This is a genomic window from Streptomyces atratus, from assembly GCF_014648655.1.
GTDB classification, from domain to species: Bacteria; Actinomycetota; Actinomycetes; order Streptomycetales; family Streptomycetaceae; genus Streptomyces; species Streptomyces atratus.
The window spans coordinates 59,388-174,730 of the sequence record NZ_BMRN01000006.1 but is presented as its reverse complement, the minus strand read 5'-3'; the positions used below and the strand labels follow the sequence as shown (position 1 = coordinate 174,730).

At 67.5% G+C, this 115,343-nt stretch carries 99 protein-coding genes, 2 tRNA genes and 3 pseudogenes (2 of these 104 cut by a window edge); 44 read left to right on the top strand and 60 right to left on the bottom strand.

Annotation, left to right across the window (positions count from 1 at the left end; all coding sequences use genetic code 11):
- Positions 1-1,119: pseudogene (locus IEZ15_RS12885) on the bottom strand (vWA domain-containing protein); it reaches 727 nt to the left of the window's first position.
- A 235-nt stretch (positions 1,120-1,354) separates the two neighbouring features.
- The gene (locus IEZ15_RS44615; protein ID WP_003958712.1) at positions 1,355-1,489 is read right to left on the bottom strand and encodes a DLW-39 family protein; all 135 of its coding nucleotides are present in this window, start codon (positions 1,487-1,489) and stop codon (positions 1,355-1,357) included.
- 319 nt (positions 1,490-1,808) lie between these two features.
- Here IEZ15_RS44615 and IEZ15_RS12875 point away from each other — a divergent pair, with 319 nt between their 5' ends.
- Positions 1,809-2,180 (top strand): DUF6344 domain-containing protein, encoded by a 372-nt coding sequence (locus IEZ15_RS12875; RefSeq protein ID WP_189276637.1) that lies wholly within the window; start codon positions 1,809-1,811, stop codon positions 2,178-2,180.
- 222 nt (positions 2,181-2,402) lie between these two features.
- The gene (locus tag IEZ15_RS12870) at positions 2,403-2,792 is read left to right on the top strand and encodes a site-specific integrase (protein ID WP_229845862.1); all 390 of its coding nucleotides are present in this window, start codon (positions 2,403-2,405) and stop codon (positions 2,790-2,792) included.
- Between the two features lie 278 nt (positions 2,793-3,070).
- On the opposite strand, the gene IEZ15_RS12865 is transcribed toward IEZ15_RS12870, so the two are convergent.
- The 9 genes from IEZ15_RS12865 to dnaA form a co-directional block, all read right to left on the bottom strand.
- Positions 3,071-3,147, bottom strand: a tRNA-Ile gene (locus IEZ15_RS12865).
- A gap of 71 nt (positions 3,148-3,218) precedes the next feature.
- Positions 3,219-3,803, bottom strand: coding sequence for a DUF3566 domain-containing protein (locus IEZ15_RS12860; protein ID WP_189276635.1), 585 nt, complete (start codon positions 3,801-3,803; stop codon positions 3,219-3,221).
- A 93-nt stretch (positions 3,804-3,896) separates the two neighbouring features.
- Positions 3,897-6,530 (bottom strand): DNA gyrase subunit A, encoded by a 2,634-nt coding sequence (gene gyrA, locus IEZ15_RS12855; RefSeq protein ID WP_114245509.1) that lies wholly within the window; start codon positions 6,528-6,530, stop codon positions 3,897-3,899.
- Positions 6,531-6,576: 46 nt separating this feature from the next.
- The gene (gene gyrB, locus IEZ15_RS12850; protein ID WP_189276633.1) at positions 6,577-8,664 is read right to left on the bottom strand and encodes a DNA topoisomerase (ATP-hydrolyzing) subunit B; all 2,088 of its coding nucleotides are present in this window, start codon (positions 8,662-8,664) and stop codon (positions 6,577-6,579) included.
- A 402-nt stretch (positions 8,665-9,066) separates the two neighbouring features.
- Positions 9,067-9,630, bottom strand: coding sequence for a DciA family protein (locus IEZ15_RS12845; protein WP_189276906.1), 564 nt, complete (start codon positions 9,628-9,630; stop codon positions 9,067-9,069).
- Between the two features lie 14 nt (positions 9,631-9,644).
- Complete coding sequence (gene recF / locus IEZ15_RS12840) at positions 9,645-10,775, bottom strand: DNA replication/repair protein RecF (protein ID WP_114245511.1); 1,131 nt, start codon at positions 10,773-10,775, stop codon at positions 9,645-9,647.
- A gap of 86 nt (positions 10,776-10,861) precedes the next feature.
- Complete coding sequence (gene gnd / locus IEZ15_RS12835; protein WP_093895043.1) at positions 10,862-11,740, bottom strand: phosphogluconate dehydrogenase (NAD(+)-dependent, decarboxylating); 879 nt, start codon at positions 11,738-11,740, stop codon at positions 10,862-10,864.
- Between the two features lie 131 nt (positions 11,741-11,871).
- Positions 11,872-13,002 carry a DNA polymerase III subunit beta gene (dnaN, locus tag IEZ15_RS12830; protein ID WP_093895044.1) on the bottom strand — a complete coding sequence of 377 codons (1,131 nt, stop codon included), beginning with the start codon at positions 13,000-13,002 and terminating at the stop codon, positions 11,872-11,874.
- A gap of 1,040 nt (positions 13,003-14,042) precedes the next feature.
- The gene (gene dnaA / locus IEZ15_RS12825; protein ID WP_189276631.1) at positions 14,043-15,836 is read right to left on the bottom strand and encodes a chromosomal replication initiator protein DnaA; all 1,794 of its coding nucleotides are present in this window, start codon (positions 15,834-15,836) and stop codon (positions 14,043-14,045) included.
- 381 nt (positions 15,837-16,217) lie between these two features.
- On the opposite strand from dnaA, the gene rpmH reads away from it, so the two are divergent.
- The 9 genes from rpmH to IEZ15_RS12780 all read left to right on the top strand — a co-directional run bounded on the left by rpmH (position 16,218) and on the right by IEZ15_RS12780 (position 23,103).
- Positions 16,218-16,355, top strand: a complete 138-nt coding sequence (rpmH, locus tag IEZ15_RS12820) for a 50S ribosomal protein L34 (protein WP_030930485.1) — start codon at positions 16,218-16,220, stop codon at positions 16,353-16,355.
- Between the two features lie 18 nt (positions 16,356-16,373).
- Positions 16,374-16,745, top strand: a complete 372-nt coding sequence (gene rnpA, locus IEZ15_RS12815; protein ID WP_114245514.1) for a ribonuclease P protein component — start codon at positions 16,374-16,376, stop codon at positions 16,743-16,745.
- A complete protein-coding gene (yidD, locus tag IEZ15_RS12810) occupies positions 16,742-17,101 on the top strand; it encodes a membrane protein insertion efficiency factor YidD (protein ID WP_078852785.1) in 360 nt (119 codons plus the stop codon). Before rnpA ends, yidD begins: the two co-directional genes overlap by 4 nt.
- Positions 17,102-17,104: 3 nt before the next feature.
- Positions 17,105-18,370 carry a membrane protein insertase YidC gene (gene yidC, locus IEZ15_RS12805; RefSeq protein ID WP_114245515.1) on the top strand — a complete coding sequence of 422 codons (1,266 nt, stop codon included), beginning with the start codon at positions 17,105-17,107 and terminating at the stop codon, positions 18,368-18,370.
- A gap of 14 nt (positions 18,371-18,384) precedes the next feature.
- Positions 18,385-18,894, top strand: coding sequence for a Jag family protein (locus tag IEZ15_RS12800; RefSeq protein ID WP_114245516.1), 510 nt, complete (start codon positions 18,385-18,387; stop codon positions 18,892-18,894).
- A gap of 109 nt (positions 18,895-19,003) precedes the next feature.
- Positions 19,004-19,720, top strand: coding sequence for a 16S rRNA (guanine(527)-N(7))-methyltransferase RsmG (gene rsmG / locus IEZ15_RS12795; RefSeq protein WP_114245517.1), 717 nt, complete (start codon positions 19,004-19,006; stop codon positions 19,718-19,720).
- Positions 19,721-20,011: 291 nt separating this feature from the next.
- Positions 20,012-21,088: a ParA family protein gene (locus IEZ15_RS12790; protein ID WP_093895164.1), complete on the top strand. Its 1,077-nt coding sequence runs from the start codon at positions 20,012-20,014 to the stop codon at positions 21,086-21,088.
- Positions 21,085-22,185 carry a ParB/RepB/Spo0J family partition protein gene (locus tag IEZ15_RS12785; protein WP_189276630.1) on the top strand — a complete coding sequence of 367 codons (1,101 nt, stop codon included), beginning with the start codon at positions 21,085-21,087 and terminating at the stop codon, positions 22,183-22,185. Before IEZ15_RS12790 ends, IEZ15_RS12785 begins: the two co-directional genes overlap by 4 nt.
- Positions 22,186-22,485: 300 nt before the next feature.
- Positions 22,486-23,103 carry a GNAT family N-acetyltransferase gene (locus tag IEZ15_RS12780; protein ID WP_114245519.1) on the top strand — a complete coding sequence of 206 codons (618 nt, stop codon included), beginning with the start codon at positions 22,486-22,488 and terminating at the stop codon, positions 23,101-23,103.
- An 84-nt stretch (positions 23,104-23,187) separates the two neighbouring features.
- Here IEZ15_RS12780 and trxA read toward each other — a convergent pair whose 3' ends face one another.
- From trxA to IEZ15_RS46745, 3 genes are all read right to left on the bottom strand, one after another.
- Positions 23,188-23,520 (bottom strand): thioredoxin, encoded by a 333-nt coding sequence (trxA, locus tag IEZ15_RS12775; RefSeq protein WP_093895053.1) that lies wholly within the window; start codon positions 23,518-23,520, stop codon positions 23,188-23,190.
- A 42-nt stretch (positions 23,521-23,562) separates the two neighbouring features.
- Positions 23,563-24,525 carry a thioredoxin-disulfide reductase gene (gene trxB / locus IEZ15_RS12770; RefSeq protein WP_189276629.1) on the bottom strand — a complete coding sequence of 321 codons (963 nt, stop codon included), beginning with the start codon at positions 24,523-24,525 and terminating at the stop codon, positions 23,563-23,565.
- Positions 24,526-24,658: 133 nt separating this feature from the next.
- Positions 24,659-25,150, bottom strand: a complete 492-nt coding sequence (locus IEZ15_RS46745; RefSeq protein ID WP_308427399.1) for an RsmA family anti-sigma factor — start codon at positions 25,148-25,150, stop codon at positions 24,659-24,661.
- A 186-nt stretch (positions 25,151-25,336) separates the two neighbouring features.
- On the opposite strand from IEZ15_RS46745, the gene IEZ15_RS46740 reads away from it, so the two are divergent.
- Positions 25,337-25,534, top strand: a complete 198-nt coding sequence (locus IEZ15_RS46740) for a hypothetical protein (RefSeq protein ID WP_308427398.1) — start codon at positions 25,337-25,339, stop codon at positions 25,532-25,534.
- A gap of 74 nt (positions 25,535-25,608) precedes the next feature.
- On the opposite strand, the gene sigM is transcribed toward IEZ15_RS46740, so the two are convergent.
- From sigM to IEZ15_RS12745, 4 genes are all read right to left on the bottom strand, one after another.
- Entirely contained in the window at positions 25,609-26,313 is a 705-nt protein-coding gene (gene sigM, locus IEZ15_RS12760) for an RNA polymerase sigma factor SigM (protein ID WP_189276627.1), read from the bottom strand.
- 170 nt (positions 26,314-26,483) lie between these two features.
- Positions 26,484-28,199 carry a protein kinase family protein gene (locus tag IEZ15_RS12755; RefSeq protein ID WP_189276626.1) on the bottom strand — a complete coding sequence of 572 codons (1,716 nt, stop codon included), beginning with the start codon at positions 28,197-28,199 and terminating at the stop codon, positions 26,484-26,486.
- A 127-nt stretch (positions 28,200-28,326) separates the two neighbouring features.
- Positions 28,327-30,486 (bottom strand): murein biosynthesis integral membrane protein MurJ, encoded by a 2,160-nt coding sequence (gene murJ / locus IEZ15_RS12750; protein WP_189276625.1) that lies wholly within the window; start codon positions 30,484-30,486, stop codon positions 28,327-28,329.
- Positions 30,487-30,535: 49 nt separating this feature from the next.
- A complete protein-coding gene (locus IEZ15_RS12745) occupies positions 30,536-32,830 on the bottom strand; it encodes a DUF6049 family protein (protein ID WP_189276624.1) in 2,295 nt (764 codons plus the stop codon).
- A 183-nt stretch (positions 32,831-33,013) separates the two neighbouring features.
- On the opposite strand from IEZ15_RS12745, the gene IEZ15_RS12740 reads away from it, so the two are divergent.
- Positions 33,014-34,456 (top strand): CCA tRNA nucleotidyltransferase, encoded by a 1,443-nt coding sequence (locus IEZ15_RS12740; protein ID WP_189276623.1) that lies wholly within the window; start codon positions 33,014-33,016, stop codon positions 34,454-34,456.
- Positions 34,457-34,588: 132 nt separating this feature from the next.
- Here the strand turns inward: IEZ15_RS12740 and IEZ15_RS12735 are convergent, their stop codons facing one another.
- The 3 genes from IEZ15_RS12735 to IEZ15_RS12725 form a co-directional block, all read right to left on the bottom strand.
- Entirely contained in the window at positions 34,589-35,857 is a 1,269-nt protein-coding gene (locus IEZ15_RS12735) for an MFS transporter (RefSeq protein ID WP_189276621.1), read from the bottom strand.
- A 123-nt stretch (positions 35,858-35,980) separates the two neighbouring features.
- Positions 35,981-37,063 carry an inositol-3-phosphate synthase gene (locus IEZ15_RS12730; RefSeq protein WP_114245528.1) on the bottom strand — a complete coding sequence of 361 codons (1,083 nt, stop codon included), beginning with the start codon at positions 37,061-37,063 and terminating at the stop codon, positions 35,981-35,983.
- A 61-nt stretch (positions 37,064-37,124) separates the two neighbouring features.
- On the bottom strand, positions 37,125-37,832 hold the full coding sequence (locus IEZ15_RS12725) for a PadR family transcriptional regulator (protein WP_189276619.1): 708 nt from the start codon (positions 37,830-37,832) through the stop codon (positions 37,125-37,127).
- Positions 37,833-38,234: 402 nt separating this feature from the next.
- Between IEZ15_RS12725 and IEZ15_RS12720 the strand changes: the two genes are divergently transcribed.
- Entirely contained in the window at positions 38,235-40,922 is a 2,688-nt protein-coding gene (locus IEZ15_RS12720; protein WP_189276618.1) for a transglycosylase domain-containing protein, read from the top strand.
- A gap of 120 nt (positions 40,923-41,042) precedes the next feature.
- The gene (locus IEZ15_RS12715) at positions 41,043-42,536 is read left to right on the top strand and encodes a glycosyltransferase family 87 protein (protein WP_189276617.1); all 1,494 of its coding nucleotides are present in this window, start codon (positions 41,043-41,045) and stop codon (positions 42,534-42,536) included.
- Positions 42,537-42,587: 51 nt separating this feature from the next.
- Here the strand turns inward: IEZ15_RS12715 and IEZ15_RS12710 are convergent, their stop codons facing one another.
- The 3 genes from IEZ15_RS12710 to IEZ15_RS12700 form a co-directional block, all read right to left on the bottom strand.
- The gene (locus IEZ15_RS12710) at positions 42,588-43,619 is read right to left on the bottom strand and encodes an alanine racemase (protein ID WP_114245532.1); all 1,032 of its coding nucleotides are present in this window, start codon (positions 43,617-43,619) and stop codon (positions 42,588-42,590) included.
- 105 nt (positions 43,620-43,724) lie between these two features.
- Positions 43,725-44,843, bottom strand: a complete 1,119-nt coding sequence (locus IEZ15_RS12705) for a lipid II:glycine glycyltransferase FemX (protein WP_189276616.1) — start codon at positions 44,841-44,843, stop codon at positions 43,725-43,727.
- Between the two features lie 240 nt (positions 44,844-45,083).
- Positions 45,084-45,398 (bottom strand): hypothetical protein, encoded by a 315-nt coding sequence (locus IEZ15_RS12700; RefSeq protein ID WP_189276615.1) that lies wholly within the window; start codon positions 45,396-45,398, stop codon positions 45,084-45,086.
- Positions 45,399-45,675: 277 nt separating this feature from the next.
- Between IEZ15_RS12700 and rpsF the strand changes: the two genes are divergently transcribed.
- The 4 genes from rpsF to rplI all read left to right on the top strand — a co-directional run bounded on the left by rpsF (position 45,676) and on the right by rplI (position 47,400).
- On the top strand, positions 45,676-45,966 hold the full coding sequence (rpsF, locus tag IEZ15_RS12695) for a 30S ribosomal protein S6 (protein ID WP_015609864.1): 291 nt from the start codon (positions 45,676-45,678) through the stop codon (positions 45,964-45,966).
- Between the two features lie 74 nt (positions 45,967-46,040).
- Positions 46,041-46,655 (top strand): single-stranded DNA-binding protein, encoded by a 615-nt coding sequence (locus IEZ15_RS12690; RefSeq protein ID WP_189276614.1) that lies wholly within the window; start codon positions 46,041-46,043, stop codon positions 46,653-46,655.
- A 43-nt stretch (positions 46,656-46,698) separates the two neighbouring features.
- Entirely contained in the window at positions 46,699-46,935 is a 237-nt protein-coding gene (rpsR, locus tag IEZ15_RS12685) for a 30S ribosomal protein S18 (protein WP_003967857.1), read from the top strand.
- Positions 46,936-46,953: 18 nt separating this feature from the next.
- The gene (gene rplI, locus IEZ15_RS12680; protein ID WP_093895069.1) at positions 46,954-47,400 is read left to right on the top strand and encodes a 50S ribosomal protein L9; all 447 of its coding nucleotides are present in this window, start codon (positions 46,954-46,956) and stop codon (positions 47,398-47,400) included.
- A 90-nt stretch (positions 47,401-47,490) separates the two neighbouring features.
- Here the strand turns inward: rplI and IEZ15_RS12675 are convergent, their stop codons facing one another.
- Positions 47,491-48,828, bottom strand: a complete 1,338-nt coding sequence (locus IEZ15_RS12675; protein ID WP_189276612.1) for an MATE family efflux transporter — start codon at positions 48,826-48,828, stop codon at positions 47,491-47,493.
- A gap of 459 nt (positions 48,829-49,287) precedes the next feature.
- Here IEZ15_RS12675 and dnaB point away from each other — a divergent pair, with 459 nt between their 5' ends.
- The 3 genes and pseudogenes from dnaB to IEZ15_RS12655 all read left to right on the top strand — a co-directional run bounded on the left by dnaB (position 49,288) and on the right by IEZ15_RS12655 (position 53,268).
- Positions 49,288-50,766 (top strand): replicative DNA helicase, encoded by a 1,479-nt coding sequence (gene dnaB / locus IEZ15_RS12670; RefSeq protein ID WP_189276610.1) that lies wholly within the window; start codon positions 49,288-49,290, stop codon positions 50,764-50,766.
- A gap of 201 nt (positions 50,767-50,967) precedes the next feature.
- Positions 50,968-52,136, top strand: a pseudogene (locus IEZ15_RS47780) (TnsA-like heteromeric transposase endonuclease subunit); the annotation flags it as partial.
- Positions 52,137-52,383: 247 nt separating this feature from the next.
- On the top strand, positions 52,384-53,268 hold the full coding sequence (locus tag IEZ15_RS12655; protein WP_229845859.1) for a LysR family transcriptional regulator: 885 nt from the start codon (positions 52,384-52,386) through the stop codon (positions 53,266-53,268).
- Between the two features lie 41 nt (positions 53,269-53,309).
- Here the strand turns inward: IEZ15_RS12655 and IEZ15_RS12650 are convergent, their stop codons facing one another.
- The 3 genes from IEZ15_RS12650 to IEZ15_RS12640 form a co-directional block, all read right to left on the bottom strand.
- A complete protein-coding gene (locus IEZ15_RS12650; RefSeq protein ID WP_189276608.1) occupies positions 53,310-53,876 on the bottom strand; it encodes a dihydrofolate reductase family protein in 567 nt (188 codons plus the stop codon).
- Positions 53,877-54,745: 869 nt separating this feature from the next.
- Positions 54,746-55,120, bottom strand: coding sequence for a hypothetical protein (locus IEZ15_RS12645; RefSeq protein WP_189276606.1), 375 nt, complete (start codon positions 55,118-55,120; stop codon positions 54,746-54,748).
- 453 nt (positions 55,121-55,573) lie between these two features.
- The gene (locus IEZ15_RS12640; protein ID WP_189276604.1) at positions 55,574-56,173 is read right to left on the bottom strand and encodes a TetR/AcrR family transcriptional regulator; all 600 of its coding nucleotides are present in this window, start codon (positions 56,171-56,173) and stop codon (positions 55,574-55,576) included.
- 125 nt (positions 56,174-56,298) lie between these two features.
- Between IEZ15_RS12640 and IEZ15_RS12635 the strand changes: the two genes are divergently transcribed.
- Entirely contained in the window at positions 56,299-56,883 is a 585-nt protein-coding gene (locus IEZ15_RS12635) for a dihydrofolate reductase family protein (RefSeq protein ID WP_189276602.1), read from the top strand.
- Positions 56,884-56,954: 71 nt separating this feature from the next.
- The gene (locus tag IEZ15_RS12630) at positions 56,955-58,337 is read left to right on the top strand and encodes a serine hydrolase domain-containing protein (protein WP_189276600.1); all 1,383 of its coding nucleotides are present in this window, start codon (positions 56,955-56,957) and stop codon (positions 58,335-58,337) included.
- A gap of 38 nt (positions 58,338-58,375) precedes the next feature.
- On the opposite strand, the gene IEZ15_RS12625 is transcribed toward IEZ15_RS12630, so the two are convergent.
- The 3 genes from IEZ15_RS12625 to IEZ15_RS12615 all read right to left on the bottom strand — a co-directional run bounded on the left by IEZ15_RS12625 (position 58,376) and on the right by IEZ15_RS12615 (position 60,571).
- Complete coding sequence (locus IEZ15_RS12625) at positions 58,376-59,539, bottom strand: winged helix DNA-binding domain-containing protein (RefSeq protein ID WP_189276598.1); 1,164 nt, start codon at positions 59,537-59,539, stop codon at positions 58,376-58,378.
- A 28-nt stretch (positions 59,540-59,567) separates the two neighbouring features.
- A complete protein-coding gene (locus IEZ15_RS12620; RefSeq protein ID WP_189276596.1) occupies positions 59,568-60,020 on the bottom strand; it encodes a GNAT family N-acetyltransferase in 453 nt (150 codons plus the stop codon).
- An 83-nt stretch (positions 60,021-60,103) separates the two neighbouring features.
- Positions 60,104-60,571: a MarR family winged helix-turn-helix transcriptional regulator gene (locus tag IEZ15_RS12615; protein WP_114245552.1), complete on the bottom strand. Its 468-nt coding sequence runs from the start codon at positions 60,569-60,571 to the stop codon at positions 60,104-60,106.
- A 108-nt stretch (positions 60,572-60,679) separates the two neighbouring features.
- On the opposite strand from IEZ15_RS12615, the pseudogene IEZ15_RS12610 reads away from it, so the two are divergent.
- Positions 60,680-61,066, top strand: a pseudogene (locus tag IEZ15_RS12610) (GlcG/HbpS family heme-binding protein); the annotation flags it as partial.
- A gap of 48 nt (positions 61,067-61,114) precedes the next feature.
- Here IEZ15_RS12610 and IEZ15_RS12605 read toward each other — a convergent pair.
- Positions 61,115-61,984, bottom strand: a complete 870-nt coding sequence (locus tag IEZ15_RS12605) for a GNAT family N-acetyltransferase (protein WP_189276594.1) — start codon at positions 61,982-61,984, stop codon at positions 61,115-61,117.
- 5 nt (positions 61,985-61,989) lie between these two features.
- Positions 61,990-62,517: a DUF2269 domain-containing protein gene (locus IEZ15_RS12600; protein WP_114245554.1), complete on the bottom strand. Its 528-nt coding sequence runs from the start codon at positions 62,515-62,517 to the stop codon at positions 61,990-61,992.
- A gap of 430 nt (positions 62,518-62,947) precedes the next feature.
- On the opposite strand from IEZ15_RS12600, the gene IEZ15_RS12595 reads away from it, so the two are divergent.
- Complete coding sequence (locus IEZ15_RS12595; RefSeq protein ID WP_189276592.1) at positions 62,948-64,126, top strand: globin domain-containing protein; 1,179 nt, start codon at positions 62,948-62,950, stop codon at positions 64,124-64,126.
- A gap of 104 nt (positions 64,127-64,230) precedes the next feature.
- On the opposite strand, the gene IEZ15_RS12590 is transcribed toward IEZ15_RS12595, so the two are convergent.
- The 4 genes from IEZ15_RS12590 to IEZ15_RS12575 form a co-directional block, all read right to left on the bottom strand.
- The gene (locus tag IEZ15_RS12590) at positions 64,231-64,710 is read right to left on the bottom strand and encodes an NUDIX domain-containing protein (protein WP_114245556.1); all 480 of its coding nucleotides are present in this window, start codon (positions 64,708-64,710) and stop codon (positions 64,231-64,233) included.
- Positions 64,711-64,773: 63 nt separating this feature from the next.
- Positions 64,774-65,670, bottom strand: a complete 897-nt coding sequence (locus tag IEZ15_RS12585) for a LysR family transcriptional regulator (RefSeq protein ID WP_189276590.1) — start codon at positions 65,668-65,670, stop codon at positions 64,774-64,776.
- Positions 65,671-65,862: 192 nt separating this feature from the next.
- Positions 65,863-66,993 (bottom strand): cystathionine gamma-lyase, encoded by a 1,131-nt coding sequence (locus IEZ15_RS12580; RefSeq protein WP_189276588.1) that lies wholly within the window; start codon positions 66,991-66,993, stop codon positions 65,863-65,865.
- A gap of 67 nt (positions 66,994-67,060) precedes the next feature.
- The gene (locus tag IEZ15_RS12575) at positions 67,061-67,438 is read right to left on the bottom strand and encodes a phage holin family protein (RefSeq protein ID WP_114245559.1); all 378 of its coding nucleotides are present in this window, start codon (positions 67,436-67,438) and stop codon (positions 67,061-67,063) included.
- A gap of 68 nt (positions 67,439-67,506) precedes the next feature.
- Between IEZ15_RS12575 and IEZ15_RS12570 the strand changes: the two genes are divergently transcribed.
- The 4 genes from IEZ15_RS12570 (at position 67,507) to IEZ15_RS12555 (ending at position 69,746) form a co-directional block, all read left to right on the top strand.
- Positions 67,507-67,824 (top strand): cupin domain-containing protein, encoded by a 318-nt coding sequence (locus tag IEZ15_RS12570; protein ID WP_114245560.1) that lies wholly within the window; start codon positions 67,507-67,509, stop codon positions 67,822-67,824.
- A gap of 156 nt (positions 67,825-67,980) precedes the next feature.
- Positions 67,981-68,193 carry a DUF5326 family protein gene (locus IEZ15_RS12565; protein WP_114249160.1) on the top strand — a complete coding sequence of 71 codons (213 nt, stop codon included), beginning with the start codon at positions 67,981-67,983 and terminating at the stop codon, positions 68,191-68,193.
- 243 nt (positions 68,194-68,436) lie between these two features.
- Entirely contained in the window at positions 68,437-69,207 is a 771-nt protein-coding gene (locus IEZ15_RS12560) for an IclR family transcriptional regulator (RefSeq protein WP_189276586.1), read from the top strand.
- A 101-nt stretch (positions 69,208-69,308) separates the two neighbouring features.
- Positions 69,309-69,746 (top strand): SsgA family sporulation/cell division regulator, encoded by a 438-nt coding sequence (locus IEZ15_RS12555; protein WP_114245561.1) that lies wholly within the window; start codon positions 69,309-69,311, stop codon positions 69,744-69,746.
- 80 nt (positions 69,747-69,826) lie between these two features.
- Here the strand turns inward: IEZ15_RS12555 and IEZ15_RS12550 are convergent, their stop codons facing one another.
- Complete coding sequence (locus IEZ15_RS12550; protein ID WP_114245562.1) at positions 69,827-71,137, bottom strand: YibE/F family protein; 1,311 nt, start codon at positions 71,135-71,137, stop codon at positions 69,827-69,829.
- Between the two features lie 196 nt (positions 71,138-71,333).
- Here IEZ15_RS12550 and thiC point away from each other — a divergent pair, with 196 nt between their 5' ends.
- On the top strand, positions 71,334-73,148 hold the full coding sequence (gene thiC / locus IEZ15_RS12545; RefSeq protein ID WP_189276584.1) for a phosphomethylpyrimidine synthase ThiC: 1,815 nt from the start codon (positions 71,334-71,336) through the stop codon (positions 73,146-73,148).
- A gap of 84 nt (positions 73,149-73,232) precedes the next feature.
- On the opposite strand, the gene IEZ15_RS12540 is transcribed toward thiC, so the two are convergent.
- The 3 genes from IEZ15_RS12540 to IEZ15_RS12530 form a co-directional block, all read right to left on the bottom strand.
- Positions 73,233-74,057, bottom strand: coding sequence for a hypothetical protein (locus IEZ15_RS12540; protein ID WP_189276582.1), 825 nt, complete (start codon positions 74,055-74,057; stop codon positions 73,233-73,235).
- Positions 74,058-74,239: 182 nt separating this feature from the next.
- Positions 74,240-75,298 (bottom strand): metallophosphoesterase, encoded by a 1,059-nt coding sequence (locus tag IEZ15_RS12535; protein ID WP_189276580.1) that lies wholly within the window; start codon positions 75,296-75,298, stop codon positions 74,240-74,242.
- A gap of 173 nt (positions 75,299-75,471) precedes the next feature.
- Positions 75,472-76,584, bottom strand: coding sequence for a LacI family DNA-binding transcriptional regulator (locus IEZ15_RS12530; RefSeq protein WP_189276578.1), 1,113 nt, complete (start codon positions 76,582-76,584; stop codon positions 75,472-75,474).
- A 370-nt stretch (positions 76,585-76,954) separates the two neighbouring features.
- Here IEZ15_RS12530 and hisC point away from each other — a divergent pair, with 370 nt between their 5' ends.
- The 5 genes from hisC (at position 76,955) to IEZ15_RS12505 (ending at position 86,233) form a co-directional block, all read left to right on the top strand.
- Complete coding sequence (hisC, locus tag IEZ15_RS12525; protein ID WP_189276576.1) at positions 76,955-78,034, top strand: histidinol-phosphate transaminase; 1,080 nt, start codon at positions 76,955-76,957, stop codon at positions 78,032-78,034.
- 305 nt (positions 78,035-78,339) lie between these two features.
- Positions 78,340-79,851: a cytochrome ubiquinol oxidase subunit I gene (locus IEZ15_RS12520; RefSeq protein ID WP_114245567.1), complete on the top strand. Its 1,512-nt coding sequence runs from the start codon at positions 78,340-78,342 to the stop codon at positions 79,849-79,851.
- 18 nt (positions 79,852-79,869) lie between these two features.
- Positions 79,870-80,871, top strand: coding sequence for a cytochrome d ubiquinol oxidase subunit II (gene cydB / locus IEZ15_RS12515; protein ID WP_114245568.1), 1,002 nt, complete (start codon positions 79,870-79,872; stop codon positions 80,869-80,871).
- Positions 80,872-80,950: 79 nt separating this feature from the next.
- Complete coding sequence (gene cydD / locus IEZ15_RS12510) at positions 80,951-84,469, top strand: thiol reductant ABC exporter subunit CydD (RefSeq protein WP_189276574.1); 3,519 nt, start codon at positions 80,951-80,953, stop codon at positions 84,467-84,469.
- 57 nt (positions 84,470-84,526) lie between these two features.
- The gene (locus IEZ15_RS12505) at positions 84,527-86,233 is read left to right on the top strand and encodes a sensor histidine kinase (protein WP_189276572.1); all 1,707 of its coding nucleotides are present in this window, start codon (positions 84,527-84,529) and stop codon (positions 86,231-86,233) included.
- A 54-nt stretch (positions 86,234-86,287) separates the two neighbouring features.
- Here the strand turns inward: IEZ15_RS12505 and IEZ15_RS12500 are convergent, their stop codons facing one another.
- From IEZ15_RS12500 to IEZ15_RS12475, 6 genes are all read right to left on the bottom strand, one after another.
- Positions 86,288-87,154: a Cof-type HAD-IIB family hydrolase gene (locus tag IEZ15_RS12500; RefSeq protein WP_189276570.1), complete on the bottom strand. Its 867-nt coding sequence runs from the start codon at positions 87,152-87,154 to the stop codon at positions 86,288-86,290.
- A 191-nt stretch (positions 87,155-87,345) separates the two neighbouring features.
- Positions 87,346-88,245, bottom strand: a complete 900-nt coding sequence (locus tag IEZ15_RS12495; protein WP_189276568.1) for an LLM class flavin-dependent oxidoreductase — start codon at positions 88,243-88,245, stop codon at positions 87,346-87,348.
- Positions 88,246-88,337: 92 nt separating this feature from the next.
- Positions 88,338-88,880, bottom strand: a complete 543-nt coding sequence (locus tag IEZ15_RS12490) for an RNA 2'-phosphotransferase (RefSeq protein WP_189276566.1) — start codon at positions 88,878-88,880, stop codon at positions 88,338-88,340.
- 165 nt (positions 88,881-89,045) lie between these two features.
- Complete coding sequence (locus IEZ15_RS12485; RefSeq protein ID WP_373302555.1) at positions 89,046-90,023, bottom strand: MerR family transcriptional regulator; 978 nt, start codon at positions 90,021-90,023, stop codon at positions 89,046-89,048.
- On the bottom strand, positions 90,020-91,792 hold the full coding sequence (locus tag IEZ15_RS12480; RefSeq protein ID WP_189276565.1) for an SDR family oxidoreductase: 1,773 nt from the start codon (positions 91,790-91,792) through the stop codon (positions 90,020-90,022). Before IEZ15_RS12480 ends, IEZ15_RS12485 begins: the two co-directional genes overlap by 4 nt.
- The gene (locus tag IEZ15_RS12475; protein ID WP_189276563.1) at positions 91,789-92,640 is read right to left on the bottom strand and encodes a M24 family metallopeptidase; all 852 of its coding nucleotides are present in this window, start codon (positions 92,638-92,640) and stop codon (positions 91,789-91,791) included. Before IEZ15_RS12475 ends, IEZ15_RS12480 begins: the two co-directional genes overlap by 4 nt.
- Positions 92,641-92,930: 290 nt before the next feature.
- On the opposite strand from IEZ15_RS12475, the gene IEZ15_RS12470 reads away from it, so the two are divergent.
- From IEZ15_RS12470 to IEZ15_RS12445, 6 genes are all read left to right on the top strand, one after another.
- Complete coding sequence (locus IEZ15_RS12470) at positions 92,931-93,920, top strand: ABC transporter ATP-binding protein (protein WP_189276896.1); 990 nt, start codon at positions 92,931-92,933, stop codon at positions 93,918-93,920.
- Positions 93,910-94,818, top strand: a complete 909-nt coding sequence (locus IEZ15_RS12465; RefSeq protein WP_114245576.1) for an ABC transporter permease — start codon at positions 93,910-93,912, stop codon at positions 94,816-94,818. Before IEZ15_RS12470 ends, IEZ15_RS12465 begins: the two co-directional genes overlap by 11 nt.
- A complete protein-coding gene (locus IEZ15_RS12460; RefSeq protein ID WP_189276561.1) occupies positions 94,815-95,726 on the top strand; it encodes an ABC transporter ATP-binding protein in 912 nt (303 codons plus the stop codon). Before IEZ15_RS12465 ends, IEZ15_RS12460 begins: the two co-directional genes overlap by 4 nt.
- Positions 95,727-95,756: 30 nt before the next feature.
- Positions 95,757-96,476 (top strand): ABC transporter permease, encoded by a 720-nt coding sequence (locus IEZ15_RS12455; RefSeq protein ID WP_189276559.1) that lies wholly within the window; start codon positions 95,757-95,759, stop codon positions 96,474-96,476.
- Positions 96,477-96,798: 322 nt separating this feature from the next.
- Positions 96,799-97,494 carry a hypothetical protein gene (locus IEZ15_RS12450; protein WP_189276557.1) on the top strand — a complete coding sequence of 232 codons (696 nt, stop codon included), beginning with the start codon at positions 96,799-96,801 and terminating at the stop codon, positions 97,492-97,494.
- A gap of 307 nt (positions 97,495-97,801) precedes the next feature.
- Positions 97,802-97,889 (top strand) — tRNA-Ser (locus IEZ15_RS12445).
- 67 nt (positions 97,890-97,956) lie between these two features.
- On the opposite strand, the gene IEZ15_RS12440 is transcribed toward IEZ15_RS12445, so the two are convergent.
- The 9 genes from IEZ15_RS12440 to IEZ15_RS12400 all read right to left on the bottom strand — a co-directional run bounded on the left by IEZ15_RS12440 (position 97,957) and on the right by IEZ15_RS12400 (position 107,761).
- Entirely contained in the window at positions 97,957-98,766 is an 810-nt protein-coding gene (locus tag IEZ15_RS12440) for an HAD family hydrolase (protein ID WP_189276555.1), read from the bottom strand.
- Positions 98,763-100,040 carry a serine--tRNA ligase gene (gene serS, locus IEZ15_RS12435; RefSeq protein WP_189276553.1) on the bottom strand — a complete coding sequence of 426 codons (1,278 nt, stop codon included), beginning with the start codon at positions 100,038-100,040 and terminating at the stop codon, positions 98,763-98,765. The genes IEZ15_RS12440 and serS overlap by 4 nt, the downstream gene beginning before the upstream one ends.
- 618 nt (positions 100,041-100,658) lie before the next feature.
- On the bottom strand, positions 100,659-101,594 hold the full coding sequence (gene pheA / locus IEZ15_RS12430) for a prephenate dehydratase (RefSeq protein WP_114245581.1): 936 nt from the start codon (positions 101,592-101,594) through the stop codon (positions 100,659-100,661).
- Positions 101,595-101,621: 27 nt separating this feature from the next.
- Positions 101,622-102,935 (bottom strand): iron uptake transporter deferrochelatase/peroxidase subunit, encoded by a 1,314-nt coding sequence (efeB, locus tag IEZ15_RS12425; protein ID WP_189276551.1) that lies wholly within the window; start codon positions 102,933-102,935, stop codon positions 101,622-101,624.
- A gap of 8 nt (positions 102,936-102,943) precedes the next feature.
- Positions 102,944-104,902, bottom strand: coding sequence for a copper resistance CopC/CopD family protein (locus tag IEZ15_RS12420; protein WP_189276550.1), 1,959 nt, complete (start codon positions 104,900-104,902; stop codon positions 102,944-102,946).
- A gap of 14 nt (positions 104,903-104,916) precedes the next feature.
- On the bottom strand, positions 104,917-105,366 hold the full coding sequence (locus IEZ15_RS12415) for a copper chaperone PCu(A)C (RefSeq protein ID WP_189276548.1): 450 nt from the start codon (positions 105,364-105,366) through the stop codon (positions 104,917-104,919).
- Complete coding sequence (locus tag IEZ15_RS12410; RefSeq protein ID WP_189276546.1) at positions 105,363-106,016, bottom strand: SCO family protein; 654 nt, start codon at positions 106,014-106,016, stop codon at positions 105,363-105,365. Before IEZ15_RS12410 ends, IEZ15_RS12415 begins: the two co-directional genes overlap by 4 nt.
- A gap of 46 nt (positions 106,017-106,062) precedes the next feature.
- Positions 106,063-106,791, bottom strand: coding sequence for a YcnI family copper-binding membrane protein (locus IEZ15_RS12405; RefSeq protein WP_114245586.1), 729 nt, complete (start codon positions 106,789-106,791; stop codon positions 106,063-106,065).
- Between the two features lie 166 nt (positions 106,792-106,957).
- Positions 106,958-107,761: a hypothetical protein gene (locus tag IEZ15_RS12400; RefSeq protein ID WP_189276544.1), complete on the bottom strand. Its 804-nt coding sequence runs from the start codon at positions 107,759-107,761 to the stop codon at positions 106,958-106,960.
- 257 nt (positions 107,762-108,018) lie between these two features.
- On the opposite strand from IEZ15_RS12400, the gene IEZ15_RS12395 reads away from it, so the two are divergent.
- Complete coding sequence (locus IEZ15_RS12395; RefSeq protein WP_114245587.1) at positions 108,019-108,546, top strand: ATP-binding protein; 528 nt, start codon at positions 108,019-108,021, stop codon at positions 108,544-108,546.
- Positions 108,547-108,593: 47 nt separating this feature from the next.
- On the opposite strand, the gene IEZ15_RS12390 is transcribed toward IEZ15_RS12395, so the two are convergent.
- Entirely contained in the window at positions 108,594-110,057 is a 1,464-nt protein-coding gene (locus IEZ15_RS12390; RefSeq protein WP_114245588.1) for an aminopeptidase P family protein, read from the bottom strand.
- Positions 110,058-110,192: 135 nt separating this feature from the next.
- On the bottom strand, positions 110,193-111,617 hold the full coding sequence (locus IEZ15_RS12385; protein WP_189276894.1) for a PP2C family protein-serine/threonine phosphatase: 1,425 nt from the start codon (positions 111,615-111,617) through the stop codon (positions 110,193-110,195).
- Between the two features lie 568 nt (positions 111,618-112,185).
- On the opposite strand from IEZ15_RS12385, the gene IEZ15_RS12380 reads away from it, so the two are divergent.
- Positions 112,186-112,908 (top strand): bifunctional DNA primase/polymerase, encoded by a 723-nt coding sequence (locus tag IEZ15_RS12380; RefSeq protein ID WP_114245590.1) that lies wholly within the window; start codon positions 112,186-112,188, stop codon positions 112,906-112,908.
- An 842-nt stretch (positions 112,909-113,750) separates the two neighbouring features.
- Here the strand turns inward: IEZ15_RS12380 and IEZ15_RS12375 are convergent.
- Positions 113,751-114,716: a DUF5926 family protein gene (locus IEZ15_RS12375; RefSeq protein ID WP_114245591.1), complete on the bottom strand. Its 966-nt coding sequence runs from the start codon at positions 114,714-114,716 to the stop codon at positions 113,751-113,753.
- A 202-nt stretch (positions 114,717-114,918) separates the two neighbouring features.
- Positions 114,919-115,343: the 3' portion of an ATP-binding protein gene (locus tag IEZ15_RS12370; protein ID WP_189276542.1), read on the bottom strand. It continues 181 nt past the right edge of the window; the window shows 425 of its 606 coding nt (coding positions 182-606); its start codon lies beyond the right edge, outside the window — the gene reads right to left on this strand; the stop codon is at positions 114,919-114,921.

Genomic DNA, 115,343 nt, shown 5'->3' with positions numbered 1-115,343 from the left:
GGCTGCGACTGGGCGGGCGTGATGCCCTTCCCCAGCACCGCCTCCACCCCGTAAAGGAGCTCGAGCGGCCAACGTGCGGCGTCGGAGCCCTTCTTGCTCTCCCGCTCCACCACCAGCCAGTACCGGCCCGCCCGGTCGCAGGCGTGGTTGCCCTCCTCTGCTGGGATACGGGCGACCGCCGAGGTCAGCGGGGTCGCGCCCTCCTTCTGGTAGAAGTGCGCGGTGTCCGTCACGCAGGAACTTCCGGTGCCGTACACGATGCCGGTGCGCAGTGCGTCGAAGGTGTCGACGGCCGCCCCGGGCTGCGGCACCGCCGTCGCCGAGAAGTCCACCGTCGAAACGGCATCCAGGCCGACGGCGTAGTACCGCTTCTCACCGGGTCCGATGGTGTCCAGATACTGCCCTGGTACGAGCACGGGTGCCGCCGCACCCGTCGCCGTACCCTCGACCCGCTCGCCCCGGAACCGGTAGCCGTCCGCGGAGAGTTGCGACGCCCGTTGCAGTTGCCGGGCCAGCGCCTCGGCATCCGGTGCGTCGTAGTAGCGGCCGTTGCCGGCCGCCGCGATGCATTCGAGCTGTTCGCGGGCCGCGCCCTTCACCTGGAAGCCGACCGTGTCGATCCGCAGCCCGACCCCCTCCTTGCCGAGCTGCTCGGCGACCTCGCAGGGCTGCGGCGTACCTGCAGTTGTCCTCGCCGTCGGAGATCAGCAGGATCGTGCGCGTACCGATGGCACCGCCCGCGGGCTGCGGAAGGTCCTCGGCGGCCTTCTGCAACGACAGCCCGATGGGAGTGTCACCCTTGGGCTGTACGGCCGCCACAGCCCGCTTCACGGCTTCCCGGTCGAGCCTCTGCACCGGCTGTAAGAGCCTGGTGTCCGTGCAGCCTCGGGGACGGTCCGCGCCGTACACCCGCAGTCCGGTCGGATATCCGTCGGGAAGGCCGCCGACGACGGTGCCGACGGCCGTACGGGCGCTCTCCATCCGGGTACGCCCCGTGCCGTCGTCGTCCCCCATGGATCCGGACGAGTCGAGCACCATGACCAGGCTGCCGCCCGAGCCGGGCAGGGGTGTCTCGGGACCGGCGGGTGCACCGCCCGGTGCCGCCGCAACGGCCGGCATCGCGCCCGCCACCAGGGCGAGCAGCGCCCCGCCGATCCGTGCCCCCGCAGCTGCAGTACGGCGGTGGTCGTACCGTGCCTTCACCTGTGCCCCCTCGACCGAAAAACCCAGCCGTTTTGCTACCGCAACCTATTGATTTGCTTAAGTGAATTCAAGGGCACAGGCGTCACGGTCCCGCAACAGCACGAAGCCCCGGCCGCTCAGCGACCGGGGCCCGCAATCAGGCTGTTCTGTCTCACACACCCGAACCTGCGGGCACGGAGTCAGTCGCCTCCGTCCACAGATCCTGCTCGGCGCGATCCGCCTGGATCTGGCGGTACACGAGGAGCCCGCCGATGGCGGCCAGTGCGACCAGGAGAAGCTTCTTCACCGCGCGACCTCGTCTTTCCTTGACGTAGGGGACTTCTGCCGCCCGACTATACACACCGGCCGATATCGATCGGTGACCTACCTGCGGCCCAACTGGCGTCCAGGGAAAAGCGATCATCCAAGGATCGCTCCGCGGATCGTCCCGGCAGGATGACCCGGCCACGCCGATCGCCCCGCACAAGCCCGTCAAGGCCAGTTGAACCATACGAGTGGTGTTCATCTGAAGATCTGCGGATCGGTGGCGTCGGTCCACGAAATCGCGGGCCACATACACATCATCAGGAAGGTAAGCAAACCGGACCACCCGAAAGCGAGGGGCCATGAGCACCGTCAAGGCCAAGAACATCTGGACCGCCTTCGTCACCGCCTTCTTCGCACTCCTCGCCGCACTGGGGCTCATGAGCACCCCGGCGGCGGCCACGGAGTCGAGCACCCTGGAGCCGATCAGCACGAACCAGGAGCACGCGGGTGCGACCGCGGCAACCGCGACCACACCGTCGGTGCGATGGACCCTTCCGCGTGACAGGGCGCTGCCACCCACGATGAAGCAGCGCATCCGCGCCGAGGCACACGGCTCCTCACCCGCCACCCGGCATCTGTCCGCAGACACGACGGACGCCATGGAGACCAGGAACACCGCCCGCGCCGCCCACGGAGCCCCCGCGGGGGACGCATCCCTCCTCCCACCGTGAGAGCCGCGCAACCGACACACAGAGCCCCTGGTCCGGTTCACGCCGGACGGGGGCTTCTTCATGTGCTCAGTTCCTGCGCTGCCCCTGTCAGCGCAGGAACACGGCACACCTCCGTGCCGCACCGGGCCCCGGAAAGATCTCCCTGTGCGCGCCCAGGCCCGGGGCCCGGGGCCCGGGAGGGAACGCCGGACGCCGCAAGACCTGGAGCGAAGGATCACGGGAGTGGGCCGGAGCCAGGAACCGGGCAAGGATCTGGCCTTCTCCCCCGAGAGAGGCTGCCCGATCGATCCTGTCGGCTTCTCCCGCAGTTTCAACGCCCTGGTGAAGCGGTACGGAGTGCGCCGGATCACGGTACGGCTCGCTCGGCACACCTGCGGCACCCTGCCGGCCTTCCTGAAGGTGCACCCCAAGCTCGCCCAGGCGATCCTGCGGCAGAGCCGGATCAGCATGACCATGCACGTCTACCCCCATGTGGTGGGCGACGAAGAGCGGGAGGCCGTGACGATGCTCGCCGAACTCCTGGAAGATCCGCTGATATCAGCCGCCGATCACAAGCGCCCACCCGTGATCGGCGAGAGGGTTAGGGGTTCCGATGAGCGAAGGCCCAAGTGAACCACGCCACGCCGATCACGCAGATCACGAACCCCGCGAGAAGGATCCAACCCACAAAGGCCCGGTCCGGCTTCCCGCGTTCGAAGGGATCTTCGTCATCGCTGCTGTCGGACCACCCGTGATCAGTCATGGCACCCCCGCTGTGACCCTGAAGACGTGCGCCTCGGCACAACGGCCGGAGCCAGTGCACTCGAGGTTGCTGAAAGATCTACTCATCGGCTGATGTCGGCCGGAGATGTCAAAGACCCCCAACCATGATCGGTTGGGGGTCTTTGAGCTGGTGGGGCTAACAGGATTTGAACCTGTGGCCTCATCCTTATCAGGGATGCGCTCTAACCAACTGAGCTATAGCCCCGCCGCGCTGTGCGCTGACTTCTGAAGATTAGCGCACGTCGGGGCCAGTCCCAAAATCGATAACGCGGCGCCCTACTCGTCCTCGGCCAGCGTGAGCTCGATACCGCCCACGAAGCCCGCCGACAAGTTGTAGATGAAGGAGCCCAGCGTCGCCAGGGCGGTCGCCAGAACCACATCGATCACAGCGATGACCGAGGTGAAGATGAGGACCCGCGGCAGCGACAGGAACGACTGAAGATCGAAGCCGTTGTTCTCGTTCGAGCCGGTGGCCTCGCTGATCGTGCCGCCCACGGTGGAGAAGACGCCCATCGCGTCCATGACCATCCACAGCACCGCGGCCGCCACCACCGTGCAGATACCGAGCGCGATGGAGAGCAGGAAGCTGACCTTCATCACCGACCACGGGTCGGCCTTGGCCACCCGCAGGCGCGCCTTGCGGGTACGCGGAGTGGTCCGCGCCCCTGTCCGCGGCCGCCGGGCCGCCTGCGCGGCAGCCACACCCTGCGCACCGCCCTGTGTCCCGCCCGCGGGCGAAGGGTACGCCTGCGGCGGGTGATACGGCCCGCTCGCCTGCCCCGGTGCGGGCTCGCGCTCACCGGGCAACGGCCCGGTCGCGTAGCCCTCGTACTGGGGCTTAGGCCCCCGAGTGTCCGTCACAGTGCCCCCTTGGGAGTCCGTGGCAGGGCCACGGGCACCGTTCGCTCCAGCTCCGGAAGCGGCCGAACCGGCGCCCGTGGCTCCACTCACGCTTTACTCCTCGTGCTCCCCGGCCGAAGGCGACGTGCCTTCGACATTGCCCTCGACTGTGCTCTCGGCAGCCTCTGCCGTCGCGGCCTCGGCGTCCTCGGACCCCTCGACCTCTTCGGCCTCGCGGCCGGCTTCGGCGTTACGAGCGATGCCGACGACGGCATCGCGCTTGCCCAGATTGATCAGTTGGACGCCCATGGTGTCACGGCCCGTCTCCCTGACTTCATTGACTCGCGTACGAATCACACCACCGCCGAGCGTGATGGCGAGGATCTCATCCGTCTCCTCGACCACCAGCGCACCGACCAGCGAGCCCCTGTCCTCCACGATCTTGGCAGCCTTGATGCCCAGGCCACCACGACCCTGAACGCGGTACTCGTCGACGGGAGTCCGCTTCGCGTACCCACCATCGGTGGCAGTGAACACGAACGTACCCGGCCGGACAACATTCATCGAGAGCAGTTCGTCGCCTTCGCGGAAACTCATGCCCTTGACGCCCGAAGTGGCACGGCCCATCGGGCGCAGCGCATCGTCCGTCGCGGTGAACCTGATCGACTGGGCCTTCTTGCTGATGAGCAGCAGATCGTCCTCGGCCGACACCAGCTCCGCACCGATCAGCTCGTCGGCAGTGCCTTCGGCGCCATCCGCCGTCTCCCGGAGGTTGATGGCGATGACACCGCCGGAACGCGGCGAGTCATAGTCCTTCAGCGCGGTCTTCTTCACGAGACCGCCCTTCGTGGCCAGGATCAGATAGGGCGCGGCCTCGTAGTCACGGATCGCCAGGATCTGGGCGATCTGCTCGTCCGGCTGGAAAGCCAGCAGGTTGGCGACATGCTGACCACGGGCATCACGGCCGGCGTCGGGAAGCTCGTACGCCTTCGCCCGGTACACCCGGCCCTTGTTCGTGAAGAACAGCAGCCAGTGGTGCGTCGTCGACACGAAGAAGTGGTCGACGATGTCGTCTTCCTTCAGCTTCGTACCACGCACGCCCTTGCCGCCGCGCTTCTGCGAGCGGTAGTCGTCCGTCTTCGTACGCTTCACATAGCCGCCGCGCGAGATCGTGACGACGATGTCCTCCTCGGCGATCAGGTCCTCGATGGACATGTCGCCGTCGAAGGGCACCAGCTTGGAACGCCGGTCGTCGCCGAACTTCTCGACGATCGCCGCCAGCTCCTCACTGACGATCTGACGCTGCCGCTCCGTCGACACCAGGATCGCGTTGTACTCGTTGATCTTCGCCTGGAGCTCGTCGTGCTCGGCCGTGATCTTCTGGTGCTCCAGCGCGGCCAGCCGGCGCAGCTGCATCTCCAGGATCGCGTTCGCCTGGATCTCGTCGATCTCCAGCAGGCCCATCAGGCCCTCGCGGGCCACCTCGACCGTCTGGCTGCGCCGGATGAGGGCGATGACCTCGTCGATCGCGTCCAGCGCCTTGAGCAGACCACGCAGAATGTGCGCCCGCTCCTCCGCCTTGCGCAGACGGAACTTCGTACGCCGGACAATGACCTCGATCTGGTGCGTCACCCAGTGGCGGATGAACGCGTCGATCGACAGGGTGCGCGGCACACCGTCGACCAGCGCCAGCATGTTGGCGCCGAAGTTGGTCTGCAGATCGGTGTGCTTGTACAGGTTGTTCAGAACGACCTTGGCGACCGCGTCCCGCTTCAGCACGACGACCAGACGCTGCCCCGTACGCGACGAGGTCTCGTCACGGACGTCCGCGATCCCACCGACCTTGCCGTCCTTCACCAGGTCGGCGATCTTCTGCGCCAGGTTGTCGGGGTTGGTCTGGTACGGAAGCTCCGTGACGACCAGGCACTGCCGGTTCTGGATCTCCTCGACCGCGACGACCGCACGCATCGTGATCGAACCACGGCCGGTGCGGTACGCCTCCTCGATGCCCTTGCGGCCCACGACGAGCGCACCCGTCGGGAAGTCCGGGCCCTTGATCCGTTCGATCAGCGCCTCCAGGAGCTCCTCCTGCGAGGCCTCCGGGTGCTCCAGGTACCACTGCGCACCCTCCGCGACCTCACGCAGGTTGTGCGGCGGGATGTTGGTCGCCATACCGACCGCGATGCCCGCGGAGCCGTTGACCAGCAGATTCGGGAAGCGCGCCGGCAGAACCGTCGGCTCCTGGTTGCGGCCGTCGTAGTTGTCCTGGAAGTCGACGGTCTCCTCGTCGATGTCCCGGACCATCTCCATGGACAGCGGCATCATCTTGCACTCGGTGTACCGCATCGCGGCGGCCGGGTCGTTGCCCGGAGAACCGAAGTTGCCGTTGGAGTCCACCAGCGGCATGCGCATCGACCACGGCTGTGCCAGTCGCACCAGTGCGTCGTAGATCGACGAGTCACCGTGCGGGTGGTACGTACCCATGACGTCACCGACGACACGGGCACACTTGTAGAAGCCCTTCTCGGGCCGGTAACCGCCGTCGTACATCGCGTAGAGCACCCGGCGGTGGACGGGCTTGAGACCGTCCCGTACGTCAGGCAGCGCACGCGAGACGATCACGGACATCGCGTAGTCGAGGTAGGAGCGCTGCATCTCCGTCTCGAGCCCCACGGGCTCGACACGCATGCCCACGCCGGCGGCGGCGGGCTCCTCTTCAGGTGTCACAGGGGTGTTCTCGTCGGCCATTGCTGGTCAAAGTCCTTTCGAGCGGCGGCTTGCTGGTACGGCCGACTCAGATGTCGAGGAAGCGGACGTCCTTGGCGTTGCGCTGGATGAACGAGCGCCGCGCCTCGACGTCCTCGCCCATCAGTACCGAGAAGAGGTCGTCGGCCTGCGCCGCGTCGTCCAGCGTGACCTGGCCGAGGACCCGGTGGTCGACGTCCATCGTGGTGACGCGCAGCTCCTCGGCGTTCATCTCGCCGAGACCCTTGAAGCGCTGGATCGAGTCTTCCTTGATCCGCTTGCCGTTCTGCTTGCCCAGCTCGACCAGGGCGTCGCGCTCCCGGTCCGAGTACGCGTACTCGAAGTCGTCCCGGCCCCACTTGATCTTGTAGAGCGGCGGGCGGGAGAGGTACACGTGCCCGGCCTCGACCAGCGGACGCATGAAGCGGAAGAGGAACGTCAGCAGCAGGGTATTGATGTGCTGACCGTCGACATCTGCGTCCGCCATCAAGATGATCTTGTGATAGCGGAGCTTCTCGATGTCGAAGTCCTCGTGGACCCCGGTACCGAAGGCCGAAATCAGCGCCTGGACCTCGGTGTTCTGCAGGATCTTGTCGACCCGGGCCTTCTCGACGTTCAGGATCTTGCCGCGGATCGGCAGGATCGCCTGGTACATCGGGTTACGGCCGGACTTCGCCGAACCACCGGCGGAGTCACCCTCGACGATGAAGATCTCGCACTTCGTCGGGTCGTTGGACTGGCAGTCGCTCAGCTTGCCCGGCAGCGAGGCGCTCTCCAGAAGCCCCTTACGACGGGTCAGATCACGCGCCTTGCGGGCCGCGACACGGGCCGTGGCCGCCGCGATGCCCTTGCGGATGATGTCGGCCGCCTCGTTCGGATTGCGGTCGAACCAGTCCGTGAGGTGCTCGTGGACCACCTTCTGGACGAAGGTCTTCGCCTCCGTGTTGCCCAGCTTGGTCTTCGTCTGACCCTCGAACTGCGGCTCACCCAGCTTCACCGAGATGATCGCCGTCAGGCCCTCACGGATGTCGTCACCGGTGAGGTTGTCGTCCTTCTCGCGCAGCAGCTTCTTGTCCCGCGCGTACTTGTTGACCAACGTCGTCAGAGCCGCACGGAAACCCTCCTCGTGCGTACCGCCCTCGTGTGTGTGGATCGTATTGGCGAAGGAGTACACACCCTCGCTGTACTGCGTGTTCCACTGCATCGCGATCTCGGCCGAGAGGAGACGCTCCTTGTCCTCGGCCTCGATGTCGATCACCGACTGGTGGATGACATCGCCCTTGCGGGAGTTGAGGTACTTCACGAAGTCGACGATGCCGCCCTCGTAGTGGTACGTGACCGTACGGGCCTGCTCCTCCTCGGCGACCTCGGCCACCTCGGCGACATCCGCACCCGCCGTCGCCTTCGCCGACTCACGCTCGTCGGTGAGGTTGATCGTCAGACCCTTGTTGAGGAACGCCATCTCCTGGAAGCGGCGTGCCAGGGTCTCGAAGGAGTACTCGGTGGTCTCGAAGATGTCCCCGTCGGCCCAGAAGGTGACCGACGTCCCCGACTCCTCGGTGGCCTCGTTACGGGCCAGCGGAGCGGTGGGCACACCGAGCTTGTAGTCCTGGGTCCAGCGGAAACCGTCCCGCTTGACCTCGACGGAGACGCGCGACGACAGCGCGTTCACCACGGAGACACCGACACCGTGCAGACCGCCGGAGACGGCATAACCGCCACCTCCGAACTTACCGCCGGCGTGCAGCACGGTCAGCACGACCTCGACCGCCGGCTTCTTCTCCGACGGCACGATGTCGACCGGGATGCCACGGCCGTTGTCGATCACACGGACCCCGCCGTCGGCGAGGATCGTGACGTCGATCGTGTCCGCGTGCCCGGCCAGAGCTTCGTCGACCGAGTTGTCGACCACTTCCTGCACCAGGTGATGCAGGCCACGCTCACCGGTCGAGCCGATGTACATGCCAGGTCGCTTGCGGACCGCGTCCAGGCCCTCGAGGACGGTGATCGCACTCGCGTCGTACAAGGATGCGACATCGCCCGGGGCAGTTGCCCCGCCGCTCTCACCGGGTGTGGACGGAATGTTCTCGTTGGGGTTGCCGGAATCGGCCACGAAGCGCCCTTTCTGGCACAGCACAGGCCGTTCTCCGGACAGTCGGGAGCGGCTGCGTCGTTCGGCTTGTAATCGACGACTCCCGCGAAGATGCGGGATTCTCCACCAGTCTACCGGTAGCACCGACATGAATGGGGGTTTGCCGGTACCTGAGTACGCATGTGCCGCCCTGAATGAGCGCCTGACGACTCCCCATATTCAGGACGGCCCCCCAAGAGGCTCACGCGGGCCTTGAGCGCTTCGGCCTGTCAACCTCTCACTACCGTGAGGGACGCCCCACTCCCACCGCATGGTTTAAACCACCGCACACCGGAACCACACGGACGCGACGGACAGCACCGCCGAGAAGACAGCACAAGGCCATGACTCGAATCGGAACAGCGCCCCAAAGGGCTCAGAAACAAAGAAAAGCGCAGCTCAGAGGCCTCATCCGTACGTATCGCCAGGACCGGTGCTCCCCGGCGCCCGCAGTGGACCGAACCTGCGCTGCGGACCCCCCGGCCCCAACACCTTGATCAGCCTCACCGTGCCATGCCCCAGATCCGCATTCAGCCGGGCCACCAGCTGAGGCGCCAGCAACCGCAGCTGCGTCGCCCACGCCGTCGAATCGCACTGCACCGTCAGCACCCGCTCGTCCGGATCCTCGTCGTACCGCAGCGGCGCGCAGTGATTGGCCAGATCCTCACCGACGATCTGCGGCCAGCGCCCCATCACCCCACCCACCGCCGCAGGCGTCTCCCAGCCACGCTCGGTGATCAGACGATTGATCGCAGCACCCAACGGCAACGGGTCACGCCCATCCGCGCGCGCCCCCGAACGCAGCCCACCACCCCGCCTGGCCTGCTTCTTCTGCTGCGCCGCAGCACCACGCGCCCGCGCCTGCTCCTTCGCCGCACGCAACGCCACCCGCGCCAGATCGACACCCGACGGCTCCGGCTGCTTCCCTTCCACCGGCCGCTCCTGCGACTGCTCCCCAGAAGCCCCGGACACCTCGCCACGGACGCTCACAGCCGCTCCACCTCACCCGCGGACACCGCATACCGCGTCCCCGCCAGCACACCCGGAACGTCATCGTCCACCGCAGCCGTCACCAGCACCTGCTCGCCCGGAGCCACCAGCTCCGCCAACCGCTCACGACGACGCGCATCCAGCTCGGCAAAGACATCGTCCAGCACCAGCACCGGCTCATTGCCCTCGCCGCGCAGCAGATCGTACGAAGCCAGCCGCAGCGCCAACGCATACGACCAGGACTCACCGTGGCTCGCGTACCCCTTGGCCGGCATCCCCCGCAACCCCAGCAACAGATCATCACGGTGCGGACCGACCAACGTCACACCCCGCTCGATCTCCTGTTTGCGCACATCCACCAGGCCCGCGATCAGCAGCTCGTACAGCTCCTCACGCGTACGCACCGAATCCACACCCGCACCGACCGAACTGCGGTACTCCAACACCACAGGACCACCACCCGGCGCCACATCCCCATACGCCTTGTCGGCCAGTGGCTGCAACGCAGCGATCAGATCCAGCCGCTGCGCCAGCAGCTCCGCACCCACCCGGCCCAGATGCTGGTCCCACACATCGAGCGTGGACAGATCCATCGACCGGCCACCGTGCCTGCGCGCCATCGCCGCCGACTTCAGCAAGGTGTTGCGCTGCTTCAGCACCCGCTCGTAGTCCGAACGCACCCCCGCCATCCGCGGCGAACGCGCCGTGATCAGCTCGTCGAGAAAGCGCCGACGTTCCCCGGGGTCCCCCTTGACCAGTGCCAGATCCTCCGGTGCGAACAGCACCGTACGTACGATCCCCAGCACGTCACGCGGCCTGACCTGCGACGATCTATTGATCCGGGCCCGATTGGCCTTGCCCGGATTGAGCTCCAGCTCGACCAGCTGCGAGCGCTCGCCCTGCGTCACGGCAGCCCGGATGACAGCCCGGTCCGCGCCCATCCGCACCAGCGGTGCATCGGAGGAGACCCGATGGCTGCCGAGCGTCGCAAGGTAGCCGACGGCCTCCACCAGATTGGTCTTGCCCTGGCCGTTGGCCCCCACGAAAGCGGTGACGCCCGGATCGAGAGGTACCTCGACCCGGGCGTACGAGCGGAAGTCGGCCAGCGAGAGATGCGTGACATGCATGGGTGTACGCCGACCTTCCCGGCTTCCTGCTCCGTGCTCCGTAGTTACGGGTCGGACACCTCGGCCCGGCCCGCTCCTCGTTGCGGTTACTTCTTGTTCTCGACCGCGTGGCCACCGAACTGGTTGCGCAGCGCGGCGATCATCTTCATCTGCGGGGAGTCGTCCTGACGCGAGGCGAAACGCGCGAAGAGTGACGCCGTGATCGCGGGCAGCGGCACCGCGTTGTCGATCGCCGCCTCCACCGTCCAGCGGCCCTCACCGGAGTCGGCGGCGAAACCACGGAGCTTGTCGAGGTGCTCGTCGTCGTCCAGCGCGTTGACCGCCAGGTCGAGCAGCCAGGAACGGATGACCGTGCCCTCCTGCCAGGAGCGGAAGACCTCGCGCACATCGGTGACGGAGTCGACCTTCTCCAGCAGCTCCCAGCCCTCGGCGTAGGCCTGCATCATGGCGTACTCGATGCCGTTGTGGACCATCTTCGCGAAGTGGCCGGCGCCGACCTTGCCCGCGTGGACGGAACCGAAGTCGCCCTCGGGCTTCAGCGCGTCGAAGACCGGCTGGACCTTCGCCACGTTCTCGGCGTCGCCGCCGTACATCAGCGCGTAGCCGTTCTCCAGGCCCCAGACGCCGCCGGAGACGCCGCAGTCCACGAAGCCGATGCCCTTGATGCCCAGCTCGACCGCGTGCTTCTCGTCGTCCGTCCAGCGGGAGTTTCCGCCGTCCACGACGATGTCACCGGGCGAGAGGAGCCCGGCCAGCTCGTCGATGGTGGCCTGGGTCGGCGCACCGGCCGGCACCATCACCCAGACGACTCGGGGACCCTTCAGCTTGCCCACAAGCTCTTCGAGGCTGTGGACATCGGAGACGTCCGGGTTGCGGTCGTAACCGATGACGGTGTGGCCTGCGCGGCGGATGCGCTCGCGCATGTTGCCGCCCATCTTGCCGAGGCCGACGAGACCGAGCTCCATCAGAGATTCCTTAAGCGTTGTGCCGATTCGTACCCAAGGCCGAGCCTACGCCCGGCAGGGGACAGGCCGACGGGCATGCTCGGCACTGAGCGTGCCCGCCGGGAGCTGCTGTTGCAGGACCGATGGCCGGATCAGCCGGAAAGGCGGACCGGCATGATCAGGTACTTGTATGCGTCATCCGCCTCGGCATCCACGGCCGGACGGCCGCTGAGCAGCGCAGGCTTGGTGGACGTCGTGAACGAGAGCTGGGCCACCGGCGAGTCGATCGCGCTCAGACCGTCCAGCAGGAAGGTCGGGTTGAAGGCGATCGAGATGTCGTCACCCTCCAGCACCGCGTCGACCCGCTCCACAGCCTGTGCATCGTCACTGGAACCCGCTTCCAGGATCAGCACACCCTGCTCGAAACTGAGCCGCACCGGAGTGTTCCGTTCGGCGACGAGAGCCACACGCTTGACGGCCTCGACGAACGGAGCCGTCTCGATGACCGCGACCGAGTTGAACTCGGTGGGGAACAGCGTCCGGTACTTCGGCAGATCGCCTTCGAGCAGTCGCGTGGTCGTACGCCGGCCCGCGCCCTCGAAACCGATCAGGCCCTCACCTGCACCCGAGCCGGACAGCGCCAGAGTCACCGTGTCACCGCTGGTCAGCGCCTTGGCTGTGTCCAGCAGCGTCTTGGCGGGCACCAGGGCGACAGCCGAGGCATCCGGGTTCTCCGGCTTCCAGAGGAACTCGCGGACCGCGAAGCGGTAACGGTCGGTGGAGGCCAGGGTGACGGTCTCGCCCTCGATCTCGATCCGCACACCGGTCAGGACCGGCAGCGTGTCGTCACGGCCCGCGGCGATGGCGACCTGGGCGGCGGCCGAGGCGAAGACCTCACCCGGGACCGTGCCGGTCGCGGTCGGCATCTCCGGCAGCGCCGGGTATTCCTCCACAGGAAGGGTGTGGAGTGTGAATCGCGAGGAGCCGCAGACCACGGTGGCCCGTACACCGTCTGTGGAAATCTCCACCGGGCGGTTGGGAAGGGCGCGGCAGATGTCGGCGAGCAGCCGGCCGGAGACCAGCACCGTGCCGTCCTCCTCGACCTCGGCATCCACCGAGACCCGGGCCGAGACCTCGTAGTCGAAGCTGGAGAAGCTGAGGACGCCGTCCTCAGCCTTCAGCAGAAGGCCCGCAAGAACGGGCGCCGGCGGACGGGCCGGGAGGCTACGGGCCACCCAGGCCACAGCCTCCGCGAGTACATCGCGCTCCACCCGGATCTTCACCGGAACCGCCTCCTGCTGTTGCTCGCTCGCCCTGCTGGCCTTCGTCGTCTGATCGGGTCTCCCGCCGATGACAGCGGGAGGACGCCGGGGACCAGTCTGACGTACGGCACCGACACTCGGTGCTGCTCGGGGTCAAGTCGCGACAAGAGGTTCGGAGAGCTCCGGCGCCGAGTTGTGCACAGGCCCCACTTCGAAGCGGATTCCGGGCTAACTCTAGGTGGCAGTAGTAGTAGGGCCTGTGGAAACCGTGGATAACGTCGTTTCCGCAGGTCAGGCCCAGTTTTTTGTCCACCGCCCCTGTGGGTGGCACCGGTGGACAACCCGGTGATTCTGTGGACACACGAAAGTTCTGCACACCCGATGCACAGGACAGGGGGGGTTCTCCCCAGGGCTGTCCCCAGCTTTACCCATGTTCCCCACAGCCCAACCCGCCCTCTTGATGTGACGCCTTTCACTCGGCGCAGTGAAAGGCGGTGTTGCGTTGCCGAACAGTGGACAGGGGTGTGGAGAAGCTCAAGAAAGCTGGGGACAACGTGGCCCGGGCTGTGGGCCGCCGGTGGACAACATCATCGGCTCTCTGTGGACGAATACTTTGTCCACAGGCTGTGGATCACTGTTGACCACAAATCCCCAGGCCCTTGACCTGGCCTGATGGAGTATCGGCAGTCGCCCCTGTGGAAGCAATATGGACAACTTCCGGATCCCCAGGCTGTGGAGGGGAAAATCTCTCCAGATCTGTGGAGAACGGACGGCCGGCGCCAGGTATTCGAACACCGCGACTGCAGAGGAGCCTCAGAGGCCGGGGGCGGAAGGGCCCGCCAGGGCTCCGGAAGGGCTCGGTGAGGGGCTCAGGGAAGGCTTCAGGAGGGGGCGGGACAGCTTCAAGAGGACTTCGAACGACACCTGGAAGCCCTCCGGGACGCCCCCTCTGGAAGGGCTTCGGGCAAGCCTTGGGCAACGGAGAAGGGCGCCTGGGGAACCCTGTGAGGGTTCCCCAGGCGCCCTTTCAGCGCGTACGGAGAGCGCGTGCCGGTGGTCCGTCAGCCGTTCTTGATGCGGTTGGTGAGCTCGGTGACCTGGTTGTAGATGGAGCGTCGCTCCGCCATCAGCGCACGGATCTTCCGGTCCGCGTGCATCACCGTCGTATGGTCGCGGCCGCCGAACTGCGCCCCGATCTTGGGCAGCGAGAGATCGGTCAGCTCCCGGCAGAGATACATGGCGATCTGGCGGGCCGTCACCAGCACGCGACTGCGCGAGGTTCCACAGAGATCGTCGACCGTCAGACCGAAGTAGTCCGCGGTCGCCGCCATGATGGCCGTCGCCGTGATCTCCGGAGCCGAGTCCTCGCCACCCGGGATCAGATCCTTCAGCACATGCTCGGTCAGCCCGAGGTCCACCGGCTGGCGGTTGAGACTGGCGAAGGCCGTGACCCGGATCAGCGCCCCCTCCAGCTCCCTGATGTTCCGGGAGATGCGGGAGGCGATGAACTCCAGTACCTCCGGCGGGGCGTTGAGCTGCTCCTGCACCGCCTTCTTGCGGAGGATCGCGATCCGCGTCTCCAGCTCCGGCGGCTGCACATCGGTGGTCAGACCCCACTCGAAACGGTTCCGCAACCGGTCTTCCAGGGTCACCAGCTGCTTGGGCGGCCGGTCCGAGGAAAGCACGATCTGCTTGTTGGCGTTGTGGAGCGTATTGAAGGTGTGGAAGAACTCCTCCTGCGTCGACTCCTTGCTCGCCAGGAACTGGATGTCGTCGACCAGCAGGATGTCCACATCGCGGTAGCGCTTGCGGAAGGTGTCGCCCTTGCCGTCGCGGATCGAGTTGATGAACTCGTTGGTGAACTCCTCGGAGCTCACGTACCGCACCCTGGTGCCCGGGTAGAGACTGCGGGCGTAGTGCCCGATGGCGTGCAGCAGGTGGGTCTTGCCGAGTCCGGACTCCCCATAGATGAAGAGCGGGTTGTACGCCTTGGCGGGTGCTTCGGCGACGGCGACCGCTGCGGCGTGCGCGAATCGGTTGGACGCACCGATGACGAAGGTGTCGAAGAGGTACTTCGGATTCAGCCGGGCCGCCGGCTCGCCGGGGCCGGGCGTGGGAGCGGGCTGTGCGCCCATCGGCCCGGTGGCGCCGCCGGGCCGTCCGGTGCCGGCGCCGCCCTGGCGGTGCTGGGGGTCCTGCATGTCGTGGCGCTCGGAGCGCTGTTGCTCGTAACTCTGACGCTCGGGCGGCTGCGACCGGTAGTCGTGCTGCGGCTGCTGGGGGCGGCCGCCGGCGTACGGCTCGCGCCACTGTTCCGCCGAGGTGTCGCGGTCCTGGAATCCGCCGAGCCGGGGCTGCTGCCAGGAGAGGTCCTCCTGGGTGCGCGGCCACGCGCCGGGGTCGGGCCGCTGCTGCTGGTAGTCGGGGTAGGCGGGCCGGGCCGTCGGCATGCCGTCGTCGGAGGGCCGGTGTCCGTATCCGTCGTATGCGTCGTTGTGCTGGCGCTCATCGTGCTGCGGTCCCTGGTAGCGGTGCTGCTGGGACTGATGCATCGGGGGCGCGGGCGGGCTCGGAGGTTCGCCCGCGGAGTCGTCGACAGTGATCGCGATGCGGATCGGGCGGCCGCACTCGCGGCTCAGCGTCTCGCTGATGAGCGGCGCGAGCCGGCCTTCCAGGACTCGCTTGCCCCATTCATTGGGGACGGCGAGCAGCGCCGTGTCGGCGACCAGTGCGAGGGGCTGGCAGCGCTCGATCCACTGCTTGTCCTTCGGCTCGATGCCCTGCTGGCCCTCCCCGAGGAGTTGCTCCAGCACTCGTGGCCACACTGCGGCAAGATCGGCAGGTACATCAGCCACAAGGCACGCTCTCTCGCTGGTCCCACGAATGTGTGGTTCTCGGGACGGGATGGGTCGGGATGGGTGAGGACCGGCACGCAGGAAGAAAAAGAACCGGAGTTCAGCCACGGTAGTCAGGCCGACCCGCGTGGTTCAAGTTGTTGTCCACAGGCTGTGCACAGTGGGGGGTGCTGGGGAGCCGGTTTGACCGGATGGCGTAGCCGCGCGTACCGTGACCAGGTCGAGTTGTCGATGGCTGCTGCCGCCTGCCTCCGATGGGCAAAGATCACGATCTGTGATTGTGAAGCGGTGCACTATGGCGTTTACGCGAGTCTCTCGTGGGCGCACGGTGACAGCCAGGCGATGTCCCGCCAACACACGAGTCATTTCTGGAGCCCCCGAGTGAGCAAGCGCACCTTCCAGCCGAACAACCGTCGTCGCGCGAAGACCCACGGCTTCCGGCTGCGTATGCGCACCCGTGCCGGCCGCGCGATCCTCGCGTCCCGCCGTGGCAAGGGTCGCGCCAACCTGTCCGCCTGATCGCTTACAGGTCATGACGTGCTGCCTACCGAGAATCGGCTGAGGCGGCGCGAGGACTTCGCGACCGCAGTACGTCGAGGACGCCGGGCCGGCCGCCCGCTTCTCGTCGTGCATCTACGCAGCGGTGCAACGGACCCGCACGTGACTGGGGAGAACGCTCCCCCGCCGCGTGCGGGTTTCGTTGTCAGCAAAGCTGTGGGTGGAGCGGTTGTGCGCACAGCGGTGAAGCGCAGGCTTCGCCATCTGGTCCGCGAGCGACTGGCCCTGCTGCCCCCCGGTAGCCTGGTTGTCGTACGAGCGTTGCCCGGAGCGGGCAACGCCGACCATGAACAGCTGGCCCGAGACCTGGACGCCGCTCTGCAGCGGCTGCTGGGAGGGGGCGCGCGATGAAGTACCCGCTGCTGGCTCTTATCAAGCTGTATCAGTGGACGATCAGCCCGCTTCTCGGGCCTGTCTGCCGTTACTACCCGTCGTGTTCCCACTATGGATATACGGCGATCGACCGGCACGGAGCGATCAAGGGAACTGCGCTGACGGCCTGGCGCATCCTGCGGTGCAATCCGTGGTCACCCGGCGGCGTGGATCACGTCCCGCCACGCAAACGCCCGCGTTGGCACGAACTGCTGCGTAATGCAATACGTGGCAGCAAGGGCGGGGACTCCGCCGCTGATGTGCCTCCTGGGGGGACGGTCTCCGAACCCCCTAGCCCGGCCTCAGAGACCTCGCCCAAAGCTCAAGGAGCCTGATTAGTGGACACGATTGCCAGTCTGTTCAGCTTTATCACCTGGCCTGTTTCATGGGTCATCGTCCAGTTCCACACGTTGTACGGAGCGATCTTCGGCGATGACACGGGCTGGGCCTGGGGCCTGTCCATCGTGTCCCTGGTGGTGTTGATCCGGATCTGCCTGATCCCGCTTTTCGTCAAGCAGATCAAGTCGACCCGGAACATGCAGGTGCTCCAGCCGAAGATGAAGGCGATCCAGGAGCGCTACAAGAGCGACAAGCAGCGTCAGTCCGAAGAGATGATGAAGCTGTACAAGGAGACGGGCACCAACCCGCTCTCCTCGTGCCTTCCCATCCTGGCGCAGTCGCCGTTCTTCTTCGCCCTGTATCACGTGCTCTCGGCCATCGCCTCGGGCAAGACGATCGGTGTCATCGACCAGCCCCTGCTCGACAGCGCCCGTCAGGCACACATCTTCGGTGCTCCGCTCGCTGCCAAGTTCATGGACAGCGAAGCGAAGGTCCAGGCGCTCGGTGCCTCTCTGCTGGACGTCCGGGTCGTCACCGCGATCATGATCGTGATGATGTCGGCGTCGCAGTTCTTCACCCAGCGCCAGCTGATGACGAAGAACGTCGACCTGACGGTCAAGACGCCGTACATGCAGCAGCAGAAGATGCTGATGTACATCTTCCCGGTGATCTTCGCCGTCATGGGCATCAACTTCCCCGTCGGTGTCCTCGTCTACTGGCTGACCACCAACGTCTGGACCATGGGTCAGCAGATGTACGTGATCAACCAGAACCCGACCCCGGGCAGCAAGGCGCAGGACCAGTACCTGGGACGTCTGCTGAAGAGCGTCACTGCTCACGGTGAGGTTCGTGGCAGGACCAAGCGCAATACGGTCAAGCGGATCGTGTCCAAGGGTTCGGATCGCAATGACATCGAGCGGAAGTTCATCACTGGGCTGGCGAAGCTGGGCTTCGCCGCCCAGGAGGACGGCACGCTGATCAAGAGCGATACGGCTCTTGCCGAGTCCGAGAGCGGAGCCGCGCAGCGGCGCCAGCAGCCCAAGCGCCAGACCAAGGCCCAGCGTCAGACAGGTGCTGCCCAGCAGGCGGGGGCCAAGGACACCGACTCGACCGAGTCGGGATCCAAGACCTCTCTGCAGAAGCCGGACGCATCGCAGGACGACAAGCCCAAGCCGGCGGGCAAGCCCGCGTCCGGCTCCTCACGCCAAGCCAAGTCCGGACAGCGCAAGGGCCCGCAGCGGCCCAAGCACCCGTCCAAGAAGTAAGAAGGAGTCCATCCGTGACGGAAGGCACCACCTCCACGGCCGCTGAGGGCAGCGACACCTTGACCCGCCTTGAGCAGGAGGGTGAGATCGCAGCGGACTACCTCGAGGGCCTGCTCGACATCGCTGATCTCGACGGCGACATCGACATGGACGTCGAGGCGGACCGGGCCGCGGTCTCGATCATCAGCGACTCGGCACGTGATCTGCAGAAGCTCGTGGGCCGCGACGGTGAGGTGCTGGAGGCGCTCCAGGAGCTGACGCGGCTTGCTGTGCACCGGGAGACCGGTGACCGGAGTCGGCTGATGCTGGATATCGCAGGCTTCCGGGCCAAGAAGCGGGCTGAGCTCGCCGAGCTGGGTGCCAAGGCCGCGGACGAGGTCAAGAGCACTGGTGAGCCGGTGAAGCTGGACCCGATGACGCCGTTCGAGCGCAAGGTTGTGCACGATGCGGTCGCGGCCGCTGGTCTGCGTAGCGAGTCCGAGGGCGAGGAGCCGCAGCGCTTCGTCGTCGTTCTCCCGGCCTGACCGGACCCTTGTTCTGTCGGCCCCGTCTGTTCGCAGGCGGGGCCGATCTTTGTCAGCCTGATAGTCAGCCACCCACAGTGCGGTAGTGCGGTATGGAAGGACGGTTCCCGTGACGGCGGAAGTAGAGCTTCCCCAGGCGCCCGAAGGGGCGCGGGCGGTTTTCGGTGAGTTCTTTCCGGAGGCTGTCCGGTACGCGGAACTGCTGGCGGATGCCGGGGTGAAGCGGGGACTGATCGGTCCGCGTGAAGTGCCGCGGCTGTGGGAGCGGCATTTGCTGAACTGTGCGGTGCTCTCCGAGGTCGTGCCTGAGGGCGTCACGGTCTGCGATGTGGGCTCCGGTGCCGGGCTTCCGGGTATCCCGCTGGCGCTGGTGCGTCCGGATCTCAAGATCACCTTGCTGGAGCCCTTGCTTCGGCGGACGAATTTCCTCCAGGAAGTCGTCGAGTTGCTGGGCCTGGACCATGTGACGGTTGTGCGTGGTCGGGCCGAGGAGGTTCTTGGGACGCTTCAGCCGGTTCACGTTGTGACGGCTCGGGCTGTGGCTCCGCTCGATCGGCTGGCCGGCTGGGGAGTTCCGCTGCTGCGTCCGTACGGAGAGATGCTGGCGCTCAAGGGGGATGCGGCCGAGGAGGAGATCGTCGGCGCCCGTGCGGCCTTGAGCAAGCTCGGTGTGGTGGAGACCGAGGTGTTGCACGTCGGGGAGGGCGTTGTCGATCCGATGACCACGGTGGTGCGTGTGGTGGTCGGGGAGAGTCCGGGCGGTGTGAGGTTCGCCGCAAAGAGGGCCAAGGCCGCGAGGACGAGCCGTACGAGACGTCGTCGCTGAACGCCTGGTCACGGTGCGAATTCATCCGTTACATACAGTTTGTGTTGTCTGTCGGTGACGCTCCCGGCAAGCGGTCATACATACCCCACGCGGAGTGTCGTGCCCCTGTAGCTAGGCTGCAGGGGCATCGTGTTTCACGTGAAACGTCGCTCTCTGCTGCATGGGATCATCAGTCGCGGCCGTGCGGCTGCCGCGCCGCGGCACCGCAGGCCCGTTAGGGCTACGGAGTTGTCCACAGAAGTGGATTCATCCACAGAAGAGCGGGCCTCGCTGGTTCACGACCCCGAAAGCATGGCAGGCTCTGTTCATTGCGAGCCTGAAGTCGAGGAGAGTGAATCCTTGCGGTCCGACGCCAACATCGCGGGACCGATGACCGATCCGGTCCCCGGTCCCCGAACCGAATCGGCGGGGGAGGGTGTTTCACGTGAAACACCGCCGCCGATGGATGACACACCCATCGGTCGCGCGGCCCAGCTGGCGGTCGAGGCCCTTGGCCGCGCCGGTGAGGGCCTGCCCCGTCCTGACCGGACGCGCGTCATGGTGGTGGCCAACCAGAAGGGTGGTGTGGGCAAGACGACCACGACGGTCAATCTTGCCGCCTCGCTCGCGCTTCACGGCGCACGTGTTCTGGTAGTCGACCTTGACCCGCAGGGGAACGCCTCTACGGCTCTGGGTATCGATCACCATGCCGAAGTCCCCTCCATCTATGACGTCCTGGTGGAGAGCAGGCCGCTCTCCGAGGTGGTTCAGCCTGTTCCGGACGTCGAAGGCCTCTTCTGCGCCCCCGCCACTATCGATCTCGCCGGTGCGGAGATCGAGTTGGTGTCGCTGGTGGCGCGGGAGAGTCGACTGCAGCGGGCGATCCAGGCATATGAGCAGCCGTTGGACTACATCCTCATCGACTGCCCGCCTTCGCTCGGTCTGCTGACGGTCAATGCTCTGGTCGCCGGTGCCGAGGTGCTGATTCCTATCCAGTGCGAGTACTACGCACTGGAAGGGCTGGGGCAGCTGTTGCGCAATGTGGATCTGGTGCGGGGGCATCTCAACCCCGATCTTCATGTGTCGACGATTCTGCTCACCATGTATGACGGCAGGACCAGGCTCGCTTCGCAGGTCGCGGAGGAGGTACGCAGCCACTTCGGCAAGGAGGTGCTGCGGACGAGCATTCCGCGGTCGGTGCGGATTTCAGAGGCACCGAGTTATGGGCAGACCGTACTGACCTACGACCCGGGTTCGAGTGGATCGCTGTCGTACCTCGAAGCGGCGCGTGAGATCGCCCTGCGGGGCGTCGGGGTGCAGTACGAGGCCCAGCATGCCCACACGGGCAGTGGGAACAGTCAGCAGAGCATTTCGGAGGGGATCCAGTGAGTGAGCGTCGAAGAGGGTTGGGGCGTGGGCTAGGTGCCTTGATCCCCGCCGCTCCGCAGGAGAAGCAGGTGCCGTCCACGGGGGTGGGCTCGACCTCTCCTGGGGCGGGTCCTGTCATGACGGCAGAGCGGGGAGTGGCCGCTGCGAAAGTGGCCACGCTTGCGCCCGTTCCGGTTGTGCCGGAGCCGAGTGCGCCGGTTTCGGAGCCCGAGGCAGGCGCGGAATCTGTGGGAGCCGCGGGAGCGTACTTTGCCGAGGTTCTTCTCGGCTCCATCACCCCGAATCCTCGTCAGCCCCGTGAGGTATTCGACGAGGACGCGCTTGCCGAGTTGGTGACCTCCATCAAGGAGGTGGGCCTTCTCCAGCCCGTCGTGGTGCGGAAGATGGGGCCGGAGCGCTACGAGCTCATCATGGGCGAGCGGCGCTGGAGGGCCTGCCGTGAGGCCGGTCTGGAGCGGATCCCCGCCATTGTCCGGGCCACGGACGACGAAAAGCTTCTCCTGGACGCGCTCTTGGAGAACCTGCACCGGGCTCAGTTGAACCCGTTGGAGGAGGCAGCCGCGTACGACCAGCTGCTCAAGGACTTCAAGTGCACGCATGACCAGCTGGCCGACCGGATCGGGCGTTCCCGCCCGCAGGTGTCCAACACGCTGCGACTGCTGAGGCTGTCGCCTCCGGTCCAACGGAGGGTCGCGGCCGGGGTGCTGTCGGCCGGTCATGCACGGGCGCTGCTGTCCGTGGACGACTCGGAGGAGCAAGACAGGCTGGCACATCGCATTGTGGCCGAGGGGCTGTCGGTGCGTGCGGTCGAAGAGATTGTGACCCTGATGGGATCCAGTCCCACGAGCACTGCCAAGGCCAAGGGGCCGCGGGCCGGTGGCCGGGTGTCGCCTGCGCTGTCCGATCTTGCTTCCCGGCTCTCGGACCGCTTCGAGACCAGGGTGAAGGTCGACCTCGGCCAGAAGAAGGGAAAGATCGTCGTCGAGTTCGCATCGATGGAGGATCTGGACCGCATTCTCGGCAGCCTGGCACCGGGTGAGGGGCGCGTGCTGGATCAGGCCTCCTCTGAGGGTTCTGCCGAGGGCGACGAGGGCTGACCTCTCCCCGATGGACTGGGGCGGGCTGTGTTCCGGGGATACCGGAATACGGCCCGCCCTTTGCTTTCTCTCGGTGTCGGCTTCGCCGCTGGGTGGATACGATGCGTTCTGGTATGGCACATCCGGCTTGAGCCACCTCGGCGGAGGGAGGGCCATGCGATCAGTGAGCCGCAGCCGACTGGTGACAGTGGGGCTGGGCCTGGGGGCTGTCGGAGGGTTCGTCGGCAGCCTGCTCCTTGAACGGAGTGCACTGACTGCCGTACGCGATGCGGCGGGCGAAGGAAGTGAGGAACAGCCTTCATGGGGCGTCGGCTCGTACCGCTCACACTGGACAACCTTTCCGATCTCCCCAGGCGTTGCCGCTCGTGTGTCTTCTGGGAGCTTGATCCGGTCAGTGGGGAAGCTGCAGTAAAGGCGGGAACGCCCGAGCTGGAGAAAGAGGCATGGATCTCGGCCGTTCTGCTGGAGTGGGGATCGTGCGGCCGCGTTGTCTATGTCGACGATGCGCCGGCGGGCTTCGTTCTCTATGCACCGCCTGCCTACGTGCCGCGCTCGACGGCTTTTCCGACGAGCCCCGTCTCCCCCGATGCCGTGCAGTTGATGACTGGCTGGATCGTGCCGGGGTACCAGGGGCAGGGGCTGGGCCGAGTCATGGTGCAGACCGTCGCCAAGGACTTGCTGCGTCGGGGATTCAGGGCGATCGAGGCTTTCGGCGACGCCCGATGGAAGGAGCCTGCCTGCGTGCTTCCCGCGGATCATCTCCTCGCGGTCGGCTTCAAGACTGTACGGCCGCATCCCGTTCATCCGCGGCTGAGACTGGAACTGCGTACGACGCTCTCCTGGAAGGAGGACGTCGAGCTGGCGCTGGACCGGTTGCTGGGTGCCGTCCAGAAGGAGCCGGCGCTGCGGCCTCTTTGATCCGAGAGTCCATGACAACGTGAAACGGGTCCATCCCCCCCCGGGGGGATGGACCCGTTTCACGTGAAACAGCGGACCACGGTCCTACTCGCCGATGAAGCCTTCGAGGTCGCGAAGGATGGCAGCCTTCGGCTTGGCGCCGACGATGGTCTTGGCGACCTCGCCGCCCTGGTAGACGTTCAGGGTCGGGATGGACATGACGCCGTACTTGGCGGCCGTGTCCGGGTTCTCGTCGATATTGAGCTTGACGATCTCGATCTGGTCGCCGTGCTCCGCAGCGATGGCCTCCAAAGACGGCGCGATCTGGCGGCACGGACCGCACCACGCGGCCCAGAAGTCCACCAGCACGGGCTTGTCGCTCTTCAGGACGACCTCGTCGAAGGAGTCGTCGGTCACGTTCTTCAGGGCGCCGGCCACGGCGACCTCCTTAACTACTTGGGGTGTGGGGTGAGGCGTGGATCAGACGGTGGCCGCAGCGGCCTTCTCGTCGTCAGCGAGCGCAGCGAGGAAGCGCTCTGCGTCGAGAGCGGCCGAGCAACCCGTGCCGGCAGCAGTGATGGCCTGCCGGTAGGTGTGGTCGACGACGTCACCGGCGCCGAAGACACCGGTGAGGTTGGTGCGCGTCGAGGGAGCTTCGACCTTGAGGTAGCCCTCCTCGTCGAGGTCGAGCTGGCCCTTGAAGAGCTCTGTGCGCGGGTCGTGGCCCACCGCGATGAACAGGCCGGTAACCGCGAGCTCGGACGTCTCGCCGGTCTTGGTGTTCCGAAGGGTCAGGCCGGACAGCTTCTGCTCCCCGTGCACTCCGGCAACCTCGCTGTCCCAGGCGAACTTGATCTTCGGGTCGGCGAAGGCGCGGTCCTGCATGGCCTTGGAAGCTCGCAGCGAGTCGCGGCGGTGGACGATGGTGACCGACCTCGCGAAGCGGGAGAGGAAGGTTGCCTCCTCCATCGCGGTGTCGCCGCCGCCGATCACGGCGATGTCCTGGTCCTTGAAGAAGAAGCCGTCACAGGTGGCGCACCAGGAGACGCCACGCCCGGAGAGGGCGTCCTCGTTGGGCAGACCGAGCTTGCGGTGCTGGGAGCCGGTCGTCACGATGACGGCCTTGGCGCGGTGCACCGTGCCGGCCGTGTCGGTGACTGTCTTGATGTCTCCGGTGAGGTCAACGGAGACGACATCGTCGGGGACGAGCTCGGCGCCGAAGCGTTCGGCCTGGGCGCGCATGTTGTCCATGAGCTCGGGGCCCATGATCCCGTCCTGGAAGCCCGGGAAGTTCTCCACGTCGGTGGTGTTCATCAGCGCGCCGCCCGCGGTGACGGCGCCTTCGAACACCAGCGGCTTCAGTGAGGCGCGTGCGGTGTAAAGAGCGGCCGTGTAGCCCGCAGGGCCGGAGCCGATGATGATCACATTACGGACGTCGCTCACGGGTTTCTTCCTCGTCTCTGCAGACTGCCTACTGTCCACGCCTACTGGGGTCGGTTCAACGACTCTCACCCCACCCAACGGATCCTACGGGGGATGCATTCCCGACGTGCCGGGGCGGCGGCGGGCGCGATTCTCAGGGGCGCGCGTAGGCGTGAGTCAGCAGTAGCTTCCCCTTGGCAGCGGGCTTTTCCCGGACGCAGGCCGCGTCGACGACATATGCCTGGACGCGGGTCGCGTCGGAGGGGTGGGGCAGGACGACGAGGAAGGCATCCGAGCCTTCGTAGGTGCCTTCTTCCACGGCGAGGGCCGCAGTTTTCCGCCCGATGCCCAGCTCCACGCAACTCGGGACTGACACGACGGGTGCGCGCAAGGGTGCTTGAGATGACTCGGACGCGGGAGAGCCGCTCTTGGGCGTCGATTGCGCCTCGACGGATGGCGCCTGCTTCTCAGCGCCGACACCGTCTGAACCCGACGGCTTCGTGCCGGCACTCAGAAGGAGCGTTTGCACCCGGCCTTCGAGGGTGGACTCCGAGAAGGCTGCGGTGCCGCTTGCCGCTGAGCTGGAGCCGCGGTCCGCCGCCTTGAGGGCGGCGGAGTCCTCCTGGGACGGCTGGACGTTCTGCATGATGAAGACGCTCACACCGACCACGGCTGCGCCGAGAGCGGCGCCCAGTACAGCTGTGCGGCGTCGGCGCCGGACCGTTCGGCGGCCGGGGCCCGTGGTTGCCCTGGGATGCCCTGCGGGGCGGTCTGGGAGACCGGGTTCTGCGTCCGGCGTCTGTGCCACAGAGAGCTTTGTTTCACGTGAAACATGCACCGTGCCATCGGGTGCCGTGGCGCTGAGAGCTTCGGCGGCGAGCGCGGCGTCGATGCGTCCTGCGACATCGTCGGGCATGTGCTGCGGTGCAGGCACAGTGCCGAGAAGCTCGCGGATCTCCATGAGGGAGGTAAGGACATCACCGCAGAGTTCGCAGCCATTCACATGGCCTTGTACGTCTGCCGCATGTGATGGCGGGAGCAGTCCTTCCGTGAGATCAGAGATCTCCGAGACATCCGGGTGCTGGGTCGTGTCGGACGTTGATGTCATGTGCGGCCACCTCCGCCCTTCACTGCAGCAGGATTGTTTGTCCCTGCGTCCTTCGGCCCCGATGCGGGTGGGACGGATGCGCGTGGCGTCCGGTTCCTTCCCGCGGTGGGTTCATCGGCTTCTGCGCCCTCACTGCGGAGGTGAGTGAGTAGCGGAGCGAGCCGGGCTCTGCCCCGTGCACAGCGGCTCTTCACGGTGCCTGTCGGTACATCGAGGATGCGTGCCGCCTCGGCCACGGGGTAGCCCTGCATATCCACAAGGACAAGTGCGGCACGCTGCTCGGCGGGGAGAGTGGCGAGTGCGGCCAAGAGCTCGCGGTGCAGGTCCTGGCGCTCTGCCGGTGCCTCTGCCGACTCGTGCGGCTCAAGGAGTTGCTCGAACCGTTCGGCGTCATCGATCGGCGCGGTCTTGCGGGTGGCCGCCTTGCGGACCCGGTCGAGGCAGGCATTGACGGTGATGCGGTGCAGCCAAGTGGTGACGGCGGACTGGCCGCGGAAGGTGTGGGCGGCCCGGAAAGCGGAGACCAGGGCGTCCTGGACGGCGTCGGCGGCTTCTTCGCGGTCGCCCAGAGTCCGGAGCGCCACAGCCCACAGCCGGTCGCGGTGGCGCCGTACGAGCTCGCCGAAGGCTTCGGGTTCACCGGCCACATGGCGAGCGAGGAGGTCTGAGTCGCTGAGTGGTTCTGACGGCTCGGCGGCCACCTCCCCCTCCCTCCCTTTCTCTGCGTCAAGGTGCGTCTGTCTATCACGATTCGAGTGAGCAGGGGCAGGGGGCGGAAGCTGCACAGCCCGCCGTGGGGTTGTGATCGTCTACGTCGGCCGGTCCGATTGCGAGAAAGGCCGGTGGGAGTTTCTCCCACCGGCCTGTTCCGTCAGCCGAGTACCGAGATCTCCGAGATCCCGCCCCGGTAGCCATCGGCTGTTCCGTCCGACGGCAGTTCGGTGAGGTGGACCAGGACGTAGCGGGTCCGCACGGGCTTGTCCAAGGTCTTCTTCAGATCGCTCCCCACGGTTTCCAGCTTCGTGAGGCGCTGAGAGAAGTCCGAGAGAGACGACGGGGCGGAGGCGCTCGCTTCGGCCGCGAGTACCTCGGCCTTCTGTCCGCTGCGGTACATCTCGATCTTGATGCCGGCGACGTCCTGAACGCTACCCAGATCGATGACTATGCCGCTGCCGTCTCTGCGGGGCGCCAGGTTGCCGAAGTTCGCGTAGCCCCGGTACCGCTTGGTGACCCAGGCTGAGTCGGGGTTTCCGTCGATCGCCTTGGGTACGTCCTTCTCGCTTATTCCGGTGCCGCTGGGCATGAACTCTGTCGCATCGGCGATCCGCAGCGGTTTGGCCGCGGGGCGCGGTTTGTTGTCGCCGCTCTCCGGGGTGGTCTGTGTGGTGTCCTCAGTCCCGGAGTCTTTTCCGTGGAGGAGTGTCTCCGCGAGCTGCCAGCTGCCGAGGCCCAGGGCGGCAATGAGCAGTGCGGACACCGCCCACTTGAGGACCTTGCCGGTGCGGCTCTGGAGCGGGGCCGGAGGCACGGCGATCACGGGCTGTGGAGTGGCGCCGGGGCCTGCGGGCGGACGTCCGTAGGTGCCTCGCTGGTAGGTCGTGCGCTGGTACTCCGGGGGCGCCGTGAAAGTGGGCTCCGGAGGGCGGATGCGGGGCATCGCGGCAACGGCTTTGGCCAGCTCGTCCGGGGTGGTGCACGGCTGCTCCTGCCGGGAGGCAGTTGCGCCGTCATTGGCGAGTGCGCGCATGGCGAGCTCGGAAAGACCGCGGTGAACACCGGCCCGTACCTGGTCGGGGGCGATCAGCCCCACTCCCTTGGGTAGCCCGGACAGGCCGTAGGCATCGGTCTCGTACGGCCAGCGCTGGGTCAGGGCGGCGTAGAGCAGGGCGCCGATAGCCTCGGTGTCCGCGCGTTGCGGGCCGTCGCTGGTGATGCCCCGCAGGGCAGCGTTCACCGCGAGGCCGCGGATCCGGTACTGCCCGGTCGAGCTTCGCAGCACGGCACCCGGGGTCAGCCTCAGATGTGCGAGACCTTCTCGATGTGCGGCTGCCATGGCCTGGGAGACCTGGCTGACGAGCTGGTACGCGTCGTGTGCGTCCATCGGCCCCGCGGCCAGTAGAGAAGTGAGCTCGGTGGCGTCGGGGAGCCATTCATGGACGACATAGACGAGGTCGTCCTCCTCCACCGCGTCGAGTACCTGCACGAAGCGCGGGTCGCCGAGCAGAGCGGAGGAGCGGGCTGCGGCCAGCACGGAGCGGGCTCGGGGGTGGTCGGCGGGGAGCAGATGCACGCCCACCGCGCGGCGCAGCTTCTCGTCGACAGCGCGCCAGCTGCTGAATCCGTCCAGACGGGTGACGCACTCTTCGAGCCGGTAGCGTCTGGCGAGTTTGTGCCCGCTGTGCAGATCCGGGGTCGGCAGGGTCGCCTCGGTGTTGATGTGCTCACCGTCCGTTTTCTGCGGCTTTGTGCCCGTTGTGTCCTGAGCTTCTGCCGTCCCGTCGGTCGTGGCCTCGTCCGCCTTGGCGGCCAGCGGTTCATCACCGCTGTTGTCGGCCACGTCGACGGCAGCCGTGCTACGTTCCGCCACCGTCGTTCCTGCCTCCCCATCCGTTGCGCGATGCCAGCCAGCTCTGCACAGTCACGCCAATTGTGCCCACACTCCGGCGCTATGCACGACACGCAAAGGGCGGTGATGGTTGTGCGGCCGGTGATTCTCAGCGCCCGAGCCGCCCGCGGACCATGCCGACCATGCCGTTGATCTCTTCGATCCGCATCCGCTTGGCGGCGATGAAGAAGACGCCCAGCAGAACGGCCCCACCACAGATCAGCGCGACGAGCGACCCGAAGGCGCCTTCGCCGAGGCCCAGGAGAACAGCGAAGCCGACGCCGCCGCCGAGCACCGCTGCCGGGATGGCAGCGAGGCACAGACGGGCGTAGGTGCGTACGACGTGGGCGCCGTCCAGATCACCGCCCAGCCGGTTGCGCAGCCGTCGCCAGGCGATGCCCACGCCGACGGCGTAGGCGAGTCCGTACGAGGCAGCCATGCCGACTACGGCCCACTGGGCCGGCAGAACCACGTAGCAGAGGGCCGAGGCGGCCGCGTTGACCGCGGCGACGATGACCGTGTTGTAGAAGGGCGTCCGGGTGTCCTCGTAGGCGTAGAAGCCGCGCAGCACCACGTACTGCACGGAGTACGGGATCAGGCCGAGACCGAATGCCATGAGGATGAAGCCCATGGAGCGGGCGGCTTCGGTGCCTGCGGAGGCGTACAGGAGCGTGCACATCGGCAGGCCGAGGGCGAGGAACATGAAGGCTACCGGCACGATCGCCACGGCCGAGTTCCGCAGTCCCTGAGAGATGTCGTCGCGGACGGCGCCCGGGTCGTTGTCGTGGGCGGCTCGAGAGATGCGGGGCAGCAGGGCCGCCATGACCGACACGGTGATGATGGCCTGCGGCATGCCCCAGATGAGCTGGGCGTTGGAGTACGCGAGGATGCCGGTGCCGTCCTTGCCGGACAGTTTGCCCGCCGAGGTCGCGAGCTGGGTGACGACGAGTACGCCTGCCTGGTTGGCCAGGACGAACAGGACGGTCCACTTGGCCAGCTTGATCGTCTTGCCGAGCCCGTGCCCCTTCCAGTCGAAGCGCGGCCGGAAACGGAAGCCGGCCTCACGCAGATACGGGACCATGGCCAGGGCCTGGACGACCAGACCGAGCAGCGTGCCGATGCCCAGGAGCCGGACGCCCTCCGGCGGGATCGTCTGGACGCCCATCTGGGATTCGGCGGAGGTGCCGTAGACCCAGATGAACATGCCGAACGTGAAGATCATGACGATGTTGTTGAGGACCGGGGTCCACATCATCGCGCCGAACCTGCCGCGGGCGTTGAGGATCTGGCCCATCACGACATGCACGCCCATGAAGAAGATGGTCGGCAGGCAGTACCGGGCGAACGTCACGGCGACGCTGTTGGCGGCCGCGTCCCCGGCGATCGTCGGCGACATCATGTGGATCAGCCACGGAGCGGCGAATACCGCGATCGCGACGATCACACCGAGCGCGACCATCACGAGAGTCAGCAGCCGGTTGGCGTAGGCCTCGCCGCCGTCCTCGTCGTCCTTCATGGATCGCACGAGCTGGGGAACGAAGACCGAGTTCAGCCCGCCACCGACGGTGAGGATATAGATCATCGTCGGCAGTGTGTACGCGATGGTGAAGCTGTCGCCGAGCAGTGCCGCACCGAGCGCGGCGGTGATCACGAGGCTGCGGACGAATCCGGTGAGCCGGGACACGAGCGTGCCGGCCGCCATCACCGCACTGGACTTCAGCAGGCCGGAGGCCCGGCCGCCGGACTTGGGCGGTGCGGGAGCCGGGGCCGGTTCGGGCTCCGCGGGAACGGGAGAGGAACCTGTCGGGCCCTCCTGGTCCCGGAACAGATGCGCGAAGGCGTCCGGCTGGTCGCGGTCCTGGGACGCCTGGCTGACGAGATCGTCCACCCCGACGAACTGGGTGGTCACCGGGTCATCGCCGTATGGCAGGTATCGCGACGGGCCGTCGGGCTCGGGCGGCGGGGTCTGCGCCCAGATACGCGGATCGGGTGCGTACTGCGCCACGGGCGGCTGCTGGTAGAGCGGCTGGGGCTGCTGGTAGGTGCCAGGGGGTGGCGGCGGGTGCGCGGCGCGGTCGTACAGCGCCTCGGTCACCGGGTCCTGGACGGACAGATCCTGGGACCGGTAGGGATCGTGGTCGTACGCGGTCTGGAGGTACGGATCGGGCGTCGGCGGAACCTGGCCCGGTCCGGGCGGCATCGGGGGCCCGCCGGAAGACCCGGCTCCGTCCGCACCTTGACCGCGGTCACCGTCGTACGGCGCGTTCATCGAAACCCCACCTCATCGTCCCCGGCCGACAGGCCACGACAGACATCGCTCAACGTTCCACTTTCTCACCCGAGCCCGACGGCTCCCCGTTTTCCGGACCGGTGTCCGGGGTCGGGTCACTCGGCTGCTCGGGTTCGCCGCCGTTGTCCCCGCCCGCGTTGGCGCGCTTGCGGTGGGTGTACATCCTGATGCCTGCGAGGACCAGAAGGAGCAGCCCACCAGCGATCACGAGCAGCACGGTCGGGGTGACCTCGGAGACCTTCACGGTGAAGGTCATCTCTCCGCCGTACGGTGTGCCGTCCTCGGTGTAGAGCTGTGCGGTCATCTGCACCTGGCCATTGACGTTGGCCGCGGCGTCGAATTTCACGGACTGGCTGTGGCCGCCGGCGATCCGGATCGGCTGCTCCGCCACGGCCCCGCCGCCGTTCAGCTTGAGCCGGGTCGCGTTCTCCGACTTGAGCCGGAGGACCAGATGGTCCACGCCCTGCAACAGTCTGTTCTGCACGGTCACCGGGATTGTGGCGCTGCGGCCGGACAGGGTGACGTCCGACTTCGAGATGAGCTGGACCTCGTTGATGAGGCCCTGCAGATAGGTGCGTACCGAGTCCCGGTACTGCTGGGCCTCCAGCGGCTTGCCACGCCATGACGTCGACATGGAGCGGTTGACCGCGTTGCCGAAGGGAGTCACCACCCGCTCGGGACGGGCGAGGATGACCTGGAAGTTGTTGAGCGAGACCTGGGTGGACTTGATGTCCTGGAACGCCTGGGTGGGCAGCTCCTGGCTGCGGAGCTTCTTCGGGTACTGGGACGATCCGGGGACGCTGGTCGTCGCGTCCGTGTCGGGCTTCGCCTCGGCCGCGTCCACGAGCCCGAGGGGTTCTGTCCAGCGTTCGTCGTCGAGGGCGTGCAGGGCGTCGGCCATCGACTGGGCCTGGGCGACAGTCGGCATCCGCTGCGGTGCGACGACGATGCTCCGTTCCGTGTCGGTGTCCTGCTGGGTCAGAGCGAGGGTCAGAGCGAGGAATTTCTGCACGGCGAGGGTGGAGTTCCCCGCCTTCGACATGTCTCCCTGGAAAGCCGTGGAGAGCCGGGCGTCGGAGACCACCGCAGTCGTGCCGCCGCCGATCGGCCGGGCCGCCGTGGGCGTGTACGACAGGCCGCCGGTCTCCTGAAGGCTGTCGCTGCGGGCGATCACGTTGTGGGCGCCGGCCGAGGTGGCGACGTCGACGATCGACGGGTCGATCGCTCCGTCGACGGGCCAGGCGAAGTCGGTCGACGGCTTCACATGAAGGATGGTCTGCACCGTTGTCCCGGCCACCTCCGTGGCGGTCTGCAGGTGGCTGAGGGTGCCCGACACGTTCTTGCCGCGGTGTGCGATGGACGCCAGATCGGGGTCGGCGAACGGCAGCGCGATGACCTTGCTGTCCGAGACCGCGGCCTCCAGCGAGGTGAGCCACTGCTTGGCGACGGCCTGGTTCTTCCCGGCGACGGTCGTGTCGCCGGACTTGACGCGGTAGTTCCTCGCCATCGCATCGACGCTGGCCAGCAGATCCGGGTCGATGACCCACGTCACGGGCAGCTGACTGCCCAGCGAGACCAGCTGTTCGAGGCGTCCGCCCGGAGCGAGTTCGGCGGCCAGGTCGTCGTCCGCGAACACAGGCGTCTGCTGATCGTCGGAGCCGGTCTCGGCAGTGACATGTGGCGATGCGATGAGCGGCCAGAGATAGGTGACCTTCGTCTTGGAGCCACGCTCCGCTTCCTGCCACGGCAGGAAGGTGCGCTGGATTCCCAGAACCCCGTACGGGGCCCGGGCGGTCTGCCCCGACAGCGAGACGCCGAGCTGGTAGACGCCGTCGTCGCCGAGACCCAGTTTGCCGACCGGGACGGACAGCGTGAAGTCCTGGCTTATTCCGGAAGGGAGCTTTGCGAACTTCACCGTGTACTTGCCGCCGAGTGGGGCCGGGTCGCTGCCGGGGACGTACTCGGTGCGCTTGGCGGCGGTGTCGATCGATGTCCTGTCGAAGAGCCGCGGACCCACTCGCAGGTCGACCTCCGCCTGCGTGATCGTGCTCTTGCCTCTGTTGGTCACGGTGCCGGAGACGGTCAGGGTGTCCCCCTTCACCGGCGCGCTCGGGGCGACGGTGTCCAGGGACACACTGACTGTTTCGGAGCCGGTCGGGGCCTTGGCGGTCCCGCCGGCCTGTGCGGCGGGTGCGGCGGGTGCGGCCGGTCCGACCAGCAGAGCTGCGACGAGCGGCGCCCCGATGATCAAGGAGGCTGTGCGCCGCAGCCACCGGCGGGCAGGAGAGGGACCGATCCCCTGGATGTCTGCCGCCTCGGCCACGCGCCTACCCGTCCCTCGTCGTTGTCAGCTGGTGTCGATGGTTGTCGGTTGCTGCGTCCCCGCATGGTAACGATGTGCGTGGGTGCCAAGTGCTGGGGAGTCCGCTACATGATCGGAAGAGTCTCGCAGGGCGGGACAAAACCAGGACGACCGGGCCGGTCCGGGCACGTACCCTTTTCTGTTGTGTCGAACGCCAATGAAGACAGCTCCCGTGCCCTGACCCAGGTGCAGCACCGCGCAGTCAGTGAACTGCTGCGGGTGTCGCCGGTCGCCGACGACCTTGCTCGCCGTTTCCAGGATGCCGGATTCAGCCTCGCCCTGGTCGGTGGCTCGGTCCGGGATGCGCTTCTCGGCAGGCTCGGGAACGACCTGGACTTCACGACCGATGCCCGCCCCGAGGCCGTACTGAAGATCGTCCGGCCGTGGGCCGACTCGGTATGGGAGGTCGGGATCGCCTTCGGCACCGTGGGTGTCCAGAAGGACGGCTACCAGATCGAGATCACCACATACAGGTCGGAGGCGTACGACAGGACCTCGCGCAAGCCCGAGGTGTCCTACGGCGATTCCATCGAGGAAGACCTCGTCCGTCGTGACTTCACGGTCAACGCGATGGCGGTAGCGCTTCCGCAGAAGGACTTCATCGATCCCTACGGCGGTCGTGAGGACCTGGCCGAGCGTGTACTGCGCACTCCCGGCACCCCCGAGGAGTCGTTCTCCGATGATCCGCTGCGCATGCTGCGTGCTGCTCGCTTCGCCGCGCAGCTGGACTTCGATGTCGCCCCCGATGTGGTCACGGCGATGACGGAAATGGCCGGGCGTATCGAGATCGTCTCCGCCGAGCGGGTCAGGGAGGAGCTCAACAAGCTGCTGCTCTCCGCCAACCCCCGCAAGGGTCTGGCGCAGCTTGTCGATACGGGGCTGGCTCAGCAGGTGCTGCCGGAGCTCCCCGCTCTGCGTCTGGAAAGTGACGAGCATCACCGTCACAAAGATGTCTACGAGCACTCGCTGACCGTCCTGGAGCAGGCGATCGACTTGGAGGAGGACGGCCCTGATCTGGTTCTGCGCCTTGCCGCTCTCCTCCATGACATCGGCAAGCCGAGGACGCGGCGCTTCGAGAAGGATGGGCGCGTCTCGTTCCATCACCACGAGGTGGTGGGCGCCAAGATGGTCAAGAAGCGCATGGCTGCGCTCAAGTACTCCAACGAGATGGTCAAGGACGTCTCGAAGCTTGTGGAGCTTCATCTGCGCTTCCATGGCTATGGCGACGGCGAGTGGACCGACTCCGCGGTGCGCCGGTATGTGCGTGATGCGGGGCCTCTGCTGGAGCGGCTGCACAAGCTGACCCGCTCGGACTGCACCACGCGGAACAAGCGCAAGGCTGCTGCCCTCTCGCGGACCTATGACGGGCTTGAGGAGCGCATTGCACAGTTGCAGGAGCAGGAGGAGCTGGATGCCATCCGGCCCGACCTCGACGGCAACGAGATCATGAAGACCCTGGGTGTCGGTCCTGGGCCGGTTATCGGCAAGGCCTACGCGTTCCTGCTGGAGCTGCGGCTGGAGCACGGGCCGATGGAGCATGACGTGGCGGTCGAGAAGCTCAAGAAGTGGTGGGCGGCGCAGACCTGAGAGCGCTGGAGGTTCGACCGGCAGAGGTGAGGAACGGGTCGCGGTCATGTTTCACGTGAAACATGACCGCGACCTGATGCGGCGAGGGGCTCTGTTTCACGTGAAACAGAGCCCCTCGCCGCATCAGGTCCGCTAGAGCGGCCTGTCGGCGCGGCTCCACCGGAACAGCAGTACGGCGATGACCACATAGAGCGTGGCTACCCCGATCACCACCACGAACGACTGACCATTAGGGGGCAGCATGAGAGCGGAGGCTGCGGCAGCGCCCACGAATGCCACGTTGAACAGCACGTCGTAGAGGGAGAAGATCCGGCCGCGGAAGGCATCGTCCACCGAGGTCTGCACCACCGTGTCCGTCGCGATCTTCGACCCCTGGGTGACGAGTCCGAGGATAAAAGCTGCGACGAGTATCGGTACGGGGATGAACCACAGCCCCAGTGCGGGTTCGAGGACGGCCGCCGCCGCCGCGCACACCGCCATCCAGCGGAATCGGCCGAGCCGCCCCACTGCCCAAGGTGTCACCACGGCTGCCGCGAAGAACCCCGCACCGGAAATCGCCACAGCCAGTCCGAGGAGGGCCAGGCCTTCGGATTCGCTGTCGGACCAGGCGTACCGGCACAACATCAGCACCATCACGGTCAGTGCCCCGTAGCAGAAGCGGATCACGGTCATGGCGGCCAGCGCCCGGGTAGCTTGCTTCCGTCCCGCGAGATGGCGCAGTCCGTCGGCGAGCCCCCGTGCGGTGATGACCAGAGCTTCCCGCAGCCGGATGCGGGCCCTGTCCTGATCCGGTCCGAGGAGCCCGGTGGCAAGGCTCAGGGATGCCAGCGCCGAAGCAAGGTAGAGAGCCGCGCCCAGCAGCACCACTGCCGCGTCGGAGTCGGCGAGTAGCAGCCGCACGACGAAGGCGAGGCCACCACCGGCTGTGGCGGCGAGGGTGCCCGCGGTCGGTGAAAGCGAGTTCGCCACCACCAGTCGTTCCCTGTCGACGACACGCGGCAGCGCGGCCGAGAGCCCGGCCAGCACAAAGCGGTTGACCGCGGTGACGCACAGCGCCGAGGCGTAGAAGAGCCAGTCGGGTGCGGAGCCGAGGATCAGGAGTGCGGTGCAGCAGGCGAGTGCGGCGCGCAGCAGGTTGCCGTACAGAAAGACCTGACGGCGTGGCCAGCGGTCCAGCAGGACGCCGGCGAAGGGGCCGATGAGCGAGTACGGCAGCAGCAGCACGGCCATTGCGGAGGCGATGGCCGCCGCCGACGCCTGTTTCTCCGGGGAGAAGACGACATGAGCCGCCAGCGCCACCTGGTAGACGCCGTCGGCCGACTGGGAGAGAAGTCGCACGGCGAGCAGACGACGGAAGTTCCGAAGGCGCAGAAGTACGCGCAGATCACCTACGACAGGCATGTGATCAAGGGTCACATACGTTGAGGGTCCCCGGGCGGATTACCCGGGGACCCTCAAGGTGCGGAAGGGAAGGAGCGTTGCCGCTCATCACCGAGCCGCGCCGACGCACCGTGTCCGGTCGCGTCAGTTGTCGACCTCGCCCCTGATGAACTTCTCGACGTTCTCGCGGGCCTCGTCGTCGAAGTACTGGACCGGCGGGGACTTCATGAAGTACGAGGACGCGGAGAGGATCGGGCCACCGATGCCGCGGTCCTTGGCGATCTTCGCGGCGCGGACGGCGTCGATGATGACACCGGCGGAGTTCGGGGAGTCCCAGACCTCGAGCTTGTACTCCAGGTTCAGCGGAACGTCACCGAAGGCGCGGCCCTCGAGGCGCACGTACGCCCACTTGCGGTCGTCCAGCCAGGCCACGTAGTCCGACGGACCGATGTGGACGTTGTCCGCGCCGAGCTCGCGGTCACGGATCTGGGAGGTGACGGCCTGCGTCTTGGAGATCTTCTTGGACTCCAGGCGCTCACGCTCGAGCATGTTCTTGAAGTCCATGTTGCCGCCGACGTTCAGCTGCATCGTGCGGTCCAGGATGACGCCCCGGTCCTCGAAGAGCTTCGCCATCACGCGGTGCGTGATGGTGGCGCCGACCTGCGACTTGATGTCGTCGCCGACGATCGGGACACCGGCCTCGGTGAACTTGTCCGCCCACTCCTTGGTGCCGGCGATGAAGACCGGGAGAGCGTTGACGAACGCGACCTTGGCGTCGATGGCGCACTGCGCGTAGAACTTCGCAGCGACCTCGGATCCGACCGGCAGGTAGCAGACGAGGACGTCGACCTTGCGGTCCTTGAGGACCTGGACGATGTCGACCGGGGCCTCGGTCGACTCCTCGATGGTCTGACGGTAGTACTTGCCCAGGCCGTCGTGGGTGTGGCCGCGCTGGACGGTGACGCCGGCGTTCGGCACGTCGCAGAGCTTGATGGTGTTGTTCTCGCTGGCACCGATGGCGTCCGCGAGGTCGAGACCGACCTTCTTCGCGTCGACATCGAAGGCGGCGACGAACTCGACGTCCCGCACGTGGTAGTCGCCGAACTGGACGTGCATCAGACCGGGCACCTTGCCGGCCGGATCGGCATCCTTGTAGTACTCGACGCCCTGGACCAGCGAGGCGGCGCAGTTGCCCACGCCGACGATGGCTACGCGAACCGAACCCATTCCGGTTGCTCCCTGTGTGTAATGGATGTTCCCGATGAAGCCCCGCGGATCTGCGGGGACCTCACTTTGAGGTGTCGTCGGACGGATCCGGCGGGGTGTCACCCCGGTGCCGGGGCAGGCCGTCCGTCTCTCCTGCTGTGTTCTGCGGAGCTTCGCTCCCGGGCGAGGACCGTCGCTGATCCCGTCCCGACCGCTCGCTCTCGATGAGCTCGTTCAGCCAGCGCACTTCGCGCTCCACGGACTCCATGCCGTGTCGCTGCAGCTCAAGTGTGTAGTCGTCGAGGCGCTCGCGGGTGCGGGCCAGAGAGGCCCGCATCTTCTCCAGGCGCTCCTCCAGCCGACTGCGCCGGCCTTCCAGGACCCGCATCCGCACCTCGTGCTCCGTCTGCCCGAAGAAGGCGAAACGGGCTGCGAAGTGCTCGTCCTCCCAGGAGTCGGGTCCGGTGTGGGAGAGCAGCTCCTCGAAGTGCTCCTTACCTTCTGCCGTCAGGCGGTAGACGATCTTGGCGCGGCGCCCGGCCAGCGAGGAGGCGGGGGTGACCGCACGGCCGCCAGCAGGCGGAAGGTCGGCCGGGGAGTTTCCCGGCTCCTCGATCAACCAGCCATTGGCGACCAGCGTCTTGAGGCAGGGGTAGAGGGTTCCGTAGCTGAAGGCGCGGAAGATCCCCAACGAGGTGTTGAGACGTTTGCGCAGCTCGTACCCGTGCATCGGGGATTCGCGGAGCAGACCGAGAACGGCGAATTCGAGGATGCCTGAGCGCCTGCTCAATTTCGCCTCCTCCTTCTCCGAGTGCTCCTGCGGAGCCCTGTGCCGAGCTGATCTACCGAGTCGATGTACCGAGCTGATGTATCGACTCGATACATCAAGACGATAGATCGGTCGTCGCGCTGCGACAAGAGGGGTCATCGTGAACGGCGTCACATCGTGAATTCGTAGGCACCGACTTGCGTCGTTTGGGGTGAAGTTCGGCCCTAGGAGGGTTTTGACCGTGCGTAGTCTGTGCGGCATGCAGACCACCGGGAACCGTGAGACGCCTGTGCGCGTCAGTCTTCGCGGACCAATCGGATGCACTGCGGATGAGCCTGCCGCAGGGCTGGTCCGTAATTCGGGGGGACCGGATCTCAACTGCCGCTTCCAGGCGTTCTCGCCTGCCCGAGGAGTAGTCGTTCCATGAGCGAGCACCGTCGCAAAACGCCGCAACCGCAAGGTGGTGGGCGCGCAGCGGCCAGACGAGCCGCCCAGCAGTCCTCAGGACGCCGCGCCGCTCCATCACGCGGAGTAACTTCCGAGTCACCTTCCGGTTCGCACGGCGGGGACAGCCCGTACGGCGGACGCGCCGAGGCGAGACGAGCCGCCCAGCGCGGCGGAGGGAGCCGTGGCGGCGGCGGTGGCCGTCGTCGCGGTGGTGGTGGCGACAGCGGACACGAGGGCCCGGGCAGGGGGCGTGGCCGTGGTAATCAGCGTCCTGTCAAGAAGCGCTTCATCGACTACCCGCGCGCGGGGAAGTACGGCGTGCGGCGCTGGGTGCCGTCGTGGAAGCAGGTCTCCAGCCTCTGTATCGGCTTCCTCGGCCTGCTCATGGGCCTGGCCGGTCTCGCGTACGCGATGGTCGACAAGCCCAATGTGAAACACACCGCGAAAGCGCAGAACAACGTCTATTTCTGGGACGACGGCTCGCAGATGGTCGCCACGGGCGGTGAGGTCAACCGTCAGATGATCGGTTACGCGCAGATCCCCGAAGCCATGCGCAACGCGGTCATCTCGGCTGAGAACAAGTCCTTCGAGCATGACAGCGGCATCGACCCCATGGGCATCGCCCGTGCTCTGTACAACATGGCGACCGGCGGCCAGACCCAGGGTGGATCGACGATCACCCAGCAGTACGTGAAGAACTCCTACCTGTCCCAGGATCAGACCCTGAGCCGGAAGTTCCAGGAACTCTTCATCACGCTCAAGGTCACCAATGAGACGGACAAGAAGGTCATCATCCGTGACTACCTGAACATCTCCTACTACGGGCGAGGTGCCTCAGGGATCCAGGCGGCGGCCCGTACGTACTACAACAAGGACGCCGAGGACCTGAACCCGAGTCAGTGTGCGTTCCTGGCCACGCTGCTCAAGGGTCCTACCTACTTCGACCCGGCGGGCGTCCCTGAGGAGGATGCGAAGCAGGCCACCAAGGAGAAGAACACCGCGCGTGCCAAGGAGCGGTGGGAGTGGATCCTCGACGAAGAGGTGAAGGACAAGCGTCTCTCGCAGGCGGAGCGCGACAAGTACACCAAGTTCCCGATGCCCCTTCCGCCGAGGAAGAGCGCCCAGCTGGGCGGTCAGACCGGCTACCTGGTCGACCTCGCCAAGTCGTACGCCCTGAACAACGTCGAGGGTATGACGGCTGACAAGCTGGCCCAGGGCGGCTACGAGATCCACACCACCTTCAACAAGAAGAAGGTCGAAGAGCTCAACGCTGCGGTCCAGAAGGTCTACGACAAAAAGATCAAGCCGAAGCAGCGTCCTGAGACGGACACCCACGTTCAGTTCGGCGGCGGGTCGGTGGATCCCAAGACCGGTGCCATCGTGGCGATCTACGGCGGTCAGGACGCGACCAAGCACTACACCAACAACGCCAACCCCACGGGTGCGCAGGTCGGTTCGACCTTCAAGCCGTTCGTGCTGGCGGCAGCGATGGAGTACGGCAAGCGCGACCCCTCGCTCGGCGAGGACCAGGACTTTTCGCAGCGTGAGCAGGTCTCGCCGCTGAGCATCTACAACGCCGACGACAAGCTGAAGATCAAGGAGTACAACGGTCAGATCTGGACCGACGAGAACGGCAAGGAGTGGCTGCAGGCCAACGACGGCCATGAGTCGAGGGGCAACATCACCCTTCGTGAGGCGATGCAGTGGTCCGCCAACTCCCCGTACGTCCAGCTCGGCATGGACGTCGGCACCGACAAGGTGAAGGACGTCGCCATTGCCGCCGGCCTCAAGGACGACGACAGCATGGCGGATTCGAATGTGCCGTCGTTCTCCATCGGTACGTCCTCGCCCAGTGCGATCCGTATGGCCGGTTCGTACGCGACCTTCGCCGCCAGCGGACAGCAGCGCGAGCCCTACTCGGTCACGGAGGTGAAGCACGAGGGCGAAACCATCTACCGGCACAAGGAGGTCCGCAAGCGCGCCTTCCGTCCCGAGATCGCCGACAACGTCACCGACGTCCTGAAGAACGTCGTCGAGAAGGGAACCGGTACCCCCGCGCAGCTCCCCGGCCGTGACGTGGCGGGCAAGACGGGTACGACGGACGACAACAAGTCGGCCTGGTTCGTCGGCTACACACCGCAGCTGTCCACGGCCATCAGCATGTACCGGCTGGACGACGACGAGAAGAACACGAACCGCAAGTTCGAGAAGATGTACGGCACGGGTGGTGAGCAGACGATCCACGGTGCCTCGTTCCCGGCCCAGATCTGGCACGACTACATGGCGGAGGCGATGCAGGGCCAGAAGGTCGAGACATTCCCGAAGCCGATGCCGATCGGTGAGAAGGTCTACGGTGGCGGCGCGCAGAGCCCCAAGCCGTTGCCCACCACGGTGGAGTCGCCTTCGCCGTCCGCGTCGGCGACCAAGTCGCCCTCGATGAGCCCGTCCCCGCCGACGCCCGACCCCAGCGACACCTGTAGCGCATGGGACTGGAACTGCCAGAACAACAACGGCGGGACCAACAACGGCGCCGGCAATGGCGGAGCCGCCGGCGGTCCCAGCACCAGCCCGTCGCCGACCTCCTCGCTACCGGGCGGCGGCAACGGCAATGGCAACGGGAACGGGAACGGGAACGGCGGAATCTTCGGGGGCCCGGCCGGTTAACGTCCCTCCGGCCGGGTAGACCGGCGATCCGGCCGACCGGACCTGGCGACGAGGGCCGCCGCACCACATGGTGTGGCGGCCCTCGTCGTTTCCACAGTCCCGTACGGCAGGATGAGCGGCATGCCAAGCGCAGAAGACACGAGTGTGCACCAGGAACGGCCCGTCGTACGGCCCACACACCAGGACGAGATCGCCGAGGCAGGCAGTGAGCTGATCGGCGGCCGGTCGGGGCGCTGGACACGGCTCGGCAGCACGGCACTCACGCCCGTGGGCGTCATCGCGCTGGTAGCCCTCGGGATGTTCGCGCTGGGCATGGTGCAGAAGCTGCCCTGCTACAACTGGGCGTGGTTCAGGGGCGCCGGTTCGCAGTACACGCACGCCTGCTACTCGGACATTCCGCATCTCTATGTCGGACGTGGCTTCTCCGACGGTCTCGTGCCGTACTTCGACCGGCTGCCCGGCGACATGCAGTACCTGGAGTACCCCGTCCTGACGGGCGTGTTCATGCAGATCGCGTCCTGGCTGACACCGGGCGGATCCATTCAGCACCGCGAGCAGATGTACTGGATGGTCAACGCCGGCATGCTGATGATCTGCGCCGTGATCATCGCCGTCTGTGTCGCCCGTACACACCGGCGCCGCCCCTGGGACGGACTGCTGGTCGCTCTCGCGCCCGCCTTCGCGCTCACCGCGACGATCAACTGGGACCTGCTGGCGGTCGCGCTGACGGCTGCCGCGATGCTCATGTGGTCCCGGGGGCGGGCGCTGGCGTTCGGCGTCCTCATCGGGCTTGCCACGGCCGCCAAGCTCTATCCCGTGCTCCTGCTGGGACCTGTCTTCGTGCTGTGCTGGCGGGCGGGCAAATGGCGGGAGTTCGGGCTGGCGACGCTCGGGGCGGCGGGTTCCTGGCTGGTGGTGAATCTGCCGGTGATGATCTTCGCGCCCGAGGGATGGAGCAAGTTCTACGGTTTCAGCGAGGAACGGGGCATCGACTTCGGCTCCTTCTGGCTGATCATCACCCAGCGCACCGGCATGACCATCGAGACCCCGACCGTCAACCACGTCTCGGAGCTGTTGATGGCCCTGCTGTGCGCGGCCATCGCCGTGCTGACGCTGGCGGCACCGCGCAGGCCGCGCTTCGCGCAGCTCGCCTTTCTCGTCGTCGCAGCGTTCATCCTCGTCAACAAGGTCTATTCGCCGCAGTACGTGCTGTGGCTGATCCCCCTGGCCGCCCTGGCCAGGCCGCGCTGGCGCGACTTCCTGATCTGGCAGACGTGCGAGGTCATGTACTTCCTGGGCATCTGGATGTACCTCGCGTACACGACGAGCGGGGACAAGCACCAGGGGTTGCCCACGGAGGGGTATCAGCTGGCGATCATCCTGCACCTGCTGGGCACGCTGTACCTCTGCGCCGTTGTCGTACGGGACATTCTCATGCCGGAGCGGGACGTCGTACGACGCGACGGGTCGGACGATCCGTCCGGCGGGGTGCTCGACGGGGCCGAGGACGCATTCGTGCTGGGGCGGGCGGCGCATCCGCCGCGGCATGCCGTTCCCGCCGTCGAGGGGCCGCGGGTGGAATGGGGAGCGGGGCACGGACCGGCCGCCGACTGAGACGGGTCTCTTCAGGGGGCCAAGGCCCCCTGAAGAGCGTCTCGGCGGCTCCTACCGGTCGACGAGGCGGTCGAACTGGGTGGTCGTGTGGCGCAGATGGGCCACCAGCTCGTCGCCGACCTTCGGCTCCTGCGCGTCCGAGGGGACGAACAGGATCGACACCTGCATGTGCGGCGGTTCGGCGAACCAGCGCTGCTTGCCGGCCCAGACGAACGGCGACAGGTTGCGGTTGACGGTGGCCAGGCCCGCGCGGGCGACACCCTTGGCACGCGGCATCACACCGTGCAGGGCCTTCGGGGCCTCCAGGCCCACACCGTGCGAAGTACCGCCGGCGACGACCACCAGCCAGCCGTCCGAGGCGGCCTTCTGCTGGCGGTAACCGAAACGGTCACCCTTGACGACGCGTGTGACGTCCAGAACGGCGCCCCGGTACTCCGTCGCCTCGTGGTCGCCGAGCCACAGCCGGGTGCCGATGCGGGCGCGGAAACGGGTCTGCGGGAACTGCTGCTGGAGCCGGCCCAGCTCCTCGGCGCGCAGATGGCTGACGAACATGGTGTGCAGCGGCAGCCGGGCCGCGCGCAGCCGGTCCATCCAGCCGATGACTTCCTCGACCGCGTCCGAGCCGTCCGTGCGGTCCAGCGGCAGGTGCAGGGCGAAGCCTTCGAGGCGTACGTCCTCGATGGCGGCGTGCAGCTGCCCGAGCTCCTCCTCCTTGACACCGTGGCGCTTCATCGAGCTCATGCACTCGATGACGACCCGCGCGCCCACCAGGGCGTGCACGCCGTCCACGGAGGAGACGGACCGGATGACACGGTCGGGCAGCGGCACCGGCTCCTCGCCCCGGCGGAACGGGGTGAGGACCAGCAGATCGCCGCTGAACCAGTCCTTTATGCGGGCCGCCTCATAGGTGGTGCCGACGGCGAGCGTGTCGGAACCGAAGCGGATGGCCTCGTCGGCGAGCCGCTCGTGACCGAAGCCGTATCCGTTGCCTTTGCAGACCGGGACGAGGCCGGGGAACTGGTCGAGGACGGATTTCTGGTGCGCCCGCCAGCGCGCGGTGTCGACGTAGAGGGAGAGCGCCATGGCCGGTCCGGAACCCTTCTGGTGGTTGCGGTGTGTGGGAGGTGTGCGGAGTCGAAGTCCCCATTGAAACGAATGAAGCCGGTTTCGTCAGCGGGACGACGCGTATCAGCGGCGCGACATGTAGATGTCGAGCGCCTTGTGCAGCAGCTTGTTGAGCGGGAAGTCCCACTCGCCGATGTACTCGACGGCTTCGCCGCCGGTACCGACCTTGAACTGGATCAGACCGAAGAGGTGGTCCGTCTCGTCGAGCGAGTCGCTGATACCGCGCAGGTCGTAGACGGTCGCGCCCATCGCGTACGAGTCGCGCAGCATGCGCCACTGCATCGCGTTCGAGGGCCGGACCTCGCGCCCGATGTTGTCGGACGCGCCGTACGAGTACCAGACGTGGCCACCGACGACGAGCATCGTCGCCGCGGACAGGTTCACGCCGTTGTGCCGCGCGAAATAGAGCCGCATGCGGTTGGGGTCCTCGGAATTGAGCACCGTCCACATGCGCTGGAAATAAGAGAGCGGGCGCGGCCGGAAGTGGTCGCGGACCGCGGTGATCTCGTACAGCCGCTGCCATTCGGCGAGGTCCTCGTAACTGCCCTGGACGACCTCGACGCCGGCCTTCTCGGCCTTCTTGATGTTGCGTCGCCACAGCTGGTTGAAGCCCTTGAGGACATCTTCGAGCGACCGGTTGGCCAGCGGGACCTGGAAGACATAGCGCGGCTGTACGTCACCGAATCCGGCGCCGCCGTCCTCGCCCTGCTGCCAGCCCATCTTCCGCAGCCGGTCCGAGACTTCGAAGGCGCGTGGCTCGATGTGGGTGGCCTCGACATCGCGCAGGCGCTTCACATCGGGGTCCTGGATACCGGACTTGATGGCGGCCGCGTCCCAGCGGCGGATGACGACCGGCGGGCCCATCTTCACGGAGAAGGCGCCCTGCTGCTTGAGATGCGCCAGCATCGGCTGCAGCCAGTCGTCCAGGTTGGGGGCGTGCCAGTTGATGACCGGGCCCTCGGGAAGGTACGCGAGGTACCGCTTGATCTTGGGCAGTTGGCGGTACAGCACCAGACCGGCACCGACCAACTCGCCGCTCCTGTCGAACCATCCCAGATTCTCGGAGCGCCATTCGGTCTTCACATCAGCCCACGCCGGGACCTGGCAGTGGCTCGCCGCAGGCAGATTCTGGATGTACGCCAGATGCTGCTCTCGGCTGATGGTCCTCAGGGTCAGGCTCATGCGGGGCGCTCCTCGGCAGGTGTGTCCCCATCGGTCAGGGGCTCCGGCTCTCGCGCCGAAGCCTACTGCGACCGGGGAGCGCGCCGTCTGGCCCTATGGGACCTTGCCGGTCCGTCCCGCCGGGACCCGGATGGCCCCGCCCTTGTACGTGGCGCGGCGCCAAGCCCCTGAACGGGGGTCCTCGCGCCGGGCCCGTGCGTTCGGCTGTGTCTGGTTGTGCTTGGTTGCGTCTGTCTCGAATCAGCCCACCACGCCGCCGAAGAGGCCACCGTGGGCCATGCCGAGGAAGAACCCGATGGCGGATGCGCCCAGGCCGATGATCAGCGGGAACCTCTCGCGCGTGGTCACCGAGACGTACTGCCCGTACGCAGCCGTGAGGATCCCGATGAGTCCGGCCCACGAACTGATCAGATGCAGGCTGTCGAACATCGCCGTCACGAAGGCGAGCGCACCGAGGACCAGAGTCACCACCACCAGGGCTTGCTGGAGTGGATGGGGCTTGCCGTCCGTGGCGAGAAGGGAGACGGGAGGACGGGGTCGAATTGCCTGTGCCATGGAGTACCTCCTGGCCGAAAGGCGGCGCATCGTGGCGCCGCTCACACCCGATGTGTACAGATTGCGTCTCCTGAGCACCGGATTTCAACCGGAAGCCGGTGTGCGGGTAGTCTGTAACGTCTGCACCGGTGTCTGCCCAGGCCAGCACGTCAGCCCCTCTCGACAGAGGGTGCTGTCAGTGGCGGCTGTTTTACTCGGAGACACTGTTGCTTACGCATCACGACCCTCCTGCCACGGAACGACCGTGGCCGCTGAGTCCAAAGGAGGTGGGTTCCACATGCGTCACTACGAAGTGATGGTCATCCTCGACCCCGATCTCGAGGAGCGCGCTGTCTCCCCGCTGATCGAGAACTTCCTCTCCGTCGTCCGTGAGGGCAACGGAAAGGTTGAGAAGGTCGACACCTGGGGCCGTCGTCGTCTCGCTTACGAGATCAAGAAGAAGCCCGAGGGCATCTACTCGGTCATCGACCTGCAGGCCGAGCCTGCGGTCGTCAAGGAGCTCGACCGCCAGATGAACCTGAACGAGTCGGTCCTCCGGACCAAGGTCCTCCGTCCCGAGATCCACTGAGCATCTAGCTCAGCGGTCATCGGGTTCGAGTAGCAGCAAGCAGCCAGAAGCAATCCCCGCCGAGAGGTTCACCCATGGCAGGCGAGACCGTCATCACGGTCGTCGGCAATCTCGTCGACGACCCCGAGCTGCGCTTCACCCCGTCCGGTGCGGCGGTCGCGAAGTTCCGTGTCGCGTCCACTCCCCGCATCTTCGACCGGCAGACCAATGAGTGGAAGGACGGCGAAGGCCTGTTCCTCACCTGCTCGGTCTGGCGGCAGGCGGCGGAGAACGTCGCCGAGTCGCTTCAGCGAGGCATGCGCGTAGTCGTGCAGGGCCGGCTCAAGCAGCGGTCGTACGAAGACCGCGAGGGCGTCAAGCGCACGGTCTACGAGCTGGACGTCGAGGAAGTCGGCCCCAGCCTCAAGAACGCCACGGCCAAGGTCACCAAGACCACCGGTCGCGGTGGTCAGGGCGGCCAGGGTGGATACGGCGGCGGCCAGCAGGGCGGCGGCAACTGGGGCGGCGGTCCCGGTGGCGGTGGCCAGCAGGGTGGCGGCGGCGCTCCCGCCGACGACCCGTGGGCCACGAGCGCGCCTGCCGGCGGCCAGCAGGGCGGGGGTCAGCAGGGCGGCGGAGGCGGTTGGGGCGGAAGCTCCGGCGGCTCCGGCGGTTCCGGCGGCGGCTACTCGGACGAGCCTCCCTTCTAGGGCAGCTCGTACTCCCACTTCTTGATCACACAGGAGAAACACCATGGCGAAGCCGCCTGTGCGCAAGCCTAAGAAGAAGGTCTGCGCGTTCTGCAAGGACAAGACCCAGTACGTGGACTACAAGGACACGAACATGCTGCGGAAGTTCATTTCCGACCGCGGCAAGATCCGTGCCCGCCGCGTGACCGGCAACTGCACGCAGCACCAGCGTGACGTCGCCACGGCAGTCAAGAACAGCCGTGAGATGGCGCTGCTGCCCTACACGTCCACCGCGCGATAAGGGAAGGGTGACCGAATCATGAAGATCATCCTCACCCACGAGGTCTCCGGCCTCGGTGCTGCGGGCGACGTCGTCGACGTCAAGGACGGGTACGCCCGTAACTACCTGGTTCCGCGTGGCTTTGCCATCCGCTGGACCAAGGGTGGCGAGAAGGACGTGGCGCAGATCCGCCGCGCCCGCAAGATCCACGAGATCGCCACGATCGAGCAGGCCAACGAGATCAAGACCAAGCTCGAGGCCGTGAAGGTCCGTCTGGCCGTTCGCTCCGGCGACGCCGGCCGTCTCTTCGGCTCCGTGACCCCGGCCGACATCGCCTCGGCGATCAAGGCTGCCGGTGGTCCCGACGTCGACAAGCGTCGCGTCGAGCTCGGCTCGCCGATCAAGACGCTGGGCGGACACCAGGTGTCCGTGCGTCTGCACCCCGAGGTCGCTGCGAAGCTCGGCATCGAGGTCGTTGCTGCCTAAGGGCACAGCTCACCAGAGCAGGTGAAGGGCCGTACCCCACGGGGTACGGCCCTTTGCTGTTTCACGTGAAACGGGGCGTCGGCCGGTGGTTCAGCGGGTGGCTCCGGTGACGATCCACTTGCCCGATCGGGTGCGCAGCCAGAGCGTCACCATGCGGACGGTCATCATCAGGGCCATCGCCCACCACAGTGCGGTCAGGCCGCCGCCGAACGTCGGCACCAGCAGGGCGACCGGTGCGAAGAGGGCCAGAGTGACGAGCATGGCCCAGGCCAAATACCGCCCGTCTCCGGCGCCCATCAGCACTCCGTCCAGGACGAAGACCACGCCGGCGATCGGCTGGGACAGCGCCACCACCAGCAGCGCCGGGAACAGCGTGTCCTGAACGGACTGGTCGCCGGTGAACAGGGGCACGAACAACGGCCGGGCGAGGACGATCAGTGCCCCGAACGCCACCCCGGAAGCGATGCCCCACTGCACCATGCGGCGGCATGCCTCGCGTGCGCCCTTGGCGTCATCGGCTCCCAGGTAGCGGCCGATGATGGCCTGCCCTGCAATGGCGATGGCATCGAGGGCGAAGGCCATCAGGTTCCAGAGCGAGAGGATGATCTGGTGCGCGGCGATCTCGGTGTCGCCGAGGCGGGCGGCGACGGCTGTGGCGGTCATCAGCACGGCACGGAGCGACAGTGTGCGGACCAGCAGCGGAACGCCTGCCTGGGCGCTGGCCTTGATGCCTTCGGCGTCGGGCCGCAGCGAGGCGCCGTGCCGACGTGCTCCCCGTACCACCACGACGAGATAAGCGGCGGCCATGGCAATCTGTGCGATCACAGTGCCCCAGGCCGATCCGGCGATGCCGAGCCCGGCGCCGTAGACGAGTCCTGCATTGAGGGCTCCGTTGGCCGCGAAGCCTCCGATGGCGACATAGAGCGGGGTTCGGGTGTCCTGCAGGCCACGGAGTACACCGGTCGCGGCCATCACCACGAGCATGGCCGGGATGCCGAGGCTGGAGATCCTCAGGTATGTGGTGGCGTAGGGGGCTGCGGTGTCGGAGGCACCGAAGACGTCCACGAGCCAAGGCGCTGTGGGGAGCATGATGGCGACGACGAAGATGCCGAGCAGTAGGGCCAGCCAGAGGCCGTCCATGCCCTGCCGGATCGCGGAGGCCAGATCGCCCGCTCCGACCTGCCTCGCTACTGCCGCGGTGGTGGCGTACGCGAGAAAGACGAAGACGCTGACGGCGGTGGTCAACAGGGCTGCGGCGACGGCCAGGCCGGCCAGCTGCGATGTGCCGAGATGGCCGACGACGGCACTGTCGACCATCACGAAGAGCGGCTCGGCGACGAGCGCGCCGAAGGCAGGGACGGCCAGCGAGATGATCTCGCGGTCGTGCCGTCGACGACTGGGCGGCAGAGGTGCCGGGGCCTGGATCACGAGGGCCAATCTAATCTTCCACAGGTAATGGATGCAATCCTCATGCAGTCCTTACATTTGTTGCCACTCGACATTCTCCTGTGTGCCGTTTGTCGTGATCTTGTGCTGACTCGGAAAGTTTTTCTCCCCCACAGCCCGTGGACGGAGAAACTCCAGGTCAGGGCCTTGATGGTGTGGCTGCTATGAGTTTGTCCACAGTGCTGTCCCCCGCTCCGTGCACAGGTTCTGCAGAGTTCTCCACAGCATCTGGTCCGTCGTCCACATGCCCTGTGGATAACCAGATTGGCTGACGGTGCTGAGCGGCCTACCGTGGTCCGGCGCCCGCACCCCGTTCCGGCCCTGGAACCCCGCAGAACTCGACGTGCCGGAACCGGAGTCGGGCGTCTTGTTTGTCGGTGCTGTGCCGTAAGAAAGAGTGGCACGGCGAGGTCCGCGGAGCGGACGGGAGGAGGTGGCCCGGTGAGCATTCCCGAGCCTTTGGACGACCCCTGGGCCGACGCCGGTCCCAGTGACCGTCTGCCCGTTTCCCGCCAGCGCCGCGGCGAGGGCCGGGACCGCGGCGAGCAGCACGAACGCGGCAGGGAGAGCAGCGGATGGGAGGGCGGTTCCCCCGGTTTCGAGCGGGTGCCGCCCCAGGACCTCGATGCCGAGCAGTCGGTCCTCGGCGGCATGCTCCTGTCCAAGGACGCCATCGCCGACGTCGTGGAGATCATCAAGGGACACGACTTCTACCGCCCCGCCCACGAGACCGTCTATCAGGCGATCCTCGACCTCTATGCCAAGGGGGAGCCGGCCGACCCGATCACGGTGGCGGCCGAACTGGTCAAGCGCGGCGAGATCACCAAGGTGGGCGGAGCTCCGTATCTGCACACCCTCGTCCAGTCCGTGCCGACCGCGGCCAATGCTTCGTACTACGCGGAGATCGTCCACGAACGGGCGGTCCTCAGGCGGCTCGTCGAAGCCGGGACGAAGATCACGCAGATGGGATACGCGGCCGACGGCGATGTGGACGACATCGTGAACTCCGCGCAGGCCGAGATCTACGCCGTCACCGAGCAGCGCACCAGCGAGGACTACCTGCCGCTCGGCGACATCATGGAAGGCGCTCTCGACGAGATCGAGGCGATCGGTTCGCGCAGCGGTGAGATGACCGGGGTGCCGACCGGCTTCACCGACCTCGACGCCCTGACGAACGGCCTGCACCCGGGCCAGATGGTCGTCATCGCGGCCCGTCCGGCCATGGGTAAGTCCACTCTGGCGCTGGATTTCGCGCGGGCCTGTTCGATCAAGAGCAACCTGCCCAGCGTGATCTTCTCCCTCGAAATGGGGCGCAACGAGATCGCGATGCGACTGCTCTCGGCCGAGGCGCGAGTGGCGCTGCACCACATGCGTTCCGGCACCATGACCGACGAGGACTGGACGCGCCTGGCCCGCCGGATGCCGGATGTCTCGGCCGCCCCTCTCTACATCGACGACTCCCCGAACCTGTCCATGATGGAGATCCGGGCGAAGTGCCGTCGGCTCAAGCAGCGCAATGACCTCAAGCTCGTCGTCATCGACTATCTGCAGCTGATGCAGTCCGGCGGCTCGAAGCGTGCCGAGAGCCGCCAGCAGGAGGTCTCGGACATGTCCCGAAACCTCAAGCTGCTCGCGAAGGAGCTGCAGCTCCCGGTCATCGCGCTCTCCCAGCTGAACCGTGGCCCCGAGCAGCGCACGGACAAGAAACCGATGGTCTCCGACCTGCGTGAATCCGGATCCATCGAGCAGGACGCCGACATGGTGATCCTGCTGCACCGCGAGGATGCCTACGAGAAGGAGTCCCCCCGCGCCGGCGAGGCCGACCTGATCGTCGCCAAGCACCGTAACGGCCCGACGGCGACGATCACCGTGGCCTTCCAGGGCCACTACTCGCGTTTCGTGGACATGGCACAGACCTGAGTGGGTGGTCTGTAGGGTCTCAGATTTCGTGGCCAAATCTCACGAGCGATGGCCAAGCGATGGCATATCTGACACGAATCTGAGACTGGCAGGTCAAGCCGCCCACTCGTATGGGTGATTGGGCTCTGATGCTGGTGCCCTGTAGAAGCCCGCTGACACCGTGGGCTCACGGGGCATCGCTCGTGGGCTTGGGGGTGTGCGGTGGGGGAGATCGCCGCGACGGTGAGCGTTCGGCGGCAGCGCGGCGCTGTTGTCGAAGATCGGGATCGGGTACGGCCCCCGTTGATCTTCTGCGGTCAGCTTGTCCGTGGCGGACGTTCCGTTGGTACAAGGGCCAGAAGCACTACTCGGGTACCTACTGGTCGGCGACGATGCGCGACCACGTGATCTACGAGTCGCGCCTGGAACTGTCGCGCTTGCTCTTCGCCGACTTCGATCCGACCGCATGCGGCATCGTGGCCCAGCCCTTCCTGCTGAAGACGGTGATGAAGGGGAAGGTACGCCGTCACATTCCGGACTATCTCCTGCTCACCGGGCAGGTTCCGGTGGTTGTCGACGGCAAGCCGTTGCACCGGTTGTCCAAGGCCGAGGTGGAGTTCACCTTCGACTGGACCCGGCAGACGGTGGAGTCGCGGGGATGGAAGTACGAGGTCTGGAGCGAGCCTCCGGCCGTGGAACTGGAGAACATCCGGTTCCTGGCGGGTTACCGCAGGGACTGGCTGTTCAGCCCTGAAGTCTTGGAGGAGCTCCGGGAGGTGGACCTCGACGGGGTCGTCCTGGGGCAGGTTGCGGGCTGCCTGCCGGGCCGTCCGGAGCCCCAAGTTCGTTCCGCTGTCCATCATTTGCTCTGGAATCAGACTTTTGTCACTGATCTTGATCGACCGCTCGGCCCTTCGCACGTGTTGAGGAGGGCGGCATGAGCAGGGCGGGAGTCCGAGTCGGAGTCGGTACGTCCTTCCACTACGACGGGGATCCGGCTCACGCCGGTCTCGACGAAGGCGGTGGATGTCAGCGCGGTGCTCTTCCAGTCGTTTCGGCCGAGGCCGGCGGGGCGGGATTGGCCGCGGCACGCGGTCTGGCCCGAGCACGGTATCCCCCGCACTGTCCTGGTCGACGTCGAGGGCGCCACCGGGCCGGGCCTGGCCTCGCCGCCCCTGGTCCCCGAGACGCTGGTGGTCGACCACGGCAAGGTCTACGTCTCCGAGCATCTGACCAGTGTCTGCCGCCGGATGGGCATCTCCATCCAGCCGGCCCGGCTACGGACAGGCCGGGACAAGGGTCCGGTGGAGCGCTTTTTCCGGACCCTGTGGGAGGGGCTGCTGCAGGTGCTGCCTGGCTACAAGGGACCCGACATCCACTCGCGGGCTGACGATTTGCCGCCGCACCGGAACCCCGCCGGGAACCGGCCGACGCAAACGCATCGCCCGCAGCCAGCTCTTCCGACGCCTCAGCGGCCTGCCTGCCGAGTCCGTCCCCGATGACCTGGGCGGGCTCGACAGCGCAGAGTTCCGGGCGACGTCCCTGCGGTTCGCTGCACTCCAGACACCCGAACTCACACACGCCCTTCAGCAGGAAGCCCTCAACTTCCTGGCGTCGCACCACATCCACGACGAGCCCGTGACCTGGCAGCCTCCCACCGCCCTGCTGGCCGGACTGTCCCTTCCCGGACCCGACCCGGCGCACATCGACCTGCCCCACCTGCACCAGATCGTCCGAGAACGCCACCACCCCGTTCAGCACGCAGCACAGATCCTGGGCACGACCGTCGATGCCATCCGGCATGTCCTCGACGAGCCCCCAGCCCCCGCACCCCCGCTGACGCAGAACACCGCCAGAGCCACCGGCCGCATCCGGCAGCAAGCCCGGCAAGCCATCACGGCGGAACGCTTCACGCAGCTCTACCGCGACGAACATCGATCCCTCCAGCAGATCGCCACCCTCACCGGCTTCTCCCGCAGAGTGCTGACCGACCTCGCCAAGGAGTACGGCATCCCGCTCCGCGAGGGCCCTCAGGACTACAAGCGTCGCGGCAGTGTCGATCGGGACTGGCTCATCGAGCAGTACGTCCACCGCCGCCGAACCCTGCCGGACCTCGCCCGCGAAACCGGCATGAGCACCGCGAACATGGGCCGCTGGGCCCACACCCACAACATCCCCCTCCGGCCACGGGGCGGAGCCAGCCACCACACCGCCCTCCGCACCGCCGACGAAGCCGAGGCACTTCCCGCAGTCCTTCGCAAAGCCCTCACCGGTTCATTCGCACGGCAGCGGCTCTCGCGGTTCCTGGCCGCCCGGTCCTACCCCACGCTCACCGAAGCAGCCCGAGACCTCGGCATCCGCCAGTCCGCTCTGGTGACCCAGATCAACCGTCTCGAAGAGGACCTCGGACAGCCCCTCTTCGAGCGGGCAGAGCGCGCCAGGGCCATGAAGCTGACCCGATTCGGGAAACGCGTCGCCGCAGCCGCCCAGACGATCCCGGCTGAGGAAATGCCACGACGGTGAGAGGAAACACCCATCCAAGCCGTGAGACAGCGGGAAGCTGCTCAGCGCCTCGTCTCGTACCTGGTCAGGACCACGCCACCGGGAAACGTCCGCGTCTCCACCAGGTTCAGGTTCACCCAGCTGTCCAGCGCGGTGAAGAACGGCGTGCCGCCGCCCACCAGGACCGGATGGGCGGCGATCGCGTACTCGTCGATCAGCCCGGCGCGCATGGCCGCCCCGGCGAGCGTTGCGCCGCCGATGTTCATCGGGCCGCCGTCCTCGGCCTTGAGCCGGGTGATCTCGGCGATCGCGTCGCCGGTGACCAGGCGGGTGTTCCAGTCGACCTTGTCGATCGTCGAGGAGAACACCACCTTCGGCGTGTCCCGCCAGTTCCGCGCGAACTCGATCTCCGCCGGGGTGGCGTTGGGCTGCTGGTCGCCGGTCGGCCAGTAGGAGCTCATCGTCTCCCATAGCTTGCGCCCATACAGCGACAGGCCACTCGCCTGCTCGTGGTCGAGCCACCACTGGAACAGCTCGTGGTTCGGCGGTCCGCTCCAGCCGATGTCGTCGCCGGCCGCGGCGATGTAGCCGTCCAGAGTCAGGTTCATGCCGTAGATCAGTTTCCGCATGGCCCAGCCTTCCGTCCGTGGGTGTCCGGCGTATAGACCAGCGCGGCGCGGGAAACGCATCGGTGCGCGATCCGGGCTCGCCGGTAGTCCTCATGCTCGGGGCTCAGCGTGGTGTACTCGGCCGACAAGGGCAAGCCGCCCGACCTCGACCTCGCTCTCGCGAGGAAATGCCACGGATTTGAGACTGATCATGGGTGACAAGGCCGTGAGACAGCCAAGAACGCCCAGGTCACGCAAGATCGACATGTCACGAGCGGCGAGACCCCACACCTGTGTGGGGCCTCAAATCCAGCTTCATAATCTCAGGGTCGGCTGCATATGGATGGCATTTATGCAGCCATCGTGAGACTCGCAGCTCGGAGTGTTCACTCTTCCGGGTGGCGTAAGGAGCGACCGCTCCACGCGAGGAGCGGTTGCTGGCACCTTGCTACACGGGCAGTGACTCGTGGGCTGGGGGTGCGGTGGACATCGCTGCGACTGTGAGCGTGCGTCGTCAGAACGGTCAGGTCCTCGAAGATCGTTCCTGGGGCACGGAGTCAATTGAATCTTTGGCTTCGGCCATGTCCTGGCGGACGTTCCGCTGGCACAAGGGCCAGAAGCACTACTCAGGCACCTACTGGTCGGCGACGATGCGCGATCACGTGATCTCCGCACCTTCGAGGAGCTTCTCGACGCCATCGAGACCATCCGTGAGTGGATCCGAGCGAAGGGCGAGCGGCTCCCGGAAGGGTGACCTGATCAGCCGAGCTGCGGAGCCTCTCCGGCTTCGAACTGCAAGCCGATGTTGTTCCACATGAAAAGCTCCTGCCAGTCACCCCTGCCCAAGTGAAGTCCAATAGGACACGATTCTGAGACTGGCCGGCCACTGACTAGGCCCCCGGCTGGCCCTGTTCGGCACGGAACTCATCGAGCAGCTCAAAGAACAGCTCGATCGCGGGTCGGTCCGTGGCCTCGGCCGCCCGCTCGATCTCCACCGCCCAGCCCAGCGAGCTTTCGTACTCATACCCCAGCCGCGGCCACAGCCAGTCGGCGAACGGGCCGCCCTGCCGGAAGTCAAGCTCTTCCTTGGCGCCGTGAACCCTCAAAGCCACGTGATAGCCGAACAGCATGGAATCCAGATGCTGCAGCGAACTACCTCGCACCCACATCCCCGGGCGCAGTCGCACCTCCTCCAGGAGGTCGTACACGTCGCGCATCTCGGTGAGCTGTCTGGGCGCCCGTCGGGCCATCTCCGCCTCTGCCATGCGGGAACTCTACTGTCACTTCGAGGAGCGCCGAACGGGGCCGGGACTTTCGAACAGCGAGACGAAGCCGCCCTGCGGGATGAAATCGCCTAGGTCAGACGTCAAGCATCACCCGACGCCGAATCGTCAAGCTTCACCTGAGAATCGACAAGCCACCCCGGGGCGCTAGTTGCGGAACCGTGGTCAGTGCCCGACGAAATGACATGCCCGTGAGACAGAGGGCATGCCAACGGTCGTGAGACACCGCGAAAATCCGCAGGTAGAAGCATCGGGCTATGCCACAGGCGGCGAGTTCCTACACGGTCCTGCGGGGTCTCACGCACCTTGTCGCGATCTCACGGCCGATGCCGTAAGGATGTCGAACCCACCATGCCCACGTGAGACAGAGCGGAGAACCGCAGGCCGGCCGTACTGCGGAGTTTCCCGGCCTCGGACGACCGGTGCGGGAAGGGTTCAGGACGGCGGAATCACGCGCGTGACCACCGTCCCCACCAGCCGGTTCAAGGTGGCTTCGGCCTGGAGATCGTTCTCGGGGCCGATGAGAACGCCGGGCAGCGTGAAGTGCTCCAGCAGCAGGCCCGTCATGGCCAGGTAGAGCACCAGGAAGGCGTCCGCGTCGCCCGGCAGGCCCGCCTCCTGGTGGAACCGGGCGCTCTCGTCGAAGTTGGCACGGACGGGCTGTGTCAGTCGGTTGCGGAGCGCCGGTCGGCGAGTGGCCTCCAGGCGGAGTTCCAGCATGGCGAGGTAGCCGGTGCGGTCGTCCTCCATGCGCTGCACCAGCCATCGCATCAGGTCGGCGACCAGTTCACGCGAGGGCGTCGGGCGCATGGCCTCCTCGACCTTGGCCGGGTCCGGTGTCATCCGAACGGTGATACGGGCGGCCGCCTGCATGAACAGGTCGTCACGGTTGGCGAAGTAGTTGGATGACGTGCCCACCGGGACGCCGGCGCGTGCATCGACCGCGCGGAACGTGAGCCCTCGCGCGCCCTCGTCCGCCAGTACTTCGATGGCGGCATCGACGAGCGCTGTTCTGCGCTCCGGGTTCCTGGCCATGCGTATGCCTTCCTTGGTCTTCTTCTTCGGCTCTTTCGCGGAAAGGGATTGCGTAACCACTACACATGAAGCACTCTAGGTGAAGTGGTTGTGGCTCGGATACGCCGCAACGGAACGGGGATCCTGTGCGCAAGCTGACCTACTTCATCGCCTGCTCCATCGACGGTTTCATCGGAGACCCGAGCGGTGACGCATCGTCCATGTATCAGTTCGTGAACGAGGAGTTCCTTGAGTTCCTGAAAACGCAGTACCCGGAGACGATTTCGACCGAGGGCCGCAAGCTCCTCGGCTTTCACGGCGTCGAGAACCAGCAGTTTGACACCGTGATCCAGGGGCGGGCCAGCTATCAAGTGGCGCTGGACGTCAACATCACCAGCCCGTACGCCCAGCTGCGCGAGATCGTCGCTTCGCGGACCCTCAAGGAGTCACCCGACCCGAATGTCGAGCTCGTCTCCGACGACGTGGTCGCAAGGGTTCGGGAACTCAAGGCGGAGAACAGCCGGCTCGGGATCTGGCTCTGCGGTGGCTCCCAGCTCGCCGGAGAGCTGATCGACGAGATCGACGAGCTGGTGATCAAGACGTATCCGCTGGTCTACGGATCGGGCATGCCGATGTTCGGATCGGATTTCGCGCCCACCGCGTTCGCGCTGGACTCGGTACGTGTCTTCGACAACGGCGCCCTGGTCAGGGCGTACAGCCGGACGCGCTGACCGGCCGCATGCGGTCCAGGTGCCGTGAAATGCGCTCGCCACAGTTCGGGTTCGGCGGGTAGTTGTTGAGCATGACCTCCGCATCTGAACAGTTGCTCCCCGGTACGCAGCGCGCTCTGCTGCACCGCATCGCCACCGCACAGTCGGAAGGCCGGGCGCCCTCGCTCGTCGCCGCAGTGCAGAGACAGGGACAGATCGTCTGGAGCGGCTCCCGCAGCTGCGTGGACGGCCATGCCCCTGACGCAGACACCCAGTTCAGGATCGGCTCAATCACCAAAACCTTCACGGCAGTGCTGGTTCTGCGGCTGCGCGACGAGGGACTTCTGGATCTGGACGACCCGCTGGAAAAGCATCTGCCCGGCACGGGCGTCGGTGGAGTCACTGTCCACCAACTCCTGGGCCACAGCGCGGGACTGGGAGCCGAGGCGCCCGCACCCTGGTGGGAGAGGACGCCGGGAACGCTGCGGCCCGAACTTGCCGATGTACTGGGTGAGCAGACGCGGATGCACACTCCGGGCCGCCGACACCACTACTCGAACCCTGGCTACACACTGCTGGGAGCGCTGGTCGAGAAGGTGCGCGGGGCGAGCTGGGCCGAGGTGCTGCGGCGCGAGATCCTGGAACCGCTGGGCATGCACCGCACGAGCCCCCAGCCGCAGGCGCCGCACGCAGGCGGCTGGGCCGTGCATCCCTGGGCGGATGTCATGCTGCCCGAGCCGACCGAGGATCTCGGACTGATGGCCCCGGCCGGCCAACTCTGGTCCACCACAGGCGACCTCCTCCGCTTCGCGGCCTTTCTCGCAGAGGGGGACGACCGGGTGCTCTGTGCCGCCTCCGTGAAGCAAATGCGCGAACCGTCCGCGCCGACCGAGTCCGGTGACTGGGAGTCCCATTACGGCCTGGGTCTCCAGTTCGTACGGAGGGACGGCCGCACGCTCTTCGGGCACACAGGCTCGCTGCCCGGCTTCCTGGCCGCCCTGTGGGTCAGCGTCGAGGACGATGTGGCGGCCGTCGTTCTCACCAACACCACGTCGGGGCTGATTGTCGGCGGTGTTGCCGCCGACCTCGTAAAGACCGTAGCCGAGGCCGAGCCACGCATTCCGCAGCCCTGGCGCCCGCTGCCCGAGGCGGACGCGGAGCTGCTCGCGCTGACCGGTCCCTGGTACTGGGGCACAAGCACGAACATCCTGCGACTGACTCCGGACGGTGGGCTGGAACTTCAGCCCCTGCGCGGCAATGGCCGCGGCGCCCGATTCACCGCACAGCCCGACGGCACCTGGGTCGGTCTCAACGGCTATTACGCGGGGGAGACGCTGCGTATCGTCCGGAACGGCGACGGCAGCGTGAACCATCTCGACCTGGGTTCCTTCGTCTTCACACGGGAGCCGTACGACGCCACAGCGGCCATTCCCGGCGGTGTGGACGAGGGCAGGTGGCGGGGCCTCGGGGCCTGAGCACCACGTTTCACGTGAAACGGGAGGGGGCGGCCGGATCAGGCCGTCAGCTCCCGTTCCAGGGGGGTACGGAAGCGTGGAGTGATCCGTGCTTGGCCCACCCATTGCGACAGTCGGGATGCTTCCGCCTCGACCACGGCCGTGGCATCCCTGCCGATGTCGGACAGCAGCCGCCAGACCGGCTCACCATCGGCTCGCTGCGCCCAGCCGCCCACGATCTCGCCGTTCCACCACACCGTCGGGCCGATATTGCCGGACCGGTCGAAGAGCGCCTTCCGATGCCCGGCAGGGAGGTGGAAGCTCCGATCGGCCCAGCCCATCGCGCTGGGGTCGAGTGCCGGAAGCAGCGCGGCCCAGGGTTCCAGGGCCGGTTCCGGCTCCAGGTCCTTTGGCAGGATCCATCCCACGGCGCCGCCGTCGAGCCGAACCTCCTCGGCTCCAACGGCTGCCAGTGACTTGCGGACCGGGCCCAGCGCCCAGCCCGTCCACCACTTGAGATCGGCCTCGGTCGCCGGGCCGTAGGAGCGGAGCCAGCGTCGGGCCAGCTCCGCCTGCGCCTGTGCGGGTTCCTCGAACGGCAATGGCTCGGACGTGGTCCAGCGGAACTGGCTGGAGGTCCAGGAACCGCGTGGACGGTCCCGGCGGATGCGGCCTTCGGCTGCCAGTATCCGGATGACACGGGAGGCGACGCCCTGCACTCCCTCGTACTTCTTGCCGGGAAAGACTGTGATCTTGGTACGCAGGCCGGCCACGGCGGCGGAGAGCTCGCTGCCGGTGAGGGGACCGTGGGCCGCCAGGGCGGCAAGGATCTTCCGTTCGGTGCCGGCGAGCCAGCGCTCGTCCAGTCCATTGCCGTCGTCCGCCAAATGCTTGAGGAAGGTGCGGCGTTCCTTGGCGGCCACGGCCCGGGCGTTGGACGCGTCGACGTACGGGGCGAGTTCCTGTGATACGACGAAGAGGGTGTTGCGCATGGAGAGTTGCCGGACCAGAGAGACGTCTTCGTAGAGAGCCCGCTCCACCGCGACGACGCTTGCCTCGGACATCCGTGCGCACGCGGAAAGAAAGACGGTGGCGGCGTCGGTGGCGTGCAGAGCGACGAGCGCATCAGTCACGGATACCGGGGACGCGGTCCGTACGGACGGGGCCAGGAGATGTCGCCGCCCGAGCCTGATCCTGCGCTGTTCGTCACTGATGTGGTGCACGGACAACCTCTCGGACTCCGGACTGCGATCAGAGCGCGAGCTTGAAGCCCAGGTGGCTGGCGGTGAAACCCAGCCGCTCGTAGAAACGATGAGCATCGGTCCGGCTCGCATCGGACGTCAACTGGACCAACTGGCAGTCCTGGCGCCGGGATTCGTCCACTGCCCATTCGATCAGCTGGGTGCCGAGGCCGCTGCCGCGCTCGTCGGCGTGGATACGGACGCCTTCAATGACCGAGCGGGTCGAGCCGCGCCGGGAGAGTCCAGGGATCACCGTCAGTTGCAGGGTTCCGACGACGCGGCCCTCGCGCACGGCGACGACCACGTGCTGGTTCGGGTCGTCGGCCAGCCGCCGGAATGCGGCGCGGTAAGGGGTGAGGTCGTCCGGCGACTCACGCTGTGCACCCAGCGGATCGTTGGCGAGCATGGCCACGATCGCGGGGATGTCGGCGAGGGCCGCGGGGCGTATTTCCAGATCGCTCATGATCGGCAGAGTACGCAGATCACGTGGACGGTGCGGGGAATCACCCGGCCTGCTCGGGGAACTCTCAGCGGCTGCGCAGCGGCTCACGCGACCTGTGCGGGGGCCTTCAGCTCTTCGACCGCCCTGACGAGTGGGGCCAACTCGGGATTCTTGGCGGCTTCGTCGAGTGCGGCGCGCAGCGCGGTGTCATTGGTCGGCCGGGCTTCGGCGAGCAGGGTGAGGCCCGCCTCGGTGACATCGGTGTAGATGCCGCGGCGATCGGTGTCGCAGAGATACCGGATCAGCAGTCCGCGGTTCTCGAGGCGCGTGACCAGGCGGGTGGTGGCGCTCTGGCTGAGCACGACGGCGTCCGCGACCTGCTTCATCTGGAGATGGCCGCCGGGACCATTGTGCTGCCTGCTCAGGACGTCGAGCAGGGAGTACTCCCGCACGCTGAGACCGTGCCCGGCCTGCAGCGCTCGCTCGATACGGGCCTCAATCTTTCCGTGAAGCAAGGAGAGGGCGCACCAGCCCTGGGAGAGGGCGGTCAGTGCGGGGTCTGTAGCTGTCATGGGTCTCTCCCCCGTCTCGGAGCTGCTTGCGTCCAGGATAGGCGACGCCCGCAATAGCCCGCGTTTGCATAGTCAGCGTCTGCAATTGTTGTGGACGCTAAGGCGCAGATGCAATCTTCAGGGAAGGTGAAACCCGAAGCGGCCCGCAGCGCCGCCGAAGCCGCCGGTGTCGCCGTTGCCGTCACGATCCTTGACGCGGGTGGCCACCTGCTGGCCTTTCGGCGGGACGACCGGGCCGTTCTCATCGCGGGTGAGATCAGCACCCGCAAGGCATACACGGTCCTTCAGCTCAATGCCTCCACCGCCGACCTCGTCGATGCGGTCCAGTCGGGTGGGCTCTTCCACACCCTGCCGACCGCCCTCGAACGGCCGCTGCTCTTCATCGCCGGTGGTGTCCCGGTCCACCGCGACGGCCGGCTCATCGGCGCCATCGGCGTCGGCGGAGGTGCCCCCGATCAGGACCACGGCTTCGCGACAGGCGCCGTGAAGGCTCTCGCCCGACGCTCGCGCCGCCCACGCTCGATGAGTTCAAAGCCGCGTGAGTCAGCCCGTCGCTACGGTCAGCGGAGCGTAGCGACGGGTCCAGTCGCCCGGCAGGTCCGAGGTTCCATAAGTCATCATCGTGGTTTTGGAGCCTCTTTGCAGACCGCACTCCTTGAACCAGTCGAGCAGCTCCACATGGCGCGCGTCGATGTCCGCGCGCAACGGTAGATCCGTCGTCTCTGCGAGCGACGCGGCGAGTGCCTGAGCGGTGTCGGTGTCGGGCGCGATGAGCGGGCCGACCACATGCGTATGAGCGCTCGGCCAGGTCGCTGCGTAACCGACGAGCTTTCCGCTGTCCTCCGCGACCCGGATGTGGTCGGCATACGCGGGCAGCCGGGCGAGGACATGCGTCCGGTCGGAGCCGAAGACGTCTGTGTCCAGCCGGACCATGGCTTGCAGGTCCTCCGCCGTGGCCGGGCGGACGGTCACAGTGGACGCTCTGGCGCCGGTCGGCCGGAAGAACCCGGTGACCCGCTCGACGCGGCCCACAACCGTGAAGCCGAGCTGTTCGTAAAGTGGTTGTCCCGCGGATGTCGCGTACAGGCTGAGGGGGGTGCCTGCGGCCTCGTCGATCACATGGCGCATCAGGTGGCGGGCGACTCCCTGCCGCGCATATCGCTCGGCGACGAGCAGCATGCCGATGGCAGCCAGTCGTGGGCCGTATGAGGTCACCACACAAGCGGCCATCAGGCCTCTGCCTCCGGGATCGTCCATGCCATAGCCGGTTCCTGCGGCGAGGAGCAGACCCCATCTGTGCTCATCACGTGGCCATCCGCGGTCCTCGCAGAGATCGGCGCAGGCGACCAGGTCACCCAGGGTGAGACGCCGGACAGGCATGTCGACGAGCGGACGGGGCAGAGGGGTCAGCATGAAGGTCAGGCTGTCCGACGCGGTGATCGCTCGTCCACTCCTTTACCGGCTCCGGCCTGGATGCGCAGCCGTCGGCCGTGCCGGGTCAATCCCCAGGGCTTCAGCACTGATACCGCGGTGATGAACAGATACGTTGCCGTCGCCACCGACGGAGCGACCACCAGGTCGATATCGACAGCGCCACGCGTCGCCGCCTCGTTGATGCCGGGGCGCAACGAGAAGATCGACAGTGCCGCAGTGATCAGGGTGAGCCAGAACTTTGTCCAGACCCACCGGTGCCTGGCCAGTCCCCAAGGCGTACCGAGAGCCAGGACGAGGCCGCTGAGCAGGGAGAGCAGGGCGACCGGGACGACCAGCCAGTCCCCGAAGATCTTCATGGCGCGGGTGGCGGCCTGCGCGGCGGTGGGGTCGCCGGTGAGGAAGGCCGTGATTCCGAGCGTCAGCAGTCCGACGGTCAGTCCCAGCCAGCTCACGGATACCGCGACATGCGCGACGAGAAGGCTGCGGCGAGCGGAGCGTTTGAGTGGTTTCACGTGAAACACGGTGCCGGGAATGGGGTAATCAGGCGTCTGACAGAGGGAGTAACCGCGCGTACTCGTCTCGGCGTACAGTGCCTACCCTTCTGCAGCCTCGCCGGTGAGGCGGGTTGGTGCGCACACCTCTGCGGCCTTCTCTGCAGGGTCGGTTGGTGCAAAGTGCCGCGCTGATGCGGATATGAGCGACTGTCGTGGACTCACGGCTCGGTCATGAGGCAGAGGAGCGTAACGGGAAAACCGGTCCGGATACCCGGACTTCCCGCTATTTGTCCGGTCTGCGTTCATGGCAAGGCATGCTGGGGTGAAGGACTGCGGGCAGGAGCCCGCCGGCGACCGCAAGCAGGACCCGACTATGCCCGCAAACAAGGGCCGCGGGCCGTGTGCGGGTGAGTAAGGCGACCAGAAGACGTTCGAGGCGAGGCACAGTATGGATGCTCCGGCCACCGGGTGGACCGAAGACGGAACGGACAGATCTCCCGACGCGACCCTGATCCACCGCACCCTGACTGAGATCTCGCCCGTCGCGGATCAGGCAACCTCGTACTTCTACGCCCTGCTCTTCATCCGGCACCCCGATCTGCGCGCTCTTTTTCCGGTTGCGATGGATGTCCAGCGCGACCGTCTTCTCCGCGCGATCCTCACCGCGGCGGACCGGCTGGACGACCCCGATGCGCTGGCCGAGTATCTCGGCGAACTGGGCCGGGGGCACCGCAAGTACGGCACACTGCCTGCGCACTATCCCGCTGTGGGCGAGGCGCTGCTCGGCGCGCTGAGCCGCTACGCGACCACCACCTGGGACGCGGAGACCGAAGCGGCGTGGGTCCGTGCCTACACCGCGATATCGCAGATCATGATCGATGCGGCCGCCGAGGATGAGCAGTGGGCTCCCGCCCGGTGGCATGCCGAGGTCGTCTCCCATGACCTCAGAACCCGCGACATAGCGATCCTCACGGTCCGTCCCGACCAGGCCTACCCCTTCCTCGCAGGCCAGTACGCGGCGATGGAGACCCCGTGGTGGCCCCGGAACTGGCGGCACTATTCCTTCGCCTCGGCGCCCCGCCCGGACGGTCTGCTCACCTTCCACATCAAGGCGGTACCGGCCGGATGGGTCTCCAACGCCCTGGTGCACCGGGCCCGGCCCGGCGACATACTGCGCCTCGGCCCGCCGACGGGCTCGATGACGGTCGACCACTCCACCCACACCGGTCTGCTCTGCCTGGGCGGCGGCACGGGCATCGGGCCCATCAAGGCGCTTGTCGAGGACGTTGCGGAGCATGGCGACCGGCGTCCTGTGGAGGTCTTCTACGGGGCACGCAGCGGTCACGACCTGTACGACATCGACACGATGATGCGGCTCCAGAAGGTCTATCCCTGGCTCGAGGTGCGGCCGGTGGTCTCCACCGGCCCGGGAACGGAGGGGGGTCTGAAGGGGCTGTTGCCCGAGGCCGTACGCCAGTGCGGCCCGTGGCACGAGTACGACGCCTATCTCTCGGGCCCGCCCGGCATGATCCGCAGGAGTGTGGACGTGCTCAGGGGCATCGGCATGCCGGCCGAGCGCATCCGGCACGACCGCGTCGAGGAACTGGCGACCGCCGGCCCCGACTGAACCCGAGAGCGGCAGCCGTCAGACCTGAACCCGGGAGCGGCAGCCGTCGCGCTGTCCCAGGAGGAGGAGGTGGCTGTCGGCCCCGATCCGGAAGCGGCGGCCGGTCAGCCCAGGTCGGGCGCGTGCATCGCCCGTACGCCCTCGATATTGCCGTCCAGGTAGTGCCGCAGCGACAGCGGCACGAGATGAACGGCAGCGATTCCCATCCGGCTGAACGGCACCCGTACGACGTCGTACTCTCCGCAAGGGTCCTCGATCTCGGGGCCATGGCGCCGGGACAGGTCCATCGACTCCAGTCGGCAGACGAAGAAGTGCTGCACTTTGACGCCCTTCACTCCGCCGCCCTCGATGTGCTCCACGGTGTCGACGAAGCAGGGGACCACGTCGCTGATCTTGGCGCCGAGCTCCTCGTCCACCTCACGGTGCAGGGCGTCGACGACGGTTGCGTCCTCGGGTTCGACCCCGCCGCCCGGCGTGAGCCAGTACGGATCCACCCCGGGCTTGGTGCGCTTGATGAGGATGAGGTCGTTGCCGTCGAGCAGGATGGCGCGTGCGGTGCGCTTGACCACAGGACGTTCGGTCATGGCAAGAGAGTGGCCCACGGAACCGGTTCTGAAACACCTGACCCGCGCCGGACCGCCCTGCGCTCACCAGTCGGCGGCAGCGCGCAGCAGCCACTCGTGCGCCCGCGCGATGTGCGGCAGCGCGAGCGTGCCGGTCCGCACGGCCACGAAATAGGTGCGCAGCGGAGGCACGGGAGGGTCGAGCAGCGCCACCACCTCACCCCGTTCCAGCGCCCCCTCGCACAGATAGCGCGGCAGTACGGCGAGTCCGGCGCCCGCTGCCGTGCACTCCAGGACCGCCCGGAGATCCGGCGCGATGACGGCTCCCGCAGCGGCGGGCCGACTGTCGAAGACGGCGGCCCAGTAGCGGGAGACGAGCGGCAGGCTCTCGTGCACCTCCACGACCGGCAGCCGGTCCAGCACCACGGGCCCCTTGTGCCGCAAGGTCCCGGGCCCCAGGCGCCCGGCCCAGCGCGGCGCGGCGATCAGCACATGTTCTTCGTCGCAGAGTGGAGTCGCTGTGAGCAGCCCACCACGCGGACGGGCCGTCGCAATGGCCAGATCATGATGTCCTGCGGCCAGTCCCTCCAGCGTCTCCTCGGCGCTGGTGAAGAACGAACTGCGCAGAGCCAGGCCCTGGGCGATGAGAGGCGTGAGCGCCGGCAGGGCACGCATCGAAGTGAACTCTGGTGGCCCGGCCAGATGCAGTGTCCGTATGCCCGACTCCTCGTCGAGCTCGGTCTCGGCGATCTCGATCAGCGCGTCCAGATGGGGCGCCGCCCGGTGCGCGAGTTCGTCGCCGATGGTCGTCGGGGTCACGCCGCGGGCCCTGCGCAGGAAGAGCGGGCGGCCCAGCTGCCGCTCCAGGGTGCGGATCTGCGAGGTGACCGCGGGCTGAGAGAGGCCGAGCAGGGCAGCAGCCCTGGTGAAGGAACCGGCCCGGTGCACCGTGACGAACGTGCGCAACAGGGCCAGGTCCATGTCCTGCCCCTCCCACCCTCGCGCCGCTTCGGACCCGTACAACTATAAATATGTCGATAGGTCGCTGCCGCTATCGTGATTGGACACTGACGGAGAGTCAATTAGCCTTGTTCAAGCGGTTCTTCAGGTCTGGAACCGGGACGGTCCGAGCCACGAGGGGGGAGGCTCGGACCGTCCGTACCACCGGTTGGATCAGCTCTCGCTCAGCGCCGCGTCCAGTGCCCGCTCCACGTCGGCCACCAGGTCGTCCGGGTTCTCGGCGCCGACCGAGAATCGGATGAAACCTTCCGGCACGGCGTCACCGCCCCAGCGGGCCCGCCGCTCGGCGGTGGAGCGCACGCCGCCGAAACTCGTCGCGTCGTCGACCAGCCGCAGCTCGGTCAGGAAGCGCTCGGCCCGCTCGCGGTCGGGCAGTACGAACGACACCACGGAGCCGAAGCGCCTCATCTGACGCACGGCATTCGGATACGAAGGATCGGTGGGCAGGCCGGGGTACCGCAGCCCGGTCACCTCCTGACGCTTGCCCAGTGCCTCGGCCAGCGTCACGGCGGTGGCGCACTGCCGGTCGATCCGCAGCTCCAGCGTGGCCAGCGAACGGTGCGCGAGCCAGGCCTCCATCGGTCCCGGAATCGCGCCGACGACCTTGCGCCAGCGCCGTACACCCGCTGCCAGCTCGGAATCGCGGCAGGTCACATGGCCGAGCACAATGTCCCCGTGCCCGGTCATGCCCTTGGTGTCGCTGGCCACAGAGAAGTCGGCCCCCAGTTCCAGCGGGCGCTGGCCGAGCGGTGTGGCGAGGGTGTTGTCGACAGCCACCAGAGTGCCGGCCGCGTGTGCCGCCTCGACGAGCCGGCGTACATCGCAGACATCGAGCCCAGGATTGGACGGGGTCTCGATCCACAGCAGCTTGGCGCCTTCGAGGACCGCCAGCTGGGCATCGCCGCCGGTCGGCGCGGTCCGGACCTCGACGCCGTACGCCTCCAGCTGTTCACGCACCAGCGGCAGCGCCTGATATCCGTCATCCGGCAGCACGACCACATCGCCGGTGCGCGCCTGGGACAGCAGCACGGCCGAGATCGCCGCCATCCCGGAGGCGAAGACCGTGGTCTCCACCGGCTCCCCCGGCGCTTCCAGCTCGCCGATGGCGCGTTCCAGATGCGTCCAGGTCGGATTGGTGTCCCGGCCGTAGGTGTACGGACCGGTCGGTTCACCGGAGAGATGGAAGTGCGCGGCGAAGACCGGCCCGGGCAGAGGGGGCTCGAACTGCTCCGGTTCGGGCAGCCCGGCCCGTACCGCCCGGGTTCCGTCACCCATGGTGCTCATACCGCTTCCTCACTTCTCTCCCTGGTGTGCCACCGGTCCGACCCGCACTGTTTCAGTAGATGTCGGGTCAGTCCTCGTCGGGCAGGACTACGTTCAGCGCCCACGACACGATCGAGATGATCAGACCGCCGAGCACGGCGGTCCAGAAGCCGTCGACATGGAAGCTCAGGTTGAACTGACCGGCCAGCCAGGAGGTCAGCATCAGCATGAGCGCGTTGACGACCAGGGTGATAAGCCCCAGCGTGAGGATGAAGAGCGGCAGGGTGAGCAGCTTCACGATCGGCTTGACCACAAAGTTCACCAGGCCGAAGAGCAGGGCGACCACGATCAGCGTGAGCGCCTTGCGCCCGGTGCTGCCGCCGTTCAGCGTGATGTCCTGGAGCAGCCAGATGGCCACGGCCAGCGCACCTGCATTGGCGATCGTCTTGACTACGAAATTCTTCATGTGTCTGATCGTGGCAGACATGATCGGTGGCGGACACCGGCAGAACAGAGGTAAGGGGCGGACGGGCCATGAAGGCATTCAGACTGGACGAACTGGAAGCGGAACGGGCAGCCAACGACGGTGCGTATCTGCAGTTCGTGAAGGAACGGAACATGTCCGTCGGCCTGTATGCACTGGATGCCGGCGAACTCGACCCGCAGCAGCCGCACAAGGAGGACGAGGTCTACTTCATTGTCAGCGGCCGCGCCTCGATCACGGTCGGCATGGAAACGACGCAGGTGGGCAGAGGGAGCGTGGTGTACGTACCCGCCGGTGTTGCCCACAAGTTCCACCACATCACCGAGGACCTGCGGGTCATGGTGGTCTTCTCCCCGCCGGAGAGCTGAGCCGCTCCTACGGAGGACCGGGCTCCGGTCTCAGGGATCCCTCAGGGGTCGATCAGGGGACTTCAAGGGCTGCGGAACCCCCGCCGGGCCCCTTTGCGCCTCTAGCATCGAGGTATCGAAACAGAAACTCACAGAGACGAGGCAAGGACGATGGCCGTGCGGGAGATATTCGCGGGGATGCCCTGGTGGGTGAAGTGGATCGCGGTGCCGGTCATCGCGATCGTCGTGTTCGGCGGTCTGATCGCCAGCGTGGTCGGGTTCGTGATCGGTCTGCTCTTCAAGGTTCTGGTCTTCGTAATCCTGGTCGGCGGACTCGTCTTCGTCGTACGCAAGTTCATGTCGTCCTCTTCCTCGCGCGGCGACTGGTAGGACGATCGGAAGCCGGCCGGGGGATTAGCCCAGCTGAGCTAAGTGCAAGACGAAACGACGCCCTTTGCGGATGCGGCCGATATGGTGGCAGTCCGCTGCCACCACCTGGGAATTTACTGTCCGTTACCACCCTGACCAGTGGTTTGTACGGCGTTGGGCCTCCGGACCCCAGTCATGCGGCGGTCTGTGGGGGCGGCCCCCACAGGCGGGCTGACCGCCCGTCACCATGCCTGGGGGTGACCCTTGACCACGGCATCGAGCACCGCTGTCCCGACGCTGATCGGTTCGGTCCAGCGAGCGCTGAGGCTGCTGGAAGCTGTGGGCGCCCATCGAGACGGGGCGCCGGCGAAACAGTTGGCCAGGGAAGCGGGCCTTCCCCTTCCCACCGCCTACCATCTGCTGCGCACCCTGACCCATGAGGGCTATCTGCGCCGGGAGAACGGCGTGTTCCTCTTCGGGACCGCCGCTGAGCGCCTGGTCGACGAGGGTTCGCTGCAGAATCGTCGCAGCAGAATGACCGAGTTGCTGAGCCGCTGGCGCGACACCATCGGCGCACCGGTGTACTGCGCCGTCTACCGCGAGGGTGAGATCGAACTCATCGCGGTCGCCGACAACCCCGCCACACCCGCGGTGGACGAGTGGGCGTCCTTCCGGGAGACCGGGCACGCCCATGCGATCGGTCAGTGTCTGCTGAGCCAGCTCGACGAGAAGGCCCGCGAGGACCATCTGGACCGGCACCCTGTGCGGCCGCTGACCCGCTACTCGGTGAGGGACCGCTCGGCGTTCCTTGAACGCTTGCGGTCGTTGGAACGAATGGAACCTGTCATCGAACGACAGGAGTACGCCTTGGGGACGGTCTGCGCAGCCATCCCGATCACGGCCGGATTCACTGCCGCCGCGATGGCGATTTCGGTTCCCCTGGAGCAGGAAGATCGATTGCTCCCCGCAGTCGAACAACTACGTGGCGAAGTTGCCAGCCTCTTGCGCTCATTCGTGTTCTCTATCAGTATCTGAAAAATCACTCCTTGTGATCTGCTATCGCGTGCACCACGATGGCGTCAATAGGGCCATGGGGGATCATTCCTGGCCAGATTCATCTACTGCGGGGTTGGACGATGCGCGAGTCGGTTCAAGCTGAGGTCATGATGAGCTTCCTCGTCTCCGAGGAACTCTCTTTCCGGATCCCGGTGGAGCTCCGGTACGAAGTGTGCGATCCGTATGCGATCCGGATGACCTTCCATCTGCCCGGCGACGCCCCCGTCACCTGGGCATTCGGCCGTGAGCTGCTGCTCGACGGCCTCAACAGCCCCAGTGGCGACGGTGATGTGCATATCGGGCCCACGGAGCCCGAGGGGCTGTCCGACGTACATATCCGACTTCAGGTGGGCGCGGATCGCGCCCTCTTCAGGGCCGGTACGGCGCCGCTTGTGGCCTTCCTCGACCGGACGGACAAACTCGTGCCGCTCGGGCAGGAGTGCACGCTGGGTGACTTCGAGGGCAACCTGGAAGAGGCCCTGGGCCGGATCCTCGCCGAGGAACAGAACGCCGGCTGAGGAGGACGGCGCCGCCGACCGGCCCGCCGGTCGAACGCAACACCTGCCGAATGGGTGAATCGCTCTCCGTGAGGAGGCGTTCAAGGCTTCGTCCTACGACGACGGCCTTTCCCGGTCCGTACGGGTGCCGAAGCTCCGGCTTCCGCGCCGACCCCTGTGCGGTCCGCGGAGACGACCAGCGCCGCGAGCACCGTCGTCACCGGCACCGAGGCGACCAGTCCGATCGAACCGACCAGCGTTCGTACGATCTCCTCCGCCACCAGCTCGCTGTTGGTCACTGTCCCCACGCTGCTCTGGGCGATCGAGAACAGCAGCAGCAGCGGCAGTGCGGCGCCCGCGTAGGCGAGCACCAGCGTATTGACGACCGAGGCGATGTGATCGCGCCCGATCCTGATCCCTGCCCGGTAGAGCCCCCGAGCACCCATCGTCGGGTTCGCCTGGTGCAGCTCCCAGACCGCCGATGTCTGGGTGACCGTCACATCGTCGAGCACCCCGAGCGAGCCGATGATGACACCGGCCAGCAGCAGACCGCTCATGTCGATGTGCGGGTACAGGCCGTGGATGAGGCCGGTGTTGTCGTCGGTGTTGCCGGTCAGGCTCGCCCAGCCGATGAAGAGCGAGCCGAGCAGCCCGATCAGCAGCAATGAGATCAGCGTGCCGATCACCGCGACCGATGTGCGGGCGGTCAGGCCGTGGCACATGTACAGCGCGATCAGCATGATTGCACTGGCCCCGACCACCGCGACGAGCAGTGGATTCGAGCCTTGGAGGATGGCCGGGAGGATGAACAGGGTCAGCACGGCGAACGAAACGGCGAGTGCGACCAGTGCCATCACCCCACGCATCCTGCCCACCGCGATCACGACCAGGGCGAAGATCCCGGCCAGCAGCGTCATCGGGAACTTCCGGTTCACATCCGTCACCGAGTACTGCAGATCACGGGGTGCGTCGGGGGCGTACGCCACGACCACGCCCTGTCCTTCGTGCAACTGACGGGGTGCGTCCGGCTGGACGATCTCGACGAAGGTCCGGCCCTTGTCGTGACCGGTCGTCACCTCGACGGTGGCCTTCTCGCACAGCCCGGGCCCGCTCCCCGACGGCGGGGTGGTCTCGCCGCTGATGGGTGTCTGGGCGGCGTTCACGTCCTTGCAGTCCACCTTGTCGATGTTCACCACCTTTCCCTGCTGGGTCTGCCGGTCGAAGCCGACACCGGTCCGCTCGTGCGGGGGCGCGCCGCCCGGCCAGAGCACCACCAGACCGACGACGACCGCGCCGGCGAACGGGATCAGCACGGCCGCGATGACCTTGCGCAGATGTTTGGAGACGGGCGCGGCAGGGCCATGGCTGTGCGAGTGGCCGTGCGGTTCGGGGTCGGTGTGGGGGGACGTCACCGGCCGATCATCGCAAGAAGAGAAGGGCCCTCTGTTCAGTACGCCGGACAGGGCGCTAGCGTGGAGGAACCTTTGCACACGCGGGAGCTCGGAGCACCGGGCTGAGAGGGCGCTGATATCCGTACATCCGTACGGGAGAGGCTGCGCCGACCGCCGAACCTGTTACCGGGTAATGCCGGCGTAGGGAGTAGGTCTCATGACCACAGCGGACGCACGCACGCCTGCCTCGAACCAGAGCGACGAGGCCAGGAAGTCCATCGGCTGGCACAAGGGGTACGTCCAGGGCTCACGCCCGGAGCTCCGGGTGCCGGTCCGTCAGGTGCACCTCACCAATGGCAAGGACGTGACGCTGTACGACACGTCGGGCCCGTACACCGATCCCACCACCGAGACCGATGTCCGTCGCGGGCTCGCACCGCTGCGGGAGAACTGGATCACCGCGCGCGGCGACACCGAGGAGTACCCGGGCCGCCCCGCGCGCCCCGAGGACGACGGGCTCAAGCACACCTCGCCGCGAATGGGGTCTCCCCTGCTCGAGCGAAGCCGAGAGCTTGGGGAAGGGCTGCGCAACCTCGACGCGGTCTTCCCCGGCCGCCCGCGCCTGCCCCGCCGCAGCCGGGACGGGCAGCCGGTGACCCAGCTCGCGTACGCCCGCCGGGGCGAGATCACCCCGGAGATGGAGTACGTGGCGATCCGGGAGAACGTCGAACCCGAGGTGGTGCGCGAGGAGATCGCCGCGGGCCGGGCCGTGCTGCCGGCCAACGTCAACCACCCCGAGATCGAGCCGATGATCATCGGCAAGCGGTTCCTGGTGAAGGTCAATGCCAACATCGGCAACTCCGCGGTGACGTCTTCCATCGAGGAGGAGGTGGAGAAGATGACATGGGCGACGCGCTGGGGCGCCGACACGGTCATGGACCTTTCCACCGGCCGTAACATTCACACCACCCGTGAGTGGGTTCTGCGCAACTCCCCCGTGCCGATCGGCACCGTTCCCCTCTACCAGGCCCTCGAAAAGGTTGACGGCCGGGCCGAGGAGCTGACCTGGGAGATCTACAAGGACACCGTCATCGAGCAGGCCGAGCAGGGCGTCGACTACATGACGGTCCACGCCGGCGTGCGCCTGCCCTACGTCCCGCTGACCGCCCGCCGCAAGACCGGCATCGTCTCCCGCGGCGGCTCGATCATGGCGGCGTGGTGCCTCGCGCACCACAAGGAGTCGTTCCTGTACGAGCACTTCGAGGAGCTCTGCGAGATCCTTGCCACGTACGACGTGACGTACTCGCTGGGCGACGGGCTGCGCCCCGGCTCGATCGCCGACGCCAACGACGAGGCCCAGTTCGCCGAACTGCGCACGCTCGGTGAGCTGAACACGGTCGCCAAGCGATTCGGCGTCCAGACCATGATCGAGGGCCCGGGCCATGTCCCGATGCACAAGATCAAGGAGAACATCGACCTCCAGCAGGAGATCTGCGAGGAGGCCCCCTTCTATACGCTCGGCCCGCTGACCACCGATGTCGCCCCGGCGTACGACCACATCACCTCGGGCATCGGCGCGGCGATGATCGCATGGTGGGGCACGGCGATGCTCTGCTACGTCACGCCCAAGGAGCACCTCGGCCTGCCCAACCGGGACGATGTGAAGACCGGCGTCATCACGTACAAGATCGCGGCGCATGCGGCGGACCTCGCCAAGGGGCACCCGGGGGCTCAGGACTGGGACGACGCGCTCTCCGACGCCCGTTTCGAATTCCGCTGGGAGGACCAGTTCAATCTGGCTCTCGACCCGGTCACGGCTCGGGAGTTCCACGACGAGACGCTGCCGGCCGAGCCGGCGAAGACAGCGCACTTCTGCTCGATGTGCGGCCCGAAGTTCTGCTCGATGAAGATCTCACAGGACATCCGTCGTGAACACGGCGGTTCCCAGGCGGAGATCGACGCGGGCATGGCCGAGAAGTCCAAGGAGTTCGCGGCGGCCGGCAACCGGGTCTATCTGCCGATCGCGGACTGACGCGGGACGCGCACAACGGGACGCCGTCCCGAGAAGCCCTGGCCTCTCGGGACGGCGTCCCGTCGGCCCGGTGCCCGGACCCGGTCAGTCCAGCTCGTGCTCGGGGCCGCCGAAGTCGGGGCTGGTGAAGTCCGGGCTGGTGAATGTAGGGCGGGGGCCCGACGCCGGGCCGTCGTCCGGGCTGGTGAAGTCCGGCCGGCTGTAGCCGATCTTCGGGATGCGGTTCGCCGAACGATGCGGTGTGCGCGACGCGGGGCCGGCGTCGGGGTCGGCGAGCGCGTCCCGCAGGAACGGCAGTATGCCGCGCTCCAGCAGTGCGTGGCGCCATGCCTCTCTGGCGCGCGCCACATCCTCCGGCAACTCGTTCTCGGCATCCTCGGCGGGCTGCGACGTCGACCCGTTGCGCAGCGCGGTGATGAGCAGTCCGACGGCGGCGGCCAGGATGGCGGCGGCCATGACCGCTGCGAAGAACCATCCTGCGGCGACCATGGTGGAGGCGAAGGACGGCGGCGGATTGAGCAGCCTCAGCAGATAGCCGGAGAGCAGGAATATGAACGCGGCGGTGCCGGCCAGCACGGGCGCCAGGACCGTGACGACGGCTCCTATGCCGGCGCCCGACTGGTTCGGGTCGTCAGTGCCGGACCCGTGGCCCGAATCCTGGCCTGCTCCTTCGGCCGGTCCGCGCAGCTCTTTGCGGGCCTTCACATAGTGCTCGTACTCGGTGGCGGCCGTCGCGGTGATCAGCGCCGTGGCGTCCAGCGCCATGGTGCGCAGCTGCACGGCGTTGAGCCGCTCGCCGACCGCGGCCAGATCCGGTCGTTCATGGGCGTGACGCAGTGCGTCGTCGAGGATCCGCTCGTACTCGGGGCGGTCCTCGGCCAGCAGGTGCGGAGCGCTGTTCATGTGCATCCCCCGATGCTCCGTAGGGCCTGAGTACCCGCTCGGACCGGGCAGTTGGGCGGAAACGGAGGAGAGCCTGCTACTGATACGCCGATGGTAGAGCGCCCACGGCACGGGGTGACAGGGGGTTTCCGGAAATCGGCCCAGCGGTCTGCGCGGTCAGGTCGTGGATGCGTCTTCCCAGAAGAACGTCAGTCATGCAGGGGCAGTTGGACGACCAGTAGCTTTCCGGCCATGGTCACTCCACCGTCCATGGCGATGGCGAGCCCGTCCGCGTACACGTGCGGGCCTTCGACAACGGGGCCGGAGCCGTCCTCGCCGTCCTCCGAGCCGACCTCGCCGAGAAGGTACGGAATGGGGCTGTGACCATGGACGATGCGCTGACCACCGTAGGCAGACATCAGCTCCCGGACGGCCTGCGGCCCCGCTTCGTCGCGGAAGGCGAACCGCTTGGTGAGCTTCCGGAAGAGGTCCCAGCACTCATCGGCGTCGTTACGCGTGAGAATGGCGTGCACGGTGTCGTTGACGTCCTCGATGGTGGCGCCGTAGTCGAGGTACGCCGTCGTGTCGGAGTGCATCAGTAGATGCCCGTCCTCTTCGACGATTGCGTCGAGCCGGGACATCCACTGGAGGTGGACGTCCTGAAGACGCTCCATGTCGTTCTTCTGGCCGCCGTTGAGCAGCCAGGCGGCCTGGAAGGTGGCTGTACCCGCGCCGGAGTTCACCGGGGTGTCGCCGAACCGCTTGGCGCCGATGAGCAGCAGTTCGTGATTGCCCATCAGGGCCTTGCAGTAGCCGCCCGCGGCCGCAGCCTCGGCGGAGAGGCGCATCACGAGGTCGATGACGCCGATGCCGTCGGGGCCCCGGTCGGTGAAGTCACCGAGGAACCAGAGGCGGGCATTGCCCGCGGACCAGTTGCCCTCGGCGTCGATGAGGCCCTGTTCGGCGAGGGCGGCGTGGAGCTCGTCCAAATAGCCGTGGACATCGCCGACGACGTACAGCGGCCCGAGTCCCGGCTCCGGTACCGGCCGCGGGTCGGGGACGGCCCGCACCTGGACCGTGTCACCACGGTTGATCACGGGAAGGTCGCGCGCGGTGGGTGTGTACCCCTCCGGCGGCTCGTCTCCCGGAACGGCATTGCCCGGGTGCGGTGGTGCAGACGGCACCGGAGTCTGCGCATAGGGCGGTACGCGGAAGTCACGCAACGTCGCAGTCCGCACCACGGGTTCCTGACCGGCCCCCTGTGTCATCGACCCCTCCACCACCGTCGCGCCGCCGTACACCTGACGGGCCCTGCTGGTCGGGGCGGTCCGCGGTGTCGTGCGCCCATCATAGGAATGCGGATCGTGCTGTGTGACGCACCAGGGGTGGTGAATCCGGGCGCACATCAGGTTCACCGGCCGTTTGGTCCGAAATCGCCCGATCAATCCCCGGTGGGAGAGCGCGGTGGGCTGACCGTGGTGCGGGGCGGACGGCGTTGCGAGGACGTCCGGACGATGAGCTCTGTCGGTATGACCTGCTCCACCGGTCCGTCGTGCTTCACACCTTCGATGGCGTCGATCAGGAGCTGGACGACCGCCGTGCCGATTCTGCGCGGCTTGAGCGAGAGCGTGGTGATGGGGGGCTCGGTTGTCGCGTACACGGTGGACTCGCTGCAGCAGACCAGCAGAAGGTCCTCGGGGACGCGCAGACCGTAGCGGCGGGCGGCCGCCAGCAGGTCGGTGCCATTGGGGTCGAAGAGCCCGTAGACGGCGTCGGGCCGGTCCGGGCGGGCGAGCAGCCGGTCGGCGGCGACCGCACCCGCGCACGGGTCGTGGGCGGGGTAGGACTCGTACACCGGGGCCTGTCCCACGCGCTCGCACCAATGGAGGTACGCGGTGGTGGAGAGACGGGTGTACGTGTCGGTGGTGGTGCCGGTGAGCAGGCCGATGCGGCGGGCCCCGGCGGCGGCCAGATGGTCGAGGAGGTCGAGCACGGCGGCCCGGTGGTCGTTGTCGACCCAGGCGGTGACCGGGAGGGTTCCGGCCGGCCGGCCGTCCGAGACGACGGGCAGCCCCTGGCGCACGAGCTCCGTGACGACCGGGTCCTGGTCGGAGGGGTCGATCACGACGGTGCCGTCGAGAGCGACGTTCGACCAGACGTCATGGCGTGAGGTGGCGGGCAGGATGACGAGGGCGTAGCCGCGGGCGAGCGCGGCGGAGGTGGCCGCTCTGGCCATCTCGGCGAAGTAGGCGAATTCGGTGAAGGTGAAAGGTTCGTCCCCGTAGGTCGTCACGGTCAGGCCGATGAGGCCGGACTTGCCGGTACGGAGGGTTCGGGCCGCGGCGGAAGGGCGGTAGCCCAGGCGCTCTGCGACCTCGCGGACATGGCGGCGGGTGGCGTCCGGGAGCCTGCCCTTGCCGTTGAGCGCGTCGGAGACGGTCGTGATGGAGACCCCGGCGGCGGCGGCCACATCCCGGATTCCCGCTCGTCCTTGCCGACCGCCGCGCCGGGGTGTCTCCGCCCGGCTCACCTGGTGCTTCCCTGCTGCTGTCATGGCGAGCCGATAGTAGGGCGCGGACGGGAGGTTGGCCCGGTCGCACATTTACTTGTTGACAGGCACGTTTCTGCATGATCATTAGGTGCCAAATGCCTGGCAAATCAAGGGCGTTGGATGGGTTGATCGCAATGTGTCATGTATCGAAACCGATGGGCCTACTAAATGGCTGATGTCTCGAAGAGGTCTCATCTCACCTCTTCGAGGGACGCGCGCCACGGAGTGAGCCACCGGCGCACGTCGGGGAGGGAAACGCTCCCCCCATTCCCGGTCGCACCGGACGATTGGACGTTCCGGCCATTCGCAGCAGTGCCCAATCCTCATAAGGTGAGCAGTATTGATGTGTACAGACGGTCGAGGAGGACCTGCGGTGAGCGAGACGAGCCCCAAGCTGCGCGCCGAGCTGGACGGCGTTCCCGCCTATGTACCGGGCAAGCCGGCTGCCGCCGGCGGACCGGTTGCGTTCAAGCTGTCCTCCAACGAGAACCCGTATCCGCCGCTGCCCGGGGTGATGGAGTCCGCCCTGGCCGCGGCTGCGAACTTCAACCGCTATCCGGACATGGCCTGCACCGGTCTGATGAATGAGCTCGCTGACCGTTTCGGTGTGCCCGTCTCGCACCTCGCCACCGGAACCGGCTCGGTCGGTGTGGCGCAGCAACTGCTCCAGGCCACCTCGGGTCCGGGTGACGAGGTCATCTACGCCTGGCGCTCCTTCGAGGCGTATCCGATCATCACGCAGGTCAGCGGTGCGACCTCGGTGAAGGTTCCGCTGACCGATGGTGACGTGCACGACCTCGACGCGATGGCGGACGCGATCACGGACCGCACCCGGATGATCTTCGTCTGCAACCCGAACAACCCGACCGGCACCGTTGTGCGCCGGGCTGAGCTGGAGCGGTTCCTGGACCGGGTGCCGGGCGATGTCCTGGTGGTGCTCGACGAGGCGTACAGGGAGTTCATCCGCGACGCCGAGGTGCCGGACGGCATCGAGATCTACCGGGACCGGCCCAATGTGGCGGTGCTGCGGACGTTCTCCAAGGCGTACGGCCTGGCCGGTCTGCGGGTCGGTTTCGCCGTGGCTCACGAGCCGGTGGCGGCCGCACTGCGCAAGACGGCGGTGCCCTTCGGGGTCAGCCAGCTCGCACAGGACGCGGCGGTGGCCTCGCTGCGCGCCGAGGACGAACTCCTGGGGAGGGTCGGCTCCTTGGTGTGCGAGCGCGAGCGGGTGCAGCGGACGCTGGTGGACCAGGGGTGGACCGTGCCGGAGTCCCAGGCGAACTTCGTCTGGCTGCGGCTCGGGGACCGTACTGCCGACTTCGCCGCGGTGTGCGAGCGGGCCGGTGTGGTGGTCAGGCCGTTCGCGGGCGAGGGTGTGCGGGTCTCGATCGGGGAGGACGAGGCCAACGATCTGTTCTTGAAGGTGACGGAGTCGTACCGCAAGGGGCTGTAGAGCGGCGCAGGCCGCCTGCGCACACCGGAGGGCCCAGGGCCCCGTACCTCGATCGCCGAGGTACGGGGCCTTTGCGTTCGAGGCCTGAAGGGGCCCGGAACGCGATGCTTCCGTGTGTCTGCTTCGGGTGGATTGATCGGAACATCCCAAGAGGGGTACCCCGCCCGAACGTCCCGAAAGTCCGTGCGTCATAATTGCTTGTGAATGTGAACGCGTTCACAAGCATGTCCTGCTTCCTCCCATGATTAGTCGGATTAAAAGGGCAAACTGCCGGTGTCACTACGGCGACTTAAGGAGAAGACGACGTGGAGCTAGCTCTGGCGCCGGAAACGCTGGCGCGATGGCAGTTCGGTATCACCACCGTCTACCACTTCCTGTTCGTCCCACTGACGATCTCTCTCGCTGCGCTCACCGCCGGCCTGCAGACCGCCTGGGTGCGGACGAACAACGAGAAGTACCTCAGAGCGACGAAATTCTGGGGCAAGCTCTTCCTGATCAACATCGCCATGGGTGTCGTCACCGGCATCGTCCAGGAGTTCCAGTTCGGTATGAACTGGTCCGACTACTCGCGGTTCGTCGGTGACATCTTCGGTGCCCCGCTCGCGTTCGAGGCACTGATCGCCTTCTTCTTCGAGTCCACGTTCATCGGGCTGTGGATCTTCGGCTGGGACAAGCTGCCGAAGAAGATCCACCTCGCCTGCATCTGGATAGTCTCCATCGGAACCATCCTGTCCGCCTACTTCATCCTGGCGGCCAACTCCTGGATGCAGCACCCGGTCGGCTACCGCATCAACAAGGAACGCGGCCGGGCCGAGCTCACCGACTTCTGGCATGTGCTCACTCAGAACACCGCGCTTGCCCAGTTCTTCCACACCATCACCGCCGCCTTCCTGGTCGGAGGCGCGTTCATGGTCGGCATCGCCGCCTTCCATCTGGCGCGCAAGAAGCACATCCCGGTGATGCGGACCTCGCTGCGGCTCGGACTGGTCACCGTGGTGATCGCCGGACTTCTCACTGCCATCAGCGGTGACCAGCTCGGCAAGGTCATGTTCAAGCAGCAGCCGATGAAGATGGCCGCCGCCGAGGCGCTCTGGGAGGGGCAGAACTCGGCACCCTTCTCGATCTTCGCGGTCGGCGATGTGGCCAAGGGGCACAACACCGTGGAGATCTCCATCCCGGGGGTACTGTCCTTCCTCGCGGACGACAGCTTCACTTCGTACGTCCCCGGCATCAATGACATCAACAAGGCCGAGCAGGAGAAGTTCGGTCCCGGTGACTACCGGCCCAACATCCCGGTCGCGTTCTGGAGCTTCCGCTGGATGATCGGCTTCGGAATGGCGTCCTTCGCCCTCGGCATCCTCGGACTGTGGCTGACACGAAGGAAGTTCATGCTGCCGCCGGGGATGAGGACCGGTGAGGACGAAGTGCCCCATCTGGTCCTCTTCAAGAACAAGGCCCTCAGCCCGAAGCTCGCCAAGTGCTACTGGATCGTCGCGCTCTGGACGCTGCTCTTCCCGCTGATCGCCAACTCCTGGGGCTGGATCTTCACCGAGATGGGTCGCCAGCCCTGGGTCGTCTACGGCGTGCTCCAGACCCGCGACGCGGTCTCCCCCGGCACCTCGCAGGGCGAGGTACTCACTTCGATGATCGGCTTCACCCTGCTGTACGCCGCGCTCGCGGTGATCGAGGTCAAGCTGCTCGTGAAGTACATCAAGGCCGGACCGCCGGAGCTCACGGAGGCCGACCTCAACCCGCCCACCAAGATCGGCGGCGACGACCATGACGACGCCGACCGGCCGATGGCCTTCTCCTACTGAGAGCAGAGGAGCTGAGAGATGGAACTCCACGACGTCTGGTTCGTACTCATCGCCGTCCTCTGGACCGGCTACTTCTTCCTGGAGGGATTCGACTTCGGGATCGGTGTCCTCACCAAGCTGCTGGCCCGCGACCGCAAGGAGCGGCGGGTTCTGATCAATACGATCGGGCCCGTCTGGGACGGAAACGAAGTGTGGCTGCTCACCGCGGGCGGTGCGACCTTCGCCGCCTTCCCCGAGTGGTACGCCACCCTGTTCTCCGGCTTCTACCTGCCGCTGCTGATCATCCTGGTCTGCCTGATCGTGCGAGGTGTCGCCTTCGAGTACCGGTCGAAGCGTCCCGAGGAGAAGTGGCAGACCAACTGGGAACACGCGATCTTCTGGACCTCACTGATCCCGGCCCTGCTCTGGGGCGTGGCCTTCGGGAACATCGTGCGCGGCGTGAAGATCGATGCCGACATGGAGTACGCGGGCACCTTCTGGGACCTGCTCAATCCGTACGCCATCCTCGGCGGACTGGTCACGCTCACCCTCTTCACCTTCCACGGTGCCGTGTTCGCGGGGCTCAAGACCGTCGGGGACATCCGGGAACGGGCGCGCAAGCTGGCGCTGAAGCTCGGGCCGGTCACCGCGGTGCTCGCACTCTGCTTCCTCATCTGGACCCAGATCGACAACGGCGACGGCTGGAGCCTGATGGCGTTGATCATCACCGTGGTGGCACTGGTCGGTGCGATCGGCGCGATCGCGGCGGGACGTGAGGGCTGGTCGTTCGCGCTCTCCGGCGTGACCATCGTGGCCGCGGTCGCGATGCTCTTCCTGACGCTCTTCCCGAACGTCATGCCGTCCTCGCTGAACGACGCCTGGAGCCTCACGGTCACCAACGCCTCGTCCACCCCGTACACGCTGAAGATCATGACCTGGTGCGCGGGGATCGCCACCCCTGTCGTCCTGCTCTACCAGGGCTGGACGTACTGGGTCTTCCGTAAGCGCATCGGTACGCAGCACATCGCCGAAGCGCACTGAACGCACCTGGGGCCTGTCCGATCCTGATCCGCCGGACAGGCCCCGGCCCGCCGACCGAGCTCACTGGGGGCTGTTTCACGTGAAACCGATCGACCCGCGCCTGCTCCGCTACGCTCGCGCCACCCGCCTCTTCCTGGCAGCCGTGGTGGCACTCGGAGTTGTCGGGGCGGCGCTGGTCATCGCCCAGGCCATGCTCATCGCCGAAGTGGTGGTGGGCGGGTTCGAGAACGGACTGGCCGTCTCCGGGCTGCGGACTCCGCTGATCACGCTCGCGGCCATCGCGCTCGGCCGGGGGCTGGTCTCGTGGCTGACCGAACTGGCCGCGTACCGGGCCAGCGCAGCGGTCAAGTCCGAACTCCGCGGCCGGCTGCTGGAGCGGGCCGCGGCGCTCGGGCCCGGCTGGCTGAGCGGGCAGCGCACCGGCTCCCTGGTGGCGCTTGCCACCCGTGGGGTCGACGCCCTCGACGATTACTTCGCGCGTTATCTGCCGCAGCTCGGACTCGCGGTGGTCGTCCCGGTAGCGGTCCTTGCCAGGATCGTCACCGAGGACTGGGTCTCGGCAGCGATCATCGTGGTCACGCTGCCTCTCATCCCGCTCTTCATGATTTTGATCGGCTGGGCCACCCAGTCGCGGATGGACCGCCAGTGGCAGCTGTTGTCCCGGCTCTCCGGGCACTTCCTCGACGTGGTCGCCGGACTGCCGACGCTGAAGGTCTTCGGCCGGGCCAAGGCCCAGGCCGAATCCATCCGCACCATCACCTCGCAGTACCGGCGGGCCACGCTGCGGACGCTGCGGATCGCGTTCCTGTCGTCCTTCGCCCTGGAGCTGTTGGCGACCCTGTCGGTGGCCCTCGTCGCCGTCACCATCGGCATGAGGCTCGTGCACGGCGAACTCGACCTCTACACGGGCCTGGTGGTGCTGATCCTGGCGCCCGAGGCTTATCTGCCGATCCGCCAGGTCGGCGCGCAGTACCACGCGGCCGCCGAGGGGCTCTCGGCCGCGGAGGAGATCTTCTCGGTCCTGGAGACCGAGCCCCGGCCGCGCGGTACGGAGGACACTCCGGAGTCGCTGCGGCTGGAGCTGGAGGGGGTGACCGTACGCCACGAAGGCCGTACCGAAGCTTCGCTGGACGGGGCCTCGTTGGTGGTGGACGAGGGGGAGACCGTTGCTCTGGTCGGCCCGAGCGGTGTCGGGAAGTCCACCTTGCTCGATGTGGTGCTGGGATTCACGGCACCCGACGAGGGGCGGGTGCGGATCGGCGGCGTCGATCTGGCGACGCTGGCCCCCGAGCGCTGGCGGGAACGGATCGCCTGGGTGCCGCAGCGCCCGTATCTCTTCGCAGGCACGATCGCGGAGAACGTACGGCTGGCCCGGCCGGACGCGGACGACGGCGCCGTGACGGCAGCGCTGCGGGACGCGGGGGCGTACGACTTCGTGGCGGAACTGCCGGACGGCGCGCAGACGCTCCTCGGCGAGGACGGTGCGGGCCTCTCCGCCGGCCAGCGCCAGCGACTCGCGCTCGCGCGGGCCTTCCTCGCCGACCGGCCGCTGCTGCTGCTCGACGAACCGACCGCGAGTCTGGACGGCGAGACGGAAGCGGGCGTCGTCGAGGCGGTACGGAGGCTGGCGGTGGGGCGGACCGTGCTGCTGGTCGTGCACCGCCCGGCGCTGCTCTCGGTGGCCGACCGGGTGGTGACACTGGAACCGGGCCTGACACTTCGGCCGGAGAAGCCCGAGGTGTTCGCTGCGGTGCCACGGCCGACGAACGCACCCATCGGCGAGAGTGACGCTGTGCCGGAGCCAGGGGTGCTGCGGGACACCGCGGCCCGCTCGGGTCAGGTCCTGGCCCGGGTCAGGGAGGCCGCAGGGGCACGGCGCGGACAGCTGGCGCTCGCGCTGCTGCTGGGAAGCCTCGCCCTGGCCTCGGCGGTCGGGCTCATGGCCGTCTCCGGCTGGCTGATCTCCCGCGCCTCCGAGCAGCCCCCGGTGCTCTATCTGATGGTCGCCGTGACCGCGACCCGCGCCTTCGGTCTCGGACGGGCCGTCTTCCGCTATGCCGAGCGCCTGGTGTCGCACGACGCCGTGCTCAAGATGCTCGCCGAGCTGCGCGTCGCGGTCTATCGAGGGCTGGAGCGCATCGCGCCGGCCGGTCTGCGCCGCACCCGGCGCGGGGACCTGCTCTCCCGGCTCGTCGCCGACGTCGACGCCTTGCAGGACTACTGGCTGCGCTGGCTGCTGCCCGTCGGGACCGCCGTCGTCGTGGGGGCGGCGGCCGCCGGATTCATCGGCTGGCTACTGCCTGCGGCAGGCGTCGTGCTGGCCGCCGGACTGCTGCTGGCCGGAGCGGGAGTACCGCTGGTCAGCGGCGCCTGCTCCCGTCACGCGGAACGCCAACTGGCCCCCGCACGTGCCGATCTGGCCACTCGGATCACGGACCTGCTCGGCGGGACCGCCGAACTGACCGTTGCGGGCGCCCTGCCCGCCCGCTCGGAGCGGACCCGGGAGGCCGACGGCGTCCTGACCCGCATCGCCGCCCGCGCGGCCACCGCCACCGCGCTCGGCGGCGGCCTCATCGCTCTGATCAGCGGCCTCACCGTCGTCGCCACCGCACTCGTCGCCCTCCCCGCCGTGTACGACGGGCGGCTCACGGGCGTGGAGCTCGCGGTGGTGGTGCTCACACCGCTGGCCGCCTTCGAGGCCGTGACCGGTCTGCCGCTCGCCGTGCAGTACCGGCAGCGGGTCAAGCGGAGTGCGGAGCGGGTGTACGAGGTGCTGGACGCCCCACTGCCCGTGCACGAACCCGGCAGCCCGGCCGAGACACCCGGATCGCCCTTCCCGCTGGAGGTACGGGGGCTGTCGGCCCGGTACGCGCAAGCGGAGCGGGACGCCCTGGACTCCGTCGACCTGAGGCTGACGGCCGGCCGACGCATCGCCGTCGTCGGTCCCTCCGGCTCCGGGAAGACGACTCTCGCGCAGGTCCTGCTCCGTTTCCTGGACGCACGGGCGGGGACGTACCGGATCGGCGGTGTCGATGCCTCCGCACTGGAGGGGGACACGGTCCGGCAGTTCGTCGGGCTGTGCGCCCAGGACGCCCATATCTTTGACAGTTCCATCCGGGAGAACCTGCGGCTGGCCCGTACCGGTGCGACGGACGAGGAACTGCGGGCCGCTCTCGACCGGGCACGGCTGCTCGACTGGGCCGAGGCGCTGCCCGACGGGCTCGACACCCTTGTCGGCGAACACGGCGCACGCCTCTCCGGCGGCCAGCGCCAGCGCCTCGCCCTGGCCCGGGCGATCCTCGCCGACTTTCCCGTACTCGTTCTGGACGAGCCCGCGGAACATCTCGACCTGGCGACCGCGGACGCCCTGACCGCGGACCTGCTGGCCGCCACCCGGGGGCGTACGACGGTACTGATCACCCACCGCCTCCAAGGGCTCGAAGCCGTCGACGAGGTGGTGGTGCTGGATGCCGGCCGGGTGGTGCAGCGGGGGCCGTACGCCGGTCTCGCGGCTGAGGAGGGGCCGCTGCGCCGGATGCTGGAGCGCGAGCGGGAGGCCGTACGGGTGCCCGAGAAAGCCGTGGGCGTACGGGCATGAGCCGGGCGACGCGATAGCCGACTTTCCTCCCGAATGGGGGCTAACTAGTCTCGAGGTATGCCTGAGCAGGACCCGAAGGACTCACTCGAAGCCGCGACACAGGCGACACGCAGCCTGCAGGGCCTGTCCACAGAGCTCACCGCCCGTGTACCGCAGCTGCTGGAAGCCATGCGTTCCGTCGGCACGGGCCTCGAACTGCACTCCACCCTCGACCGGATCTGTGAGACGGCGGCGGAACTCGCCCACTCCCGCTACGCCGCCATCGGCGTCGTCGACGAGGAGGGTGCGGGGCTGTCCGATTTCGTCACGTACGGGGTTTCGGACGAGGTGGCGCACGAGATCGGCCACCGCCCCGACGGGCACCGGGGGCTGCTCGGTGCACTGATCCACGACCCGGTACCGGTGAGGCTCGCCGATCTGACGGCCGATCCGAGGTTCGCCGGATTCCCGCCCGGCCATCCCCCGATGCGGACCTTCCTCGGCGTTCCGATCCGGGTACAGGGAGAGATCTTCGGAAATCTCTATCTGGCCGAGAAGGACGACGGGGGTGAGTTCAACGACTACGACCTGCACATGGTGCGGGTGCTCGCCACGGAGGCCGGGATCGCCATCGGTAACGCCCGGCTGTACGAGGCGGCACGCCAGCGCGAACGGTGGATCGACGGCTCGGTGGCCGTGACCACCGCCCTGCTGTCCGGCGGTGACGCCGATGACGCGCTCTCCGTCGTCGCCGAACAGGCCCGCCATCTTGCCGCGTCCGCCGCCGGGATCGTGCTGCTGCCGGCAGAGGAGGGCGGTCTGGAGATCGTCGCTGTCTCCGCGGACAACCCCTCTGCCCAGCTGGGGGTGATCATCGGGCAGGAGAGCCCGGTGGTTACGAAGCTGCTGGACGGCGAGGCGGTCTTCGTGGACGACTCGGCCACCGATCCCCGCATGGTCACCATGCTGGCCCACCAGTTCGGCCCCAGCATGCTGCTGCCCCTGCACAGCGGTGGACGGGTGCTGGGTGCGCTCGCCACCCCTCGTGCCCGAGGCGAAAGGCCGTTCACGGAGACGGAACGGACCCTTGCCACCCAGTTCGCCTCGCAGGCCGCACTCGCGCTGATGATGGCCGAGGCACAGCGGGACCGGGAGCGGCTCGCGGTGTACGAGGACCGCGACCGGATCGCCCGCGATCTGCACGACCTGGTCATTCAGCGACTGTTCGCCACCGGGATGATGCTGGAGAGCGCCCAGCGCCGGTCGGTCGTGCCCGAGGTGCAGACGGGTGTCGGCCGGGCGGTCGATGAACTGGACGTGACCATCCAGGAGATCCGTACCGCGATCTTCGCACTGCAGCAGGAGCCGGCCGAGGCGCCGTCCGGGCTGCGCACCCGCGTCCTGCGCGAGATCAACATGGCGGCGGTCCCGCTGGGATTCAAGCCCTCGCACCGCTTCCTCGGCCCGGTCGACTCGCTGGTCGGCGAGCTGACCGGCAAGAATCTGATCGCTGCGCTGCGGGAGGCGCTGTCCAATGCCTTCCGGCATGCCGAGGCGTCGTTGATCGACGTGGTCGTCGATGCGACCGCCACGCTGCCCGACGGGAGGGACGCGGTGCGACTGTCGGTTGCCGACGACGGAGTGGGCATCTCGCAGGGCGGTCGGCGCAGCGGGCTGCGGAATCTGGCGCGCCGGGCGGAATCCCTCGGCGGTGCGAGCTGGTTCGGGCCCGGCATCGGGGAGGACGGGGGCGGCACGACGGTGGTGTGGGAGGCACCGATCTGAGGGCGGTCGGGCGCTCAGGGGTCCGCCCGGCGGGGACGCTGCCGGGCGCGGGCCTCAGCGTGCCGCGTCGGCCGACCGGCGCTCGGCGAGGATCCGCTCGATGACTACCGCGACGCCGTCGTCGCCGTTGGTGGCGGTCCGGCCGGAGGCGGCGGCGATTGCGGCCGGGTGGGCGTTGCCCATCGCGTACGACGTGCCAGCCCAGCGCAGCATCTCCACGTCGTTGGGCATGTCGCCGAAGGCGACGACCTCGGCGGGCGAGATGCCGCGCTCGGCGCAGCAGAGCGCCAGGGTGCTGGCTTTGGAGACTCCTGGGCCGCTGATTTCCAGCAGGGCCGTGGGGCTGGACCGGGTGAAGGAGGCCTCGTGGCCGGCTGCCGTACGGGCCAGGGCGAGGAAGTCGTCCGGGGCCAGTTCGGCGTGGTGGGCGAGGAGCTTCAGCACGGGGGCGCCGGTACCCGGCGTCTCCTCGTGGAGCAGCTTCTCGGCGGCGGCGACGGTGGCACCCGGGTCCAGGTGGAAGGGTGGGTAGGCCGGTTCGTAGTGGATGCCGGTGGTCAGTTCGACGGCGAAGGAGACGCCGGGGGTGGCGGCGCGCAGTGTGTGCACGATGTCGAGGGCGATGTCGCGCCCCAGCGGGCGGACCTTGACCAGCTTGCCGTCCGCATGCAGATCCGCGACCGCGGCGCCGTTCGCGCAGATCGCCAGGCCGTGTCCGTGGACGTGATCGCTGACGACATCCATCCAGCGGGCCGGACGTCCGGTGACGAAGAACACCTCGATACCGGCCTCCTCGGCGGCGGCGAGCGCGGCGATCGTACGGTCCGAGACCGTCTTGTCGTCGCGCAGCAGGGTGCCGTCCAGGTCGGTGGCGATCAGCCGGGGAGCGGCAGGAGAAGGCGAGTCGGTAGCTGAGGTCACGCGCCCATTCTCGCGTATGAAGGCGCACGGGCGTGCAGAGGGGCGCACATATGAGGATGCACGCCCCCTGACCAGCGGAACATGCCTGGCGCATATGCCAGAGGTCCCTGAGCGGTAGTGCCGGGCCGATCGGTGCTCGTGGCCGTCCGGTCGGCGGTCGAGCCGGGTCCGCAGTGGCAGAGCCGGATCTGTCAGTGGCCGAGCTGGGCCAGGCCCTCGGTGGCGATGCGCTCGAAGACCTTCTCGTCCGCCGCGAAGTCGGAGTCCGGGATCGGCGAGTGAATGACGATCTCCGTGAAGCCCAGTGCGAAGTGGGTGCCCGCGAAATCCACGAAGGCGTCGAAGGACTGCAGCGGGCGGTCCGGCGTGAAACCGGTGAGAAGGATCTTGTCCAGCTCGCCGACATCCCGGCCGATGGACTCGCAGGCCGTGCCCAGCTTGGTGAGCTGCCCGCGGATGGCCTCAACGGACTGCTCCGGGGTCCCCGCTTCGTACAGCTTCGGGTCGCCCGTGGTGACCCAGGCCTGCCCGTACTGCGCGGCAAGCTTCATCCCGCGCGGCCCGGTCGCGGCCACTGCGAACGGCAGCCGGGGCCGCTGCACACAGCCGGGGATGTTCCGGGCCTCGTTCGCCGCGTAGAACCGGCCTTCGTACGTCACCGAGGGCTCACGCAGCAGCTGGTCGAGCAGCGGTACGAACTCATCGAAGTGGTCGGCCCGTTCGCGCGGCGTCCACGGCTCCTCGTCGCTCCGGCGCAGCGTTGTGGCATCGAAGCCGTTGCCGCCCGCGCCGATACCGAGAGTGACGCGTCCGTCGGAGACGTCGTCCAGCGTGATGAGGTCCTTGGCGAGCGTGACGGGGTGCCGGAAGTTGGGGGAGGTGACGAGGGTGCCCAGGCGCAGCCGCTGGGTGGCGGCGGCCGCGGCGGTGAGGGTCGGTACCGCGCCGAACCACGGCCCGTCGCGGAAGGTCCGCCAGGTCAGATGGTCGTAGGTGTAGGCAGCGTGGAACCCCAGTTCCTCGGCGTGCTGCCAGACCTTCTGGCCCTTGCTCCAGCGGTGGATGGGCAGAATCACAGTGCTCAGACGCATGACTACGACCTTACGGGGCCGATAACCGGTGGGCGTCTTCGTGGAAGCGCACCGGCCCTCGGCGGGACCGGTCGTGGGATCAGCCGCCGCGGTCAGTCGCGGAAACGCAGAAATGCGGGCGGTACGGCAGCGGTGAGCCAGACTCCGTTGGCGCTGACATAGAAGGTGTGGCCCGCGCGGTGCATCGCGGCCGCGTCCACCGACAGGACGACGGGGCGGCCGCGCCGGGCGCCTACCCTGGTCGCCGTCTCGCGGTCGGGCGAGAGATGGACGTGTGTGCGGGCCATGGGACGCAGACCCTCGCTGCGAATCGCGTCCAGCACGCGGCCCACCGTGCCGTGGTAGAGGTACGCGGGCGGCTCGGCCGGCGGGAGAGCCAGATCGACCGGGACGGTGTGGCCCTGGCTCGCACGAATGCGGCCGTCCTCGACGGCGAAGCGCTGCTTGTCGTTGACGGCGACGACATGTTCGAGTTCGGCCCGGGTGATGGGGAAGTTGTTGCGGGCCGTGGCGCGCAGCAGTTCGTCGATCGTCACCCAGCCGTTGGCATCGAGCGTGATTCCGATCCGCTCCGGCTGGTGCCGCAGGTGTTTCGAGAGGTACTTGGACACCTTGATGGTGCGTCTGTCGTCCATCCCGTCAGAGTGCCCGCGGCGGTCGCGCACTCGCATCCGGATTTCACCCCGATTCACTACAGCAATTTTATTCGCTGTAGCAATTTTCGTCCACAGGTTTGATCCACAAGCAACTTGAGTTATCCACAGGCTAATTGGCGATTCTGTGGACAAGGGCCTGAGGAATCAACCACTTTGGGTAATATGCTCTACTTCGCCGGTAGATGAGACAAGCACATCCAATGTCCTTGACTGCACCTCGCGTTCTGCCGCTGCCGCCACGAAGGCCGACACGTTCTCCGGACCAACCAGTCCTTCTACGGAGCGGATCGTCTCCGGTGGCAGATCCACTTGGCGCGTCATGGGGATCGAGGCATCCGAGGTGAGCGGGGTATCCGAGCCGAGATGGTGCTGCAGATGTCTGGTGGCGAACGTCCGCATCGCACGCGCCAGTTCGGCGTCCACCGTCTGCTGAGCGAGCGGACGCAGCCTGCGCACCATAGCCGCCGCTTCTGCCGCGTCCGAGTCCGTCGGCGGACGATGACCGAGATAGCGCGCAAAGACGTGCTCCGTGGTGAACTCCAGGAAGCGCGAGGCGATCTGCTCGACCTGGCCGCGAAGTTCCCTCAGATGGCCCGAGATTGCACTGAGTGGTACGCCGGCTGCGTACAACTCGACTGCCACTGCCAGCTCTTGAGGACTCGGAACCAGGAACTCGTCGTCCCGTCCTGGGATGCGTTCGAGTACGCCGAGCTCCACCGCCTCGGTGACCGCCTCGTCGTCCGGACTGCCACCGAACCTGGTGTTCAGCTCGGCCCGGGTGATCCGGTCGGCCTGCTCGTCCGTCCAGGGGCCGTGCACCTCGGCGACGAGCCCGAGGATCCCGCCCAGACCGCGGCCCGTGTCCCACGCCTCCAGGAGTTCCTTGATACTGGCCAGGGTGTACCCGCGATCCAGCAGATCGGCGATCTGCCGGAGCCGGGCGAGGTGGGTGTCCCGGTACACATTGGCCCGGCCGCGCCGTTCCGGCGTCGGCAACAGGCCGCGGTCCTGGTAGGCGCGGATCGTACGGACCGTGGCGCCGCTCGCATGCGCCAGGTCCTCGATCCGGTACTCGGCGGCGGACCGGCCGGCCACCGCCGACGACTGCCCGGGGCCACTCACAGCGGTGGCTTCAGCCGGGCGATCCCGCGCAGCGCACCGGGACTGAACCGGGACAGGAACCGGGCGCCGCGGGCCTCCGGTGTCACCGGCACGACGGCCTGGTTGCGCACCACTGCCTTGAGGATCGCATCGGCGACTCTCTCCGGCGGATAGTTACGCAGCCCGTACAGCCGGCTGGTCCGCTTCTGCAGACGCTTCTCCTCCGCGGCGCCGGCACCCGCAAAGTGCGTCGTAGCGGTGATGTTCGTGTTGACGATGCCGGGGCAGATCGCGCTGACCCCGATCGACCGGTCGGCGAGTTCGGCCCGCAGACACTCGCTGAGCATCAGCACGGCCGCCTTGGAAGTGCTGTATGCGGGCAGCGCCCGGGAAGGCTGATAGGCGGCGGCGGAAGCCGTGTTGACGATATGGCCGCCCTGGCCGCGTTCGGCCATCTGCTTGCCGAAGATCCGGCAGCCATGGATGACACCCCACAGATTGACGTCGAGGACATTCTTCCAGTCCTCGCTCGTGGTCTCCAGGAAGGAGCCGGACAGGCCGATCCCTGCGTTGTTGACCAGGACGTCGACGATGCCGTACTCGGTGGCGACCTTCTCGGCGAGCTTCTCCATCGCCTGTTCGTCACTGACGTCGACCGCTTCGCCCCAGGCTGCCGGGGAGCCGATCAGCCGGGCCATCTCCGCCGTCCTGGCCGCTCCCTCCGCGTCCCGGTCCACGGCCACCACTCGTGCGCCCGCCTCGGCGAAGGCGAAAGCAGTGGCCCGCCCGATGCCGCCCGCCGCGCCCGTCACAAGGACCAGCTGTCCGCCGAACCGGTCCGCGTACGCCCCGGTCGGCGCGGTGTCCTGCACCGGCCTGCCGTCCTCCCGTGCCGCCTCGTTGGCCGCCACGAACTCACTGATCCAGGAGGCGATCCGGTCCGGCCTGGTGCGCGGCACCCAGTGCTTGCCCGGCAAGGAGCGGCGCACCAACTGGGGCGCCCACAGCTCCAGTTGGTCGTACAGCTTCTCCGACAGGAAGATGTCTCCGGTAGGCGTGATCAGCTGGACCGGTACATGCGCATAGGCGTCGGTACGGGGTCTGCGCAGCCGGGCCCGGACGTTGTCGCGGTAGAGCCAGGCGCCATGCGCCGCATCGTCGGGAAGGGAGGGCGTCGGATAGTCACCCGCGGGCACCTTCTCCAGTCGCTGGAGAATTCGCGGCCACTGCTTGCCGAGCGGGCCGCGCCAGGCGAGCTCGGGCAGGACCGGCGTATGCAGCATGTAGACGTACCAGGACTTGGCGCCCTGGCCGAGCAACTGGCCGACCCGGCGCGGGGTGGGCCGGGTCATCCGCTGCTTGATCCAGTGCCCGAAATGGTCCAGGGAAGGCCCGGACATCGAGGTGAACGAGGCGATCCGGCCCTCGGTCCGCTTGACCGTGACGAACTCCCAGGACTGGACAGACCCCCAGTCGTGCCCGACCAGATGCACCGGCCGGTCCGGGCTCACAGCGTTGGCGACGGCCAGAAAGTCATCGGTGAGCTTCTCCAGGGTGAAGCCGCCGCGCAGCGGTGCCGGCGCTGTGGAACGGCCGTGCCCGCGCACGTCGTACAGTACGACGTGCCAATGGTCGGCCAGTTGCCTGGCGACATCCGTCCAGACTTCCTTGCTGTCCGGGTAGCCGTGCACGAGGACGATCGTCGGCCGTCCCTCGTCGCCCAATTCGGCGACACACAGCTCGATTCCGCCCGTACGCACCCGGCGCTCGCGCGCTCCCGGCAGGCTCATGCCGCCACCCTCTCCTCGGCCCAGCGCCGCACATGCGGCAGATCGTCGTCCAGCCAGAAGGCGCTCTGTTCGGGGTCCCTGGAGTCGGTGACCACCAGGATCTCCTCGAACTTGGCACCCGTACCCCGGAATCCGAGGTGGGGTTCGACCGCCCACAGCCCGGGCTGCGGCGGATGGTCGGAGAAGCGGTATGGACTCCACAGCGGCGACCAGCCGTCCCGGTGTCCGTGCAGTGCGTCGCTCATCAGACCCTTGAGCGACTGGGTGCCGAAGCCGAACACATGGGGGGACCAGCGGTGCTCGGCCACGCGGTCGATCTTGTGGGCGATGACGCCGAAGGGGTAGGCACGATGTCTGTTGACGTACCCCTGCTTGATCATCAGGCGTTCGACGTCCTCGTAGATCTCGCGCAGCGAACGCCGCTCCCGCACCTCGCGCAGAATCAGCTCACGGTGGACTTCCAGATCGGCCAGGAGCTTGTCGTGCAGGGGACTGAGCCCGAGGCAGCCGGAGTAGCCGATGTCCGCTGTGAAGCCCTTGTGCACCGGGGCCATGTCGAGGATGAACGGCATCCCCGGCTCCAGTTTCCGGTTGGTCGGGAAGAACTGCAGGGGCACCTTGAAGCCGGCGAACGCCGTGCGGTCCCCGAACCAGGCGAAGGGGAGGTGGAACCAGTCCCGCACCCCGCGCTCGCGCAGCCAGTCGCGCTGCATGCGGGCAGCCTCGCGCTCGGTCACCCCCGGCGTGAGCCGGGCGGCGACCGCCTCGGCGCAGTCGTACGCGAGACGTTGTACTTCTCTGAACCCCCGCAGCTCCGGGGCCTGTTCGTCCTTGACTGCCGAGGTCATGCCACCGTCCGTTCCCTGCAGTGTGCGGTACGTGCCCGTAACGTGACACTGATGAATGTGACAATGTCCGGCGACTGCGTCAAGAGGTGTGCGGAGACCTGTGGACAACCCGGGCAGGCCTTTCCCCCGACCTCCTGGCTCCTTCCCCGTGGTGGCCCCCTACGGGTCCGTACGCCTGGAGTCTGATGCGGATCCAGCCGCCAGGGCTGACGACCGGTGTGGTCTGCGCCACTATCTTCGAAGACGTGACTGTGATCGCGACCGAAAGCCTGAGCAAGCGGTTCCCCCGGGTGACCGCGCTTGACCGGCTCTCCCTGGACATCGGACCCGGTGTGACCGGCCTGGTGGGTTCCAATGGAGCCGGCAAGTCCACATTGATCAAGATCCTGCTGGGTCTGTCCCCTGCCACCGAAGGCCGGGCCGCGGTGCTCGGACTCGACGTCGCCACCAGTGGCGCCGCCATCCGGGAACGGGTCGGCTACATGCCCGAGCACGACTGTCTGCCGCCGGACGTCTCGGCCACCGAGTTCGTCGTCCACATGGCGCGGATGTCCGGACTGCCGCCGACGGCAGCGCGCGAGCGCACCGCCGACACACTGCGCCACGTCGGTCTGTACGAGGAGCGCTACCGCCCCATCGGCGGCTACTCGACCGGCATGAAGCAGCGCGTGAAACTGGCCCAGGCACTGGTCCACGACCCGCAGCTGGTCCTGCTCGACGAGCCGACGAACGGCCTCGACCCGGTCGGCCGCGACGAGATGCTCGGGCTGATCCGCCGCGTACACACGGACTTCGGCATCTCGGTCCTGGTCACCTCGCACCTCCTGGGCGAGCTGGAACGCACCTGCGACCATGTCGTCGTCATCGATGGCGGCACACTTCTGCGCTCCAGCTCCACCAGCGACTTCACGCAGACCACCACGACCCTCGCGGTCGAGGTCACCGACAGCGACACCCACCCGGACGGCACCGACGCACTGCGTCAGGTCCTCACCCGGGCCGGCGTCAACCTCGTGGGCCACGACGGTCTCGACGGGCAGGGGCTGCCCGGTGCGGGTCACATCCTGCTGGTCGAGGCGACCGGCGAGGAGACGTACGACATCGTGCGCGACAGCGTGGCCGGGCTCGGGCTCGGTCTCGTGCGGATGGAGCAGCGGCGCCATCACATCGCCGAGGTCTTCCGTACCGAAGAGGCACCGCGCGCCGCAGCCGTCACGCAGACCGTGTCCGCGGTTGTCGGGGCCGTACAGCAGAAGGGGAGCGGTCGTGATGAGCACTGAGACCGGAGCCGTGAGCGGGAGCGAGACCTCCCGGATCCACAACATCGGGTACCGCTCCTACGACGGCAAGCGGCTGGGACGCAGCTATGCGCGGCGCTCGCTCTACTCGCAGTCCCTGCGGGGTTCCTTCGGACTGGGGCGTTCCGCGAAGTCCAAGGTGCTGCCGATGCTGCTGTTCGGTGTGATGTGCATGGTCGCAGCGATCATCGTCGCGGTTGCCATCGCCGCCCCGGGGACCACGGCTCTGCCGATCAAGTACACGGCGTTCGCGATCTATCTGCAGGCCGTCATCGGACTCTTCCTCGCCGCGCAGGCACCGCAGTCGGTCTCCCGTGACCTGCGCTTCAAGAGTGTGCCGCTGTACTTCTCGCGGCCGATCGAGCGGGCCGACTATGTCGTCGCGAAGCTGGCGGCCATGGCGTCCGCGCTCTTCATCCTCACCGGGGCGCCGCTCGTCATCCTCTATGTGGGCGCGCTGCTGGGGAAGTTCGACTTCGCCGAGCAGACCAAGGGGTTCGGACAGGGGCTGGTTTCGGTGGCGCTGCTGTCCGTGCTCTTCGCCGGACTGGGCCTGGTGATGGCCGCGCTGACACCGCGCCGCGGTTTCGGTGTTGCCGCGGTGATCGCCGTACTGACCATCTCCTTCGGCGCGGTCTCGACGGTCCAGGCCATTGCCTGGCAGACGGGTTCGACGGGGGCCATCGAGTGGCTGGGGCTCTTCTCCCCCATCACGCTGATCGGTGGTGTACAGACCGCGTTCCTCGGGGCCACTTCGGCCTTCCCCGGAGGGGAAGGTCCGGGGGTTGGGGCCGGCGTGGTCTATCTGATCGTTGTTCTCGCGCTCGTCGCCGGCTCGTACGCCGTACTGATGCGCCGCTACCGGAGGGTCGGGCTGTGACCACCATCGAGATCGACCACACCTCGCGCTGGTTCGGCAATGTGGTCGCCGTCAACGACGTGAGCATGACGGTCGGCCAGGGCGTCACCGGGCTGCTCGGCCCCAACGGCGCGGGAAAGTCCACGCTGATCAACATGATGGCCGGTTTCCTCGCTCCGTCGACTGGCACGGTCACGCTCGACGGCCGGCCGATCTGGCGCAATGAAGCGGTGTACAAGGAGATCGGGATCGTGCCGGAACGGGAAGGGATGTACGACTTCCTGACCGGCCGCGAATTCGTCGTCGCCAATGCGGAACTGCAGGGGCTCGGCGATGCGGCGGCGCAGAAGGCGCTGGCCACGGTCGAGATGGAGTACGCGCAGGACCGCAAGATCTCGACGTACAGCAAGGGCATGCGCCAGCGCGTGAAGATGGCGTCCGCCCTGGTCCACGAACCGTCGGTGCTGCTGCTCGACGAGCCGTTCAACGGGATGGACCCGCGCCAGCGGATGCAGCTGATGGCGCTGCTGCGGCGGATGGGGGCGGAGGGCCGTAGCGTGCTCTTCTCCTCCCACATCCTCGAAGAGGTCGAACAACTCGCCTCGCACATCGAGGTGATCGTGGCGGGACGGCACGCGGCATCCGGTGACTTCCGGAAGATCCGCCGGCTGATGACGGATCGCCCGCACCGCTATCTCGTACGTTCCAGCGATGACCGAGCCCTCGCTGCCGCGCTCATCGCCGACCCGTCGACGGCCGGTATCGAGGTGGACCTGGGCGAACAGGCCCTGCGTATCCAGGCGGTCGACTTCGGACGCTTCACAGAGTTGCTGCCGAAGGTCGCACGTGACCACGGAATTCGCCTTCTGACCGTTTCGCCGTCCGACGAGTCCCTCGAATCGGTCTTTTCCTATCTCGTAGCGGCCTGAGTAGTGGCCTGAAAGGAGCTGTGAAGCGTCATGTACGACCCCACAGTCGCCCGGCTCACCTACCGGGCCCTGCTCGGCCGGCGCCGGGCCGCCATCCTCTTCGTCCTGCCGGCGCTGCTGGTGGTCATCGCCGTGGCGGTACGGGCGTTCGCCGGAGCCGATGACCAGGTCGCCTCGGATGTGCTGGGCGGCTTCGCCATCGCCACGATGGTGCCGCTGATCGGCGTGATCGCCGGAACCGGAGCCATCGGTCCCGAGATCGACGACGGATCGATCGTCTATCTGCTGGCCAAGCCGGTGAAACGGCCGACGATCATCTTCACCAAGCTGATCGTGGCCATCGCCGTCACGATGGTCTTCTCCGCACTGCCCACGCTGATCGCGGGGCTGATCCTCAACGGAAACGGCCAGCAGATCGCGGTGGCCTACACCATCGCTGCGCTGGTCGCCTCGATCGCGTACAGCTCGCTGTTCCTGCTGCTGGGCACCGTCAGCCGGCACGCGGTCGTCTTCGGCCTCGTCTACGCGCTGGTGTGGGAGGCCCTCTTCGGCACCCTGGTGCCGGGGGCGCGCACGCTCAGCGTTCAGCAGTGGTCCCTCGCGGTTGCAGAGAAGGTCGGCGGGGCCGGCGCGATCACCTCCGACGTCGGGCTGCCGGTCGCGACGGTCCTGCTGGTGGCGGTCACGGTGGCGGCGACCTGGTACGCGGGTCAGAAGCTGCGCACACTGAAGCTGGCCGGCGAGGAGTGATCGGGGGGCTTCCCCCGGGTACCTCTGTCGTGCTGCGTCTACGATCATTTCGATCTTCGTCAACCCTCGCCCCTGGGCGGGGGTTGACATATTTCGGACAGTATTACGCGTAACTGTACGGTTATCGGTTCGTTGTGCAGGGCGCGTGGAGGCAACTGGAATCTGTGGCGTCGTAGCTTTCGTGAAATCAGGGATTGTCGATGCCGGTGAGGGAGCACCCGCCGGGTCGGTCATTGAGTGAGTGGCAACCGTGAGCGTCCTCCGCCCCTCAAGCCCGGGACAGGGCTGTCCGCCGTCGGTTTCACGATCGGAAGGCATGTCCATGCCCACGGAAGTTGCCCTGCTCGAATCGCGTGCGCTGCGCGTCGAACAGATGGGGCGCGTCGACGTCCTCGACAAGGTCAAGAGCCTTGTCGTGCTCCCGGACGGAATTCACCTTCGCACAGAGGATGTGGCTCGTTACTTCGAAGTATCCACAGAGGTCATCAAAAAGGTCATCCAGCGGCATCGAGCCGAGGTCACGGAGAACGGGCTCAGGCTGCTTCGCGGCCCTGAGCTGCGGGAATTCCATAGGGACATGTTGTCCCTATGGGGCGGTGACGAGGACGGCAGTTATCCACAGGCCGCCACTCAGCTCACCCTGTACACCCGCAGGACCGTGCTCAACGTCGCGATGCTTCTTCGCGACAGCGACATCGCCCGATGCGTCCGTACGTATCTGCTCGACGCCGAGCAGGACCTGCGCGCGGGCTATGCCTCGCTCGAACACCGCGTCACCCGGATCGAGAGCTGCCTCGCAGGAGTGGGCAGCGCGCTTCAGGAGCTCGGGCCCGTCCTCAACCGGATGTCGCACCGGCTCGACAGCCTCGACCGGAGGATGGACATCACGCACCAGGTCGTCGGCGCCATGAGCGTGCGGCTGGGCCACCTCTCCGAGGACATCGCCCGTATCGACGGAAGGATGGACGATCTCGCCCGCCACCTGAAGGATCTGAGCCGCCGCAACAAGCAGCGCTGATCCGAAGGCCGTTCACGGCCTTTCGGTATTGCCCGGAAAATGGGTGGCGCCGAAAGGCCGCCCCGGTCAGAGTAGTTGGTGCAGCACACGCCGAAACCGGCGCAGCACGCCCCGACATCAACAGCCGCACGCCGACAAGCACGTCACAGGCCGGGAGAGGAGCGCGACGATGACCGAGAGTCCGAGTCCGTCGAGTTCCCAGCAGGGCGGGTCCGAGCCGGCACCGGAGTAGTCACCGACGACTCCGCCGTGCCGATCGGAGCAGGACGCCCAGGGCGGTTTCTGCGCATCGTGCGGCCGCCCACCCGGAGGATTGGCCGAGTGGTAAGGCAGCGGCTTGCTAAGCCGTCGTCGGGGTCGTGAACCCCGCGCGCGTTCGATCCGCGCATCCTCCGCAGCAACAGTGTCGGGTACCAGTACGAGTGGGGCAGCCGATCCAGCCGCCCGCCCCTACCTCTGCCTTTAACCGTACGACTGGAGCAGCCGCTCCAGCACCACAGCGATGCCGTCATCCTCGTTGGACGTGGTGATCTCCTGTGCCACGGCCTTCAGATCCTCATGCGCATTGGCCATTGCCACACCCCGCTGTGCCCAGGCGAACATCGGGATGTCGTTCGGCATGTCACCGAAGGCCAGAGTGTCAGCGGCCTTCAGACCCAGCCGGCGCGCGGCCAGCGAGAGTCCGGTCGCCTTGGTCAGCCCCAGCGGCAGGATCTCCACCACACCAGGACCGGCCATGACGACGTCGACCAGGTTGCCGACGGCCGATCGCGCGGCCTTCGCCAGTGCGTCGTCGTCGAGATCGGGATGCTGGATGTAGACCTTGTTCAGAGGGGCCGACCACAACTCGGCCGGGTCCTCCGCGAAGACAGCCGGAAGCGGCCCTTCCTGCACGCGGTAGCCGGGGCCGACCAGCACTTCGCCGTCGAGCCCGTCGCGGCTCGCCGCCAGCGCCAGCGGGCCGACCTCGGCCTCGACCTTGGACAGCGCGAGACCGGCGAGCTGCCGGTCCAGCGTCAGCGAGGTCAGCAGCTTGTGCTCACCCGCGTGGTATACCTGCGCGCCCTGGCCGCAGACCGCGAGCCCCTCGTAACCCAGGTCGTCCAGAATGTGCCGGGTCCACGGGACAGCGCGACCGGTGACGATGATGTGCGCGGCACCGGCCGCGGTGACCGCGGCCAGTGCCTCACGGGTGCGCTCGGAGACCGTGTCGTCGTCACGCAGCAGAGTGCCGTCGAGATCGGTCGCGACGAGCTTGTACGGAAAGGTCACTTGGCGACCGGCTCCAGAACCTCGCGCCCGCCCAGGTACGGCCGGAGTACCTCGGGCACCCGTACGGAGCCGTCGGCCAGCTGGTGGTTCTCCAGGATCGCCACGATCGTGCGCGGTACGGCGCACAGCGTGCCGTTCAGCGTGGCCAGCGGCTGGACCTTCTTACCGTCGCGCATCCGGACGGAAAGACGGCGCGCCTGGAAACCGTCGCAGTTCGAAGCGGATGTCAGCTCGCGGTACTTGCCCTGCGTCGGGATCCACGCCTCGCAGTCGAACTTGCGGGAGGCCGAGGCCCCCAGATCGCCGGTGGCGACATCGATCACCTGGAACGGCAGCTCAAGAGCGGTGAGCCACTGCTTCTCCCAGTCCAGGAGCCTGCGGTGCTCGGCCTCGGCGTCCGCCGGGTCGACGTACGAGAACATCTCGACCTTGTCGAACTGGTGGACACGGAAGATGCCCCGGGTGTCCTTGCCGTATGTACCGGCCTCGCGGCGGAAGCACGGTGAGAAGCCCGCGTACCGCAGTGGCAGCTTGTCGGCCTCGATGATCTCGTCCATGTGGTAAGCGGCGAGCGGGACCTCGGAGGTGCCGACCAGGTAGAAGTCGTCCTTCTCCAGGTGGTACACGTTCTCCGCGGCCTGGCCGAGGAAGCCGGTGCCCTCCATGGCGCGCGGGCGGACCAGCGCAGGCGTCAGCATCGGGACGAAGCCGGCCTCGGTGGCCTGCGCGATCGCCGCGTTGACGAGGGCGAGCTCCAGCAGCGCGCCGACACCCGTCAGGTAGTAGAAGCGCGAACCGGAGACCTTGGCGCCACGCTCCATATCGATGGCGCCGAGCTTCTCGCCGAGCTCCAGGTGGTCCTTGGGCTCGAAGCCCTCTGCCCCGAAGTCACGGATCGTGCCGTGTGTCTCCAGGACGACGAAGTCCTCCTCGCCACCGACCGGCACGTCCTCGTGGACGATGTTGCCGAGCTGGAGCATCAGGCTCCTGGCCTGGGCGTCGGCCTCGCCCTGTGCCGCGTCGGCCGCCTTGACGTCGGCCTTCAGCTGCTCGGCCTTCTTGAGGAGCTCGGCACGCTCCTCGGGCGAAGCCTTGGGGATGAGTTTGCCGAGCGATTTCTGCTCGGAGCGGAGTTCGTCGAAGCGGACGCCGGACGACCTGCGCCGCTCGTCGGCGGAGAGAAGGGCGTCGACGAGCGCGACGTCCTCTCCACGGGCGCGCTGGGAGGCGCGAACACGGTCGGGGTCCTCACGGAGCAGGCGAAGGTCAATCACTCCTCCAGGCTACCGGTGTGCGCTTCTCCAGCTCGAACCGATATTGCCAAGCGTGTCACTTTGCCCGAATTGCCTGAATTGGTAATTCTGAAGGGTATTACGTGGCTGGGGTTGATCTCGATCGTCAATAGAAAGAGTTTATTCCCCTAAATGGGGCAGAAGGTATCGACCGTCTTGACGCATCCGCCTTGCCTGGCAGGGGAGTTGGGTGTCACTTGTCCACAGGTGCTGGTGCTCCTCAAAGTTATCCACAGGCTGTGGGGAAGATCTGTGGACATCGGAAGGGATCATTCCGAAAGTCGCGTGGGGGCTCATGGATTCCCCGTTCAAACCCACTCCAGACGCTCGTTCGGGTGGGAATTCGCCGCCCAAAAGAGTTGATCAATGGAATTCAGGTGACACGGGGCACCCGGGTGACCTGTCGGCCTGTGGGTGCATCTGAGCCGACTGGAGCGATATGTCGACCATGTCGCATTGGAGTGTCGACTTGTCCCCAGGTCGAGAACCACCCCTGTGGATAACTCTGTGGATGATGAAAAGCGGTAGATAGCACGGGTCCTTCAGGTGCACCGGCACCCGGGCGCACCGTTCCCCGGGACCGACGGTCCCGGACCGCCGTCAGCCCCGGCCGTCCAGATTGCGGGCCAGCCAGTCGGAGGCCTCCGTGAACTCCGCGTCCGACGTCCCCGCCCGCAGTGGCCGTACATCCTGCAACGCCACCCCGGCCCGCGGGTACGAGCCGAGGAACCGTACCTTCGGGCAGATCCGCTTCAGCCCCATCAACGCCTCGCCGACCCGGCGGTCCGCAATGTGTCCCTCGGCGTCCACCGCGAAGCAGTAGTTCCCGATACCGGCCCCGGTCGGCCGCGATTGGATCAGCATCAGGTTCACCCCGCGCACCGCGAACTCCTGGAGCAGTTCGAGCAGTGCACCGGGGTGGTCCTCGCCCAGCCAGATGACCACCGACGTCTTGTCCGCTCCCGTCGGCGCCGCCGGCCGGGCCGGGCGGCCCACCAGGACGAAGCGGGTCTGCGCGTTCACCGCGTCATGGATATCGGTCACCAGCGGTTCGAGACCGTAGGTCGCCGCCGCGAACTCACCGGCGAAGGCGGCGTCGTACCGTCCTTCCTGCACCAGCCGGGCGCCGTCGGCGTTGGAGGCCGCCGACTCCCATACGGCGTCCGGGAGATGGGCGGCCATCCAGTTGCGCACCTGCGGCTGCGCGGCCGGGTGCGCGGTGACCGATTTGATGTCGGACAGCTTGGTACCCGGCCGCACCAGCAGCGCGAAGGTGATGGAGAGCAGCACCTCGCGGTAGATCATCAGCGGTTCGCCGGTGGTCAGCTCGTCGAGCGTCGCGGTGATGCCGCCCTCGACGGAGTTCTCGATCGGTACGAGCGCTGCCGCGGCGGCCCCGCTGCGTACCGCGTCCAGAGCCACCGGTACGGAGACCATCGGGACGAGTTCGCGGGTGGCGGCTTCCGGGAGCGTACGGAGGGCGACCTCGGTGAAGGTGCCTTCAGGGCCGAGATATGCGTAGCGCGTGGCGGACATACCGTCACCCTAATGCGCCCCGGTCTCTCAGGACTCCAGTAGCCGCTGACCCACGTATTCGCCGTCCGCCGCACCGCCCGGCACCGCGAACAGGCCGCTGGCCTCGTGCCGGATGAACGGCGACAGGGCATCGCCGCGGTCCAGTTTGCGCTGCACCGGAACGAACCCCCGCAGCGGATCCGCCTGCCAGCAGATGAACAGCAGCCCGGCGTCCGGAGTGCCGTCCGCCGAGATGCCGTCGTGGTACGAGAAGGGGCGGCGCAGCATGGCCGCGCCGCTGTTCTTCTCGGGGGAGGAGATCCGGGCGTGGGCGTTGTCCGGGATCAGGAGCTTGCCGTCGGGGCCTGCCTTGTCGAGGTCCATCGCGGTGGTCTCGGCACCGCCACTCAGCGGAGCGCCGTCCTTCTTGCGGCGCCCTATGACCTGCTCCTGCCGTTCCACCGGGAGCTTCTCCCAGTCGTCGAGCAGCATCCTGATCCGCCGGACGACCGCATACGAGCCGCCTGCCAGCCAGTCGTACTTCGTATCGGTCCCGGCCGGGACGAAGACGCGCCGGTCGAAGTCGCTCTCGGCGGGCTTCGGGTTACCGGTGCCGTCTATCTGGCCCATCAGATTGCGGGCGGTCATCGGCTGCGCGGTGGCGCCGGGGGATCGGTTGAAGCCGTTCATCTGCCAGCGGACCCCGGCAGCCGGGGCGGCCTCCTTCTGCACGGCACGCAGCGCGTGGAAGGCGACGAGCGCGTCGTCGGCGCCGATCTGTACCCAGAGGTCACCGTTGGAGCGCTTGGCGTCGATGTGGTCGGAGGAGAACGGCGGCAGCGGGTCGAGTCCCGGTGGCCGGTGGCCGACCAGGCCGGTGCGCTCGAAGAAGGTGTGGCCGAAGCCGAAGGTGACGGTCAGCGAGGACGGTCCGGCATCCAGCGCGATCCCGGTGTCATGGGTGGCGCCGTCCGCCGCGCCGCTGTCGGCGGCTTCGCCGGCCATCAGGCGCCGGGCCACGGCCGACCATCGGCGCATCAGGGCAGCCGCTTCCTTCCGTCCCGCACCGGGCGCCAGATCGAAGGCGACGAGATGGCCGCGGGCCTGAAGCGGAGTGGTGATCCCCGGTTGATGTTTCCCGTGAAACATCACCTGGGTGGAGCCGACCGCGGTCAGAGCGGTCGGCTCGTCGGTCCTGGTCGCTGCATAGCCGGTCGCGCCGCCCGCCGCACCCAGTACCAGCCCGGTCGCACCGGCCGCGCCCGCACTGCCGAGCAGCCGCCTCCGGGAGATGGCGCCACTGCCACGGGCTTTGTCGTCCCCGCTGCCTGCGGAGGTATTCCTGTTGCTGTTTCCGCTCACGATCCTGCTCAGCCGATCTTCACGTTCTTGTCGATGGTCGTCTGATCGATGTCCGATGTACGCACGGTCACCGCGACCTTCCAGTTGCCCGCCATCGGGATCTGGACGTCGCTCGCCGTCCAGTGGCCCTCGGTGAGCCGGACAGGGACGACGGGGAGCGGGCCGATGTCCTTGGACCCCAGAGTGAAGGCGAGCTTCAGCTCGGGGACGTCCATGGCCTTGCCGTCGATGCTGTCGATCCAGATGTGGAGTTCATTGGCACCGGTACGGGCGGGGTCGATATCCATCCGCACCGTTCCCTTGCCGTTCTTGCCGCCTGTGTCGAAGGGAAGCGTCAGATTGACCGGGCCTTCGGCCGCGGGGGCGGCTGCCGCCGACGAGCTGCGGGCCGCCTCTTCCTCGGTACGTCCCGGCTCGGTCGAGGTCAGTACGGTCGCCACGGCCAACAGCGCCACGGCGACCCCTGCCTCCGCCAGCACCGAACGGCGGAGCCCGGACCGGTCGGGGTCGGCATCGCGGATCCGCTTCTTCTCGGCGGTGGCCACGGCGGCCCTCTGCCGGGCGAGCTGGGCCGCCCGCGCGGGGTCCTCGGCCATGGCGTCCGATGTACCCGGGGTCCGGGACTCCTCGACTTCGACCTCGTCCCTGGCGTCGGCCCGGGGCTCTGCTCCCTTTCCGCCGGCTCCGCTCGTGACCAGCCGTGCGGTCCAGCGGCGCGAGATCCAGGCGATCCCGACCAGGAGGGCAACGAGCCCCACCTTCACGATCAGCAATTGCCCGTACGCGGTGCCGGTGAGCGCGGACCAGGTGCCGACCTGGCGCCAGGACTGGTAGATCCCGGTTGCGGTGAGCACGAGCACGCTGCCGAACGCGATGCGGGAGAAGCGCCGTACGGCTGCGGCTTCGATGTCCGGTGTCCGGTACAGCGCGACCAGCAGGGCCGCCAGCCCGCCCAGCCAGGCCGCGACGGCCAGCAGATGCAGCACGTCGACCGGCATGGCGATGCCCGGCTGGATCCCGGTCGAGGCGTGTTCGGCGAGTGCCCAGGTCCCGGCGATCCCGGCGGCGATCACCGTGCCGCCGATGGCCAGACCGAAGGTGAGGTCCTTCTTCTCGCGCTCGTCCTCGCGCTTCGCGTACGCCCCGAACAGCACGGCGACGAAGAGTGCGGAGGCGCCGAGCAGCAGCAGCCGGGATACGAGTGCCGCCCCGGGCTTGGTGTCGAGCACGGCCTTCAGACCGTCGAGGTCGAAGGCATCCGCGAGCTTCCCGGAGCCGGTGTACGGGTTGCGCAGGAGCAGCATGGCCAGGGTGGCCGCGGTGAGGGTCATCCAGCCGTGTACGACCAGGCGTTGCAGGGGGCGTGCACCCGCCCCGCGCTGCCAGCAGGCCAGGACGAAGGCGGCGCCGCCGGCCAGCAGGATGAAACCGGCGTACGCGGCGTAGCGCGCGATGCCGTAGAGGGCGCCGACGAGGCCGCCCCCGGCCTCGTTCGACGGGAGGGCGACGGTGGTCTTGGAGGGGGCTCCGACGGAGAAGGTGAAGGCGCCCGAGACGGGGTGGCTGTCCGCTGAGACGGCCTGCCAGGCGACGGTGTACGTACCGTCGGGCAGCCCGGTGTGCAGTGAGACGCCGTACTTCACGGCGGAGCCGCTCTGCAGATCACGTGGTGCGGCGCCGGTGTCGGCGCGCTTGCCGTCCGGGTCCAGGACCCTGATGGAGTCGTCGCCCATGGCGACCTGCTCGGAGAAGGTGAGAGTGACTTCCTTGGGAGCGGTGTCGACCACCGCCCCGTCCTGCGGATCGCTCCCGGTGAGCGCGGCATGCGCGGACGCGGGGCCCGCGCCGCCCAGCAGCAGGCCGAACACCATGCCGACAAGGGCGGCGAGGAGTGCGGCCGCGGCGAGTGGGCGGCGTGGCGCGTGAGTGGACGGGGACGGTCCGAAGTGTGGGGCGGTGGCTGTCATGGCGAGTCAGTCCCTCACTGCTTTTTCGGGTTGTGGGTGGTCTCCTTCACGGGAAGATCGACCTTTATCGAGTCGGCCTTCTCGAAGTGCAGTTCCACGGACACTTTCTCGCCCTGCTTGGGCTGCTGCTTGAGCTTCATGAACATGATGTGGCTCCCGCCGCGTTCCAGATCCAGCTCGCCGCCCGCGGGCACCTCGAAGGACGTCACCATGCGCATCGTCTGGTTCTTCGTCTCGTGGATCGTGACGTCGTCCGAGAGCGGGCTGGTGACCGAGGTGAGCCGGTCGGACGTGCCGCCGCTGTTCTTGACGACGAGGAAACCGGCCGCCATGTCGCTGACGGGCTGCGGCATGAACGCTCCGGTCACCTTCAGCTCGGGCTTGCTGTCCGAGGACGAGCACCCCGCCAGCGTCAGCCCGGTGGTGAGGGCGATGACGCCGGCGAGAGTGGTGCGGCGGTTCACGGAGTCTCTCCCTTGATGATCTCGGGGAGGTCCTTGGTGTAGTCGTCGGGCGAGGTGTCCTCGCTGTATACGAGGTACCCCTTGTCGGTCTTCGGGGAGAACGCGATGACCTGGGAGCCGTGCATCGAGGTGATCGTGCCGTCCTTCTCCTTCTTCGGGGCGTCGATGCCGATGCCGATCTGGCGCGCGCCCGCCTGAATGGTCGGGAAGTCGCCGGTGAGGCCGATGAAGGAGGTGTCCTGTGCCTTGAGCCAGCTGCCCAGTGACGCCGGGGTGTCCCGCTCGGGGTCGGTGGTCACGAAGACGACCTGGAGCTTGTCCTGGTCGGCCTTGGGGAGGGACTTCTTGGCGATGGCGATGTTGCTCATGATGAGCGGGCAGACGTCGGGGCAGTTGGTGTAGCCGAAGTAGATCAGCGTCGGCTTGCCCTTGGTCTGCTCACGGAGGTCGTACTTCTTGCCGTGGGTGTCGGTGAGGACGAGGTCGGGTTTGGTGAACGGCTGGTCGAGTACCGTCGCGGCCTTGGTCTTGGCCTGGACGGACACATCGGCGACGGGCTTCTTGGCGCCGTCGTCGCTGCTGCCGCAGGCGGACAGGGTGAGCGCCGCCGCGGCGACGAACGCCGCGGCCAGCACCGTTTTCTTACGCATGGAGCACTGATTCCTGGTGGGTCGGTGGGACTGATGGGGCTGTGGGTCAGGCGGTTCGGCGGCGGCCGGCGAGGATGCCGAAGGTCACCCCTGCGGCGCCGATGACGATGCCGACGATGCCGAGGACGCGGGCCGTGGTGTCACTGGAGGACTCGTCCGACGCGGCCGTCGTCTGCTTGTCGGCTGCCTTCGCGGTGGCGCCGGCGGCTGCGCTGTGCTCGTCGGCGGTCGCCGCGGTCAGCTTGAGGACCGGTGCCGGGCTCTCGGGCTCGGCGGCACCGTCCTTCTGCTCCTCGATCCAGCGGACGACTTCCTTGTTGTCGTACGTCTGGATGGCCTTGAACACCAGCTGGTCGGCGTCCTCGGGAAGCTGGCCGATGGAGAGCGGGAACTGCTGGAAGTCGCCCGGGCGGATGCCGCGCTCGTCCTTGTCGCCCTTGGCCGTCCAGGTGACCTTGGAGACGGCCTCGTTGATCTTCTGGCCGTGCATCTCGAGCGGCTTGGCCAGCTTGCTCTTGGTGACCTCGATGTCCCAGCCGGGCACGGCCTGCGGCATGACGGAGGCCAGCGGGTGGTCGGTCGGGAAGTTGACCTCGACCTTGGTCGTCGAGGCGTTGTCGCGCTCGTTGGGGATCTTGAAGTTGACGGTGGCGTAACCACCCTTGGCGGCCTCGCCCTGGGGCTGCACGCTGACGTGCGCGGAGGCCGTACCGGCGAGGATCAGCACGGTGGACGCGGCGATGCCGCCGGCGAGGGCGATGCGGGAAACGTTCATGACAGGAATCTCTCCACAGAAGCACGAAGAAAAGGTGGTCCGGCGCGCGGGTGCGCGACGGCATTGCGACACCTCTACCTCACGTGCGGCATGCGTACGCCGACTCGTACGGCACCGGGTGGGTGCGTGAGCCGAGTCGTGCGTGCATCGAGTGGAGGGTGTCGCGTCAGGCTGCGAGCGCGTATACGGGTGGCGGCCCGCGCCTGATCACCATGTGCTGCAACGGGTCCCCGGTGGCCGGGGTCGGGGCGTCGACTGCGGTACGGGGGGCGCGCGGCCCGGTTGCCGGGCCCCCGGGAAGTCCGGCGCGCAGGGCGTTCACGAGCGCGAGCGCGGCGCGCAGTGCACGCAACCGGGCTCCGGCCGCGATCTGCTGGGCGCCGTGCGTGGAGAGCCGGGCCAGCCGGAACAGGGCGATCTCGCCGCGTCGCAGCAGCCAGCCGGTGGCAACGGCGGCCAGCAGGTGGCCGAGCAGCATGGGCAGGCTGGGCAGCAGACCGGCGAGGGCGGCCGGGTCCGAGCCGGTCGCGGAGGCCATGTGCTGGTGTCCGCCGGCCGTCACCGACGCCGGGTCGATGCCCGCGGTGGTGACGATGCGGTGCGCTTCGGCGGCGTTCAACTGCGCGGGTCCCATGCCACACACGAGGCTTGCCGCGAACCGGATCAGTGAGTCGTCGCCCGCCGCGGTGTCCGTCGAGGCGGTGTGCGTACCCACGCCGAAGAGGGTGTGCAGGGCGATCTGTCCGCCGGCCAGCGCGGCGGCGATGGACGGCAGTGAGCGCTCGCGTCCGGCGAGCGGTGCCGTCACCGCGAAGATCCCCAGGAATCCGGCGAGCAGGGTCCACCAGGGGACGGCCGCGCAGGAAGCCAGGGAGTGACCTGCCGCGGACAGCGCGACACAGACCGCGGTGAACACCGCGGCCCTCAGGAGCCGCAGACCGGCTCCGGCGCGTGCGACAGGCATAGACATGGCGGGGTCATCATCGCACCGTGCCCCGGGCCTCGATACGGCAGGTCCGGAAGGTCACTTTCCGTCCGATTGGATGCGGGCCGGGGCCGCTGTGACAGGTTTGGACCGGTCGGGGCCATCGGCAGGGCCTGGCATACACGGGTGTACGGAGTGCTGGTATCCGCCGAATGAGCGGTCTCACATCCGGTCTGTGCTTACGAACGGTGCTGCGCGGCAATACGTATCGGTATGTCGAGCCGCAGCCAGGAGGCTGGAGCATGAGCATCTGGTGGTCCCTCCATTTGCGGCGCGACGCTGCGAGCGTTCCGCTCGCCCGTCGTTTCCTGTTGGGCGCGATGGAGACCGCGGGCGTGGATCCGGAGATCTCCTTCGACCTCTCGGTCGCGCTCAGCGAGGCCTGTGCAAACGCCGTTGAGCACGGCGGTGACCGCAGGGTCCAGAGAGAACAGAGCGTCGGCCGGGATCCGTGGGACGTATGGGACGAGCCCGCGGGGACGGCCTGTGGGCAGTACCGGGTCACCGCTTATCTGGACGGCGAGAAGTGCCGTATCGAAGTCGCCGATTCGGGGCCAGGTTTCCCCGCCCGGCGCATGCTGCGTACTTCCGCGCAGCAGCACGATCCCCAGCTGTACCCGTCGCTCAGTGCGGAGGACGGCCGGGGTCTCTGCCTGATCGAGCAGCTCGCCGATCACGTCCACTTCGGCAACCGTCCCGGCCGTGGCGCCCTGGTGAGTTTCGACAAGGTCCTGAAATGGCGGAAGGGCGCCCTGCTCATGGTGTCCTGAGCGGGGCGCCCTTCGACGCGTGGAAGTCCGTCGCCGGACCTGCCGGATCAGCCCTTGAGCTGAGCCATCCACGCCTCGACCTCGTCGGACCGGCGCGGCAGCTTGTCGGAGAGGTTCCGGTTGCCGTCCTCGGTGACGAGGATGTCGTCCTCGATCCGGACGCCGATGCCCCGGTACTCCTCGGGGACGGTCAGGTCGTCGGTCTGGAAGTACAGACCGGGCTCGACCGTGAGGCACACGCCGGGCTCAAGCGTTCCGTTGACGTACGTCTCGGTGCGCGCGGCGGCGCAGTCGTGGACGTCCATGCCGAGCATGTGGCCGGTGCCGTGCAGCGTCCAGCGGCGCTGGAGGCCCAGCTCCAGGACCTTGTCCACGGACAGGTCGCCCAGCAGGCCCCACTCGACGAGCTTCTCGGCGAGCACGCGCTGCGCGGCGTCATGGAAGTCGCGGTAGTCGGCACCGGGCTTGACGGCCGAGATGCCCGCTTCCTGGGCCTCGTACACGGCGTCATAGATCTTCCGCTGCAGCGGCGTGAACGTGCCGTTGATCGGAAGGGTGCGGGTCACGTCGGCGGTGTAGAGGTCGTTGGTCTCCACTCCGGCGTCGAGCAGCAGCAGCTCGCCGGCGCGCACCGCGCCGTCGTTGCGCACCCAGTGCAGGGTGGTGGCGTGCGGGCCGGCCGCGCAGATCGAGCCGTAGCCGATGTCGTTGCCCTCGATGCGGGCGCGCAGGAAGAAGGTGCCCTCGATGTAGCGCTCGCTCGTCGCCTCGGCCTTGTCGAGAACCTTGACGACGTCCTCGAAGCCGCGTGCGGTGGCGTCGCAGGCCTTCTGCAGTTCCGCGATCTCGAAGGCGTCCTTGACCAGTCGGGCCTCGGAGAGGAAGACGCGCAGTTCCTCGTCGCGCTCCGCGGTGACCTTGTCGGTCAGCGCGGCCTCGATGCCGGCGTCGTGGCCGCGGACGTTACGGACCGGGCCGGTGGCCTCGACCAGCGTGGCCGGGAGCTCGCGCACGTCCTTCGCCGGGATGCCCAGCAGCTGCTCGGCCTCCGCGAGGGAGTGGCGGCGGCCGACCCACAGTTCGCCCTGGCCGTCGAGCCAGAACTCGCCGTTCTCGCGGTTGGAGCGCGGCAGCAGGTGGATGGTCGCCTCATGCCCGTCCTGGGTCGGCTCCAGTACGAGGACGCCGTCCTGGGTCTGGTCGCCGGTGAGGTACGCGTACTCGGTGGAGGCGCGGAAGGCGTACTCGGTGTCATTGGAGCGGGTCTTCAGCCTGCCCGCGGGGATGACCAGACGCTCACCGGGGAAACGCGCGGAGAGCGCGGCGCGGCGGGCGGCGGTGTGCTCGGCCTGGGCGATGGGTTCGAGGCCGTGCAGCTCGGTATCGGCCCATCCGGACTTCATGTTCGCGGCGAGTTCATCGGAGACGCCCGGGTACAGGCCGTTCTTCCGCTGCTTGACCGTCTCTTCTTCTTCGGTCTCCGGGTTCTCCGGGTTGAGCTCCTCAGCCACGATTTGTCTCTCCTTGATACGACACTGGACCCCGTCCATCGTACGGGCGTACGGAAGGGGGCACAGGGCCGGAAGACCTGTTACACAGCTTGGCCGCGGCGGGTTGCACAGCGCAGTCGGGGCGGGTCGGCCGGCTCAGTCGAAGCGCGCGGCCAGAATGACCACGTCCTCCGTGCTGTTGCCCTGGTCGAGCCCGTTCGGCAGCACGGTCCGCAGCACATGGTCGGCAACGGACCCGGCGTCGTCACGCAGCGCCTTCGGTACGCACGCCGCCGCCGTGTGGAGCCGTGCGAACGCCCGGTCCATCGAGTCGCCGGTGCGGCGCAGCAGCCCGTCGGTGTAGAGGAGCACGGTCTCGCCGGGCGCGGGAGTGATCTCCACGCTGGGTGCCTCCCAGCAGGCGAGCATGCCCAGCGGTGCGGAGACCGAGGTCTCGATGAACTCGGTGCGCCGGTCGCCGATCACGAGCGGCGGGGTGTGGCCGGCGCCGGCCAGCAGGATCTTGCGGCGGGCGGGCTCGCAGTAGGCGAACAGGGCGGTTGCGGAACGGGCGGGTTCGGTCAGCCGCAGCAGCAGTTCCAGATCCGAGAGCACGGCGACCGGATCCTCGCCCTCCATCACCGCGTACGCCCGCAGACCGGCACGCAGCCTGCCCATGGCGGCCAGGGCGCTCGGGCCGGAGCCGTTCACCGAGCCCACAGCGAGACCGAGTGCACCTTCCGGCAGGGCCAGCGCGTCGTACCAGTCGCCGCCGCCCTGCGGTGCTGTGCGATGGCGTGCGGCCAGCTGTACGCCGGCGACCCGGGGCAGTCGGCTGGGCAGCAACTCCTCCGTGACGGTGGCGACATCTGCCCTGGCCCGCTCCAGCTCCAGCAGCCTGGCCAGATGCTCGCCGGCGTATCCGGCGTAGAGGCCGATGAGATGGCGCTGGCGTTCCAGTGGTTCGGCGGGTTCGTCGTACAGCCAGACGGCGGCACCGAGTCTGCCGGTCGCCTCGGCGGTGAGCGGCAGGGCGTAGCTGGCGGCGTATCCGAGCCGGGCGGCGACCTCGCGGCGGCGGGAATCAAGGCTGGTGTCGCCGAGCAGATCGGGGGTCGTCTGCGCTCCTTCGGCGTCCGGGAGCCCTTCCAGGATCCGGCCGTAGGAGGTGGCGCTGCGCGGCACCGTCTCGATGTGCCCGAGCTCGGCATGGGCGAGTCCGAGGCCGATGGTGCTTACGGGGCCGCGGTGGTCGGACGGTTCGAAGACGACCAGACCGCGGCGGGCACCGACCAGGGCGGCACCGGCGTCCAGCAGTTCGTGCAGAGCATCGTCGAGCGTGCTGGTTCTGGCCAGTCGCTCGGTGAGTTCGTGCAGCGTGGTGAGGTCGGAGACCCGGCCTGCCAGCCGGTCCTGGGTGAATGCTCCGGGGGCGGCCGGTACTTCGGACAGAGAACCGGCAGTGTGCGCTGAAACAGGAACCATGGGATCGATTCCAGCCACTTTCGGCAGGTGCGGGGCGCTCATGGAAGTCGGCTTTCCAACCGGTGCGTTTCGTCGAATAGCATCGCAAACCCCCATGTCATTCTGCGCCGCTATCAGTGCATCCACATGTACACGTAGCGTCCACATGTACACGCACAAGTAAGGCCATGTCCAGCATTGTCCCTGCGGGATCCGTGGTGTCCAAGTGACTCATAAGTTGGCCAAAAAATGCACCCTATGGCGGCTGTTTGCGGTCGACTGGGTGTGCTCGACAGGGGGTGTTCTCGGGGTGAAGTCTCCAGAGGGAGCGTCATTTCGGGCATGCTGGGTACGTAATCGATGACGACCAGGGGCAGTTCTGATCGCCCCGGAACCTGGCAGCGGGCCCGGACGTCCTCATCTGTGACGGCCACGCCCCCACCCCCGAGTGGCGGGGTTTGCACCTTGGGACGGCAGGCGCGATACGTGCGCTGCTCCTCGCCATGCTTGTGTCCGGACCCGTCTCGCTCCTGCTCGACCCGGCTCAGCGCATGCTCGGTACCGACGACCCACCCGTACCGCAGATTTGAAGAGCATGTACGCACAGTGAAGTGATGAACGCGTGCCGTGATGCGCGCGTGTGTGATGTGGACCCTCGGCGTTCAACGGAAAGGAACGAGCGCTCATGCGCGAGATCCTCGGAAGGCGACGCAGGCTCCGGCTCCGGCGCAGGGTGAGGCCCGCCCAACTGGACGCGGTCCTGACCTGTGCCACCGCATGGCAGTGGCCCGTGCTCCCCGGAGTGGGACTCGAGGCGGCCGGTGGCCGCGGTGACCGTGGCCGTGGCTGTGCCTGTCCCGATCCCGAGTGCGCCGTACCCGGCGCACACCCCTTCGATCCCGGTCTCCTCGCGGCGACCACCGACGAGCGCATGGTGCGCTGGTGGTGGGCCAACCGGCCCACCGCCCCGATCGTGCTGGCCACCGGCGGACGCGCCCCGTGCGCGTTGAGCCTGCCGGCCGTGGCGGCCGCCCGGGCGCTGGCCGAGCTGGACCGGATGGGCGCACGGCTCGGCCCCGTAGTGGCGACGCCGACCCGGTGGTCGCTGCTGGTTGCTCCGTACACCCTCGAACGGCTCGGCGAGCTGCTGCACGCCAAGGACCGGGTGCCCAGCTCGCTGCGTTTCCACGGCGAGGGCGGCTATCTCGTCCTTCCGCCGTCCGAGGTGGGGGCAGGGCAGGTGCGCTGGGAACGGGCTCCTTCCGCGATCTCCCGGCCGCGCCCGGACAAGGGAGAGCCTGTCCCCGGATCCGCCGCGCCGTGGCTGCCGGATGTGGAGGCGGTACTCGACGCGCTGGTCGAGGCGAGCAACAGTGCACCGGACGGCGGAAGTCGGCTCGCCTACTGACGCGTGGTCGGCGGGCGGTTGGCGGGTGCGCCGCGCCCCTGTGGGGGCGGAACCCGCGGTCGGCTCACATCCGAACGAGTGAGCCGACCGCGGGTTCCCGGCGCAAAAGGGTGTGCGGCACCGGGGTGTTCATATTCCGCTGATATCTCCGGCGGGCCGTCAGGAGTCCGGGCGAATCCGACAGGCATCGACGGATGCCGACAGGCGAGCTCGCGTGATTCTCCGCGTGATCGGTATCGCGGGTGTGACAGCGTTCACGGCTCCGGTTCCGCTCCCGGCCGCTCCATCAGCTCCGGTCTCATGCCGGTCAATGCAAAGCCTGCCGCTGCAAAATGCTTCGGCGCGGGGATTTCTGATGGAGCTTCCGGAACCCTCTCGAAGCATTCCTCGAAGATTTATTCGAGTTGCTCTGGGGAGGGGTATCCATAAGGGGGTTCCGGCTTCTGTCCGAGGCCGGTCGGTCCGGCGGAACCGGCGGTGCGTCGGTGGAGGAGGCTCCGCTGTCGATGACGACCCGTCGTCAATCCGGGTTCTGTAGCGCCGGGTTGACGCCGGTGCGCAGGTGCTGGGCTGTCGGGGCCCGACGTGGAGGCGAGTGTGGCGCTGCACCGGCGAGGGGGTCGTGCGCGGGTTCGTGCGCCGCGTCGCGCGCTGTGCGCCGTACCCGGAAATGAGAATGCCCGATCGCTGGCGACGGGGGATGCACCAGCGACCGGGCTTCTAGAACGGTAACAAGAGATCTGCCGTTCGCAAATTCGATCTCGCGTATTAGGACAGCGATTTACCTGTGAGTACGGCGAGTTGTGACATGCATCACCGAACGGGGCCGGGAATCGTCACTGTCAGCTGAGCGTCACTTGGCGGTTGGTGAGCCCGCCACGGGCCCGCCGCTCCTCGGCGGTGAGCGGCGCGTCCGAGGCGAGCGCCGCCGTCAGCCGCTCCGCGAGCTCGGCCGCGGGCTTCTCGCACTCCGCGGCCCCCATCGCGCTCGGCAGATCCCAGACCGGGACCATCAGCCCGTGCGCCCGGAAGGAGCCGACCAGCCGCGTCCCCTCGCCCAGCGAGGAGGTGCCTGCGGCGTGCAGTCGGGCGAGCGCGTCGAGGAGCTGCTCCTCGGGGTGCGGCATGACCCAGCGCAGGTGGTTCTTCTCCGGGGTCTCGCACCAGTACGCGGCGTCCACGCCGGAGAGCAGGGTCGTCGGGATCGCCGCCTCGTTCGCGCGCTCCAGTGACGCGGAGACCTCGGGCGTGGCGTTCTCCGCGTCCGGGACCCAGAACTCGAAGCCGGAGTGGACAACGGGCTCGAACGCCGCATCGGGGTCGAGTACGTCCTGCAGTCGCGGACCGTCGGCCGGTGCGCGCCGGGCGGCCACGGGCGAACCCGGCTCGGCGGCCAGCGCCCGCTGCAGCGTGTCGGCGAGGTCACGGCTGAGGTCACCGGACGGGGTGTCGTTCTGCAGGGCGAGCAGCACCGAGCCGTCGTCGCGGCGGAGCGCCGGCCACGCCATGGGCAGGACGGTCGCGAGAGTCACGGAGGGCACCCCCTCGGGCAGCCCGCCCCTCAGCGTCAGCTCGACCGTTGCCGCGGGTACCAGCTCGCGCAGGGCGACCCAGTCGCACTCGCCGGCCAGGCCCTCGAAGGGGCGGTGGACGAGCTCGGTCACCGCCTGGGCGGCGGCGCGGCCGTGACACGCCTTGTAGCGGCGGCCCGAACCGCACGGGCAGGGCTCGCGAGCCCCGACCACAGGGATCTCGCCGTCCTTGAGTTGCTGCTTCCCGGCCTTGGTCTGAGGGCGCTTCTTGGCCATGGTGGGCTTTCTCCCGATTGCGACAGTGCGGTCTGGGCCGCGAGCCTAGCTGCCCGTGTCGCGTCCGGGACACATCCGCCTGCGCGCCCGGCGGTACGGGAGTGCGGAACGCCCGCGCGTACGCCTGTCCATCGACACATGTGCCGGTACGGGCGCTCGTATCGCGGCCGTCACCGCAGGCATCCGTACCCGTGCGGGAACGTCAGCCCATGTCGTCGAAGGCGTCCGCGAAGCCCAGCCCGTCGAGCCCCGACACACCCTGTACTCCGGACACCCGCCCGGGCCCCTCGCTGACGAGGACCCAGACGGTGACCTCGCCGGACGAGCTGTCGCGTACGCCCCACTCCTCGGCGAGCGCGCTGATGATGTTGAGCCCGCGGCCGCCGCGCGCCGTCACCGACGGTGTGGCCGGAATCGGTCGGGTCGGACCGCCTCCGTCCGTCACTTCGACGGTCAGGCCACCTGTTCTGTCCACGCGCCATGCGGCGCGGATGTCGCCGTCACCCACATCTGTGTGCCGTCCCAGCGGCCTGCCGTGCCGACAGGCATTGCTGAGCAGTTCGGAAAGGATCAATACAGCATCGTCGACGACCGAATCCGGCACCCCGTAGCCGCGCAATTGCTCAC

What these genes read in the sequence shown, in the direction of transcription:
- IEZ15_RS12480 (WP_189276565.1), bottom strand. Translation starts at nt 91,792, where the DNA reads ATGAGCCTGCCGGGAGCGCGCGAGCGCCGGGTGCGTACGGGCGGAATC.
- IEZ15_RS12700 (WP_189276615.1), bottom strand. Translation starts at nt 45,398, where the DNA reads ATGGCACAGGCAATTCGACCCCGTCCTCCCGTCTCCCTTCTCGCCACG.
- IEZ15_RS12530 (WP_189276578.1), bottom strand. Translation starts at nt 76,584, where the DNA reads ATGACAGCAGCAGGGAAGCACCAGGTGAGCCGGGCGGAGACACCCCGG.
- thiC (WP_189276584.1), top strand. Translation starts at nt 71,334, where the DNA reads ATGACCACAGCGGACGCACGCACGCCTGCCTCGAACCAGAGCGACGAG.
- IEZ15_RS12455 (WP_189276559.1), top strand. Translation starts at nt 95,757, where the DNA reads ATGTACGACCCCACAGTCGCCCGGCTCACCTACCGGGCCCTGCTCGGC.
- rpsF (WP_015609864.1), top strand. Translation starts at nt 45,676, where the DNA reads ATGCGTCACTACGAAGTGATGGTCATCCTCGACCCCGATCTCGAGGAG.
- IEZ15_RS12780 (WP_114245519.1), top strand. Translation starts at nt 22,486, where the DNA reads ATGGGGCGTCGGCTCGTACCGCTCACACTGGACAACCTTTCCGATCTC.
- IEZ15_RS12710 (WP_114245532.1), bottom strand. Translation starts at nt 43,619, where the DNA reads ATGGCGCTCTCCCTCTACGTCGACACCGCGCGCTGGCGGGCGCACCAG.
- IEZ15_RS12475 (WP_189276563.1), bottom strand. Translation starts at nt 92,640, where the DNA reads ATGACCTCGGCAGTCAAGGACGAACAGGCCCCGGAGCTGCGGGGGTTC.
- IEZ15_RS46740 (WP_308427398.1), top strand. Translation starts at nt 25,337, where the DNA reads ATGCACCGTGCCATCGGGTGCCGTGGCGCTGAGAGCTTCGGCGGCGAG.
- IEZ15_RS12875 (WP_189276637.1), top strand. Translation starts at nt 1,809, where the DNA reads ATGAGCACCGTCAAGGCCAAGAACATCTGGACCGCCTTCGTCACCGCC.
- IEZ15_RS12615 (WP_114245552.1), bottom strand. Translation starts at nt 60,571, where the DNA reads ATGACAGCTACAGACCCCGCACTGACCGCCCTCTCCCAGGGCTGGTGC.
- IEZ15_RS12575 (WP_114245559.1), bottom strand. Translation starts at nt 67,438, where the DNA reads ATGAAGAATTTCGTAGTCAAGACGATCGCCAATGCAGGTGCGCTGGCC.
- IEZ15_RS46745 (WP_308427399.1), bottom strand. Translation starts at nt 25,150, where the DNA reads ATGCAGAACGTCCAGCCGTCCCAGGAGGACTCCGCCGCCCTCAAGGCG.
- IEZ15_RS12630 (WP_189276600.1), top strand. Translation starts at nt 56,955, where the DNA reads ATGACCTCCGCATCTGAACAGTTGCTCCCCGGTACGCAGCGCGCTCTG.
- IEZ15_RS12730 (WP_114245528.1), bottom strand. Translation starts at nt 37,063, where the DNA reads ATGGGTTCGGTTCGCGTAGCCATCGTCGGCGTGGGCAACTGCGCCGCC.
- IEZ15_RS12690 (WP_189276614.1), top strand. Translation starts at nt 46,041, where the DNA reads ATGGCAGGCGAGACCGTCATCACGGTCGTCGGCAATCTCGTCGACGAC.
- IEZ15_RS12790 (WP_093895164.1), top strand. Translation starts at nt 20,012, where the DNA reads ATGGCAGGCTCTGTTCATTGCGAGCCTGAAGTCGAGGAGAGTGAATCC.
- IEZ15_RS12555 (WP_114245561.1), top strand. Translation starts at nt 69,309, where the DNA reads ATGCGCGAGTCGGTTCAAGCTGAGGTCATGATGAGCTTCCTCGTCTCC.
- IEZ15_RS12605 (WP_189276594.1), bottom strand. Translation starts at nt 61,984, where the DNA reads ATGCTGACCCCTCTGCCCCGTCCGCTCGTCGACATGCCTGTCCGGCGT.
- IEZ15_RS12720 (WP_189276618.1), top strand. Translation starts at nt 38,235, where the DNA reads ATGAGCGAGCACCGTCGCAAAACGCCGCAACCGCAAGGTGGTGGGCGC.
- rplI (WP_093895069.1), top strand. Translation starts at nt 46,954, where the DNA reads ATGAAGATCATCCTCACCCACGAGGTCTCCGGCCTCGGTGCTGCGGGC.
- IEZ15_RS12405 (WP_114245586.1), bottom strand. Translation starts at nt 106,791, where the DNA reads ATGAACGTTTCCCGCATCGCCCTCGCCGGCGGCATCGCCGCGTCCACC.
- IEZ15_RS12410 (WP_189276546.1), bottom strand. Translation starts at nt 106,016, where the DNA reads ATGCGTAAGAAAACGGTGCTGGCCGCGGCGTTCGTCGCCGCGGCGGCG.
- IEZ15_RS12400 (WP_189276544.1), bottom strand. Translation starts at nt 107,761, where the DNA reads ATGTCTATGCCTGTCGCACGCGCCGGAGCCGGTCTGCGGCTCCTGAGG.
- IEZ15_RS12640 (WP_189276604.1), bottom strand. Translation starts at nt 56,173, where the DNA reads ATGGCCAGGAACCCGGAGCGCAGAACAGCGCTCGTCGATGCCGCCATC.
- recF (WP_114245511.1), bottom strand. Translation starts at nt 10,775, where the DNA reads ATGCATGTCACGCATCTCTCGCTGGCCGACTTCCGCTCGTACGCCCGG.
- IEZ15_RS12580 (WP_189276588.1), bottom strand. Translation starts at nt 66,993, where the DNA reads ATGAGCACCATGGGTGACGGAACCCGGGCGGTACGGGCCGGGCTGCCC.
- pheA (WP_114245581.1), bottom strand. Translation starts at nt 101,594, where the DNA reads ATGTCCGCCACGCGCTACGCATATCTCGGCCCTGAAGGCACCTTCACC.
- yidD (WP_078852785.1), top strand. Translation starts at nt 16,742, where the DNA reads ATGAAGTACCCGCTGCTGGCTCTTATCAAGCTGTATCAGTGGACGATC.
- IEZ15_RS12595 (WP_189276592.1), top strand. Translation starts at nt 62,948, where the DNA reads ATGGATGCTCCGGCCACCGGGTGGACCGAAGACGGAACGGACAGATCT.
- murJ (WP_189276625.1), bottom strand. Translation starts at nt 30,486, where the DNA reads ATGAACGCGCCGTACGACGGTGACCGCGGTCAAGGTGCGGACGGAGCC.
- IEZ15_RS12585 (WP_189276590.1), bottom strand. Translation starts at nt 65,670, where the DNA reads ATGGACCTGGCCCTGTTGCGCACGTTCGTCACGGTGCACCGGGCCGGT.
- IEZ15_RS12465 (WP_114245576.1), top strand. Translation starts at nt 93,910, where the DNA reads ATGAGCACTGAGACCGGAGCCGTGAGCGGGAGCGAGACCTCCCGGATC.
- IEZ15_RS12535 (WP_189276580.1), bottom strand. Translation starts at nt 75,298, where the DNA reads ATGACACAGGGGGCCGGTCAGGAACCCGTGGTGCGGACTGCGACGTTG.
- IEZ15_RS12450 (WP_189276557.1), top strand. Translation starts at nt 96,799, where the DNA reads ATGCCCACGGAAGTTGCCCTGCTCGAATCGCGTGCGCTGCGCGTCGAA.
- IEZ15_RS12590 (WP_114245556.1), bottom strand. Translation starts at nt 64,710, where the DNA reads ATGACCGAACGTCCTGTGGTCAAGCGCACCGCACGCGCCATCCTGCTC.
- IEZ15_RS12380 (WP_114245590.1), top strand. Translation starts at nt 112,186, where the DNA reads ATGCGCGAGATCCTCGGAAGGCGACGCAGGCTCCGGCTCCGGCGCAGG.
- IEZ15_RS12395 (WP_114245587.1), top strand. Translation starts at nt 108,019, where the DNA reads ATGAGCATCTGGTGGTCCCTCCATTTGCGGCGCGACGCTGCGAGCGTT.
- cydB (WP_114245568.1), top strand. Translation starts at nt 79,870, where the DNA reads ATGGAACTCCACGACGTCTGGTTCGTACTCATCGCCGTCCTCTGGACC.
- IEZ15_RS12495 (WP_189276568.1), bottom strand. Translation starts at nt 88,245, where the DNA reads ATGCGTCTGAGCACTGTGATTCTGCCCATCCACCGCTGGAGCAAGGGC.
- IEZ15_RS12650 (WP_189276608.1), bottom strand. Translation starts at nt 53,876, where the DNA reads ATGCGGAAACTGATCTACGGCATGAACCTGACTCTGGACGGCTACATC.
- IEZ15_RS12715 (WP_189276617.1), top strand. Translation starts at nt 41,043, where the DNA reads ATGCCAAGCGCAGAAGACACGAGTGTGCACCAGGAACGGCCCGTCGTA.
- IEZ15_RS12505 (WP_189276572.1), top strand. Translation starts at nt 84,527, where the DNA reads ATGCCTGAGCAGGACCCGAAGGACTCACTCGAAGCCGCGACACAGGCG.
- IEZ15_RS12385 (WP_189276894.1), bottom strand. Translation starts at nt 111,617, where the DNA reads ATGGGGGTTTGCGATGCTATTCGACGAAACGCACCGGTTGGAAAGCCG.
- IEZ15_RS12645 (WP_189276606.1), bottom strand. Translation starts at nt 55,120, where the DNA reads ATGGCAGAGGCGGAGATGGCCCGACGGGCGCCCAGACAGCTCACCGAG.
- IEZ15_RS12420 (WP_189276550.1), bottom strand. Translation starts at nt 104,902, where the DNA reads ATGACAGCCACCGCCCCACACTTCGGACCGTCCCCGTCCACTCACGCG.
- IEZ15_RS12375 (WP_114245591.1), bottom strand. Translation starts at nt 114,716, where the DNA reads ATGGCCAAGAAGCGCCCTCAGACCAAGGCCGGGAAGCAGCAACTCAAG.
- IEZ15_RS12540 (WP_189276582.1), bottom strand. Translation starts at nt 74,057, where the DNA reads ATGCACATGAACAGCGCTCCGCACCTGCTGGCCGAGGACCGCCCCGAG.
- IEZ15_RS12705 (WP_189276616.1), bottom strand. Translation starts at nt 44,843, where the DNA reads ATGAGCCTGACCCTGAGGACCATCAGCCGAGAGCAGCATCTGGCGTAC.
- IEZ15_RS12735 (WP_189276621.1), bottom strand. Translation starts at nt 35,857, where the DNA reads ATGCCTGTCGTAGGTGATCTGCGCGTACTTCTGCGCCTTCGGAACTTC.
- gnd (WP_093895043.1), bottom strand. Translation starts at nt 11,740, where the DNA reads ATGGAGCTCGGTCTCGTCGGCCTCGGCAAGATGGGCGGCAACATGCGC.
- IEZ15_RS12490 (WP_189276566.1), bottom strand. Translation starts at nt 88,880, where the DNA reads ATGGACGACAGACGCACCATCAAGGTGTCCAAGTACCTCTCGAAACAC.
- rpsR (WP_003967857.1), top strand. Translation starts at nt 46,699, where the DNA reads ATGGCGAAGCCGCCTGTGCGCAAGCCTAAGAAGAAGGTCTGCGCGTTC.
- IEZ15_RS12570 (WP_114245560.1), top strand. Translation starts at nt 67,507, where the DNA reads ATGAAGGCATTCAGACTGGACGAACTGGAAGCGGAACGGGCAGCCAAC.
- IEZ15_RS12620 (WP_189276596.1), bottom strand. Translation starts at nt 60,020, where the DNA reads ATGAGCGATCTGGAAATACGCCCCGCGGCCCTCGCCGACATCCCCGCG.
- gyrA (WP_114245509.1), bottom strand. Translation starts at nt 6,530, where the DNA reads ATGGCCGACGAGAACACCCCTGTGACACCTGAAGAGGAGCCCGCCGCC.